This window comes from Nocardia vinacea, from assembly GCF_035920345.1.
Taxonomy (GTDB): Bacteria; Actinomycetota; Actinomycetes; order Mycobacteriales; family Mycobacteriaceae; genus Nocardia; species Nocardia vinacea_A.
On record NZ_CP109149.1, the window covers coordinates 2,401,722 to 2,517,064 of the forward strand.

The 115,343-nt window shown below is 65.6% G+C and carries 96 protein-coding genes and 2 pseudogenes (2 of these 98 cut by a window edge); 47 read left to right on the forward strand and 51 right to left on the reverse strand.

Features of this window, described 5'->3' with window-relative positions:
* The 3 genes in view from OIE68_RS11375 to OIE68_RS11385 are tightly spaced (at most 3 nt apart) and all read right to left on the reverse strand, a layout consistent with a single transcriptional unit that may run on beyond the window.
* A protein-coding gene (locus OIE68_RS11375; protein ID WP_327099348.1) for an FHA domain-containing protein crosses the window boundary here: on the reverse strand, positions 1-750 show its 5' portion. Its footprint begins 675 nt before the window's first position; 750 of the gene's 1,425 nt are visible here — the first part of the coding sequence; its start codon is at positions 748-750; its stop codon lies off the left edge, out of view.
* Positions 747-1,190 carry a hypothetical protein gene (locus OIE68_RS11380; protein WP_327099349.1) on the reverse strand — a complete coding sequence of 148 codons (444 nt, stop codon included), beginning with the start codon at positions 1,188-1,190 and terminating at the stop codon, positions 747-749. Before OIE68_RS11380 ends, OIE68_RS11375 begins: the two co-directional genes overlap by 4 nt.
* Positions 1,191-1,193: 3 nt before the next feature.
* Positions 1,194-2,735 (reverse strand): hypothetical protein, encoded by a 1,542-nt coding sequence (locus OIE68_RS11385; RefSeq protein WP_327099350.1) that lies wholly within the window; start codon positions 2,733-2,735, stop codon positions 1,194-1,196.
* A 229-nt stretch (positions 2,736-2,964) separates the two neighbouring features.
* Between OIE68_RS11385 and OIE68_RS11390 the strand changes: the two genes are divergently transcribed.
* From OIE68_RS11390 to nuoN, 14 genes are all read left to right on the forward strand, one after another.
* Positions 2,965-3,300: a hypothetical protein gene (locus tag OIE68_RS11390; RefSeq protein WP_327101636.1), complete on the forward strand. Its 336-nt coding sequence runs from the start codon at positions 2,965-2,967 to the stop codon at positions 3,298-3,300.
* Between the two features lie 405 nt (positions 3,301-3,705).
* Complete coding sequence (locus OIE68_RS11395) at positions 3,706-4,074, forward strand: NADH-quinone oxidoreductase subunit A (protein ID WP_396957051.1); 369 nt, start codon at positions 3,706-3,708, stop codon at positions 4,072-4,074.
* A 77-nt stretch (positions 4,075-4,151) separates the two neighbouring features.
* Positions 4,152-4,706 (forward strand): NuoB/complex I 20 kDa subunit family protein, encoded by a 555-nt coding sequence (locus OIE68_RS11400; RefSeq protein WP_040690435.1) that lies wholly within the window; start codon positions 4,152-4,154, stop codon positions 4,704-4,706.
* Positions 4,703-5,473, forward strand: coding sequence for an NADH-quinone oxidoreductase subunit C (locus tag OIE68_RS11405; RefSeq protein WP_327099352.1), 771 nt, complete (start codon positions 4,703-4,705; stop codon positions 5,471-5,473). The genes OIE68_RS11400 and OIE68_RS11405 overlap by 4 nt, the downstream gene beginning before the upstream one ends.
* The gene (gene nuoD, locus OIE68_RS11410; protein WP_327099353.1) at positions 5,473-6,807 is read left to right on the forward strand and encodes an NADH dehydrogenase (quinone) subunit D; all 1,335 of its coding nucleotides are present in this window, start codon (positions 5,473-5,475) and stop codon (positions 6,805-6,807) included. The genes OIE68_RS11405 and nuoD overlap by 1 nt, the downstream gene beginning before the upstream one ends.
* Positions 6,804-7,511 carry an NADH-quinone oxidoreductase subunit NuoE gene (gene nuoE, locus OIE68_RS11415; protein ID WP_327099354.1) on the forward strand — a complete coding sequence of 236 codons (708 nt, stop codon included), beginning with the start codon at positions 6,804-6,806 and terminating at the stop codon, positions 7,509-7,511. The genes nuoD and nuoE overlap by 4 nt, the downstream gene beginning before the upstream one ends.
* Before the next feature lie 2 nt (positions 7,512-7,513).
* A complete protein-coding gene (gene nuoF, locus OIE68_RS11420; protein WP_327099355.1) occupies positions 7,514-8,827 on the forward strand; it encodes an NADH-quinone oxidoreductase subunit NuoF in 1,314 nt (437 codons plus the stop codon).
* Positions 8,824-11,292: an NADH-quinone oxidoreductase subunit G gene (locus tag OIE68_RS11425; RefSeq protein WP_327099356.1), complete on the forward strand. Its 2,469-nt coding sequence runs from the start codon at positions 8,824-8,826 to the stop codon at positions 11,290-11,292. Before nuoF ends, OIE68_RS11425 begins: the two co-directional genes overlap by 4 nt.
* Positions 11,285-13,093: an NADH-quinone oxidoreductase subunit NuoH gene (gene nuoH, locus OIE68_RS11430; RefSeq protein WP_419150695.1), complete on the forward strand. Its 1,809-nt coding sequence runs from the start codon at positions 11,285-11,287 to the stop codon at positions 13,091-13,093. The genes OIE68_RS11425 and nuoH overlap by 8 nt, the downstream gene beginning before the upstream one ends.
* Complete coding sequence (locus OIE68_RS11440; protein ID WP_051182048.1) at positions 13,090-13,959, forward strand: NADH-quinone oxidoreductase subunit J; 870 nt, start codon at positions 13,090-13,092, stop codon at positions 13,957-13,959. The genes nuoH and OIE68_RS11440 overlap by 4 nt, the downstream gene beginning before the upstream one ends.
* Entirely contained in the window at positions 13,956-14,255 is a 300-nt protein-coding gene (gene nuoK / locus OIE68_RS11445) for an NADH-quinone oxidoreductase subunit NuoK (protein ID WP_040690426.1), read from the forward strand. The genes OIE68_RS11440 and nuoK overlap by 4 nt, the downstream gene beginning before the upstream one ends.
* 22 nt (positions 14,256-14,277) lie before the next feature.
* On the forward strand, positions 14,278-16,170 hold the full coding sequence (nuoL, locus tag OIE68_RS11450; RefSeq protein WP_327101638.1) for an NADH-quinone oxidoreductase subunit L: 1,893 nt from the start codon (positions 14,278-14,280) through the stop codon (positions 16,168-16,170).
* Entirely contained in the window at positions 16,167-17,786 is a 1,620-nt protein-coding gene (locus tag OIE68_RS11455; RefSeq protein WP_327099357.1) for an NADH-quinone oxidoreductase subunit M, read from the forward strand. Before nuoL ends, OIE68_RS11455 begins: the two co-directional genes overlap by 4 nt.
* Complete coding sequence (gene nuoN / locus OIE68_RS11460) at positions 17,783-19,393, forward strand: NADH-quinone oxidoreductase subunit NuoN (protein ID WP_327099358.1); 1,611 nt, start codon at positions 17,783-17,785, stop codon at positions 19,391-19,393. The genes OIE68_RS11455 and nuoN overlap by 4 nt, the downstream gene beginning before the upstream one ends.
* Positions 19,394-19,442: 49 nt before the next feature.
* Here nuoN and OIE68_RS11465 read toward each other — a convergent pair whose 3' ends face one another.
* The 3 genes from OIE68_RS11465 to OIE68_RS11475 form a co-directional block, all read right to left on the reverse strand.
* Positions 19,443-20,006, reverse strand: a complete 564-nt coding sequence (locus OIE68_RS11465) for a GNAT family protein (RefSeq protein WP_327099359.1) — start codon at positions 20,004-20,006, stop codon at positions 19,443-19,445.
* 16 nt (positions 20,007-20,022) lie between these two features.
* Positions 20,023-20,760, reverse strand: a complete 738-nt coding sequence (locus tag OIE68_RS11470; RefSeq protein WP_327099360.1) for an SDR family oxidoreductase — start codon at positions 20,758-20,760, stop codon at positions 20,023-20,025.
* 100 nt (positions 20,761-20,860) lie between these two features.
* Positions 20,861-21,181 (reverse strand): cupin domain-containing protein, encoded by a 321-nt coding sequence (locus OIE68_RS11475; RefSeq protein WP_327099361.1) that lies wholly within the window; start codon positions 21,179-21,181, stop codon positions 20,861-20,863.
* A gap of 63 nt (positions 21,182-21,244) precedes the next feature.
* Here OIE68_RS11475 and OIE68_RS11480 point away from each other — a divergent pair, with 63 nt between their 5' ends.
* A complete protein-coding gene (locus OIE68_RS11480) occupies positions 21,245-22,654 on the forward strand; it encodes a PLP-dependent aminotransferase family protein (protein WP_327099362.1) in 1,410 nt (469 codons plus the stop codon).
* A gap of 76 nt (positions 22,655-22,730) precedes the next feature.
* Here OIE68_RS11480 and OIE68_RS11485 read toward each other — a convergent pair whose 3' ends face one another.
* On the reverse strand, positions 22,731-23,561 hold the full coding sequence (locus OIE68_RS11485) for an alpha/beta hydrolase (RefSeq protein WP_327099363.1): 831 nt from the start codon (positions 23,559-23,561) through the stop codon (positions 22,731-22,733).
* Between the two features lie 148 nt (positions 23,562-23,709).
* On the opposite strand from OIE68_RS11485, the gene OIE68_RS11490 reads away from it, so the two are divergent.
* Together OIE68_RS11490 and OIE68_RS11495 are read left to right on the forward strand one after the other, a co-directional pair.
* A complete protein-coding gene (locus OIE68_RS11490; RefSeq protein ID WP_327099364.1) occupies positions 23,710-24,300 on the forward strand; it encodes a TetR/AcrR family transcriptional regulator in 591 nt (196 codons plus the stop codon).
* Positions 24,297-25,136 (forward strand): alpha/beta hydrolase, encoded by an 840-nt coding sequence (locus OIE68_RS11495; protein WP_327099365.1) that lies wholly within the window; start codon positions 24,297-24,299, stop codon positions 25,134-25,136. The genes OIE68_RS11490 and OIE68_RS11495 overlap by 4 nt, the downstream gene beginning before the upstream one ends.
* Before the next feature lie 27 nt (positions 25,137-25,163).
* Here OIE68_RS11495 and OIE68_RS11500 read toward each other — a convergent pair whose 3' ends face one another.
* From OIE68_RS11500 to OIE68_RS11530, 7 genes are all read right to left on the reverse strand, one after another.
* On the reverse strand, positions 25,164-25,304 hold the full coding sequence (locus tag OIE68_RS11500) for a hypothetical protein (RefSeq protein WP_327099366.1): 141 nt from the start codon (positions 25,302-25,304) through the stop codon (positions 25,164-25,166).
* 145 nt (positions 25,305-25,449) lie between these two features.
* Positions 25,450-26,142, reverse strand: a complete 693-nt coding sequence (locus tag OIE68_RS11505; protein ID WP_327099367.1) for a hypothetical protein — start codon at positions 26,140-26,142, stop codon at positions 25,450-25,452.
* A 375-nt stretch (positions 26,143-26,517) separates the two neighbouring features.
* The gene (locus OIE68_RS11510; RefSeq protein WP_327099368.1) at positions 26,518-27,906 is read right to left on the reverse strand and encodes a three-helix bundle dimerization domain-containing protein; all 1,389 of its coding nucleotides are present in this window, start codon (positions 27,904-27,906) and stop codon (positions 26,518-26,520) included.
* A gap of 516 nt (positions 27,907-28,422) precedes the next feature.
* On the reverse strand, positions 28,423-29,841 hold the full coding sequence (locus OIE68_RS11515) for a S8 family serine peptidase (RefSeq protein ID WP_327099369.1): 1,419 nt from the start codon (positions 29,839-29,841) through the stop codon (positions 28,423-28,425).
* A gap of 70 nt (positions 29,842-29,911) precedes the next feature.
* On the reverse strand, positions 29,912-30,508 hold the full coding sequence (locus OIE68_RS11520; protein ID WP_327099370.1) for a DUF308 domain-containing protein: 597 nt from the start codon (positions 30,506-30,508) through the stop codon (positions 29,912-29,914).
* Positions 30,509-30,570: 62 nt separating this feature from the next.
* Complete coding sequence (locus tag OIE68_RS11525; RefSeq protein ID WP_327099371.1) at positions 30,571-31,269, reverse strand: hypothetical protein; 699 nt, start codon at positions 31,267-31,269, stop codon at positions 30,571-30,573.
* Positions 31,266-31,886: a maltokinase N-terminal cap-like domain-containing protein gene (locus OIE68_RS11530; protein ID WP_327099372.1), complete on the reverse strand. Its 621-nt coding sequence runs from the start codon at positions 31,884-31,886 to the stop codon at positions 31,266-31,268. Before OIE68_RS11530 ends, OIE68_RS11525 begins: the two co-directional genes overlap by 4 nt.
* Positions 31,887-32,296: 410 nt before the next feature.
* On the opposite strand from OIE68_RS11530, the gene OIE68_RS11535 reads away from it, so the two are divergent.
* The gene (locus OIE68_RS11535) at positions 32,297-32,794 is read left to right on the forward strand and encodes a pyridoxamine 5'-phosphate oxidase family protein (protein ID WP_327099373.1); all 498 of its coding nucleotides are present in this window, start codon (positions 32,297-32,299) and stop codon (positions 32,792-32,794) included.
* A gap of 275 nt (positions 32,795-33,069) precedes the next feature.
* Here OIE68_RS11535 and OIE68_RS11540 read toward each other — a convergent pair whose 3' ends face one another.
* The gene (locus OIE68_RS11540; protein ID WP_327099374.1) at positions 33,070-34,020 is read right to left on the reverse strand and encodes a hypothetical protein; all 951 of its coding nucleotides are present in this window, start codon (positions 34,018-34,020) and stop codon (positions 33,070-33,072) included.
* 676 nt (positions 34,021-34,696) lie between these two features.
* Between OIE68_RS11540 and OIE68_RS11545 the strand changes: the two genes are divergently transcribed.
* Complete coding sequence (locus tag OIE68_RS11545) at positions 34,697-36,211, forward strand: carboxylesterase/lipase family protein (RefSeq protein WP_327099375.1); 1,515 nt, start codon at positions 34,697-34,699, stop codon at positions 36,209-36,211.
* Between the two features lie 159 nt (positions 36,212-36,370).
* On the opposite strand, the gene OIE68_RS11550 is transcribed toward OIE68_RS11545, so the two are convergent.
* The gene (locus tag OIE68_RS11550; protein ID WP_327099376.1) at positions 36,371-36,955 is read right to left on the reverse strand and encodes a cupin domain-containing protein; all 585 of its coding nucleotides are present in this window, start codon (positions 36,953-36,955) and stop codon (positions 36,371-36,373) included.
* Positions 36,956-37,264: 309 nt separating this feature from the next.
* Between OIE68_RS11550 and rox the strand changes: the two genes are divergently transcribed.
* Positions 37,265-38,692, forward strand: a complete 1,428-nt coding sequence (gene rox, locus OIE68_RS11555) for a rifampin monooxygenase (RefSeq protein ID WP_327099377.1) — start codon at positions 37,265-37,267, stop codon at positions 38,690-38,692.
* Between the two features lie 196 nt (positions 38,693-38,888).
* Here the strand turns inward: rox and OIE68_RS11560 are convergent, their stop codons facing one another.
* Positions 38,889-40,067, reverse strand: coding sequence for an NAD(P)/FAD-dependent oxidoreductase (locus OIE68_RS11560; protein WP_327099378.1), 1,179 nt, complete (start codon positions 40,065-40,067; stop codon positions 38,889-38,891).
* Positions 40,068-40,148: 81 nt separating this feature from the next.
* Positions 40,149-41,093: an RNA polymerase sigma factor SigJ gene (gene sigJ / locus OIE68_RS11565; RefSeq protein ID WP_327099379.1), complete on the reverse strand. Its 945-nt coding sequence runs from the start codon at positions 41,091-41,093 to the stop codon at positions 40,149-40,151.
* A 106-nt stretch (positions 41,094-41,199) separates the two neighbouring features.
* Between sigJ and OIE68_RS11570 the strand changes: the two genes are divergently transcribed.
* The 5 genes from OIE68_RS11570 (at position 41,200) to OIE68_RS11590 (ending at position 46,228) form a co-directional block, all read left to right on the forward strand.
* Positions 41,200-41,847 carry an ABC transporter ATP-binding protein gene (locus tag OIE68_RS11570; RefSeq protein WP_327099380.1) on the forward strand — a complete coding sequence of 216 codons (648 nt, stop codon included), beginning with the start codon at positions 41,200-41,202 and terminating at the stop codon, positions 41,845-41,847.
* The gene (locus OIE68_RS11575; RefSeq protein ID WP_327099381.1) at positions 41,844-42,620 is read left to right on the forward strand and encodes an ABC transporter permease; all 777 of its coding nucleotides are present in this window, start codon (positions 41,844-41,846) and stop codon (positions 42,618-42,620) included. The genes OIE68_RS11570 and OIE68_RS11575 overlap by 4 nt, the downstream gene beginning before the upstream one ends.
* A 120-nt stretch (positions 42,621-42,740) precedes the next feature.
* A complete protein-coding gene (locus OIE68_RS11580) occupies positions 42,741-43,949 on the forward strand; it encodes a site-specific integrase (protein WP_327099382.1) in 1,209 nt (402 codons plus the stop codon).
* A 32-nt stretch (positions 43,950-43,981) separates the two neighbouring features.
* Positions 43,982-44,290 carry a hypothetical protein gene (locus tag OIE68_RS11585; protein WP_327099383.1) on the forward strand — a complete coding sequence of 103 codons (309 nt, stop codon included), beginning with the start codon at positions 43,982-43,984 and terminating at the stop codon, positions 44,288-44,290.
* Between the two features lie 471 nt (positions 44,291-44,761).
* A complete protein-coding gene (locus OIE68_RS11590) occupies positions 44,762-46,228 on the forward strand; it encodes an alpha/beta fold hydrolase (protein ID WP_327099384.1) in 1,467 nt (488 codons plus the stop codon).
* A gap of 72 nt (positions 46,229-46,300) precedes the next feature.
* Here the strand turns inward: OIE68_RS11590 and OIE68_RS11595 are convergent.
* The 6 genes and pseudogenes from OIE68_RS11595 to OIE68_RS11620 form a co-directional block, all read right to left on the reverse strand.
* Positions 46,301-46,542: pseudogene (locus tag OIE68_RS11595) on the reverse strand (ABC transporter ATP-binding protein); the annotation flags it as partial.
* 10 nt (positions 46,543-46,552) lie between these two features.
* A complete protein-coding gene (locus tag OIE68_RS11600) occupies positions 46,553-47,137 on the reverse strand; it encodes a helix-turn-helix domain-containing protein (protein ID WP_327099385.1) in 585 nt (194 codons plus the stop codon).
* Positions 47,138-47,220: 83 nt separating this feature from the next.
* Positions 47,221-47,520 (reverse strand): cytochrome C oxidase subunit IV family protein, encoded by a 300-nt coding sequence (locus OIE68_RS11605; protein WP_327099386.1) that lies wholly within the window; start codon positions 47,518-47,520, stop codon positions 47,221-47,223.
* A 4-nt stretch (positions 47,521-47,524) separates the two neighbouring features.
* Positions 47,525-48,139 carry a cytochrome c oxidase subunit 3 gene (locus OIE68_RS11610; protein WP_419150696.1) on the reverse strand — a complete coding sequence of 205 codons (615 nt, stop codon included), beginning with the start codon at positions 48,137-48,139 and terminating at the stop codon, positions 47,525-47,527.
* Positions 48,136-48,981, reverse strand: coding sequence for a hypothetical protein (locus OIE68_RS11615; RefSeq protein ID WP_327099387.1), 846 nt, complete (start codon positions 48,979-48,981; stop codon positions 48,136-48,138). The genes OIE68_RS11610 and OIE68_RS11615 overlap by 4 nt, the downstream gene beginning before the upstream one ends.
* Positions 48,978-49,733 carry a hypothetical protein gene (locus tag OIE68_RS11620; protein ID WP_327099388.1) on the reverse strand — a complete coding sequence of 252 codons (756 nt, stop codon included), beginning with the start codon at positions 49,731-49,733 and terminating at the stop codon, positions 48,978-48,980. Before OIE68_RS11620 ends, OIE68_RS11615 begins: the two co-directional genes overlap by 4 nt.
* A gap of 304 nt (positions 49,734-50,037) precedes the next feature.
* Here OIE68_RS11620 and OIE68_RS11625 point away from each other — a divergent pair, with 304 nt between their 5' ends.
* Positions 50,038-50,631, forward strand: a complete 594-nt coding sequence (locus OIE68_RS11625) for a DUF402 domain-containing protein (protein ID WP_327099389.1) — start codon at positions 50,038-50,040, stop codon at positions 50,629-50,631.
* 6 nt (positions 50,632-50,637) lie between these two features.
* Here the strand turns inward: OIE68_RS11625 and OIE68_RS11630 are convergent, their stop codons facing one another.
* A complete protein-coding gene (locus OIE68_RS11630) occupies positions 50,638-52,029 on the reverse strand; it encodes an amidase (protein WP_327099390.1) in 1,392 nt (463 codons plus the stop codon).
* Between the two features lie 121 nt (positions 52,030-52,150).
* Between OIE68_RS11630 and OIE68_RS11635 the strand changes: the two genes are divergently transcribed.
* Complete coding sequence (locus OIE68_RS11635; RefSeq protein WP_327099391.1) at positions 52,151-52,789, forward strand: MspA family porin; 639 nt, start codon at positions 52,151-52,153, stop codon at positions 52,787-52,789.
* A gap of 53 nt (positions 52,790-52,842) precedes the next feature.
* Complete coding sequence (locus tag OIE68_RS11640; protein WP_327099392.1) at positions 52,843-53,103, forward strand: hypothetical protein; 261 nt, start codon at positions 52,843-52,845, stop codon at positions 53,101-53,103.
* A 2-nt stretch (positions 53,104-53,105) separates the two neighbouring features.
* Here OIE68_RS11640 and OIE68_RS11645 read toward each other — a convergent pair whose 3' ends face one another.
* From OIE68_RS11645 to OIE68_RS11660, 4 genes are all read right to left on the reverse strand, one after another.
* A complete protein-coding gene (locus OIE68_RS11645) occupies positions 53,106-53,582 on the reverse strand; it encodes a nitroreductase family deazaflavin-dependent oxidoreductase (RefSeq protein ID WP_327099393.1) in 477 nt (158 codons plus the stop codon).
* A 76-nt stretch (positions 53,583-53,658) separates the two neighbouring features.
* Positions 53,659-55,941, reverse strand: coding sequence for a molybdopterin guanine dinucleotide-containing S/N-oxide reductase (locus tag OIE68_RS11650; RefSeq protein ID WP_327099394.1), 2,283 nt, complete (start codon positions 55,939-55,941; stop codon positions 53,659-53,661).
* 84 nt (positions 55,942-56,025) lie between these two features.
* Positions 56,026-56,196 carry a hypothetical protein gene (locus OIE68_RS11655; protein ID WP_040690364.1) on the reverse strand — a complete coding sequence of 57 codons (171 nt, stop codon included), beginning with the start codon at positions 56,194-56,196 and terminating at the stop codon, positions 56,026-56,028.
* A gap of 160 nt (positions 56,197-56,356) precedes the next feature.
* Positions 56,357-56,686, reverse strand: coding sequence for a rhodanese-like domain-containing protein (locus OIE68_RS11660; protein ID WP_327099395.1), 330 nt, complete (start codon positions 56,684-56,686; stop codon positions 56,357-56,359).
* A gap of 88 nt (positions 56,687-56,774) precedes the next feature.
* Between OIE68_RS11660 and OIE68_RS11665 the strand changes: the two genes are divergently transcribed.
* From OIE68_RS11665 to OIE68_RS11675, 3 genes are all read left to right on the forward strand, one after another.
* Positions 56,775-57,248, forward strand: coding sequence for a helix-turn-helix domain-containing protein (locus OIE68_RS11665; RefSeq protein WP_327099396.1), 474 nt, complete (start codon positions 56,775-56,777; stop codon positions 57,246-57,248).
* Positions 57,249-57,487: 239 nt separating this feature from the next.
* Positions 57,488-59,743 carry an MMPL family transporter gene (locus tag OIE68_RS11670; protein WP_327099397.1) on the forward strand — a complete coding sequence of 752 codons (2,256 nt, stop codon included), beginning with the start codon at positions 57,488-57,490 and terminating at the stop codon, positions 59,741-59,743.
* Between the two features lie 129 nt (positions 59,744-59,872).
* Positions 59,873-60,697: a class I SAM-dependent methyltransferase gene (locus tag OIE68_RS11675; protein ID WP_327099398.1), complete on the forward strand. Its 825-nt coding sequence runs from the start codon at positions 59,873-59,875 to the stop codon at positions 60,695-60,697.
* Here the strand turns inward: OIE68_RS11675 and OIE68_RS11680 are convergent.
* Positions 60,664-61,374 (reverse strand): SDR family oxidoreductase, encoded by a 711-nt coding sequence (locus tag OIE68_RS11680; protein WP_327099399.1) that lies wholly within the window; start codon positions 61,372-61,374, stop codon positions 60,664-60,666. The genes OIE68_RS11675 and OIE68_RS11680 overlap by 34 nt on opposite strands.
* 495 nt (positions 61,375-61,869) lie before the next feature.
* Here OIE68_RS11680 and OIE68_RS11685 point away from each other — a divergent pair, with 495 nt between their 5' ends.
* Positions 61,870-63,192 carry a family 1 glycosylhydrolase gene (locus OIE68_RS11685; protein ID WP_327099400.1) on the forward strand — a complete coding sequence of 441 codons (1,323 nt, stop codon included), beginning with the start codon at positions 61,870-61,872 and terminating at the stop codon, positions 63,190-63,192.
* A 35-nt stretch (positions 63,193-63,227) separates the two neighbouring features.
* Positions 63,228-63,542 (forward strand): annotated as a pseudogene (locus tag OIE68_RS47055) (Tn3 family transposase); the annotation flags it as partial.
* Positions 63,543-63,675: 133 nt separating this feature from the next.
* Here the strand turns inward: OIE68_RS47055 and OIE68_RS11690 are convergent.
* The 6 genes from OIE68_RS11690 to OIE68_RS11715 all read right to left on the reverse strand — a co-directional run bounded on the left by OIE68_RS11690 (position 63,676) and on the right by OIE68_RS11715 (position 69,927).
* On the reverse strand, positions 63,676-64,605 hold the full coding sequence (locus tag OIE68_RS11690; protein WP_327099401.1) for a TauD/TfdA dioxygenase family protein: 930 nt from the start codon (positions 64,603-64,605) through the stop codon (positions 63,676-63,678).
* 109 nt (positions 64,606-64,714) lie between these two features.
* Positions 64,715-66,061, reverse strand: coding sequence for an LLM class flavin-dependent oxidoreductase (locus OIE68_RS11695; protein ID WP_327099402.1), 1,347 nt, complete (start codon positions 66,059-66,061; stop codon positions 64,715-64,717).
* An 8-nt stretch (positions 66,062-66,069) separates the two neighbouring features.
* Complete coding sequence (locus tag OIE68_RS11700) at positions 66,070-66,945, reverse strand: ABC transporter permease (protein ID WP_327099403.1); 876 nt, start codon at positions 66,943-66,945, stop codon at positions 66,070-66,072.
* The gene (locus OIE68_RS11705) at positions 66,938-67,777 is read right to left on the reverse strand and encodes an ABC transporter ATP-binding protein (protein WP_327099404.1); all 840 of its coding nucleotides are present in this window, start codon (positions 67,775-67,777) and stop codon (positions 66,938-66,940) included. The genes OIE68_RS11700 and OIE68_RS11705 overlap by 8 nt, the downstream gene beginning before the upstream one ends.
* Entirely contained in the window at positions 67,774-68,859 is a 1,086-nt protein-coding gene (locus tag OIE68_RS11710; protein WP_327099405.1) for an ABC transporter substrate-binding protein, read from the reverse strand. Before OIE68_RS11710 ends, OIE68_RS11705 begins: the two co-directional genes overlap by 4 nt.
* 303 nt (positions 68,860-69,162) lie before the next feature.
* Positions 69,163-69,927 carry an IclR family transcriptional regulator gene (locus tag OIE68_RS11715; RefSeq protein ID WP_327099406.1) on the reverse strand — a complete coding sequence of 255 codons (765 nt, stop codon included), beginning with the start codon at positions 69,925-69,927 and terminating at the stop codon, positions 69,163-69,165.
* 246 nt (positions 69,928-70,173) lie between these two features.
* Here OIE68_RS11715 and OIE68_RS11720 point away from each other — a divergent pair, with 246 nt between their 5' ends.
* Positions 70,174-71,748 carry an FAD-binding protein gene (locus tag OIE68_RS11720; RefSeq protein WP_327099407.1) on the forward strand — a complete coding sequence of 525 codons (1,575 nt, stop codon included), beginning with the start codon at positions 70,174-70,176 and terminating at the stop codon, positions 71,746-71,748.
* Entirely contained in the window at positions 71,745-72,083 is a 339-nt protein-coding gene (locus tag OIE68_RS11725) for a 4Fe-4S dicluster domain-containing protein (protein ID WP_040694186.1), read from the forward strand. The genes OIE68_RS11720 and OIE68_RS11725 overlap by 4 nt, the downstream gene beginning before the upstream one ends.
* On the opposite strand, the gene OIE68_RS11730 is transcribed toward OIE68_RS11725, so the two are convergent.
* The gene (locus OIE68_RS11730) at positions 72,080-72,778 is read right to left on the reverse strand and encodes a TetR/AcrR family transcriptional regulator (RefSeq protein WP_327099408.1); all 699 of its coding nucleotides are present in this window, start codon (positions 72,776-72,778) and stop codon (positions 72,080-72,082) included. The genes OIE68_RS11725 and OIE68_RS11730 overlap by 4 nt on opposite strands.
* A gap of 130 nt (positions 72,779-72,908) precedes the next feature.
* Here OIE68_RS11730 and OIE68_RS11735 point away from each other — a divergent pair, with 130 nt between their 5' ends.
* The 3 genes from OIE68_RS11735 to OIE68_RS11745 all read left to right on the forward strand — a co-directional run bounded on the left by OIE68_RS11735 (position 72,909) and on the right by OIE68_RS11745 (position 77,024).
* Complete coding sequence (locus OIE68_RS11735; protein WP_327099409.1) at positions 72,909-73,838, forward strand: NAD-dependent epimerase/dehydratase family protein; 930 nt, start codon at positions 72,909-72,911, stop codon at positions 73,836-73,838.
* A gap of 62 nt (positions 73,839-73,900) precedes the next feature.
* The gene (locus OIE68_RS11740) at positions 73,901-75,625 is read left to right on the forward strand and encodes a GMC family oxidoreductase (protein ID WP_327099410.1); all 1,725 of its coding nucleotides are present in this window, start codon (positions 73,901-73,903) and stop codon (positions 75,623-75,625) included.
* Positions 75,626-76,082: 457 nt separating this feature from the next.
* Complete coding sequence (locus tag OIE68_RS11745) at positions 76,083-77,024, forward strand: acyl-ACP desaturase (protein WP_327099411.1); 942 nt, start codon at positions 76,083-76,085, stop codon at positions 77,022-77,024.
* 87 nt (positions 77,025-77,111) lie between these two features.
* Here the strand turns inward: OIE68_RS11745 and OIE68_RS11750 are convergent, their stop codons facing one another.
* Together OIE68_RS11750 and OIE68_RS11755 are read right to left on the reverse strand one after the other, a co-directional pair.
* On the reverse strand, positions 77,112-77,648 hold the full coding sequence (locus tag OIE68_RS11750) for a DoxX family protein (protein WP_327099412.1): 537 nt from the start codon (positions 77,646-77,648) through the stop codon (positions 77,112-77,114).
* Positions 77,649-77,673: 25 nt separating this feature from the next.
* Positions 77,674-78,438, reverse strand: coding sequence for a class III extradiol ring-cleavage dioxygenase (locus OIE68_RS11755; protein WP_327099413.1), 765 nt, complete (start codon positions 78,436-78,438; stop codon positions 77,674-77,676).
* A gap of 90 nt (positions 78,439-78,528) precedes the next feature.
* On the opposite strand from OIE68_RS11755, the gene OIE68_RS11760 reads away from it, so the two are divergent.
* Entirely contained in the window at positions 78,529-78,978 is a 450-nt protein-coding gene (locus OIE68_RS11760; protein WP_327099414.1) for a MarR family transcriptional regulator, read from the forward strand.
* 324 nt (positions 78,979-79,302) lie between these two features.
* Here OIE68_RS11760 and OIE68_RS11765 read toward each other — a convergent pair whose 3' ends face one another.
* The 6 genes from OIE68_RS11765 to OIE68_RS11790 form a co-directional block, all read right to left on the reverse strand.
* Entirely contained in the window at positions 79,303-79,767 is a 465-nt protein-coding gene (locus OIE68_RS11765; protein WP_327099415.1) for a hypothetical protein, read from the reverse strand.
* Positions 79,760-83,971, reverse strand: a complete 4,212-nt coding sequence (locus OIE68_RS11770) for a tetratricopeptide repeat protein (RefSeq protein ID WP_327099416.1) — start codon at positions 83,969-83,971, stop codon at positions 79,760-79,762. Before OIE68_RS11770 ends, OIE68_RS11765 begins: the two co-directional genes overlap by 8 nt.
* Positions 83,972-84,017: 46 nt before the next feature.
* On the reverse strand, positions 84,018-84,500 hold the full coding sequence (locus OIE68_RS11775; RefSeq protein WP_327101640.1) for an RDD family protein: 483 nt from the start codon (positions 84,498-84,500) through the stop codon (positions 84,018-84,020).
* A 311-nt stretch (positions 84,501-84,811) separates the two neighbouring features.
* On the reverse strand, positions 84,812-85,054 hold the full coding sequence (locus OIE68_RS11780; protein WP_327099417.1) for a hypothetical protein: 243 nt from the start codon (positions 85,052-85,054) through the stop codon (positions 84,812-84,814).
* Positions 85,051-89,466, reverse strand: coding sequence for a tetratricopeptide repeat protein (locus OIE68_RS11785; RefSeq protein ID WP_327099418.1), 4,416 nt, complete (start codon positions 89,464-89,466; stop codon positions 85,051-85,053). Before OIE68_RS11785 ends, OIE68_RS11780 begins: the two co-directional genes overlap by 4 nt.
* Positions 89,467-89,474: 8 nt before the next feature.
* Positions 89,475-89,951 carry an RDD family protein gene (locus OIE68_RS11790; RefSeq protein ID WP_327101641.1) on the reverse strand — a complete coding sequence of 159 codons (477 nt, stop codon included), beginning with the start codon at positions 89,949-89,951 and terminating at the stop codon, positions 89,475-89,477.
* Between the two features lie 515 nt (positions 89,952-90,466).
* Between OIE68_RS11790 and OIE68_RS11795 the strand changes: the two genes are divergently transcribed.
* Positions 90,467-90,946 carry a hypothetical protein gene (locus OIE68_RS11795; RefSeq protein ID WP_327099419.1) on the forward strand — a complete coding sequence of 160 codons (480 nt, stop codon included), beginning with the start codon at positions 90,467-90,469 and terminating at the stop codon, positions 90,944-90,946.
* Positions 90,947-90,952: 6 nt separating this feature from the next.
* Here the strand turns inward: OIE68_RS11795 and OIE68_RS11800 are convergent, their stop codons facing one another.
* Positions 90,953-93,175, reverse strand: coding sequence for an MMPL family transporter (locus OIE68_RS11800; RefSeq protein ID WP_327099420.1), 2,223 nt, complete (start codon positions 93,173-93,175; stop codon positions 90,953-90,955).
* A gap of 349 nt (positions 93,176-93,524) precedes the next feature.
* Between OIE68_RS11800 and OIE68_RS11805 the strand changes: the two genes are divergently transcribed.
* Both OIE68_RS11805 and OIE68_RS11810 read left to right on the forward strand, forming a co-directional pair.
* Positions 93,525-99,938 (forward strand): type I polyketide synthase, encoded by a 6,414-nt coding sequence (locus OIE68_RS11805; protein WP_327099421.1) that lies wholly within the window; start codon positions 93,525-93,527, stop codon positions 99,936-99,938.
* A 30-nt stretch (positions 99,939-99,968) separates the two neighbouring features.
* The gene (locus OIE68_RS11810; RefSeq protein WP_327099422.1) at positions 99,969-101,360 is read left to right on the forward strand and encodes a condensation domain-containing protein; all 1,392 of its coding nucleotides are present in this window, start codon (positions 99,969-99,971) and stop codon (positions 101,358-101,360) included.
* Here OIE68_RS11810 and OIE68_RS11815 read toward each other — a convergent pair.
* Positions 101,353-102,036, reverse strand: coding sequence for a hypothetical protein (locus tag OIE68_RS11815; protein WP_327099423.1), 684 nt, complete (start codon positions 102,034-102,036; stop codon positions 101,353-101,355). The two genes, OIE68_RS11810 and OIE68_RS11815, sit on opposite strands and share 8 nt — an antisense overlap.
* A 144-nt stretch (positions 102,037-102,180) precedes the next feature.
* Positions 102,181-103,245, reverse strand: coding sequence for an alpha/beta hydrolase family protein (locus OIE68_RS11820; protein ID WP_327099424.1), 1,065 nt, complete (start codon positions 103,243-103,245; stop codon positions 102,181-102,183).
* A 553-nt stretch (positions 103,246-103,798) separates the two neighbouring features.
* Between OIE68_RS11820 and OIE68_RS11825 the strand changes: the two genes are divergently transcribed.
* Entirely contained in the window at positions 103,799-104,917 is a 1,119-nt protein-coding gene (locus OIE68_RS11825) for a TetR/AcrR family transcriptional regulator (RefSeq protein WP_327099425.1), read from the forward strand.
* Here OIE68_RS11825 and OIE68_RS11830 read toward each other — a convergent pair.
* Entirely contained in the window at positions 104,894-106,021 is a 1,128-nt protein-coding gene (locus tag OIE68_RS11830) for a TetR/AcrR family transcriptional regulator (protein ID WP_327099426.1), read from the reverse strand. The two genes, OIE68_RS11825 and OIE68_RS11830, sit on opposite strands and share 24 nt — an antisense overlap.
* Before the next feature lie 116 nt (positions 106,022-106,137).
* Here OIE68_RS11830 and OIE68_RS11835 point away from each other — a divergent pair, with 116 nt between their 5' ends.
* The 4 genes from OIE68_RS11835 (at position 106,138) to OIE68_RS11850 (ending at position 111,994) form a co-directional block, all read left to right on the forward strand.
* Complete coding sequence (locus OIE68_RS11835; RefSeq protein ID WP_327099427.1) at positions 106,138-107,157, forward strand: polyprenyl synthetase family protein; 1,020 nt, start codon at positions 106,138-106,140, stop codon at positions 107,155-107,157.
* Positions 107,154-108,533 carry a cytochrome P450 gene (locus OIE68_RS11840; protein WP_327099428.1) on the forward strand — a complete coding sequence of 460 codons (1,380 nt, stop codon included), beginning with the start codon at positions 107,154-107,156 and terminating at the stop codon, positions 108,531-108,533. Before OIE68_RS11835 ends, OIE68_RS11840 begins: the two co-directional genes overlap by 4 nt.
* 2 nt (positions 108,534-108,535) lie before the next feature.
* Positions 108,536-109,444 carry a UbiA family prenyltransferase gene (locus OIE68_RS11845; RefSeq protein WP_327099429.1) on the forward strand — a complete coding sequence of 303 codons (909 nt, stop codon included), beginning with the start codon at positions 108,536-108,538 and terminating at the stop codon, positions 109,442-109,444.
* A 456-nt stretch (positions 109,445-109,900) separates the two neighbouring features.
* Positions 109,901-111,994 carry an AMP-binding protein gene (locus tag OIE68_RS11850; protein ID WP_327101642.1) on the forward strand — a complete coding sequence of 698 codons (2,094 nt, stop codon included), beginning with the start codon at positions 109,901-109,903 and terminating at the stop codon, positions 111,992-111,994.
* 2 nt (positions 111,995-111,996) lie between these two features.
* On the opposite strand, the gene OIE68_RS11855 is transcribed toward OIE68_RS11850, so the two are convergent.
* Entirely contained in the window at positions 111,997-113,418 is a 1,422-nt protein-coding gene (locus OIE68_RS11855; protein ID WP_327099430.1) for an MFS transporter, read from the reverse strand.
* Between the two features lie 155 nt (positions 113,419-113,573).
* Positions 113,574-115,343: the 3' portion of a hypothetical protein gene (locus OIE68_RS11860; protein ID WP_327099431.1), read on the reverse strand. 249 nt of this gene lie beyond the right edge of the window; the window shows 1,770 of its 2,019 coding nt (coding positions 250-2,019); the start codon falls outside the window, past its right edge; it ends in the stop codon at positions 113,574-113,576.

Consider the following 115,343-nt stretch of genomic DNA (forward strand, 5'->3'; position numbering starts at 1 on the left):
CGGCCGCACCGCACCGCCTTCCGGCTGTGGCTCGACCTCGCTTTCCGACCTGATCGCCACCGGATCGATGGCTTCGACCGGCTGCCTCGGAAACTCGCGCCGTTCCACGTCCTCGACCCCCGGCGCTGCTCCCACATCTTCCGCCGATGCCACGGCCTGAAGCACCTCATCTCGCACCGACTCGACGCCGGGAGACCTCCGCATCGTCGGTGCACGAGCCGACACAGGCACCCCCAACCACAACACCGCCCCGGAACCGGGCACCGTTCCCTCACCGAGTCCGGCGATGCCGCGACCCGGTAGCGCCGACTCGGTCATCCCGCCCTCGTCCACGAACAGCCCGATCCCGATCTCGGGTGCCGGGATCACCACGCGGTCGACCGTGAATCCGGCATCCCGGCCGCGCAATACTTCTGTGCGATCCGAGCTCTCCAGCACCGCCGTCACACCACCGTGCAGATATAACGCCACGCCCGTCGCGCTAGGGGTGATCACCCCGAATTCGACTTGGTCCTCGTCGTCCAGGCTCATCAACCAGGTGGTGGCAAGTCGTGCAAACATGCGTCCGCTGCGCGGTATCTCCGAGACACCCGCTTCTCGCACCAGCTCGAGCAATGCTGTCATCGTCTGCGCCGCACGCGATTCGGCATCGGCGGCAATATCCGAACGATGCGCGACGACCAGCACGACACCGCCGCTGTTCGCGATCAGATGCGTACCACCCGGCAGCACCTCGAGCTGCCGACTCACAGCAATCGCCCACCCTGGAACCGCCACCGATGGAACACCACCCGCATCGGCCCGTTCACGATGAGCCAGAACACGATCCACGTCACGATGAACTGGATGAGGAACGCCGTCATCGACGGATGCAACGCGCGCGGCAGCACAATGGTCGTATGGTGCACGAGGACCCACATCAGCGCCGCCTCGTTGATCACCGTCCAGAAGCCGAACAGCGTGGGCCAGTCCTTCTCCCACCGGAATTGCTGCAGAAAATGGTAGAGCAATTCCCACAGTACGCCGACGAACACGGTCGCCAGCAGCACCGACAACGTCACCCGATAGGCATTGCCGAGTGACAGCGGTCCGGTCGGCAGGACCGGCGTAATGATCACCGCGACCAGCAATCCGATCACGCCGAGCGCGAGCATACGGGTCTGAATCCGCCCGTTCAAAGTAAGCAGCATTGATCAGATCTTCTTGTTCATCGCCCACAACCACCATTGCCGAGTCGAGCGCAGCGGCCCCATCCGCTGGCAGAAACCCAGCGCCGCAAGATCGTCCGCGATCTCCCGCGCCGCGATCTGCAACCCCAGGAAGGTGTCCACTCCCGGAAACGGTCCACCCAGCGTCGCACTACCTGATGCATAGATGCGTCCGCTGCCACTTCGCGTGCCGATCAACTCGAAGGTGGTCGCCACATCCATGCGCCCCACCGGATTGCGGCCGGCACCGGCATGATCCAGCAGATCCGCCAGCAACCGATGTTCGCGCACGTCGGCCTCCAACCCGGTGCAGTCGATTATGTAATCGGCCGAAATGTCGAAGGGCTGGGTAGGCGGCGGAAGCGGCAGCGCCGCCGTGGGATCCGGCACGATCGTGGTGATCACCCCGCCCTGCTCCCGCCCGGGCCGCAGATCGCGCGCACTGCCCGCCATCACCTGATACCACCCCTCCTTACGCCCGCGCCGCAGCTGCTCCTGCCAATTCGAGCGCACCGGGGTGTTGGTCCCGCCCATCTCCTGGTAGGCCTGCGCGCGCTGTTCCCCTTGCAGCGTGCGCATTTTCGCTTTGAGCTGCCCGCCCCATACCGACTTCGGATAGTTGAATCCCTGATATGACCACCCGTCGCCGCCCTTGCGTCGACTGAAAATATTCGGTCCATGCGCGGCGGCGACATAGTGCCGAAACAGATGCAGGATCTGGGTGTTCAGCCGCAGTTTGTCCCGGTCATCGATGAGCCGTTGCAACACCCGACTGGCCACGATCCCGCTGCCGCGGATCATCACCTTTCCCGGCCTGCGCTGCAGTGCCTGATACACGTGCTCATGCGGTTCATACGCATTGACCACGCGCGTCGGATCCCGGTACTTCTCCCGATATTCCTGCAGATCCGGCAACAACTTCAGCCCCGGATAGCCCACGCCCACATGGATGTACGTGCTACGAAACGCGATCCGCTTGGTCGGGGCAGCACCAACGGGCGGAGTCAGGACGCTGAAGTACCCACCGCCGTAGCGTTTGCGCACCATGCGCACATGCCCTTTATGCAACGAACCCGCATATCCGATCCGATGGAACTCCCGTTCCATCGCAACGAACGCCTGCCCCGCCCTGGGCGTGTAGTAGTTGCTGAAGATCGGCTCGGTGAACACATTCCACAGCGGTCGGATCGTTCTTTCCGCCAGCGCCTCGCGCACCGCATACGACGGAAAGCCCCAGATATTGTCCGGCATCGAGGCCGAGTCGCTGCGCAATCGCTCCCCGCGCGGGATCTGCGATACCCGCGTCAGATACTCATAGGACGACCACGGCACCTCCTGTGGCCCGAGCACCGCCATCGCTGCCGCCGCAACGCCGTAGATCCGCAGGGTGTCGTAGGTGACGAAGGATCCGATCCCGCTGCCGATGGTCACGAACGGAACGTCCACCACCGGAATGCCCGCCCGGCCCACCATCTCGTCGGTCCACACGTCGGTTTCGACGAGTTCGCGCGTGATATCTCCCCGCATTTTCGGGATGCTACCGGCCGAAACTTAGCAACCGCTTTCGATTACCTTGCCCGCGCACGCATTCCACACCGCCGACCGACGACAGCGCGACGCGCGCGGAGCAATCTGCGCCAACCTGCCACGCCGCACCCCCGCCCCGACGTACCATCCCTGCGTGGCCGACGCGATTCGTTCCACCCCACTGCGGGTCCTGGTCTACAGCAACGACGCCGATACCCGGCGCCAAGTAATGCTGGCACTGGGCAGACACCCGCACCCTGAGCTGCCCGCCTTCGAATACCTCGAGGTGGCGACCGCGCCCGTGGTCATCGAGCAGATGGATGCGGGCGGTATCGATCTGGCCATCCTGGACGGCGAGTCCGCCCCGGCGGGCGGGCTCGGTATTGCCAAACAGCTCAAGGACGAGATCGCCCAGTGCCCACCGATTCTGGTGCTCACCGGTCGCCCCGACGATGCCTGGCTCGCGACCTGGTCGCGCGCCGAGGCCGCCGTGGCCCATCCGATCGATCCGATCCGGCTCACCGAGGCCGTTGTCACGGTGCTGCGAAACCGCACCGCTGCCTGACCTCGATCTCCCTCATCGCGCCCGCGTCCCCGAGGACGCGGGCACTCTGATGTCCCGTGACGGCGCTATCGCTTAGCGATCCGACGGGTCGGATTACCCCCGATTCAGTCATAAATAGCAGTCCCGTTTTCGATCAAAGACCCCAATCGAATAAATGGTCGACCCGTCGCGACGGTTGTAGGCTGTGCCGTAGCTCACATGAGCGCGGGCCTCGATATGACAGACCCGCGCCGTGCGAGCAGGCCATGAGGCGAGTCTGACCGAGGCGGACAACGACGTCAGCCCGCCTCGGAAGCTGCCGTCGTGATTCCGACGCCGACGATCACATCCCCGGCGCCGTCGGACATGACGCCCAACCGCCAGCTACAGCTCGCAAGGAGGGGAAGTGCAGTCGTGAATATCGAGATGCCCACTCTGGTCCTCGGCGCGGTCGCCGCCGCGTTCGCGGTGTTTTCCGTCATCCTCTCGGCCCTCATCGGTCCCAAGCGCTACAACCGGGCCAAACAGGAGGCCTACGAGTGCGGCATCGAACCGACACCGCACGCCGTCGCGGGTGGGCCGGGAAGCGTTACCGGACAACGCTTTCCGGTGAAGTACTACCTCACCGCCATGTTGTTCATCATCTTCGATATCGAGATCGTGTTCCTCTACCCGTGGGCTGTCCACTTCGATGCGCTCGGTCTCTTCGGTCTCGCGGCGATGGCGCTGTTCATCTTCAACGTCTCGGTGGCCTACGCCTACGAATGGCGCCGCGGCGGTCTCAGCTGGGACTGATCGCCCATACGCACTGGCCCGCAAGGCATTACGCCATGTCGGGCCGTACGCACAGTGGAAGTGAGAGTTAGTCGAACATGGGTCTCGAGGAAAAACTGCCCAGCGGCTTTCTGCTGAGCACGGTCGAAGATTTCGCCGGATACCTGCGCAAAGGCTCGCTGTGGCCTGCCACCTTCGGGCTGGCCTGCTGCGCCATCGAGATGATGGCCACCGGCGCAGGACGTTTCGATATCGCCCGCTTCGGTATGGAGGCGTTCCGCGCCTCGCCGCGGCAGGCCGATCTGATGATCGTCGCGGGCCGGGTCAGCCAGAAGATGGCACCGGTGCTGCGTCAGGTATACGACCAGATGACCGAACCGAAATGGGTACTGGCCATGGGCGTTTGCGCGTCCTCGGGTGGCATGTTCAACAACTACGCCATCGTGCAGGGCGTGGACCATGTGGTGCCGGTCGATATCTACCTGCCCGGCTGCCCGCCGCGGCCGGAGATGCTGTTGAACGCGATCCTGACACTGCACGCGAAGATCCAGCAGATGCCACTGGGCGTCAACCGCGAGGAGGCCATCCGTGCCGCCGAAGCGGCGGCGCTGGCGTCCACACCGACCATCCGGATGGAGGGTCTGCTGCGATGACCTTCGACTCCCCCGAAAATACCGAAACCAGGACGCCGCAGGAGTTCGTCGACGCCGCGGCCACCGCGGGCCCGGAAGGCACACCGCCGGAAGCGGATTCACCGTCGGCCGAGGTGATCGGCGTGCGCCACGGCATGTTCGGTGTCACCGGCTCCGGCGACACCTCCGGCTACGGCCGCCTGGTCCGTCCGGTGACACTGCCCGGCAGCACCCCGGCGCCCTTCGGCGGCTACTTCGACGAGGTCGTCACCGAATTGCATGCCGCACTCGGCGCGGTCGGCGCCGGCTGGGAGACCGTCATCGAGAAGGTGATCGTCTTCCGCGGCGAACTGACCCTGCACGTGCGGCGCGAACATCTGGTGACGGTCGCCAAGGTGTTACGCGACTACGCCGCACTGCGTTTCGAGCTCTGCCTCGGCGTGAACGGCGTGCACTACCCGGAAGACACCGGCCGCGAATTGCACGCGGTCTATCACCTCATGTCCATCACCCATAACCGGCGCCTGCGCGTCGAGGTCTCCGCACCGGACGCCGACCCGCATATCCCGTCGCTGTTCAGCGTGTATCCGACCACCGACTGGCATGAGCGGGAGACCTACGACTTCTTCGGCATCCTCTTCGACGGCCACCCTTCGCTGACGCGCATCACCATGCCCGATGACTGGCGTGGCCACCCCCAGCGCAAGGACTACCCGCTCGGCGGGATCCCGGTCGAGTACAAGGGCGCGCGCATTCCGCCGCCCGACGAGCGGAGGGCGTACAAGTAATGAACGACATCGACACCCGGCCCGGCGTCCACAACGACACCGGGCCCGAACCCGCTGTGGTCACGGTGGCGGGCCAGGACTGGGACGCGGTCACCGAAACCCTCGACAGCGCGGGTGAAGAACGCATCGTCGTCAATATGGGTCCGCAGCATCCGTCCACGCACGGCGTACTGCGGCTGATCCTCGAAATCGAGGGCGAGACGGTCACCGAGGCCCGCTGCGGCATCGGCTACCTGCACACCGGCATCGAGAAGAATCTCGAATTCCGGAACTGGGCGCAGGGCACCACCTTCGTCACCCGGATGGACTATCTGTCCCCGTTCTTCAACGAGACGGCGTACTGCCTCGGCGTCGAGCGGCTGCTCGATGTCGAGGACCAGATTCCTGAACGCGCCACCATCGTTCGCGTCATGCTCATGGAGCTCAATCGGATCTCCTCCCATCTGGTCGCGCTGGCGACCGGTGGTATGGAGTTGGGTGCTCTCACCCCGATGCTGTTCGGTTTCCGGGAACGCGAGCTGATTCTGGATGTCTTCGAGACCATCACCGGCCTGCGCATGAATCACGCGTACATCCGGCCCGGCGGTCTCGCCCAGGACCTGCCCGACGACGGCGTCACCAAGGTCCGTGAGCTGCTGAAACTTTTGCCCAAGCGGCTGCGCGATATGGATCATCTGCTCACCCAGAATCCGATCTGGAAGGCACGCACCCAGAACGTCGGCTACCTGGATCTCGCCGGCTGCATGGCACTGGGCATCACCGGTCCGGTGCTGCGTTCGACCGGTCTGCCGCACGATCTGCGCAAGGCAGCGCCGTATTGCGGTTACGAGAACTACGAATTCGATGTGCCCACCACCACCGGCTGCGACTGCTACGGCCGCTACTGGATTCGGGTCGCGGAGATGAAGGAGTCGCTCAAGATCGTCGAGCAGTGCCTGGACAAACTGCGGCCGGGGCCGGTGATGGTGGACGACAAGAAGCTCGCCTGGCCCGCGGATCTGCAGCTGGGGCCGGACGGACTCGGCAACTCCCCCAAGCACATCAACCGCATCATGGGCACATCCATGGAGGGGCTCATCCACCACTTCAAACTCGTCACCGAGGGCATTCGGGTCCCGGCGGGGCAGGTGTATGTGGCAGTGGAGTCGCCACGTGGCGAACTCGGTGTGCATATGGTCAGCGACGGCGGCACCCGCCCGTATCGGGTGCACTATCGCGACCCCTCGTTCACGAATCTGCAAGCGGTGGCGGCGATGTGCGAGGGCGGGATGGTCGCCGATGTCATCGCCTCCGTCGCCAGCATCGACCCGGTGATGGGCGGAGTTGACCGATGACCGAGATCCTGTTGAAGCTGTCCACCCGACCGCAGCCTTTCTTGCCGTTCGTGCGCGAGCGATTGGAGGTCGATGCCAAGGAGATCATCGCCCGCTATCCGGAGCCGCGCTCGGCGCTGCTGCCGCTGCTGCATCTGGTGCAGGCCGAGGAGGGCTGCGTCACCGGCACCGGCATCGAATTCTGTGCCGAACAGCTGGGCTTGACCGGCGCCGAGGTCACCGCGGTGGCGACCTTCTATTCGATGTACCGGCGCACCCCCACCGGCGACTATCACGTCGGTGTCTGCACCAACACGCTCTGCGCGGTGATGGGTGGCGATGCCATTCTCGAGACCCTGCAGCGCCGACTCGGCATCGGGCACGGCGAGACCACGGCGGACGGTTCGATCACCCTCGAGCACATCGAATGCAACGCGGCCTGCGATTTCGCGCCGGTGGTGATGGTCAATTGGGAGTTCTTCGATAACCAGACCCCGGAATCGGCTGCCGCACTGGTGGATTCGCTACGCCGAGGCGAGCAGGTGACACCCACGCGCGGTGCGCCGCTGTGCACGTTCAAGCAGACCGCGCGCATCCTCGCGGGCTTCCCGGACGAGCGCCCCGGGGTGCTCGACGGTGCGGCGGGCGAGGCGACGCTGGCCGGTCTGCGGGTTGCGCAGGAACAGAATATGCAAGCGCCGGAACCGAAGCCGGGCGAGGAATGAAGATGACACTGACTCCCGTACTCACCCGGTATTGGGACGACCCGCAGTCGTGGACCATCGAGCACTACCGTGGCCACGATGGCTATCAGGCCATCCGCAAGGCCTTGCGGATGGAACCCGATCAGGTCATCCAGACCATCAAGGACGCCGGTTTGCGCGGTCGCGGCGGCGCGGGCTTCCCGACCGGGATGAAATGGAGCTTCATCCCGCAGGGCACGGGCCCGGACGGCGTCACCAAACCGCACTATCTCGTGGTCAATGCCGACGAGTCGGAACCCGGTACCTGCAAGGACATTCCGCTCATGCTGGCCACCCCGCACACCCTCATCGAGGGCGTCATCATCGCGGCGTATGCGATTCGGGCGGCACACGCGTTCATCTATGTGCGCGGTGAGGTCGTACCGGTGCTGCGGCGGCTGCAGGCCGCGGTCGCGCAGGCGTACGCGGCCGGATTCCTCGGGAAGAACATTCTCGGCTCCGGCTACGACCTGGAACTCATCGTGCACGCCGGCGCCGGTGCGTACATCTGCGGTGAGGAAACCGCGCTGCTGGATTCGCTGGAGGGGCGGCGCGGCCAGCCGCGACTGCGGCCACCGTTCCCGGCCGTCGCGGGTCTGTATGCCTGCCCGACGGTGGTCAACAATGTGGAATCCATCGCGAGCGTGCCGCCCATCATCCTGAACGGCACAGCCTGGTTCCGGTCCATGGGCAGTGAGAAGTCCCCGGGCTTCACGCTGTACTCGCTGTCGGGGCACGTCGCCCGGCCGGGGCAATACGAAGCGCCGCTGGGCATTACGCTGCGCGAACTGCTCGGCTATGCCGGCGGTGTGCGCGCCGGACATCAGGTGAAGTTCTGGACGCCGGGCGGTTCGTCGACGCCGCTGTTCACCGACCAACACCTCGACGTGCCACTGGACTACGAGGGTGTCGCCGGTGCGGGATCCATGTTGGGCACGAAGGCATTACAGATCTTCGACGACACGACGTGTGTGGTACGCGCGGTGCTGCGCTGGACCGAGTTCTACGCCCACGAATCCTGCGGTAAATGCACGCCCTGCCGCGAGGGCACCTACTGGCTCGTCCAGCTGCTGAAGCGGATCGAGGCCGGACGGGGCACCGAATCGGATCTGGAGAAGCTTCTCGATATCAGCGACACCATCAACGGCAAATCGTTCTGCGCACTCGGCGACGGCGCGGCCAGCCCGATCATCTCCTCGCTGAAGTACTTCCGCGAGGAATACGTCGACCATCTGCGGCTCGACGGCTGCCCGTTCGATCCCGCGCGATCCACCGCCTGGGCCGAAGGAGTCCGATGACTGCCACTGTGAACACCAATACCAGCGGACTCGTACCCGCTGACCTGGTCACCGTCACCATCGATGACACCCAGGTGAGCGTTCCCGCGGGCACCCTGCTGATCCGGGCCGCCGAACTCATCGGCATCCAGATCCCGCGCTTCTGCGATCATCCGCTGCTGGACCCGGTCGGCGCGTGCCGTCAGTGTCTGGTCGAGGTGGAGGGGCAGCGCAAGCCGGTCGCGTCCTGCACCATGGCCGTCGCCGACGGCATGATCGTGCGCACCCAGCTGACCTCACCTCCCACCGCAAAGGCACAGGAGGGAGTGATGGAGCTGCTGCTCATCAACCACCCCCTCGACTGTCCGGTCTGCGATAAGGGCGGTGAATGCCCGCTGCAGAACCAGGCGATGTCGAGTGGTCGGTCCGAAACCCGCTTCGACGGCGTGAAACGCACCTACCCCAAGCCGATTCCGCTGTCCACTGCCGTGCTGCTGGACCGGGAACGCTGCGTGCTGTGTGCCCGTTGCACTCGTTTCTCGCAGCAGGTCGCTGGGGATCCGTTCATCGAACTCATGGATCGCGGTGCGCTCGAACAGGTCGGCACCGCACAGGCCGAACCGTTCGACTCCTACTTCTCCGGCAATACCGTGCAGATCTGCCCGGTGGGTGCGCTCACCGGCACCAGCTATCGGTTCCGGGCCCGTCCGTTCGATCTGGTCTCCAGCCCGAGCGTCTGCGAGCACTGTGCATCGGGCTGTGCACAGCGCACCGACCATCGGCGCGGAAAAGTGTTGCGCCGCTTGGCGGGTGACGATCCGCAGGTCAATGAGGAGTGGAACTGCGATAAGGGCCGGTGGGCGTTCACCTATGCCACCGAACGCGATCGGCTCACGACACCGCTGGTGCGCGGCTGGGATGGCAACCTCGCACCCGCATCCTGGTCCGAGGCCTTGGCCGCCGCGGCGGAGGGTTTGGCGTCGGCCTTCGGGAGCGCGGGCGTGCTGGTCGGTGGTCGCGTCACCGAGGAAGACGCCTACGCCTACGCCAAATTCGCCCGAGTTGCCCTGGGCACCAATGACATCGACTTCCGCGCCCGAGCGCATTCGGCCGAAGAGGCGGATTTCCTCGCCGCCCGTATCGCCGGACAGGGTGTCACCGTCGACTACGACGCCCTGGAGAACGCACCGGTCGTACTGCTGGCCGGACTCGAGCCGGAAGAGGAGTCGCCGATCATCTACCTGCGGCTGCGCAAGGCGGCACGCAAGCGCGGTCTGCCGATATTCTCGCTCGCCGCTTACTCCTCGCGCGGGCTGGATCGGATGTCGGGCACGCTGTTGCAAGCCGTGCCCGGGGCAGAGCCGCATCTGCTCGATGCCATGCGCACCGGCGAAACGGACGCTGCCGCTTTGGCGACCGCCGCACAGCTGTTGCGTCAGCCCGGTGCAGTGGTGCTGATCGGTGAGCGGATGGCCGGAATCCCCGGCGCAATGTCCGCCGCCGTCCGGCTTGCCGAAGAAACCGGTGCCGCCTTGGCCTGGGTGCCGCGGCGCGCCGGTGAACGCGGTGCGGTCGAGGCGGGTGCGCTGCCCGGCCTGCTGCCCGGTGGTCGACCGGTCGTGGATCCCCGTGCGCGCCAAGAGGTTCGCACGATCTGGAATGTCGCGGAATTGCCGGTCACCGCCGGTCGCGATACCGCCGCCATTCTGGAGGCCGCGCCGACCTTGGGCGCACTGGTCATCGGCGGCGTCGATATCGCCGACTTCCCGGACCCCAAGGCGGCGCTCGAGGCCATCGACGCCGCTCGCTTCGTGGTCAGCCTGGAGTTGCGGCACAGCGCGGTCACCGAACGCGCCGATGTCGTCTTCCCGGTAGCCTCGGCAATGCAGAAATCGGGCACCTTCCGCACCTGGGAGGGCAGGCCGCGGCAATTCGATGCGGCACTCGGCGATTCGATGGTGCTCCGAGAACCCGCACCACTGTCGGATCAGCGGGTGCTGCAGGCCATCGCGACCGAGATGACGGTGGCGCTCGGACTCCCCGATACCGAAGCCGCGCGCGCCGAACTCGCCGAACTCGGCGCCTGGGACGGTCCGCCGGTGCCCGCGCCCGCGCATCGGCCGCATCCGGTGACCCGACCCAATCCCGGCACGGCCATCCTGTCGGGCTGGCGGATGCTGCTGGATCAGGGGCGCATGCAGGACGGCGAGCCGAATCTGGCGGGTGTCGCGCGGCCGCCGGTGGTGCGGCTGTCCCCAACCACCGCTGCCGAAATCGGTGCCGCCGATGACGATCCGATCGTCGTCGCCACCGATCACGGCACCATCACGCTGCCACTGCTGATCACCGATCTCCCCGATCGGGTGGTCTGGCTGCCGCTGAACTCGCCGGGCTGCTCGGTCAACGAACAGCTCGCCACCCAGCCGGGCGGTGTGGTGCAGCTGCACCGCGCCGACGAGAGGATGAAGGAACACCGCCATGAGTGATCTCTCTCTTTTCGGCCATGACCCGCTGTGGCTCGTCATCGGGAAATCCCTGGCGATCTTCGCCTTCCTGCTGCTCACGCCGATGATGGCGGTGTATCTGGAGCGCAAGATCGTGGCCTGGATGCAGATGCGCGTCGGCCCGAACCGGGTCGGCCCCAAGGGCACGCTGCAGGCCGTCGCCGACGGCGTGAAGATGGCGCTGAAGGAAGATATCGTACCGGCCATCGTCGACAAGCCGATTTTCATTCTGGCGCCGGTCATTTCAGTGGTGCCCGCGTTCATGGCATTCGCGGTCATTCCGATCGGGCCGGAAGTTTCGATCCTCGGCCACCGGACCGCACTGCAGCTCACCGATCTGCCGGTTGCGGTGCTCTACATCCTCGCCATCACCTCGATCGGCGTGTACGGCATTGTGCTGGCGGGTTGGTCGTCGGGTTCGACATATCCGCTGCTGGGCGGATTGCGCTCGACCGCGCAGGTGATCTCCTACGAGATCGCGATGGCGCTGTGCTTCGCGACGGTGTTCCTGCTCGGCGGCACCATGGCCACCTCCGGGATCGTGAAGGCGCAGGAGGGCACCTGGTACGTCTTCCTGCTGCTGCCGTCGTTCCTGATCTACTGCGTGTCGATGGTCGGTGAGACCAACCGTGCGCCGTTCGACCTGCCCGAGGCCGAAGGCGAGTTGGTCGGCGGCTTCCACACCGAATACTCCTCGCTCAAATTCGCCATGTTCATGATGGCCGAATACATCAATATGGCAACAGTTTCCGCGCTCGCCACCACGCTGTTCCTCGGCGGCTGGCACGCACCGTTCCCGATCAACCTGTGGGACGGCGCGAATTCCGGCTGGTGGCCCGCGCTGTGGTTCATCGCCAAGATGTGGACTTTCCTGTTCGTGTTCATCTGGTTGCGCGGCACGCTGCCCCGCCTGCGCTATGACCAGTTCATGAATCTCGGCTGGAAGCTGCTGATCCCGACCTCACTGCTGTGGGTGATGCTGGTCGCCACCGCCCGGGCGCTGCAGAACGAGGGCTACGAGATCCAGACGCCACTGCTGGTGATCAGCGGAATCATCATCTCCGGACTGATCGTGCTGATGTTCCTGCGGGCCGGACGCAAACAGGGTGCGCCGCCGACGGTCGAGGAACCTGCCTCGACGGAATCGGGCACTGCGGTCTTCCTCGGCTTCCCGACGCCACCGATGCCGGATCCATCGACGCGGCGTCCGGAACCCAAGGCGGGACTGCTGGAACCATTGATGGGCTTCGCGGTGACCTTCCTGACCATGTTCAAGAAGCCCAATACCGAGTCCTACCCGGAACAGAAAGTTCCGACCGCGCCCCGCTATCACGGCCGCCACCAGCTCAATCGGCATTCGGATGGTCTGGAGAAGTGCATCGGCTGCGAGTTGTGCGCATGGGCCTGCCCCGCGGATGCGATCTACGTCGAGGGCGCGGATAACACCGAGACCGAACGCTTTTCGCCCGGCGAACGCTACGGACAGGTCTACCAGATCAACTACCTGCGCTGCATCGGCTGCGGATTGTGCATCGAGGCATGCCCGACCAGGGCGCTGACCATGACCAACGAGTACGAGATGGCCGATGACAATCGCGCCGATCTGATCTACGAGAAGGACCGGCTGCTCGCTCCGCTGCAGCCCGGTATGACCGCACCGCCGCACGCGATGTATCCCGGTGCGACGGAAGGCGATTACTACCGCGGCAACGTCCCCGGCGGTGAAGGCGGTTCGGATACCAGGGAGCCCGCCGCCGCGGGCGTGGAAGGAGGCGTGCGGTGACCGAATTCATCCTGGCCGCCGAGCCACTGACCCACACCTCCACCGGCGAGACCGTCCAATTCTGGATCCTCGGCCCGCTCGCGGTGATCGGCGCACTCGGCATGGTTTTCGCGGGCAAGGCCGTGCATTCGGCGATCTGCCTGGCCGCCACCATGATCGTGCTCGCGACCTTCTATATGGCACAGGACGCGCTGTTCCTCGGCGTCGTGCAGATCGTCGTCTACACCGGCGCGGTCATGATGCTGTTCCTGTTCGTGCTCATGCTGGTCGGCGTCGACTCCCCCGAATCGCTCGGGGAAACACTGCGCGGGCAGCGGCTCTCGGCCGCCGCCGTCGGACTCGGCTTCGGGCTGCTGCTGATCAGCGGCATCGCCAACGGCATCCGCAACTCCGGAACCACCTATCCGGCAAAGGGATTCGCATATCAAGACGTGATCGGCCAACTCGCCGAACTGATCTTCGTCCGGTATGTGTGGGCCTTCGAACTCACCGGCGCACTGCTCATCACAGCCACCATCGGCGCGATGATCCTGGCGCACCGGGAGAATTTCGGGCCGCGCCTGGATCAGCGGGAGCTCTCACGCCGCCGCTTCCGCGGCGCCTACGACCCGGCCCGGCCCTCCGACCGCGCCACCCCGCTGCCGACGCCGGGTGTGTACGCCAGGCACAACGCGGTCGATATTCCGGCGCGGCTGCCGGACGGATCCTTCGAGGAGCTGTCGGTCAGCACCATCCTGCGGCATCGCCGCACCAGGGCGCTCACCGAGGCGGCGGTCATCTCGGTCGGCACGACCCCGACCTTCGCCTCGGAGGTCGAGGAGCCCGAAACCCCCGCCCGCGAGGCAGACGAGGAAGGCAAGCGGTGAATCCTGAGAACTACCTGTTCCTGTCCGCCCTGCTGTTCACCATCGGCGCGGCCGGTGTGCTGCTGCGGCGCAACGCCATTGTGGTGTTCATGTGCATCGAGCTGATGCTCAATGCGGTGAATCTCGCCTTCGTCACCTTCGCCAGGCTGCATTCGAATCTGGACGGTCAGGTGTTCGCGTTCTTCACCATGGTGGTGGCCGCCGCCGAAGTCGTCGTCGGACTCGCCATCATCATGACCATCTTCCGCGTCCGCCGTTCGACCTCGGTCGACGACGCCAACCTGCTGAAGTTCTGACGTGGATACCGCAACGCTCTGGATGCTGCCCGCGCTGCCGCTGGCCGGCGCCGTCGTGCTGCTGCTGATCGGGCGCTACAGCGATAAGTGGGGGCATCTGCTCGGCTGTGCCACCGCGCTGGCCTCGTTCGGCTTCGCCGTCGTCGCGTTCTTCCACATGCTCGACCGTGATGATGCTGCCCGCGCAATCCACAAGGATTTTTTCAGCTGGGTGCCGGTCGACGGGTTACAGGTGGACTTCAGCCTCCAATTGGACCAGCTGTCGGTGTGTTTCGCGCTGCTGATCACCGGCGTCGGATCGCTGATCCACATCTATTCCGTCGGCTATATGAACCACGATCCGGGACGGCGGCGGTTCTTCGCCTACCTGAATCTGTTCCTGGCGGCGATGCTGCTGCTGGTGCTGGCGGACAACTACCTGGTGCTGTATCTCGGCTGGGAGGGCGTCGGTCTGGCCTCCTATCTGCTGATCGGTTTCTGGTACCACAAGCCGACCGCGGCAACCGCGGCCAAGAAGGCGTTCGTGGTCAACCGGGTCGGCGATATGGGGCTGGCCATCGCCATGTTCACCATGTTCGCGACCTTCGGCTCGATCGACTTCGGCTCGGTGTTCGCGACCGCGCCGCAGGCGGGCGAGGGCACGCTGACAGCGATCGGGTTACTGCTGCTGCTGGCCGCGTGCGGTAAGTCCGCGCAGGTACCGCTGCAGTCCTGGCTCGGTGACGCGATGGAGGGTCCGACACCGGTCTCCGCGCTCATCCACGCGGCCACCATGGTGACGGCGGGTGTGTATCTGATCGCGCGCTCCGGGCCGATCTTCGATCTCGCGCCCAATGCACGGCTCGGTGTGGTGCTGGTGGGTGCGGTGACGCTGCTGTTCGGTGCGATCGTCGGTTGCGCGAAGGACGACATCAAGAAGGCGCTTGCGGCGTCCACCATGAGCCAGATCGGTTATATGGTGCTGGCCGCAGGCCTCGGCCCGGCCGGATACGCGGTCGCCATCATGCATCTGCTCACCCATGGCTTCTTCAAGGCCGGGCTGTTCCTCGGGGCCGGATCGGTCATGCACGCGATGGATGACGAGACCGACATGCGCCGCTACGGCGGACTGCGCAAACTGCTGCCGGTCACCTACGTCACCTTCGGGCTCGGCTATCTGGCGATCATCGGAGTGCCGCCGTTCGCCGGATTCTTCTCCAAAGATCGGATCATCGAGGCAGCGTTCAACCAAGGCGGCGCAAGCGGTTTGGCACTGGGTGCGGTGACACTGTTCGGTGCCGGGCTGACCGCGTTCTACATGACGCGCGTGATGATGATGACGTTCTTCGGCGAGCCTCGCTGGCCCGAACACTTACGCGGCTCCGCCGCGGGGGCCGATACCCATCCGCACGAGGCACCCGCGGTGATGACCGGCCCGATGATTCTGCTCGCGATCGGTTCGGTGGCGGCGGGTGGACTGTTCGTCTTCGGGTCGTCGCTGCAGAACTGGCTCGAACCTGTGGTCGGGGCGCATCACGGCGAGGAGGTCGTGCCCGCGGGCGTGGTGACCGCCTTGGCGCTGCTCGTGGTCGCTGTCGGAATCGGCTTCGCCTACAACCAGTTCGCGCAGCGTGAGATTCCCGAGACCGCACCGGAAGCGGTGTCGGCGTTGACGATCGCGGCTCGCAAGGATCTCTACGGCGACGCGGTCAACGAGGGCGTATTCATGCGTCCCGGTGCGTATCTGACCCGGTCGCTGGTCTTCCTCGACAATCGCGGCATCGACGGCATCGTCAACGGGACTGCCGCGCTGATCGGCGGACTGTCCGGGCGAATCCGGAAGGTGCAGTCCGGCTTCGTCCGGTCGTATGCCCTGTCCATGTTCACCGGCGCGGCACTGGTGGCCGCCGCCCTGCTGGCAGTGAGGCTCTGGTGAGTGACTTTCCCTGGTTGACCACGCTGTGGTTATTGCCGGTTGTCGGCGCGGTGGCGGTGCTGTTGTTGCCCGCGTCGCAGCGCACCCTGGCGCGCGTGCTGGCATTCGGTGTCGCATTGGCGGTGCTGGTGCTCGGCATCGTATTGGCCGTGCGGTTCGAACCCGGTGGGGCGCAATATCAGTTCGTCGAATCGCACGAGTGGATTCCGGCCTTCGGCGCGGGTTACACCCTCGGGTTGGACGGGATCGCGCTGGTGCTGGTGCTGCTCACCGCGGCGCTGGTACCGCTGCTGATCCTGGCCGGGTGGAACGATGAGCGCGAGGTCGGCAGCGGGCGTCGGGTGTCGCACACCTACGTCGCGTTGACATTGCTCGTCGAGGCGATGGTGCTGATTTCCTTTGTCTCACTCGACATTCTGCTGTTCTACGTGTTCTTCGAGGCGATGCTCGTTCCGATGTACTTCCTCATCGGCGGATTCGGGCCGCGCAGTGCCGATCTGGCGCATCGTCAGCAGCGCTCGCGGGCGGCGGTGAAATTCCTGCTGTACAACCTGTTCGGCGGTCTGATCATGTTGGCCGCGGTGATCGGGTTGTATGTGCTCACCGCACGGCAGGGCCTCGGATCCGGAACGTCGGGCACCTTCGATTTCCGCACCGTGGTGGCGGCAGCCAATGCCGGACAGCTCGGCGCCGGTCCGGCGGTGCTGAATGCACTGTTCCTCGGGTTCATGTTCGCCTTCGCGGTGAAGGCGCCGCTGTGGCCGTTGCACACCTGGCTGCCGGATGCGGCGGTGGCGGCGACGCCGTCGAGTGCGGTGTTGATGATGGCGGTGGTCGACAAGGTCGGCACCTTCGGCATGTTGCGCTACTGCCTGCTGCTGTTCCCGGATGCCTCGGGAACCTATGCGCCCCTGGTGATCACGCTCGCGGTGATCGGCATCATCTACGGCGCGCTGCTGGCCATCGGACAGACCGATGTGATGCGGCTGATCGCCTACACCTCGATTTCGCACTTCGGATTCATCATTCTCGGCATCTTCGCGATGACCAGTCAGGGGCAGACCGGGGCCACGCTCTACATGGTCAATCACGGCATCTCGACCGCGGCACTGTTCCTGATCGCGGGATTCCTGGTGTCGCGCAGGGGCACTCGGGCCATCGCCGCCTATGGCGGGGTGCAGAAGGTGGCGCCGGTGCTGGCGGGCACCTTCTTCATCGCCGGTCTCGCCACCCTGTCGCTGCCGGGCCTGGCGCCGTTCATCAGCGAATTCCTGGTGCTGCTCGGCACATTCAACCGGTACGGATTCGCGGCGGTGATCGCGACCGGTGCGCTGGTGCTGGCCGCGCTGTATGTGCTGTGGATGTACCAGCGGATGATGACCGGGCCGGTCAAGGAGGGCAACGAGCGGCTCTATGATCTGGTGCCGCGCGAGTTGGCGGTGGTGGTGCCGTTGATCGCGGCGCTGCTGTTCCTCGGCATCTATCCGAAACCGGTGCTGGACTTCATCAATCCCGCGGTGGGTCAGACGCTCACCACCATCGGCGTCCATGATCCCGCGCCGAAGACGCCCGCGATCCCCGCAGCGGGGGCCGATCACGGAGGTGCCCACAAATGAGCAGTCTGCTCGCGGCAAGTATGCCCGCGCCGAGCATCGAATACGCCAAGTTGTCACCGATGCTGATCGTGTTCGGCGTGGCGGTGGTCGGGGTGCTCGTCGAGGCGTTCGCGCCGCGCCGCCACCGGTACGCCATCCAGGTGCCCCTCGGGCTGGCCGGGTTGGTGGCGGCGCTGGTTGCGGTGCTGCGGTTGTTCGGGACCGAGGCGACCGTGATGGTCGGTGCGGTGGCGATCGACGGTGTGACGCTGTTCCTGCAGGGCACGATCCTCGTCGTGTCGATTCTGGCGCTGCTGTTCATGGCCGAACGCGGTGCCGAGCCGCGGCCGCAGGTGCGTTCCGGTCCCGGGACATGGAGTGTTGCCGCGGCCGCTGTCGGCCGTGGCGTGGACGCGTTCACCCCGCAGGCCTCCGCGGTGCCCGGTAGTGCGGGTGAAATCGCCGCGGTCCGTGCGGGTGTCGCGACCACCGAGGTGTTCCCGCTGACCATGCTCGCGATCGGTGGCCTGCTGCTGTTCCCGGCCTCGAACGATCTGCTGACCATGTTCGTGGCGTTGGAGGTGTTGTCGCTGCCGCTGTATCTGCTGTGTGGGCTGGCGCGCCGCAATCGGTTGCTCTCGCAGGAAGCGGCGCTGAAATACTTTCTGCTCGGGTCGTTTTCGTCCGCGTTCTTCCTCTATGGCGTTGCGCTGCTGTACGGGCAGGCAGGGACGGTCAAGCTCGGTGGGATCGCCGATGCGATAACCCAGCATCCGCAGAACACCACCCTGGCGTTGCTCGGTGTGGCGATGCTGGCGGTGGGGCTGCTGTTCAAGATCGGCGCGGTGCCGTTCCAGTCGTGGGTGCCCGATGTGTATCAGGGTGCGCCCAGTTCGGTTACCGGGTTCATGGCCGCGGCGACGAAGATCGCCGCTGTCGGTGCGCTGTTGCGGGTGCTGCAGATCGCCGTGCCCGGTCTGCGTGACGACTGGCGTCCGGTGCTCGCCGCCATTGCCATCGCGACCATGGTGATCGGCGCGGTCATGGCGATCACCCAGACCGACGTCAAACGCATGCTCGCCTACTCTTCGGTCGCGCATGCCGGATTCATCCTCACCGGTCTCGCTGCGGCGAATGAGGCTGGTACCTCGGCGATCCTGTTCTATCTGCTGGCGTACGGGCTGGGCACACTCGGTGCGTTCGCGGTCGTCAGCCTGGTCCGCGACGCCGCCGGTGACGAGGCGACCGCCATGTCCCAGTGGGCCGGCCTCGGCCGCCGCTCCCCCTGGCTGGCAACGGTTTTCGCCCTGTTCCTGCTCTCGTTCGCGGGCCTGCCCCTCACCGGCGGCTTCGTCGCCAAGTTCGCGGTCTTCCAGGCCGCGGCCTCCGGCGGCGCCACCTACCTGGTGATCGTCGGTGTCATCTCCAGCGCCATCGCCGCCTTCTTCTACATCCGCGTCATCGTCCTGATGTTCTTCACCGACCCACCCACCGCCGCCCCGACCGTCGCGGCACCATTCCTCACCACCACAGTCGTCGCATTCACCGCGGGCGCCACCGTCCTGCTCGGCATCATCCCGCAAATGCTGCTCGACTTGTCCGACCGCGCATCGACTTTCGTCCGCTGAGTCCCTCACGACACCGCCGCACTCCATTCGGGTGCGGCGGTGTCGCGTTTCAGGATGTGCCCGTGTCGCGCGTGGCAGCGTAGAGGAGCATGTCACGTCGCGTGCCGCCGATCTCCTGGTAGCTGTGCAGCAGGCCTTCGCGGAGGTAGCCGCCGGATTCCGCGACGCGGATCGAGCCGGTATTCCATGGCTCGATATAGAGCTCGACGCGGTGCAGAGTTGGGATGGTCCAGGCAAAAGTTGTCAGGGCTTGTAGTGCGGCCCCAGCGAATCCGCGGCCGCGATGTGCCGGAGAGACCGAATAGCCCGCTGCCGCTCGACCCTTCGCCAGGTTTTGCAGCCAAAGGCCGATCCCGCCCACAGCGTTGCCGGTTTCTGCGTCAGCTATAGCGAAGGAGAAACCGATTCCTTCGGCGTGCCTGCCGCGTTGACGGTGCACCCAGTTCAGTGCCTCGGTGGCGTTCGGGAAAGCGGGCAAGCTCCCGATCAACGGGATGTACGGGTCCGCGCCCATCTCGATCGCGAGGTGGGTGTCGGCTTCGGTGTACTCCCGCAGGATGATCGGGCCGCTGGTCGGTGGCGTGTTGGGCCAAGGTGGTAGCTGCTGTGTCATGTGTCCCCCTGGCGGATCAGTGCAGGTATGAGGCTCCGTTGACGTTCAGGACTGCGCCGGAGCTCCATGTTGCTTCCGGCGAGGCGAGATAGCGGACGGCGGAGGCGATTTCCTCTGGTTGGGCGACGCGGTCGAAGGGGCTCTGAGCGCGGACCTCGTCGGTGACGCGGGACGCGACGCGTTCGGTCGCTACGAATCCCGGTGCCACCGAGGCAACCGCGATTCCGTAGGGAGCCAAATACACCGCGAGCGATTGGCCGAGCGCGTGGACGGCTGCCTTCGAGGCACCGTAGGCGGGATAGTCGGGTTCGCCGCGGAATGCGCCGCGGGAGCCGATATTGATGATGCGGCCGGGGATCTCGTTATCGATCATGTGACGGGCGGCGCAGTAGGAGACATTGGCCGTGCCGAAAAGGTTGACATCCATGGTCTTGCGCCACACCTGCTGCCATTCCGCGTACGAGGATTTCGCGAGGGGATGCGGAAGGTTCACCGCCGCATTGTTGACCAGCACGTGCACGGTCCCGAGTCCCTCGACCGCAGCCGTGACGATCGCTTCGGCCGTTTCCGGCGAAGCGATATCGCCTTCGACGAGAAGATGCCCGTCACCCGGTAACCGCCGCAACGTCTCCTCGGCATCGGCTCGCCCGGAGGAGTAATGCACCGCCACCCGGTCGCCGTTCTCGGCGAATGCCACCGCAACCGCCCGCCCGATCCCCCGCGAAGCACCCGTCACCAACACACCACGACTCATCCCTTCACCCTGCCACGAACATTTGGCTGCTCTCACGTTTGGGGCGAGGTATCGGAACGTGCTCGGAGCCGGATGAGCTTGCGTCCGGCTCCGATCGTGCTCAGTTGCCGTACTGTTCGGTTTCGGGCCGTTCGATCATGATCCCGTGAGCCGGTTCCTCGGCCACCGGCCGATGCTCGACTCCGCGCGGAACGACGAAAATCTCACCGGCACCGAGCGTCACCGGCTCGCGATCCTGCAATTCGATGCGGAAAGTGCCGTTCCAGCACAGAAACAGCTCGTCCTCGTCGTGGTGGTGCCAGGGGAATGCCCCGTGGAAGCGGGCGATGCGGACCACGGCGTCGTTGGCCATGGCCAGGTCCCGCGGCTGCCATGGTCCGGTCAGGTCGTCGATGACATCGGTGATGGAGATCTTGCTCATGGCTTCATCCTCGCGACGACAGGGTCGCGCACCTAGAGCCAATCGGGCAGAATTGGTTTGCGTATGGAGCCAATTGAACTTGCCGACCGGCTCGGCCGCTGGTCCGCCGACCGCGGGCCGCTCTATTTGCTGTTGGCCGGGCGATTGCGGACGCTGATCGATGACGGTGAACTGCGGCCGGGAATGCCGTTGCCGCCCGACCGCGCGCTCGCGAAAGTACTTGCGGTAGGGCGCAGTACGGTCGTGGCCGCCTATGACCTGCTCAGTGTGGAGGGCCGGGTGGTGCGGCGGCAGGGTAGCGGCACCCGGGTCGCGGGACCCGCAGCAGTTCCGGCGCGCGATACCACCCATTCTCCGGCCTTCCTGCAACTGCTCGAACCGGACGCCGATGTCATCGCGCTCGCCTGTGCCGCCCCTGCGACACCGCCGCCCGAGGTGGCCCAGGCGTATCGGCACATCGTGCCCGAACTCGCTGCGGTCGAGGGCGATATAGGTTATCGGCCGACCGGACATCCGCGGTTGCGCAACGCGATCGCCGATCGATACCGGGCACGTGGCGTACCGACCGATCCGGAACAGATTCTCGTCACCGGTGGCGGGCAGCAGGCGCTGTCGTTGCTCGCCCGCGCACTGCTCCGGTCCGGCGACCGGATACTGGTGGAGGCGCCGACGTATCCCGGTGCGCTGGAGGCGTTTCGGGAGGTCGCGGCGATACCGCAGACAGGTCCGGTGGGTCTCGGCGCGGTGACCCCGGCGGCGCTCGCGTACGTCGTGGCGACCTACCAGAATCCCACGGGTGCGGTGCTTCCCGCGCTGGCCCGGCGGAGACTGGTCGAGTCGGCGAGAACGGCCGGGGTGCAGCTGATCGACGACGAGGTGCTGACCGATCTCGGATTTCCGGGCACCGATCCACCACCGCCGCCGCTGGCAGCCCTGGACGAGTCCGTGATATCCATCGGTTCGCTCAGCAAGGTCGTCTGGGGCGGACTGCGTGTCGGCTGGGTGCGTGCACCGATCCCGGTCATCGCCCGGTTGGCCCGGCTGCGCGCCGTGCACGATCTCGGCGGCAACATCCCAGCGCAGTTGGCCGCCGCCTGGCTGCTTCGTGACCTCGATCGGTTGCGCGAGCGAATCACGCAGCAGCGCAAGGAAAGCCACGACGTTCTGGTGACCGAGCTGAGCGAGCGCCTGCCGGAATGGGAGGTCCCCCCGGTGTCCGGCGGCCAGACACTGTGGATCCGGCTATCCCGCGGGGATGGCACCTCGTTCGCCCAGCGCGCCCTGCGACACGGCGTGGCGATCCTGCCCGGCGCCGGTCTCGACGCCTCTGGCGGCAGCATCGATTACGTCCGAATCAGCTTTGTCGCCGATCCCGACAGCCTGCGCGAGGCCACACGCCGCTTAGCTGAGGCATGGCGGACCTACGAACCTCCTCCCCAGCCCGCCCCGGCATCACCGACACTGGCTGTTTAGCATGCCCGGCCCGAGACGTGAGACACGGTCTCGGCGTGGAAACATCACTATGCGTGAGAGATGCGGTGCGGTCGTTCTAAGCAGCACCTCCGAGTACCGCACGCAACCGGACGGCGAAACCGATTGGGTCCTCGACGAATCCGGTGTGTCCGCCGGGGAATATGGTCGGAGTCACCCCGATGGCTTCGCCGAGTGCCCGCGACGTGCGGTCGCAATGCTGGCCGGTCGATTCGGAGCCGATGCCGATTACGATTCGGGCCGGAGTCGATTGCAGCACAGCGATATTCGGCTCCCACGTGATGGTGCCGCGCAGCTCGTGATCGAACCAGTAGCGTTCGCTGGCCATTTGGCGCGGGGCGCGTTCACCGCCGAACACCTGCTGTAGCACCGGTTCGGGCATCATGATGTTCGCGTTGGCCATGAACTTGCGCCATGCGCCGAGCACATCCCCGCTGCGGTAGGTGGCGATCACGTCTTCGGTTCCGGCGCGCACCTGGTCGCGATCGTCCAGGAGTTCACCCAGCGGCGGTTCGTGGGCGATCACGGTGGTGACCAGGTCCGGCTGGGATTGGGCCAGTGCCAATGCACTCACAGCGCCGCCGCTGGAGCCGAATACCACCGCGGGGCCGATGCCGAGATGAGTGATGAGGCAGGCCAGGTCGTCGGCGCGCAGCTGTGGTGTCGAGTCCTGCTCCGGATCGTCGAGCACGCTGCCCTGATGGCCGCGCGGGTCGGTGGTGAGCACGGTGCGGTCGGTGGCGAGTAGTTCCGCCAGCGGCGCGAAGGCCGCCGCATCCATCGGTGCGCCGACCAATACGACCAATGGTCCGGTGCCGCGCACCTCGTAGTGCAGTCGCGCCCCGGGCACGTCCAGGCTGTGCGTCGTGGCGGTCGAAGTCGGGATCATCAAGATCTCCTCGAACAAGTAGTCATGGATCTGCCGAGAGTGTTGACCGGCCTGGCTGCACGAATTAATCGGTCCGCCACGAACCACTTGTAAAACCTAGGGCTATTAGGTTATAAACTAGGTACCCTAGCTCAGGAAAGGAGGCGCAATGTCGCCACGCGCCGGGTTGACCGCCGAGCGGATCACACTGGCGGCGGCGGAACTCGCCGATGAGGTCGGCTTCGACAACATCACCGTCGCCGCGCTGGCCAGGAAGTTCGGCGTCAAGGACGCGAGCCTCTACTCGCACATCAAGAACCTCGAGGACCTGCGCAACCGGGTGGCCATGCTGGCAAGCGACGAGAAGACCGACCGTATTGCCGCGGCGGTGGCCGGGCGCGCCGGACGGGATGCGCTCGCGGCATTTGCCGACGAGTGGCGCCGTTACGCCCTGGAACATCCCGGCCGCTATGCCGCCACCCAGATGCCGATGGACCCCGCCGTCGCCGCCGATTGGTCCGGCGGGTGGCGCGCCATCGACCTGACCTACGGGATGCTGCGTGCCTACGGCCTCGACGAACCCGATATCACCGACGCGGTTCGCCTGTTGCGCAGCACTTTTCACGGTTATTCCAACCTGGAGGCGAGCGGTGGTTTCGGCCACGCCCGCTCGACCGCCGCTTCCTGGGACCGCATTATCGACGCCCTGCACATCACCCTCACTCATTGGCCGACCGACGAGAAAGCGAAATTGCAGTGAGATCCGAAACCCTCGCAGTATCCGGCGCCACCCTGTATTTCGAGGTGCGCGGTAGCGGCCCGGTGCTGCTCCTGCTGCCGGGCAGTGGCGGCGACGCCGGGATTTTCGACCCGATCGCCGATGCTCTCGCCGAGCACTTCACCGTCGTCGCCGCCGACCCACGCGGGTACTCGCGCAGCGCCCTGGACGCTCCCGAACCCGTGAACCAGCGGATGAATGTATTCAGCGACGACGCGCACCGTCTGCTCGAACACCTCACGCCCGTAGGCGAATTCGCCTACGTCGCCGGCGTCAGCGGTGGCGCCGTCGTCGCGCTCGACCTACTTGCCCGCCATCCGGAACGGCTGCGCCTGGTCGTCGCCCACGAACCGCCGTGCTTCGCGGTCCTGCCCGATGCGGACGTGCACCGGGCGATGGTCGAGGAGGTGGTCGAACTCGCCCGTGCCGAGGGGCCCGCCGTCGCGGGCGGGCGCTTCATGCAGGCTGTCGGCGTCACCTCGAAGCCGCTGCCCAATGCGGCCGAGGTCCCCGCCCGCACCGCCGAAATGCTCGGCCGCCTCATGGGCAACGCGTCGCTGATGTTCGCTCATGAACTGCGCGCGGTCACCGATTACCGTCCCGATACGGCCGCACTCACCGCTGTCGTGGACCGCCTGGTGCTGGCCGCGGGCCGGGAAACCCGTGGCCAACTGCCTTATCGGACCGCGGAAACCCTCGCGGCCGAGTTGGACCGACCGCTGGTCGAGTTCCCGGGTGGGCACAGTGGCGTGCGGGAAGCTCCGGCCGAATTCGCTCGTGCTCTCTTGGAGGCGCTGACGGTCACTGCTGATCGCTGACCCACACATCCGCGGCACGCCGGTGTTTCAAACGAGGCTGAACGTCACCGCCGATACCGGCAGTCCGACCGCCGACCCACCGATGAACACCCGAGGGGCCCAGCGACGCAATGGTTCCCGTTCGGTGAACAGCTTGCGCTTACCGGCTGCCATTCCGATCAGAAACATGCCGAGCGCCGGAATGCGGTTGCGGACAGGACCGATTCGGACATGATCCGAAGGTAACGGCCGCACCGCGAGCGGTCGTCCTCCCACCGGCCGATTCACACCCCGCTCGGATCCGTCTCGATCAGCTACCTCCGGCGTATTGACATCACACCAGGTCGGCGACCTCCAAATAGAGCTGCCGCTCTACGGCGATGTCGACGAGGAAGCCCTGCTGGCCGCCCGCGTTATCGGTCGCATGGAACGCCGCCACCGCGATCTCGCCGACCCGCAATCGCTGGCCGGCGAAATCTCGCTGCCCCAGGATGATCGGCTGCGCCTGGTCGAACACCAACTCGGTGACATCGACGGACAGCGGGGCGCCGAGCAGGTCGGTAACGGTGCCGGGGATGAGCCGGGCCGAGACGATTTGATCGAAGCTCGGCCGCCGCCTGATCCGGTGCGTAACGTACATTTTGCCCTCCCGGCCGAAGCACAGATGGGTCAGCAGTTCCGCACTGCGCAGGGGATGCGGATCGAGCTGTGTGAAGGACACGATGTTGCGCACGGTGGCCACGACGTCACGTGCGATCACGATGCCGCCGCGCTCCAGATGGCCGCGAATCAGGTTGCCCCGAAATACGGTTCGCGGATGATCCGCGCGCGGATCCAGGTCGGTGAGCGCGAGGTCCGCCGGTTCGAAGGCGTGGCCGCCGCGAAATCCGGTGCGTCGATCGGCGCCGAGCGCCCGACTGCCGCGCTCGTCCAACCCGATATCGAGCAGCACCTGAAAGTCGAACGGCGAGAAGAACATCGGCCGATGCGAGAAATAACAGTCGGTGCCGGTCCCGAAGACCACCATCCCGTGTGTCCCGACCGTTGGCGCCGACCTATATGGACCCGCATACCTGGCCGTATATCTCGCCGTCCTGGTGAACATCCCGCTCATGAGGACGCTCCTTTCTTCTTCCCCTCCCCTAGCCTGGCCCGAGTACATCCCCGTGCCACGAGTGTCCGGCTACTCGAATCCCCGACCCCCGCTACTCGGCCTCCCCGATCCGATATGCCCGCTTTTGCTCCACGATCCTCCGATCGCGCCGCCTCGGCAATCGGTCATGACCTGGACATATGGGTCGCCGGTAGATGCCCTGGCAAAAAGGCACCGCAATACCAGCTCAGCAGCGGGGCAATCGGCGGCCGTGGGTCTGCGGATAGGCCCGGTGCCGCGGCTGCGACGTCAGTTGTACGACTTGGTGACGCTGTCGATCAGGTGTTCGAGGGTGTCGATCGTGGGCGTGTCGATCACATCGATCACGTCGCCGGGCACCGGGACGTGGGTGTCGGCGGTGACCTTGGCGAATTGGCTGGGGTCGCTGGCGCGGAAACCGTGTTCGGCGGCGAGGCGCTGCAGGTCCGGGTCGGTGGTCAGCAGGCGGCCGATGCGATCGCCGGGCGTGGTGAGGGGCACCAGGGTGTGCTGGGAGACCACGGTCGGGGACGGGTAGGTCAGCATCATGCCGGGTTTGATCTGGCCGCGGACGGTCGCCTCGACGAACTGGGCCTCGTAGATCCAGACCATGGGTGTCGGGCCCATACCCGCCGCAAGGTACTCGCGGAACGGGCCGTCGGTGGAGTTCTCGGTGTAGCCCTGGCGCACGAACAGCCGCGACACCGTGGGCAGCACGGCCTGCTCGGCGGCCGGGCCCTGCACGATGGTGTTGTCATTGGCGACGTGGCTGGCGATGGCCAGGTACATGGCGGCGGAGTTGGAGGTACGCGGGTCCGTCGTGGAGACCAGGATGTTCTTGTGCACCGGGTAGACCGTGTTGTCGCGGAGTTTGTCCCATTCGACATCGTTGCGCACGAGTTCGAGGTACCGGGCCATATCGAAGGTCGGGACCGGCCCCGGACGCACTACGCCCGCCGCGGTCAGCAGATCGGCGATGGGCTGGAAGGTCGCGATCGCCATGGGCGAGGAGAACGGCGTGTACTTCGTGCTGATATTGCGCACACGCTGAATCCGTTCCGCCGCAGGCGCACTCGACGGAAACGCGAAGTCGTACTTCCCGAGATCGATGGAGGTCGCGATCTGCCGCGACCCGGCCGGATCGACCTCCGCCTTGACCCCCTTGCGGGCCAAGGCTTCCACGACGCGCAGGTCTTCGAAGAACGCCATCTTCTCCGAGCCGACGACACCGTGCACCGTGGTCAGCGCTGCTGTCGCGCTGGCCGGAGCGGGCTGGTCGGGCTGCCGCACGGCCAACGCGGCCACCAGTGCGATGACGACGACCACAACCGCCGCCGCGAGTGCCATGAGCCGCTTGTCGGCGACCAGCTTGCCGCCGGACGCCACGATTCGGCTCATCCCCCGCGCCGGATCGGGCTGCTGAAGCGGGTTCGGTTGCGCGGCAACGCTTTCGGACTCGGCCTCTTTTGTCGATGACTCCAGTTCCCGGCGCGCGATCCGCTCGATCAGAATCGGGACGAATTCTCGCACCGGATGGCCTTCGAATCGCTGCCGCGCCGTGCCCACCACGCTCTGGACCCGATCGACCGGGTAGTCGTCGACCAAGCGGTCGGTCAACCGCTGAATTGCCTGCTCTTCGCGGACAGTAACGACACCCACCACAGTCTCCTCGGCGTCACATCGATCTCCGGTCGCGACAGCACCCAGCCCCTGCCCGCGCCGCCGAACCCTACCGAAATTTTCGGTCGGCATTGCACCGGCGAAACCCCCCATTGCTGGCGGGTGAATCCCATTTCGACTGTGCCCGTGCACATCCGACGTGACCGCTATCCGAAGCGTCTACCCAGGTCAGGGCAGGAAGGGCGGCCCGACCGCCAGCTCGTCGATGGTCCGGGTCGCCCCAGCACCGGTCTCGAACTCGCGTTGAAAGTTCAACGCGCCATTCACCTTTCGCTACCCAGCGTTGTCCGCAAGTTTCCACCCCACTCGCGCGCCGCCGCGAACCGACAAGTCGTTCCGCAACACCTTCGCGCACCCCTTCGCGCGGAAGGCACTGTGTGTCGCGCGGTGCGTCCTTATGCGCGAGGCCGGGAAGGTGTGCGCGAGCTCAGCCGGTCAGCGCGCGGCGGGTACCGGACGATACTTACTGCGCGTCAACCTGACGCGGCCGCGGGTTCACGGTGCGATCATGGACTGGATGTCGGGCAGGTTGCCGATCCGCTGGGTCGTGGGTCGGCCCGGGGCGTCGACTTGGGGCGAACCGGTTGCGCGGAGTCGAGCCCGTACCTCGGACGGTGTCTTGCGGCCGGCGGCTGCGGCGGCCAAGCCTTGGTAGCTGGCGATGGAGCCGACGACGATCGGGGATGCGCTGGAGGTTCCACTGAAAGTGTCTGTGTACCAGTAGTCTTCGTCGGCGCCGCCCTGCAGGTCGCCGTATCCGGTGGTGGTGACTTCGAGCCCCCAGCCCTGGGCATCGACGCGGGATCCGTAGTTGGAGAAGGCGAGTCGCGAGCGTGCGGGTCCGTGGTCGCGGCCGTGGAATCCGGGTGGCGGGGCGCCCGCGCCGACCAGGATGGCGCCGGAGTCGGCGGCACCGCCGCGGAACGGGTTGCGCCATGAGGTCGGGAAATCGGTGGGTCGGGTGTCGTACAGGGCGCTGTCGAGGTCTTCCGAACCGTTGCCCGCCGCGCCCACCACGATGACGCCACGTCCGATCGCGTATCGGATGGCCGCCCAGTCGTCGGGCCACCATTCGATCGCGATGTATCCGGCCTGGTCCTCTCGGTTCTGGAAGTTGTTGCGGGGTCCGGGCCGGTGCAACTCGAGCAGGATGATGTCACCCGCGCTCAGTGCGTCGGCCGCGGAGCGGATAGCTGCCGCGGAGCCCGCGTCGAATACCGAAACCGCGCGGATGGCGGCATCGGCGGCAATGCCGGTGACGCCGAAAGTGTTCACATCACCGCTGATCTCCCCGGCCACCGCGGTGCCGTGATTGCGCCAGCCCGCATCCGCCGACGGGGCACCGCCGATCACACCGCCCTGGTTCGCCAGCAGGTCTTCGTGGGTGAACCGCCACGCGCCCTCCACGTCGACGATGCGCACGCCCGCGCCGCGACCGCCGGGTCGGGTCCAGGCCCAGCGTGCGTTCACACCTTGTGGCGCGGCGTCCAGATAACCCTGTCGGGTTTCGAAATTCGGCGTGACGGGCGGCGCGTCTGCCAGCCGGCGAGCCGCGATATCGGCCAGCACGACCGGTGGCGCGATCGGCGGTTCCGCGGGCGGTTTGACGTAGGCTGCCTCGACCGCGTCATCGGCGCGCAGTCGGTCCGCGACCGCCTCGAGTTCATCGCCGACCCCGAGCACGGCGAAGTAGTTGAGGTATTCCGCGCCCACATCCTCTCGAGCGGTGCCCGCGATCCGCTGTGGCAGGCGATTGGGCGGCCCGAAGATGCGCACCGGCGCACCGCCTTCCGGCAGCAACTCGACCAGCCGCGATTGTGCCGCGAGACTCTCGCGCACCGCACGGGGATCGATACCCGCTCGGGCACCGTGGGTGACGACGATCAGTTCCGAACCACTATCGGTGCGTGCCATGACCGACAGTTAACCCGTCCCATGATCATCGCGCCAGGGCGATCCGACGCCAACTCGGATGTGCGGCAGCTCAGTTCGGCGCTGCCGGAATGCGCCTGGCCGCCGCGACCGGGTCGACCGCACCGCGTCCGCGCGCGACCGTGAGAATCTCCAGCATGCCGATCACGATCGCGCAGCCACCTGCCGCCACGCCGAGTACGTCCAGCGAATCGAACGGCAGGGCGATCATGATGAATCCCACCATCATGGTCAGCAGCCCGAATATCTCTTGCCAGCCACCCTCGGGCAACTCGTCGGCCCAGACCGACACGGTCGCCTGCACGATCCCGCGCACGGCCCAGCCGAGGCCGATCCACACCGCGAGCAGCAGGATCGAATCCGCGCTGTGCAACGCCATCACGGCCAATGCCAAAGAGGCGACACCGCTGAAGAATACAAACATTCGTAGTGCCGCCCCGAACCGCGCGCCTATCGCGATGATCAGCTGCATCGCACCGCTCAATAGTAGGTATAGGCCGAACAACAACTCCGCCATCCGCTCGGTCTTGTCCGGCCACACGGCTATCAGCACTCCGAGAACCACCGAGCCGATACCCGCGACCAATACCGCCGGCCGCACCCCGTCGGCAAGCGAACCCCCAAGACCCGCACTCTCGTTTTCGGGCATAGCTCCATAGTATGGGCCCAGGGCACGGATAACCGGATGTTTGCTTTCGAGTCGCGAGATTTCTACGTCGGCTGAGCGTGTCGCGGTGAATTGCGCCTGTGCACGAGTGCCCCGACACCGCAGGCGAGCACCGTCCCAGCCGCGAGCGTCAGCGGCACGTGTCGGGCAAGCAGGTTCTCGCGCAACGGGTCTCGCAGCAGCAGCCAGCCCGCGACGATCATCACGAATCCCTCGCAGAGCGCCGCGACCAGCGCAGCTTCGACCATCGGCCGCCACGCTCGACGGTTCCGCTCGACGAGCCAACCGCCGATGCCGAGCAGCGCACAGCCGAACCCGATGAGCGACGCACCGATCGCAGTGCCGAAATCCGCCGACGGCGCGTCGACGGTTTCGGCGCGGATGTCGTTCCAGCGCACCGCGACGACTTCATCGCGCCAAATCTCCAGTTCGACAGCTGATCCGGGTGTCGCTCCGGCGAGGATCGTGTTGTCGGAGGGGAAGTCGAGGTGCCGCTCGATGCCGGTGTCGACCTCGAGCCGGTAGGTCGCCGCCCGCGTCACTCCCCCGCGGACGACGGCATCGGTGACGCGGGCGGGGTTCAGAGCATGGTCTTCGCGCTCGTAGGCCACCCGCTCGCCCGCTGTCCGCGTCGCGTCCACGACTCCGATGGCGGTGGTCGCGAGCGCGAGCAGCCCGAATGCGAGAAGTAGCCGCGGACGGATTGCCGTCCAGGACCACCACCGCTGCTCAGGTGCGGTCATGCGCCGATCGCCAGGACCACACCGCGCACGGAGGAACCATTGCCGATCTGCCATGGCACGGTTACTCGGACGGCATCCATCCGGTCGGAAGCCGGTGTGGCGGGCTCGGGACGCAGGACCCGCTCGACCCGAACGCTTCGATCACTGCCCACGGCGATGACGGTGTGGTTCGGTGTATCGAGAGCGGAGCGGAATTCCGTTGCAGTGGCGGGGAACTCGCCGACCGAGACAACGGAGGGATCCGGTGTGTCACTCATGTTCTGCGCTTGCGGCTGCGCCCGCCCGGCCAGCAGCGCGACGATCTGAGCGATCGCCACCGGATCCCGGGTCGCGTCGCAGATCCAGCGCTGTCCGAGCACACCGTGCATCGAGGTGCCGACGAGAGCGTCACCGGCACCGTCGAGCGGTGCGTCGCGATAAGTGAGCGGCACGTGGTAGGTGATCGGTTCCGGTCCAGCGCTGTCGTTCACGAGCACGAATTCGATGCCGACCGCACCCGCCGGATCGTCGAGCCGGAAACCCCCGGCCTTGCTCAGCTCCGGCGCACGCCCGCCGTCTCGATACCACGGCCGAGTCGGCAACCAGGCGGTAAGCAGTTCGAGCTTGCTGGGCGACATGGTCGTACGGTGAATAACAGCCATGGGGCACCCTATCCTTCAACGGCGAGTGGAGATTTCATGCGGCTTGGAGTTGGTACGCGACGCGGCACCAACGCGACAGCCCAGCGAAACTCCGCTCCAACGCGCGACCACGGAATGGCAAAGGCGACAAGGATCCGTCCGCGACACCCTCCGGGAGGCAGCGGCCAAGTCCGGAGCGCGTCCGATAGCGACCGGCGAGCGCGCGGGTGGTCGTTCAGCAGCCAGGGCGCCCCCAGAGCGGTGACGGCCAGATGCAGATCCCTGAACTCAGCGCGGTTGCGAGTGTCGGGAATGTGGCGCCGACTCCGTCCTAGGGACATCAGCGGCCACGATGTGCTGCGCGACAGAGAAGAACCAGCATGATCGAACGAATGAGAGGAATAACCATGCAACCGAACGAGATCACCGAAGTTCTGAACCGACCGATCAGCCGAGAACTGTTGGCTCGCGACCTGACCCGCTTGGCCTACGTCGCCAAGGACGGCACACCCCGCAATGTCCCGATCGCATTCACCTGGAATGGCTCGGAGATCGTCATGTGCACCACGAAGAACGCCCCGAAGCTCCCGGCCCTGCGCAAGAACCCGATGGTTGCCATGACGATCGACACCGAGGTGCACCCGCCCAAGATCTTGCTCGTCCGAGGTCGGGCCGAGCTGGACGTCGTCGATGGCATCCCGGACGAGTATCTCCAGATGAACGGCACCTACGAGATGACACCCGAGCAACGGGTTCACTGGGAGGCGGAAGTGCGTTCGCTCTACGACGGCATGGTCCGGATCGTCGTGACCCCGACGTGGGCGAAGCTGATCGACTTCGAGACGACTCTGCCGAGCGCGGTCGAGGAGCTGGTCCGGCAGCGGGACGAGCGTCAACTCGCCTGAGCGAAGTCCGCCAGAAAATTTCGCGGTGGATGTCGAGAATCCGCCCGCCGCTCCGTCCCCGAAATGAACACGGCCAGAATGGGCCGTACCGTACCAAGGAGAACACGATGGCCAAATACGAACGCGACCACCTCACGCGACAGGCCACACGGCTCAACGCGCAGCTGCGCAGTTGAGCGGGGCGTATGAGAGGTGAACCCGAACACCTGTCGATCCGAATCAGCACCCGGACAAGGGGTATCCGGTCCTGACAACGGGTGCCCGCTTGATTGCCCCTATCCGGGAGCGCTGTCGGACGCCGATCCGGTTCGGCTCTGGCGGGATTCGGCGACCATTTGGTCGAGCTGGCGTTCGGCGCGTTCGGCGCGGGCCAAGGTTTGGGCGCGGGCGTCGTCCAGCGTGGCCAACCGTTCGGCGGCTTCGCGTCTTGCATGCTCGAGTGCGGCCGCCGATTCGGCGCGCACCGCAGCGACCTCTGCACTTGCCGCGCGGCGCACCTCGACGAGTTCACTGCGCGTGCGATCCAGTTCCTCGCGCAGTCGGTTCAGCTCCTCGCGCGCCTCCGTGACTGCCTGATTGCGTTCGGCCACGGCCTGTTCGGCGCGTTCGATGGCACGTTCGGCATCAGCGGCGCGCTGCACCGCAAGATCGCGTTCGGCCCCGGCCGCGGTGATCTGTTGGGCGGACTCGCGGCGGATTTGTTCGATTTCCGTCGTCGCCTTCCGTCGCGCCAGTTCCACATCCTCGGTGGCCTGCTGCCGCGCGCGCTCCACATCGTCGGCCGCTTCGTGGCGGATGGTGCGGATTTCGGCATCGGCCTCGCTACGTGCCGCGAAGACATCGTCGGCGGCCTGTTTGGTGACCCGTACGACCTCACGCAACGCATCCGACCGCGCCGTATCCGCTTCGGCCACCAGTGATTCCGCGTGTTCGGCCGCGCCGGCCGCATCGTCGGCGGCCGATTCCGCGGCCGCGCGCGCATCCTCCGCTTCGCGTCGCGCCTGATCCGCGGCCACCGTGGCGACCTCAGCCTCGGCGATGCGCCGTGCCGCATCCGCCTGCACGGCCTGAACCTGCGCCTCGGCGACCGCCGGATCGGCAAGGGTGGACAGCTCGGCCACCGCCGCATTCAGCGTGTTCCCCAATTGATCGGCCAGTCCACGGAATTGCGTGAGCAGCTCATCCGCGCGCAACCGAGCCACCGTCACCGGACCCTGTTGCGTCACAGTGACGGCAGCTGCCGGTGCCTGTGACTCCTGTTGCTGCCGTTGCCGTTCTCGCCAAGCGCGCCACCGGGTGTGCTCCGGGTGATCACAGTATTCCGAGGGCCGCCCCGGCCCGCCGCCGCGCGTAATCGGTCGAGCACATCCGGGGTAGTTGCAAACGTTGGACACCGTAGAATCGTAGCGTTGGTTTCGTCGAATCCAACGTATTGACACGAAACGAAATCCGTGTCGCCCCAAGTCCTTCGAACCGCCAACCTACGGATCTGACCGCCGATAAGTGAACATTATCGGGGGTCAGACCTCTCTCGACCCTTGCGATCCGCCTGCAAGAGTTCCGTTTTCGTTTGGTTTGTACTCACGAAACGAATCACCAACGGAACCGGCGAAAAACTGGGTACCCCCGCCCACTTGGCGGACAAGTGTCAGTTCTCGTGCGTCGAATCGGATTCTCATTTGATCTATCGGAAGGCAGCATGCCGATAGCTCGAGCCGTAGAGGCCGCACCCCTGCTGAATACTGTTGAGAGACAATGGGATCCAATGCCGATCGCGCAGACCGACCGGTTCGAGGCCGCGTACGTGGCCAATGTGCGGTTGAGCGACGGTGCGGCGGCAGGGCCGTCGACGAGTTGATGGCCACGCAGCAGATGACCTATCGAGAAAAGTGAGTACGCCGAGTGAATATCGAACCTGAAATCCGCACGGCTGCAGGAGTTGTGCGTGGCAGGTGGGAGAACGCAGTCGCCGTCTTCCGGGGCATCCGCTACGCAGAGCCACCGATCGGTGCACGCCGGTTCGGAGCCCCGGTCCCAGCACAGCGCTGGGATGGCGTGCGCGACGCACTGGAGTTCGGCCCGCCTGTTCCCCAAGCGAGCAATGCCGGTTCGGTGATGTCGTCGGTGTCCGGGCGCACCAGTGACGGTTCCGAAGACTGTTTGACCCTCAATGTGTGGTCACCCGACCTCGGTGCCGTGAGACTGCCGGTGATGGTGTGGATCCAGGGCGGCACATACCTGGAGAACTACTCCGCCAACCCGCATTGCGATGGTGCGAGGCTCGCCGGGGCCGGTGTGGTGGTGGTCAGCATGAACTATCGCGTCGGCGTGGACGGCTTCGCCCGCATCGTCGGTGTCCCGGACAACCGCGGCATTCTCGACCAGATCGCGGCACTGCGGTGGGTCCAGGAAAATATCGCCGCATTCGGCGGCGATCCGGACAACGTCACCGTCTTCGGCCAGTCCGCCGGTGGAGCGTGCATCGCTGCTCTGCTTGTTATGCCGATGGCGGCCGGGTTGTTTCGCCGTGCGATAAGTCAGAGCATGCCGGGCACCTACTTCTCCGAAAGGCTCGCCACCGCGATCTCGACGACGATCGCCGCGCAACTCGGCGTGCGGGCCACCATCGGTGAGCTGGCCCGTATCACGCCACGCGCACTGACCGACGCGACGGACGTGGTGATCCAGAAGATGCCGGAATTCGTCGAATCGTGGGGACCCATGGCGCTCACACCCACACCGTTCTCACCTGTCATCGACGGCACCCTGCTCCCGGAGGCGCCATGGCGTGCGCTCGCCCGCGGCGCGGCACGCGACATCGACCTGCTCATAGGGCACACCCGTGACGAATACCGGCTGTACACATCACGGCCCGGCGGCGAGCCGACCGATGCGCGCATAACCGCAGCATTCGACCACCTCAGGCCCAGCACAGATGGCAACGGGCTCTATCGCACCGCCTATCCGGACGCCACACCCGGCCAACGATTCGAAGTTCTCAACTCCGACTGGCTGTTTCGGATGCCCAGCCTGCACCTCGCCGACGCCGCGCACGCCGGCGGCGGACCCGTGTGGCTCTGGGAACTGGCCTGGAGCTTCAACTCCGAACAGGGCGCCTCGCACGCCCTGGACTTCCTGCTAATCTTCGGCACCCTCAGCCCCGACGAGGTTCGCGCCCACCGCTGCGCGCACCCGAACGCCGCGAACGAGATCACGCACGTCTCACACCGTATGCGCACCGACTGGGTAACCTTCGCGACCACAGGCGATCCGGGGTGGGCGCCCTACGATCCGCACACCCGATCCACCCGCGTCTACGACACCGAGCCGACCACCCAGCCCTACCCTGAGGAACGCTCGCGCCGCATCTGGTCCACGCACCGGTTCGACACCCTCGACCTGCTTCATACCGAATAACAGGTGTCATGTCACTCGGCGGCCAGCGCGAACCGCCCGGAATCCGATATGACAAGTCAGAGGGCCGAAACCCTCGAACATGCTGGGTGCAAACCGATTCGGGTCGACACAGCATCGCGGAAGGTGTGGCGCCCGGAACGGGAGGAATGGTCTACGCGTTCACCAGCACCTCCGCGCGCGAGGGCGGTATTCGATGCGGCTAGTTCTCAGGGAATTCGATCTCGGGAGTCTGGTCGGCATCGAGCCGAGGAATGTCACGCCTTCGCCCTCGGCGTCGAAGCGGGCGATCCGAACGCCTTCCGGTTCGTAGAACACATCCCCTGGCCCGAGTACGGACTCCGGTCGGCCGTCGATCTGGTAGATCACCGAGCCGGATTCGACGCTGCCGAATACCGGGCCATTGTGGACGTGCAACCCAGCAGCATGGTTGGGGGCGATGGTGATGCGCCGGACCTCGACCCAAGGTGTGCAGCGCGGGCAGTGGTTGGTCGAGCGGATGATCGGCGGGGCATCGACGGCCTCCGCAGCGGCGTACTCCGCGTCGGTGACCGGGGCACCGGCTTCGGGCTCGGTACCGTCATCGGATAGTTCCTCGATGGCCAGATGGGTCATGGCGGTGGTGGATGTGGCTCCGTGCCAATGCCATTCGCCGGGGGCGATGTGCACGGTGTCGCCGGTGCGTACGGTTTCGACGGGTCCGCCGCGACGTTGGACCAGACCGGCGTCTTCGGTGACGATGAGCACTTGGCCGAGGGGATGGCGGTGCCACACGGTGCGAGCACCGGGGGCGAAACCAACGCTGTCGATCTAATGGACGATCGTATGGCCAGCGGTTGGCTTCGCGAGGAGGCTACTCACTCCCTATCCCTTTCAACATATATCGCACCCTGGGTCTTGCGGCAAGGCCCCGGTCGTGCTGCAGAATCTCCAGCCGAAGCCAGTACTTGCGGAAATCAAGGCGGTGCGGGTGGGTCTCGCGGGATGTCGAACCGCTGGTGGCGGGACGGGGCGAAGCTGCTGGCCCACAAGCAACTTTGTCGAAAGAGGGGTTCCATGATTGATGTGATCGTTGTCGGCGGCGGACCGACCGGCGTGATGCTGGCCGGTGAGTTGCGGTTGCACGGCGTGCACGTGGTCGTGCTGGAGAAGGACGCGGAGCCAACCAGGATTGAGCGCTCGATGGGCCTGCACGCGCGCAGCGTCGAGGTGATGGACCAGCGCGGACTGCTGGAGCGGTTCCTCGCGCTCGGCCAGCAGTACCCGCTCGGTGGTTTCTTCGCCGGCATCATCAAGCCCGCGCCGGACCGGTTGGACACCGCGCATCCGTACACCCTCGGCATCCCGCAGACCACCACCGACCGCCTGCTGACCGAGCGCGCCGCAGAGGTCGGCGCAGAGATCCGGCGCGGCTGCGAACTGGTCGGGCTGAGCCAGGACGAGGACGGCGTGGCCGTCGAGCTAGCCGATGGCACCCGACTGCGCTCTCGCTACCTCGTCGGGTGCGACGGCGGCCGCAGCACGGTGCGCAAGCTGCTCGGTGTGAGTTTCCCCGGCGAGCCCGCCAGGAAAGAGTGGCTGCTGGGTGAGGTGGAGTTGACCGCGTCGCCGGAGACGGTGGCGGCGGTGGTGGCCGAAGCCCGCGAGACCCACAAGGGCTTCGGCGTCGGGCCCATCGGCGACGGGGTCTACCGCGCCGTCGCCCCCGCCGCCGGAGTGGCCGAGAACCACACGGTCCCGCCGACCCTGGACGAGCTGAAGCAACAGATCCGGGAGGTCGCCGGCACCGACTTCGGCGTGCACTCGCCGCGCTGGCTCTCCCGATTCGGCGACGCCACCCGGCTGGCCGAGCGGTACCGGGTCGGTCGCGTGCTGCTGGCCGGCGACGCGGCGCACATCCACCCGCCGATGGGCGGGCAGGGGCTCAACCTCGGCATCCAGGACGCGTTCAACCTCGGCTGGAAGCTGGCCGCCGAGGTCGACGGCTGGGCACCGGAGGGGTTGCTGGACAGCTACCAGACCGAACGGCACCCGGTGGCCGCCGACGTGCTGGACAACACCCGCGCGCAGGTCGAGCTGACGTCCCTCGAACCGGGTCCCCAGGCGGCGCGCCGACTGATGTCCGAACTGATGGACTTCGAAGAGGTGACTCGGTACCTGATCGAGAAGATCACGGCGATCGGGATCCGCTACGACGTCGGCGAGGGGCATGAGCTGCTCGGCCGGCGGCTGCGGGACGTCGGACTGAAGCGCGGGCGCCTCTACAGCCTGATGCACGGCGGCCGCGGGCTGCTGCTCGACCAGACCGGCCGGCTCTCGGTGGCGGGCTGGGCTGATCGGGTCGACCATGTCGTCGATGTCAGCGAGGAACTGGAGGTGCCCGCGGTGCTGCTGCGGCCGGACGGGCATGTGGCGTGGGTCGGTGACGATCAGCAGGATCTGATCGGCGTGCTGCCGAAGTGGTTCGGCGCCGCCGTCAGCTGAGCGAACAGTTGCGGCCCGGGAGGCTTCATTGCCCTCGGCCCACGCCGGCTCGGATGCTAGTGCACCAGCCGCAGACGCTCGGCTGTCACACGAATGAAGCTCTGCCGCACCAATATTCACTCCGCCAACCGAAGCCACCGGTCCGTGGTCATGCGGACCGGTGACTTCGGGCTCGGACTGCGTTCAGATTGCCGCGTCACCGGGTGACGAACTGGGGCTCCACGTCGCCGATTGCCACGAGGTGGCGGCGACGGCTGGGCAGCATCATGGTCGGGTGGGAGATGCTCCAGGCCGCGGACGCGCAGATGAGCTCCTTGATGCGAGCGCCCATCCGGCCCATGGCCACCTTGGACGTGGGCTGATCGTCGGCAGTCACCTTCTGGACGATGCCGTCGCGGCGGCCGAGGCTGATGCACTGGCTGGCGTAGCCGATCGGGGCATCGGGAACCTTGCGGCCGGTCAAGCGCGCGGCAATGGCGTCGGCGCCCTGCCATGCCATCGGGGTTGCGGTGGCGCAGCCCATCCGCAGTGGTTTGCCGCCGACTCCTTCGGCGTGCGCGGCGTCGCCGACGGCGTACACATCCGGATGCGAGACCGAGCGCAGCGTGGCGTCGACAACGATTCGCCCGGAGTCGGACACCGCCAGGGTGGTCGCGGCCGCGATCGGGTGCACGGTGAAACCCGCTGTCCACACGGTCATTTGGGCCGGGATGTGCTGGCCCGAACGCGTGACCACACCATTCGCGGTGACCTGCGTGACGTCGGCGTGCTCGTGGACGGTGATGCCGAACCGCTCGAAAGCGCCGCGCAGATAGCGCTGGGCCTTCTCGTCGAGCCAGTCGCCGACGCCGCCGCGCGCGGCGATCGCGACCTCGAGGTCCGGGCGTGCCTCGGCGATTTCGGCGGCCACTTCGATGCTGGTCAGACCACCACCCACGATCAGCGCGGTCTCGCCCGGCCGCAACTCGTTCAGGCGTGCCCGCAGCCGCAGCGCCGCCTGCTTGCCGGCCACGTTGTAGGCGTGCTCGGCGACACCGGGGACGCCGTAGTCCGCGATGGTGCTGCCGAGGGCGTACACGAGGGTGTCATAGCCGATGTTCTCCCCGGTCAGGTCGACGGTCTTACGGTCCACATCGACCGCGGTGACCCGCGCGATCCGGACCTGCACGCCGGTGCCCGCGAAGACGTCGCGCAGCGGGCGAGCGGGCAGATCTTGCCCGCTGGCGAGCTGGTGCATGCGCACCCGTTCGACGAATTCGGGGTCGGCATTGACCAGGGTGATCTCGACGTCGTCGCGATGCAGCCGCTTGGCGAGGCGTCCGGCGGTGATGGCTCCGGCGTATCCGGCTCCGAGGACGACGATGCGGTGCTTCATGGTCTTACTCCTGTCTCGGTGGGTTCGCTTCCTGAACCGGACAGCGGCACGAATGCTGACAGGAGTGGACTGTGATGTGGGTCACCAGGATTCGAGCAGGGGTGCTCCGTGTTCGGAAGTCGCCCACCGGCGGGTGGCCCGTTCGAGTTTTTCGGGGTTGGCCTGGCCGTGGATAGCCGCGATGCCGTCGGAGGTCACCTCGAGCGACACGATGCCGACGACCCGGTCATCGACCACCATCACCAGCGCGGGCCCGCCGTTGGCGATCGCGGCGAACATGGCGGGCCTGCCGCCCAGCTTGTTCCGTTTGCCGTCGGTCGGCTTGATGGCCAGACGCAGGAACCGCGCGACGCGCAGCGCGCCGATGAGCGGCCTGGTGAGGGTCGCGATGAAGGCGCCGCCGTCGCCGATGCTGATGGCGTCATCGGTCAGCAGGCTGATCAGCGTCTCGGTCCGGCCGCTGACCGCCGCGGCGAGGAACTCCTCGACGATCCTGTGAGCCGCGGCCTCGTCGACCTCCACGCGAACCCGGTCGGTGGCCAGATGCTGCTTGGCGCGCCGGTAGATCTGCTGGCAATTCGACTCGGTGATATCGAGCATCTCGGCAATCTCGTTGTGCGCGTACCCGAATGCCTCGCGCAGCACGTACACCACGCGCTCCTTGGCCGAGAGCCGCTCCATCAGCGTGAGCATCGCGATCGACACCGATTCACGCTGCTCGACGGTATCGGCCGGGCCGAGCATCCGGTCCCCGGCGAATACGGGTTCGGGCAACCACTGGCCCACATACGTCTCCCTCCTGGCCCGCGCCGAGGTGAGCTGGTTGAGGCACAGATTGGTGAGCACCTTGGTCAGCCACGCCTCGGGCGTCTCGACATAGTCGCGGTCGGCGGCCTGCCAGCGCAGAAACGTCTCCTGCACCGCGTCCTCGGCATCACCGGCCGACCCCAGCAGCCGGTAGGCGATCGCCTCCAAACGGCCCCTGGTGCTCTCGAACAGATCGACCTCATGCGTACCGAGCGACATCCGACCATCGTCGGGCATGTGCGCGGGCCGCGTCCACTCGTCCCGTGGTCGGCCGGTTTTCCGGGCCCGTCAGGAAACACTTGCGCAGATAGGGAATGGTGGGACGGTGCCGAACATCAGTCTGGATCGGGTCAGTGCGAGCCACGGTGAAACGTCGATACTCACCGACATCTCCGTGACGTTTCCGGGAGGTCGGTGCACCGCGGTGGTCGGGCCGAGCGGGACCGGCAAAACCACGCTGCTGCGGCTGCTCAACCGGCTGGACGAGCCGAGTGGCGGCAAAATCCTGCTCGATGACATCCCGATCACCCGGTTCCCCGCGCCGGACCTGCGCCGCCGCATCGGGTTGGTGCCACAGCGACCGACACTGCTCACCGATTTCGTCGCCGATGAGATCCGGGTCGGCCGTGCCGATCTCGCATCCGATCGCATCGATACGCTGCTCGCCCGGGTGGGGTTACCGGGCTTCCGTGATCGGCGCTGTCTCGAATTGTCCGGCGGTCAAGCGCAGCGGGTGTGTCTGGCGCGGGCGCTGGCCGTCGAACCCGAGGTGCTGTTACTCGACGAACCGACCTCCGCACTCGACGCGGAATCCGCTGCAGCGGTGGCAACTCTCATTCGCGAACATGCCGCGTCCGGCGGCGGTGTCATCCTGGTCAGCCACGACACCGTCTTCGTGACCGATGTGGCCGACGACACCTGGACACTGCAACACGGGCATTTGTCGCCCGGCGATGAACGGAAACCTCAGTGACAGAACAGCTTTCCGTACCCGGCTGGCCGGGTGTGGCGACCTCGCTGGTGCTCGTCGCACTGGCCGCCGCGATCGCCTACCGTCAGCGATTGCATCTGACTCGCGAGCTACTCATCGCCGCCACCCGCGCCGGAGCCCAGTTGGTCGCGGTCGGCGCCATTTTGCTGATCCTGTTCCGGCACACCGGATTACCGGGTGCGCTCGCCTGGGTCGTCTTGATGGTGCTGATCGCCGGGCAGGTGGCGGGCCGACGTGGCCAGGGTGTGCCGCGGGCGCGCCGAGCCGCGACCATCGGGGTCGGCACCGGGTCGGCCATCACCCTCGGCGCTCTCATTCTGCTCGGTGTGATTTCCACGCAGGCTCGCGTGGTCGTCCCGGTCGGCGGCATGATCGTCTCCGCCGCCATGCAGGCCACCGGTATCGCACTGCGTCGACTGCGCGAGGATGCTCGCAATGTGCGTCCCGCCATCGAAGCCCGCCTGTGCCTGGGTCTTTCGGCGCGCGAGGCTTTCCTGCCACACCGGCGGTCCGCACTGCGCACCGCGCTGATCCCTACGATCGACGCGACCAAGGTCGTCGGACTGATCAGCCTGCCCGGCGCCATGACCGGCCTCATCCTCGCCGGTGTCGACCCACTCACCGCCATTCGCTATCAGATCGTGGTCATGTACATGCTGCTCGCGGCCACCGCTCTGGCCGCGCTCACCGCGGCACGTGTCGCCGAGTCCTATCTGTTCGACGATGCCCAACGACTGGTGCCACTTCCCGACTGACCCGTGTTGCGAGCACACCGGAATCGCCGAGTCGCTGCGGCGGGTCGGAAATCGCCGGCGAGCGCATAGTCTTGGTCGTCGGCGGTAGGCCGGTCCGGCCGGGTGGATGGGAGCGAGCGGGTGGGCGATGCGGTGGTCGCGGTGCCGGAGTCGGTGCGCACGGAGTTGCGGCGCGGCGTGCGCAGTGTGCTGGTCGATACCGTGGCGCTGCGGTTGGTGCGGGAGCGATTCGATGATGAGCAGGCCGGGGCGTTGCGGCGCTATCTGGAGGCGTCGCAGTCGGCGAATACGTTGCGGGCGTACCGAACCGATTGGATCGCGTGGGCCGGATGGTGTGCGGCGGAGGGGCGGCAGGCGTTGCCTGCGGATTCGCTCGACGTCGCGGTATACCTGGCGGCGGCCGCGGATGCGTTGCGTCACAGTGACGATGGGTCGCAGCGGTGGGCGTTCAGTGCGGCCACGCTCGAACGCAAGTCAGCGGCCATCGCGGCGGTGCACGCCGCCAACGGATTACCCTCGCCCACGCGCTCCGATGTCGTTCGACTGACTTTGCGCGGTATCCGCCGGACCCGCCGCACGCAGCCGAAACGCAAACGCCCCGTCCTGTTGCACACCCTCGAACAACTGCTCGCAGGGCTGCCGGAGCCGGGCTGGCCCACCGAGCCCGCGCGCAGCCGCGACGCGCTGGCATTGCTCGTCGGATTCGCGGGGGCATTGCGCCGCAGCGAACTCGCCGGATTGCGGATCGCCGATGTGCGAGTCGATCTCGACCACGGCACCGGTGAACCGCTGCTGCTCGTGCAACTTCCGACCACCAAAACCGACCCCACCGGCATCGCGGAACAGCGCGTCGCACTCCCCCGCGGCCAGCGCCCGCACACCTGCCCGGTCTGCGCCTTCGCCGATTGGATCCAGTTGCTCGAGGTGCATCACGCGCACGGGGATATCCGCGCCTGGCTCGCCGAGGCAACTTCCCCATCTCCGGATATCCACCGCTGCCACGGCTACCAGGGCACCGCACTCGCCGAAAACGACACCCTCCCACTGTTTCCCACCATTACCCGGCACGGCAGCATCGCCGCCGCCGCCATGTCCGGCCGCGCCATCGCCGAACTCGTCAAACGCTATGCCGCACGCGCCGGACTCGATCCGGACCTCTTCTCCGGACACTCACTGCGCGCCGGATTCGCCACCCAGGCCGCCCTCGGCGGGGCCAGCGACCGCGAGATCATGCGACAGGGCCGATGGTCCAACCCCCGCACCGTGCACAATTACATTCGCACCGCAAACCCGTTGGAGGACAACGCCGTCACCAAACTCGGCCTTTAGGGCGTGCACGCTGATCGACAAGGGAGGGACACATGAACGAGTTGCCGATGCTGTCCGCCGTCCAGATCGCAGCGGATCGGGTTCTGCTGCGCAAGGCGCGCGACACCGATCGGGAAAGGCTCATCGAGCTACGGACCGAACCGGAGGTCGGGGCCTACATCGGCGGCCCGCGTCTGCGGGAGGATGTCGAGCAGTTCCCTCGAGAGCGTGCTCGCGGCTCCCTCCAGCATCGTCGTCGCCTCGACATCGGTCCAGTACGGAGGAGTCAGCACCAGCGCGCCCGCAAGCCCCAACTCGGCCAGCGCTACGCGCCGATTCACATAGGGCAGCCCCATCGCTGACCATCCGTCGAGGTCCAGCACATCGAAGGCGACCAGTTGAACATCTCTGGTACGCGTCAGCGAGATCTAGGCAGCAAAGTCTCGGTGATCGGCTATGTGGTGTGAGGTGCGCGGCTCGGGGGGCGCTGTGTTCGTCTGGGCCGCGATCGCGAAAGTGGCTGATCGCAGCGCAACCCGCACGGCGGTAGCCGATTTCGGAGTGCCTACCCGGCTGGAGGCCGATTGGGACAGGGACCCGGCGCAGATGTGCGCGGAAATTCCACTACGGGTTGGACCGCGTGCTGGACGGACTCGATGCGCGCCGAAATGCTCGACTCACCCTGAGTGGGTGTGGGTTACCACAACCGAACCCCCGTATCGGCTACGGTTCACGTCGCACCAACCTGCGTGATCCCTCATGTCGAGAGGCGAAGTCAGTTGTCGGTGAACCTGTTCTGGCGTTCGATGTCTGTAGTGGCGGTGTCCCTGCTGATGGCTGTGCCGGCATACAGCCAGGCGGACCTGGTGGACGACGCGCACCCGATCGGGTTGGACCGGTTCTATCACCAACAGCTCGAGTGGAAACCTTGCGGCGTCGAGAATATCGACAAGGCCGGTGGTGAGTGTGCGGATGTACTCGTGCCGCTCGACTACGGGAATCCCGACGATCGCACGATGACCGTGGCGATTTCACGGGTGAAGGCCGGCGATCCGGTGCAGCGGCGGGGAATTCTGCTGTCCAATCCGGGCGGTCCCGGTGGGGAGGGGCTGGACAGTCTCGATCTGCTCGGTGATGTGCTCTCGCCGGAGGTCTTGGCGAGTTACGACCTGATCGGCATGGATCCGCGCGGAGTCGGCGAATCCGGTCGGAGTCCACGGTGCGGGTGGCCGGTAGGCGAGATGATTCGGTCGGCGGGTCTGGATCCGCTGGGATTCGTGCACGACACCGTTCAGTCCGCGGGGATGGCCGCGACCTGCCTGATTCGTGATCCGAACAAGCTGAGGCAGTTCACCACTCGCAACACCGCGCGTGACATGGACATTGTGCGAGGCGCCCTGGGTGAGGAGAAGGCCAACTTCTATGGCGTCTCCTACGGCACCTACCTCGGGGCCGTGTTCACGCAGATGTTCCCCGATACGATTGACCGCGTCGTGCTCGATAGTGCGATCGACCCGGACCGGTATTGGGAGGGCTTGGTTCAGGATTGGGGTCCGGCAGACGAGATCGCGCTGGACGACTGGGCCGGCTGGGTTTCCGGTCGGGATGACGAATTCCGGCTCGGTACGACTCCGCAGCAGGTGCGGGCGAAGATCGAGGACCTCGTTCGTATAGCCGCGCGCCAACCGATTGTCATCGATGGGTTTGCCATTGACGATCACTGGCTTCCGTTCATCCTGCATGGATTGCTGATGAACTTCCGGCTGAACGAAGCAATGGCCGCCACTGTGCGGGAGATCGCCGATGCCGCGGGTGGTCCGCCCACTACATCGCGAACACCCCGGCTTCGTGCCATCGTGGAGGCGCTGCGCGACAATGAGAATTCGGTGCTTGCACAGATCGCCTGCGGCGATGTCGGAGCACCGATTGATCCGACCTGGTACTGGCGCAACATCGAAGAGACTCGTGCCACGCAGCCGGTTTTCGGCGCGCTGGCGAACAACATCCAGCCGTGCGCCTTCTGGCCTCGCCCGGTCGAGCCTCCGACTGTCGTCCGGAATTCGGTGCCCGCGCTCATCCTGCAGGCGACGGGAGATCCCCGAACTCCCTATGCCCATGGCGTCCGATTGCATCAGGACATGTCCGAGTCGCGGATGGTGACGCTGCAGGATGTCCGTATCCACATGACATTCCGGCCCGAACTCAGCGGCTGCGTAAACCATGCGATCAACACATACTTCAGCGTGGGAACCATGCCGGATACCGACATCACCTGCTACGCGGATCATTCCACGCCCTAGCTCGCACCACTGCCCCAGGATGATCGGACCAGCGGATCGGTCAAGCGGCGACCGTGACGGTTTCCTCGGCGAGGTGCGGTACAACTCCGCATACCGGCCGTCGGCGGCCAACAACTGAGTGTGGGTGCCGCGCCCCACGATTCGACCGTCCTCGAGCACCAGGATCTGGATCGGCCGCGCGAATCGTGGACAGGCGGTGTGCGATCACCAGGGGCGGTCCGACCGTCCAGCGCTTCCGCGAGCGCCTCCTGCACGGCGGCTTCCGAAGTCGAGTCCAGCGACGCCTCGTCTAGGATCACCACCCGCGGCCGGGCACCGAGGTGTTCAGTGCGGGCCGTTGTTCAAGATTCTGCGGGCAGTTTTCGTGATTTCGGCGCGTAGGGTTTCGGGGTCCATATCGGCGAGGAGCGGGTGCATGACGGCGACTGCGATGGAGCCGGAGAGCATGACTGTCGGTACGCGGGTGTCGGTGGTGTTGTCGCCTGCCATCACGGTGAACAGCCGGGTGAGGAAGTCCAGGAAGGGTTTGTGTTCGGCGAGGAGCCGGACGATGACGGGGTCGAATTGGAGTGTGCCGACGAGGCCGCGGTCGCGGATGGCGAGGTCGATGACGCGGTCGAGGAGCATGTCTCGGGCGTGGGCGCTGTCGGGTTCGGCTTCGGCGGCGTCGAGGGTTGGTTCGAGGCCGGCGAGTTCTCGTTCGGTGACGGCGATGACGAGGTCTTCCTTGACCTTGAACTGGTGGTAGACGGCTGCTTTGGTGACCCCGAGCGCGTCGCCGATCATCTGGAACGAGGTGCCGCTGACGCCGTGTCGGGCGAACAGTTCCAGGGCGGCATCGAGGGTCCGATGCTGCGCCTCGGATCGCTTCCGTTGCAAACTGCTCGCAGGTGGGACGCCGGTGGACACCCTGTCGAGGGTAGACGGGTGATCAGTGGTATCCGTCATCACCTATCCGGATGTGGGACGGGCGGCTGGTCGCGGGTCCTGGTTCATGTGCCGACGAGCCAGATACCGACGAGGTAGGTCCCGAGCAGGCTCACCGACATGATCACGATCCACAGATCGGTGAGGCGGCACAAGATGGCGGGTGCGTGTCCGACCTCCATGAATTCCCGGAAGATGATGCGCACCTTGACGATGGCGATGGCAATGGCGGCGACGGTGGCCACCCTACTAGCGGTGACGGTTCCGTCGTTGTCGGCGGAGTGGTCGATAAGCAGGTAGGTCAGCGTCAAGCCCGACAGCAGCAGCCATACCGCGAACAGTCTGCTGTTGAATACTGATTGCACCCGGTCACCTCACGACATAGAGCAGGGAAAAGATCAGGACCCACAGGAAATCGACGGTGTGCCAGTAGGTGGCACCGGTCTCGATGAGCTGCTGTGACCGTCGTGCGGGGCTTCGGATTTCGTGGATCACCACGCTCATCACGACGATGCCGATCAGGACATGAGCGCCGTGGATTCCGGTGAGGAAGAAGTAGTGGCTGAAGAAGTCACTGGTGGTGAATCCGTTGCCCAACCGCAATTCCCGGTGCCATTCGACGATCTTCGAAGCCAGGAATACCACTCCGAACGACAGCGTGAGCACGGCGTTGACGAGGGCCGGGCGGTAGCGGCCGGCCCGGGCGGATTGGACGCAGCGGGCCACCGACCAGGAGCTACTCAGAATCACGATGGTGTTGAAGATCCCGAAACCCAGCTCGAGCTGCGCTTGTTCGTGCAGGTAGCTGTCCTGGTCGCGGATTCGCGCGATCAGGTAGACGACGAAATAGGCGGTGAATATCAGGGTTTCGAACAGAACGAAGGCCCACATATCCGGCTGACCGGGAAGGTGGCGCGCCGGTTTATCCGTGGTGTGCTGGTCCGGGGATTGTTCGGTAGTGCTGGTACCGGCAAGGTTGGTCATGCGGGGGTCCTCACCGGATCGGTCGGTGCGGGGTGTTGTTCGGCCACCGAGTCGGGTAGCGGGCCGGTGCCGAAATCTTCGCGTTCGATCAACTGCTCGAGCAGGGTGATGAAGACGACGGTGTAGACACCGAAGACGACCATGTTGATCCAGAACGCGATCGCGCCGTTCCAGGCGAAGACACCACGTTTGAAGATCCATGCGGGCGCGACGACGATTTCGGTGAGGGCGTTGCAGAGGTTGAGGTAGGCGAACCATTTCGGGAATACGCGATTCTTGTCCAGGAGTATCGCGATCATCCAGATCAGGGTTCCGATCAGGAATACGCCCATTGTTCCGGTGAACGATAGGAACCCGAGGTCGTAGAGCCAGTATTGCAGCTCGGGGTCGCGCTCGGGGCGCATGGCGCCCACGGTCAGCACGATGCACATCAGCACCATGCCGGGGATCGCGGCCAGCGCGTAGAGCACGAGGTAGGAGTAGGCGAATGCGCGACTGACCGACATGCGGCGCATCGAATAGGCGATGAGCGCGTTCTGCTGTGCGGTCATGCCGGTGACGAGCAGGATGAGGCCGAAGCCGATCAGGATGCCCCAGTGGTGGTCGTGGAACCAGCGCACGACCCGGTCGGCGTCCCATCCCGGATGCGGTGGCGGTTGGGTGCGCGAGAGGATGAAGTAGGCGACGGTGTAGAGCTGGTAGAAGATCACCGTCACCCACCACGCGAACCAGAGTTCACGTTTGGGGTTGTGGCGGTAGTGCCACGCGAACCGTGCCAACAGCGAATTCGGAAGTGGCGGCACGGTAATCGGGGTTTCGGTCGGTATGGCCGGTGCGCTCATGCCGTCACCTCGTCGGAGACACGCTGATCGGTGACCGGGTCTTCGGCGCCGGTATCTTCGGCGCGCCGCTGGTAGACCTGCCTGCCGATGACCACGCCCATCACCACGATCCAGACCGCGATGGCGATGTTCTTGACCCAGAACGGGAAAAGCCCGTTCCAGGCCATCGCACCGGTGAGCGCCAACCCGGTAAACGTCGCGGGCGCGAGCGCTATCGCGATGACGACATTGAAATGAGCCACCCAGGTCGAAAAGACCGGGCGGGGTTGCTGATCGGTGTAGATCGCCAGCGCCAGCAGCAGGCTCTGCATGATGAGATACGGCACCTGCACCGTGAATGTCACCCACGCGAGATCGTTGAATAATTGTGTCAGCTCCGCGGGCCGGTCCGGGCGGAACGCCGCCAGCAGCCAGAACAGGTTGGCGCACAGGAATATCGCGGGCCCACCGGCAGCGCATGCCAGCATGCAATAGGAGTAGATCGGTGTCCGGTGCGCCATTTTCCGCATCTGGATCACCAGCAGCATCACCACGGGTATGAGGCAGATGCCGAACCAGTTGAACATGATCATGCTGTACCGGATGCGCGTGAGATTACCTGGGTCACGATAGAAATCGGCGACCTGCTGCGCCGACATCGCCGGTGACATCGGATGCACGAAACCCGGGAACAGAAAGAATGCCGAAATCCACAGCACTGCCATCACCGGCAATGACCAGAACAGAATCAACTCACCATCAGTGCGCCTCATAGGTTGACTCCCTCTCGTGAATCGCGGGCATTCCGAAATGGGCAGGCCGAAACCGGCACATGTTCAATGGATCGGAAGCATGCGATAAATACGCTCCCGGCTTTGCGAGATCGACGGGAACGTAGGTTAAGCGTCGTTAACGGATCTCTACTCGAAAAATGAGGCTAGACGATCGTCTAGCCTCAGTCAATGGGTGATCACCTCCGACATGACCGGCAGCGAGGGGACTCGGTGCACCGACGCCGACCGAATCACCAAGGCCCACAGGGAGCGTGTGGGCGGCTCGGCGAACTAGGCTGGCACGGTGACGCCTTTCACTGTGGGTCGGACGATTGTGGTGCGGGACATGATCTTCGAGCGGCCATTCACCGAGTGGCCGCAGCGAGTGGTGGCGGATCGGGGCGATGAGTTACGGGTGTTGCTGACGCCGGGAACCGAGGGGATGGGGCCGGAGTTGTGGATCAGGTCCATGCGGGAGGGCGATCGGGGGGCGCGCGGGCGGTTGCTGGAGGCGTATGCGCGCCGGGCGTGGGAGATGGGACCGTGGGTGTGGCAGCACACCACGCGGCTGGCGATCATGTATGCGGATCGCTATTTCGCGATTGCCCCGATGTGGAACGAGCGAGGCGAATTCCTGTGGTGGTACGTCAATTTCCAGTTGCCGTTCACGCGGACCGCCGACGGCGTCGACACCAGTGATCTGCACCTGGATCTCATTGTCGAACCGGATCTGAGCTATCACTGGAAGGACGAGGACGAATACGCACTCGCCATTCGGCTGGAGCTGGTGCCCGAGCAGTGGCAGCGCGCGATCGACGGCGCGCGCGAACAAGCCCTGGATATGGTCGCGCGCCGGGCCGGGCCCTTCGGCGAGGATTGGCGCGCGATTCCCGGGTAGCCGAAATCAGTCCTGGATGCGCCGCCAGGGGCGTTCGGATTCGAGGGCGAAGGCGATTTCGAGTAAGGAGCGTTCGTCGCCGTGGGCGGCGGAGAATTGCATGCCGATCGGGAGGCTTTCGCTCGAGGCGCCCATGGGCAGTGAGATTGCGGGCGTGCCTGCGACATTGTTCAACGGGGTGAAGGCGACCCAGGAGATGAGGCGCGCGAAGAGTTCGCCGAACGGGACGGTCGGGTTCAGGTGGCCGAGTTGCGGAGTGGTGTGGACCAGGACCGGCGAGAGGATCAGTTCGTGGTCGCGGAACATGCCCGCGTAGGCGCGACGCACTTGTGAAAGGCGGTAGAGGATGGCGGGTGTTCGCGCCATGGACTTGCGATACAGCGCTCCGAGTCCGTGCGTGAACGCATCCAGATCACCCGGCTGGAACCGCGGATCGATCGCGAACTTCCCGCCCGCCTCGATCAGGAACGCCAAGAGTCCCCAGTAGGTGGTGAAGTCGTCGACGAAGCGTGGCGAGACCGGCAGCGTGATCGGAAGTACCTCATGACCCATCTTCTCCAGCAGCGCGACGGTGTCGTCGAGGACGGCCCGGGTCTGCGGGCAGGTTTCGTTACCGGTGATGGAATCGGCGATCACCCCGATCCGCAGCCGTCGCCGCGCCGGCCCCTCGACCAGACCGACCGGCGGCAACTTCGGATTGCGCCAATGACGTTCGGCCGCAGCGAAATACGTTGCGGTATCGCGCACCGATCGGGTGAGCACACCTTCGGAAACCAGATTGATCGGCATCGACCGCGCCTGCGGACCGTCGACATGCCGCCCTCGGCTCGGCTTCAACCCGACCAGACCACAACACGCGGCCGGAATCCGAATCGACCCGCCACCGTCATTGCCGTGCGCGATCGGCACCACACCCGCGGCCACCAGTGCGGCCGCACCACCCGATGACGCACCCGGTGAATAGTCCGTATGCCAGGGATTGCGCGTCGGCTCGGCCGCGGCGAATTCGGTGCTCGCGTTCAAACCGAACTCCGGTAGCCGACTCTTGCCCAGCACCGACATCCCGGTGCTCAGAAACTGTTTCGCATACGGCCCGTCCTCGGCGGCGGGCCGCCCGACGAACGCCGCGGTGCCGTGATTGGTCGGCAGACCGCGCACATCGGTGTTGTCCTTGACATACGTCGGCACACCGAACAGCGGCGCATCCGGATCACCCGCCGACAGTGCGGATTCCGCCGAGACCACAAGGGCGCGCAATGTCGGATCGACCTGCGCGGCCCTCGCTCGCGCCGCCTCGGCGACCTCGGCTGCGCCGATTTCGCCTCGACGCACCAGTTTCGCAATCGTCACCGCATCGTGGTCGGCAAGCACATCGTCGCTGAAGGCATGGAATCGCATATCCGGATTCTGCGCGCTGCGATACCGACCACGCACCGTTTTGGACAAGCGACCTGTCGACGGAGGTCCCGCACGGCGTCGGATATCGTTCGACTGCAACGTAAGCGAGGAGATCGACAATATGAATGGCTCGACCGGCGTCCCGCTATGCCTACTGGCCGCAGGTGTGCTGAGTTTCGTTCCAGCACAAACGGCTTCGGCGGATGCACTGCCGGATCAGTCCCGCACGGTCACCACCGAGGACGGCTGGCAGCTCACGGTCACGAAAACCGCCGAAAACCTCGATCGGGTTCCCAATCTCGCCGAGACCGCTTTCACTCGAGAGGGCTTCGTCAGTGTGCGCGCGGCCGCCGATATCACCGGTGCGGGCGGTGTATCGGTCAACTCCGGCACGCTCACGCTGGGTTACCAAATCGGTTGCCAGATCGATGTTTCCAACGGCATCTCGCTCGGGCTCGCGGCGTCGGTCGGACCGAACGTCAACGTAATGGTCGCGCCGACTCCCGGGCTGAGCGTCGGCATCGGGGCCGCGGCACTGCCCAGCGTATCCACCACCTTCAAACCGGGCACGATCACCACCATCCCGTTCGGCACCAAAGCCCTTGCCGGACCGCATGGTTCGATCACCACCGATCAGGTCCAGATCAAAATCGATGCCTGTATGGGGCCGGTCAGCCTGCGCTCGTATGTGATCGCGACCACTTCCACCGATACCGCCGACAATTCGGTCGCGGTGTACGGCGATCCGATCTGGTTGTGATCGCCATGCCCCTCGCATCCCGCCGAGCCGTCCTGGTCGGAGCCGCAGTCCTTATGATCGCCACGAGTGCGCTGTCGACCGTCACCCATGCGGCGCCGATCATGCCCGCCACCTGCGGCGAATCCGATGCCCCCGACTGCCCCGAACCGACCCCCGACAAGACTCGGGGCATCGTTCCCGCACCGGCCGCACCGCCACTGCTCACACCGGCCCTACCGCCGCCACCCGCCAAGCCGGGTTCGCCCGCCGCCGCATTGACCCCACCAGTGCCGGTCCCGCATCCGGGCGCGCCGATCGTGCCTGCCGCGGAGTGAATTCAGCTGCGGCGCAATTCGAAAATGCGGAAGGTGCGCCCGCCGGACAGCTCACATTCCATTTCGTAGCCCGGCCAGAACTCGACCGCCAGATCCCAGGCCCGTTTGCGGTCCATACCGGTGACCTCGCTGACGGTCACCTCGAACCGGTCACCTTTCCGCCGGACAATGGCGGTGTCCGCCGCCCGCAGGTTTGCCGACCACACCGGATGCTTGGGGCTGCCCCAGTTGGAGCCCACCAGCAGCAAGTCGTCACCGCGCGGCACATACAGCAACGATGTGGTGCGCGGGATCCCGGTTTTGCGGCCCGCGACGGTGAGCTCGATCGACGGCAAACCCGCCAGATCGAGCACGCCGCGCCGACCACGGCTGACCCGCCGCACAAACCGTTCCAGCCGCATCACTATCGGCGCCGTGCGCATGACCCAGCGTTTCTGCGCGATTCGGCGAGCTACCGCGGGCAACGGATTCGACACCATAGTTCGAAATCCTGACAGAAATCCGAAATCGGACCACAGCCGGGACCGCCCGTTGAGACCAGCCTCACCCGCGCCATCACGAAACGCGCTCGACCGTGGCCGGGGGCCGAACAACGGCCACATCCGGTAGCTCACCGTCGTACGGCTCGATCTCGACCAGCGCCAACTGTCCGGCGCAGCTCTGACTCAGGGTCGATGCGGGACGGTCCGCGGTGAGCACATTCGGGTTGCCGTGCCGACAGAAGGTGGGGTCGGCCGGATCCGGGTCATACCAGGCGCCCGTCGACAGCTGCGCGACCTGCGGCCGGACCGCGTCGTCGACGACCAGCCCGGCCAGGCAGCTTCCGCGATCGTTGAAGATCCGCACGATATCCCCGTCTCGCAGACCTCGTGCCGCGGCATCGTCGGGATGTAACCGCACCGGTTCCCGCCCACCGATTTTCACCGACTGACTGTGCGCGCCGACATCGAGCTGACTGTGCAGTTTGGTGCGCGGCTGATTCGCGACGAGCTGCAGCGGGAATCGTGTCGCGGCGCCCAGCCATTCCTCCGGTTCCAACCAGACCGGGTGGCCCGGGGTATCGGCATAGCCGAACCCGTCGATCGTTTCGGAAAAGATCTCGATCTTGCCGCTGGGTGTGGTCAGCGGGAAGCGCTCCGGATCCGCACGGAAATCTGCGAACAGCACCTGCTCCGGATCGGGCACCGCGACCGTGAACGACTCGCTGTCCCAGAACTCGTCGAACTCCGGCACCGCCGGATCGTCGAGCCCAGCGCGCCATTGCTGGTACAGATGCCGCAACCATTCCTCGACGGTGCGTCCCTCGGTGAATTCCTTGCCGACACCGATGTGTTCGGCCAGTTCCGCGAAGATCGCGTAGTCGTCACGGGACCGCCCGTGCGGCCGGGTGAGCGCCTTCATCGGGAAGAACTCGTGATCGTTCTGCCCGGAGCCGAAATCGTCGCGTTCGATGCTCATGGTCGCCGGGAGCACTACATCGGCGTGGCGCGCGGTGGCGGTCCAGAACGCATCGTGCACGACCACCGTCTGCGGCCGGGTGAACGCCGTGTGCAGTCGGGCCAGATCCTGGTGGTGATGAAAGGGATTCCCGCCGCACCAGTACACCAACTTGATATCCGGATACACCAGTCGCATACCGTTGAAATCGAAGGGCTCCCCCGGATTCAGCAGCATATCGGCGATTCTGGCAACCGGAATGAACGTCGAAACACCATTGCCGCCCTGCGGGAACCTCGGCACCGACTGTCCGCGCGCTGGTTCACCGACATGAGCGCAAGACCCGTAACTGTGCCCGAATCCCCCACCCGGCAGACCGATCTGGCCCAGCATCGCCGCAAGCACCACCCCGAGCCACAGCGGTTGCACACCGTGCTCGGCACGCTGCAATGACCAGCTCACATTGATCATCGTGCGCGCGGCAGCCATCTCCCGCGCCAACGAACGGATCCGCCCGGCCGACAACCCGGTGATCCGTTCCGCCCACGCGGGATCCTTGACGACGCCATCGGATTCGCCACGCACATAACCGATGAACCGTTCGTACCCGACCGTGAACCGATCCAGAAAATCCTTGTCCGCCAACCCATCCGCATCCAACACCTGGGCCAGCGCCAGCATCAGCGCCGCATCGCTGCTTGGCCGCAGTGCGATCCACTCGGCCGCGGCCTCCGCCGGAATGTCATCGCGCAGCGGGCTGATCGATACAAATCGGCAGCCGCGCGCCCGCGCCGCCGCGATCCAGGTCCTGGTGTTGTGCCGCGACACACCACCTGGCGACACCACGGAGTTCTTCGGCGACAGCCCACCGAAAGCCACCACCAACTCCGTGTGTTCGACAAGCACGCTCTTCGCGGTCGCGTGCCCCTCGAACAGCCCCATCGAGCCGATTACATGCGGCAACAACACCTGCGAGGTCCCAAGACTGTAGCTGTGCACACTCCGGACATAACCGCCGAGACAGTTCAGAAACCGATGCACCTGACTCTGCGCGTGATGAAATCGCCCCGCACTCGACCACCCGTACGACCCGCCGTACACGGCTTCCGCGCCGTACTCGCCGTAAACCCGATTCAACTCACCGGAAACCAACTCCACCACGGTCTCCCACGACACCGGAACAAACGGCTCATCGCCGCGCCCAGCCGCACCCGGCCCGTGCTCCAACCACCCCTGCCGTACATAAGGCTGATCGATCCGCGTCGGATGATGTTGTGCCGAGGCCACATTCTCGATCAATGCCGTCGGTTCCGGATCCCCGCGCCATGGACGCACTGCGGTCAACCGCTGCCCATCGCTCTCGGCTTCGAACACTCCCCAGTGCGTCAGATGCGCGGCCATCACCCCACGGTAGCCCGGCCCACCGACAGGTTCACTTTGTTATGAACGCCGCGCTGGTCCGCGGCTTTTGCCCGCCCGGCAATCTCAGATGCAGATGCTGAAGCTGAAGAAGGGACCCAGCGGGACGTTGAAGCAGAAAACGACCGAACCGAGCGTAGGTGTAACCGGTTCCGCCGATGCCGTAGGAGCGGCAAGAGCGCCAACAGAGACGGTGATGGCGATCGCGGCGATCGCCGAGGCAATTCTGGTGGTCATTAGGACGTTCCTGACTGATCGACGATGAAGATGCCCCCGACCAGAAATCGTTACCTCTACGATCATCCGCTGATCCCCTAGCAGGCACAAGACCGCGCATCGACTCGCCAATTGATGCGCGGTCGGGCAGTGCACCGCCCGACCGCGATCCGGGCCAGACTCAGGATTCGGATTCGATCGGCAGGCCTGCTTCGGTCCAGTCCTGGATGCCGGCGCGGTAGGCACGGACGTTCGCGTACCCGAGGGCGCGCAGTTTGACCGCGACTACCTCGCTGTTCTGGCAGGCGTTGTTCGAGCAGTAGGTCACGATGGGTGCGTGCTGGTCCGGAAGCAACCGCGCAGCGCGGGATTCCACATCAGCTTCGACCAGGGTGAGCGCACCCGGCAGATGCGCTTTCTCGTAGTAGCCCGCACCAAGGGTGTCCAGGACCGTCACCGTACCGGCCTCGATCGCGGCGGCCAGTTCGTCACGGGCGATGACTGTGGTCATAGATTTCCTTCCTAACCATGCACAATTTTATGTGCGTGCGCACGCTATTATATGCGTGCGGGTGCACGCAAGTGGTTAGAATCGGCCCGTGACGCAATCGGAGCAGCACCGCCAGTCGGCCGCCAGCGCATGGTCGGCACTACTACGGGTGCACGCGAACCTCGTCCCCCGCCTGGATGCCGAACTGCGCAGGGGCTTCGGACTCCCACTCGCGTGGTACGACGTGCTGCTCGAACTCGACGGCGTCGAACCACTGCGCATGACCGATCTCGGCGAACGCGTCGTACTCAGCCGCACTCGGGTCAGCAGGCTCGTCACCGAGATGGCCGCCGCGGGTTTGGTCGCACGCGAATCCAATCCCGACGACGGCAGATCCGCATTCGTCGCCATCACCGATGTGGGCCGCGAGCGTCTGCACGCAGCCGCGCCCGGCTATCTCGCGGGCATCGAGCGATGCTTCGCCGACAAGCTGGATCCGGACGAATTGCATACACTCGCCGCTACTCTCGGCAAGATCCTGGGCCCAACCGATCTCGCCGTCACACCCCAGCGGACTTCATAACCCGCAAGTCTGCATCGACTGCCAGTCGGCATGATTCAAACACTTTGGCAGTCAATGCAATCCGCGTCACATCCGCGCACACGGTGGCATCATTTCTGAAACACTGACACTTCACACTGGCCTGTACCTTTGATTACAGGCACATCGAGCGTGCACCCCCGGAAAGGATGCAGCCCCTTGGCGATCGGCGCGGCAGACCAAGCAGCACACCAATTTTCCCGCTGGCAAGGAGCGCGCTGATGTTCACGCGCTGGGGAAATCTCGTCTACCGGGTGCGCTTCGCCGTACTCGCGGTGGTGGTGGGCGCACTCCTTGCACTCGGCGCATACGGCTTCGGGCTCGAGGACCACCTCAGCTCCGGCGGTATGGACGATCCCACTTCGGAATCCGCACAGGCCGCACGCCTCGCCGACACCGCCTTCGGACGCAATCACGACTTCGACGTCGTCGTGCTCTACACCGCACCGGACGGCAAGACCGTCGACGATCCGGAATTCAACCAACCGATCATCGACAATCTCAACAGCCTCCCGCACAAGTATCCGAACGAGATCACCGGCGTCAACGCGTCCTACTGGCGCGTCGACGGCGTGAAGATCAGCGGCGCGAAGGCGGCCACCGAAGACAAGAAGCGCGCCGTGGCCGCGATCGCCATCGCGGGCGATAACGACACCGACTCCGTGCGCAACTTCCGGAAAGTCAAGGACGCCTTCGCAATACCCGGCATCGACGTGCAGGTCAGTGGCCTGCAAGCGGTGGCGGGCACACTCAATGACACGATGGCCGACGATGTGCACCGCATGGAAGTCCTGGCCATTCCCGCCGTCGCGGTGCTGCTGTTCTTCATCTTCGGCGGCCTCGTCGCGGCCGCACTGCCGCTGCTGGTCGGTGGACTCACCGTGATCGGCGCATCCGGCATCATCATGTTCCTGACCCGCTTCACCGAGGTCAATTCCTTTGTCTCCTCGGTCCTCTCGATGATCGGCCTCGGCCTGGCCATCGACTACGGCCTGTTCATCGTGAGCCGATTCCGCGAGGAACTCGCCGCGGGCTACGACACTCGTGCCGCGGTGCGCCGCACCGTCGTCACCGCCGGACGCACCGTAGTGTTCTCGGCGACCATGATCATCGCGAGCCTCGGCAGCATGCTGCTGTTCCCTCAGGGCTTCCTCAAATCGATGGCCTACGGCGCCATCGCGACCGTCCTGCTGGCCGCGTTCACCGCCATCACCATCCTGCCCGCCAGCCTGGCCGTCCTCGGTCCGCGCGTGGATATGTTGGGGTTCAACCGGTTCCGAAGAACCAAGACCGCCGAACAAATCGAGGGCGGTTTCTGGGGCAAGACCACACGCTGGGTGATGCAGCGACCGCTCACCGTCGCGATCCCACTGGTCATCGTGCTCTTCCTGCTGATCATCCCGGTCAAGAACCTCATCTTCGGCGGCTTCAGTGAGCGATATCTGCCACCGGACAACCCGACTCGCGTCGCACAAGAACAGATCGACACCTTCTTCCCACAGCGCCGATCCGATCCCATCGAACTCGTCTTCGTCGCCGACAACAGCACGCCGGTCGGCGAGGCCTGGCGCACCGCCGGACACGCCCCCGGGTTGGCCAGTCAGTTCGAGATGCCGTCCAAATCCATGACCCAGGGCAACGTTTACCGCTCCAAGGCAACACTGGTGCACCCGAACGAAGGCGGGGAAACCATCGAATACCTGCGCAAGATGGAACTCCCCGACGGCGTCAGCATGTACGTCGGCGGCATTCCGGCCATGCAGAAGGACAGCATCGACGCACTGCTCTACCGCATCCCGGTCATGATCGCGCTGGTCCTGTTCGTGACCACGATGCTGATGTTCCTGACCTTCGGCTCGCTGGTGCTGCCGATCAAGGCCGCACTGATGAGCGCGCTCGGGCTCGGCTCCACCCTCGGCATCCTGACCTGGATCTTCGTCGACGGCCACGCCGCAGGACTATTGAACTTCACCCCGCAGCCCATCCAGTCGAATGTGCTCGTCCTGATCATCGCGATCATCTACGGCCTGTCCACCGATTACGAAGTCTTCCTGCTCTCCCGCATGGTCGAGGCCAGGGCCAAGGGCGCGAGCACCAGCGACGCGGTGCACACCGGCACCGCGCACACCGGCCGCATCATCACCGCCGCCGCGCTGATCCTGCTCGTGGTGACCGGTGCGTTCGCCTTCTCCGATCTGGTGATGATGCAGTACATCGCCTACGGGATGATCGCCGCACTATTCATTGATGCCACCGTGCTACGCATGCTGCTGGTACCCGCGGTCATGAAACTGCTCGGCGACGACTGCTGGTGGGCGCCGGCCTGGATGAAACGTGTCCAGGAGAAAATCGGGCTCGGCGAACCTATTCTGGACGATGAACGCCCGGGCACCGAGGATATGCACGAGCCGATCGAGACCACACCGATCACGCTGCGGTTCCCGACCGTCACCGCTGGACGGTCGAACGGTTCGTAGTCGCCCCCACCAAAGGGAACGCCGCGCGCCGCCTCGGGAGGTACGCTCACCGCCGGAAAGCCCGCGGACCCGATCGCCGAACCGGCGACCTGGTCAACCACCGGCCAACTGGACCGAAGGACGACCGCGATGTGCAGCTACCGTCTCGATGCCGAATACGCCGATCCGACACCTTTGAAGGTGCGGATCGATACCCACGAGCGCTATTCGGAGCGTCCCGACGACCCCACCGCGAATGTGCTGACCGCGCTGGAACTCACCGGAACCGAACATCTAGCCGATATCGGCTGCGGCGACGCCCGATTCCTCGCCCACCTCGCCGGCAACGGTCATCAGGGTCCACTGGTCGGGATCGACACCTCCCCCGCGATGGTCGCCGCCGCCAATGCCGTCCCCGGGGTGCGCGGCGTATTCGGCAGTGCCGACCGGATCCCGTTCGACGACAACAGCTTCGACGCTCTCACCGCGCGACATATGCTGTACCATCTCGCGAATCCGCTCGCCGCGCTCGAGGAATTCCGGCGCACGACCAAACCCGGCGGGACGGTTGCCGTGGTCGTCAATCATCCCGGAACCTACCCGTGCACCACCGAACTCGTGGTCGCCCATGCCGCGACCTACGGCCTCGGCCTGGGCGAGACGATGACCGTCGACTCCGACACCTTGCCGGAGCTGATGTCCGAGGTTTTCGGCGACGTGCGGATCCAGCGATCGGATAATGCGCTCGTCTTCGATACTCCGGATCCGCTGGTGCGCTTCGCCGAGGCGCTGTTCACGTTCTACGGCGTCACGCCGAATCACCCACGACGACAGGCGATTCTGAACGATCTGCGCGAGGACGTCCAGGATTGGTTCACCCACCATCCAGGGAAGACGTGGCGCGACCCCAAGGGGTACATCGTCGCCACGGCCGTCGTCGATCACCAGGGCAGCGCGCCTTCGGCATCGACGTAGCTTCCGGTGGGGCCGTCTGGGCCGAGCTGCGCCATGCGCACGATGATCTCGGCACCTTGCTCCACAGCCTGGGTGCCGGTATTCCCGTTGAGATCGGTCTTTGTGAAACCAGGCTCCACCGCATTGATCCGGATATCCGGGAAGACCTTCGCGTATTGCACGGTGAGCATGTTGACCACCGTCTTCGACGCGGGATACGCGACGCCCGGGTAGGCGTATGCCGGGGTGCCCGGGGTCGAGACCCTGGTCAGCGACGCAAGACCGCTGCTGACATTGACCACCACCGGCGCCGCCGAGCGCTGTAGCAGCGGCAGGAAGGCGTGCAGGACGCGTACCGTGCCGAAGACGTTCGTTTCGAAGGTCTTTCGCATCACATCCGCGGTGAGGTCCGCAGCGCCGATGACATCGTTCCGGTCGGTCATCTCTGCCTGGATACCGGCATTGTTGACCAGGACATCCAGACCGCCGTCGGCCTCGATTGTCTGCGCCGCGGCCGCCACGGATGCGTCGTCGGTGATATCGAGTTGGACAGCCCGCGCACCCAATTCCTCGGCCGCCTGACGACCGCGTTCGGCGTCCCGGCTGCCGAGGTAGACGGTGTGACCCGCCGCGACGAGTTGGCGGGCTGCCTCGAAGCCGAGACCCTTGTTTGCTCCGGTGACCAATATTGCTGCCATGGCACCAACGCTAGGTTTTAGAGTGCGCTCGAAGTCAAGAACCTTCCTCGTAACGCAACGAGTCCGGTTGCTCTTCCTCTCCCGGCTGGCTGTGGTTGTTGAGTACCGGACGTTGCTTGGTAGGTGATTTGTGGTGGGATCGAAGGGTTGAGATTACATGAGTAGATGCGTATATCTACCTACCTAAATGTAATTTTTGTATTGCTGTTGTCTTCAAACCCCTCGCCATGGGCTCCGGTCTTGGCGCCTAGGACGTCGGCGTGAACCGATTTCCCTGTGCCCCAACTTGCTTCCCCACTGCCCTACCCTGCGCACCCAAAACCCCACTCCCCCAGCCAGGTTCACCAGGGCAAGTGTTGCTATTCAAGTCGGCGCACAACACCGATAGCCGCATCCTCCCCTACAGAAGACGACCGACCAGTTACTCTCGTCGCGTGGTCCCGCCCGCCCCGGCCTGCGCCGGAGGTCCACGAGCGCCCAGGAAGCAGGAGTTCGATGCGATCGCCGAGTAGTCGCCATATCTTGGTCACACTGGTGGCCGGCACTGCCGCCTTGATGGCCGGTGGTCCAACGCCCGCGATAGCACAGCCCGCGCCGCCGGCGCAGGTGCAGCCGCTCGGTTCGGACTTTCTCTGGGGTGTCGCCGCATCGGGATATCAGTCCGAAGGCTATGCACCGGATAGCAATTGGTCCCGGTACGTGGCCGCAGGCAAGACGGACGACCCCTATCTGGAGTCCGTCGACTTCTACCATCGCTACCGGTCCGATATCGATCTGGCCGCGCAACTCGGCGTCAAGGTCTATCGAATCGGCATCAAGTGGGCGCGCGTGCAGCCGCGGCCGGGCGAATGGGATGAGGCCGGACTTCGCTTCTACGACAATGTGATCGCCGCGATCACGGCGGCCGGGATGCGCCCGATGCTCACCATCGATCACTGGGTGTATCCGGGCTGGGAGGTCGACCGCGGCGGCTGGTCGAATCCGAATATCGTCGAGGACTGGCTCGCCAACGCGCGCGCCGTCGTCGACCGATACGCCGCGGCCGACCCGCTGTGGGTCACCTTCAACGAACCCGCGGCCTACATCATGAACGAGACCTCGCACGGCGGCCTCTCCCCCGCCGACATTCCGGTGATGCAGGACCGAATCGCCCAGGCGCACAATGCCATCTACGACTACATCCACGCCGTGCAGCCGGGCGCCATGGTCACCAGCAACGTCGCCTACATTCCGGCTGGTGAGGATGCGGTCAACGGCTCGTTCATCAATACTGTCGCCGCGAAACTCGACTACATCGGCATCGATTACTACTACGGTGCGTCCCCCGACACCGTTACCAAGCTGAGCTTCAGCCAGCTGTGGAACAACCCCTTGGAGCCTGAGGGAATTTACTATGCCCTGCAACACTATTCACGAAAATTCCCGGGCCGGCCGCTCTATATCGTCGAGAACGGCATGCCCACCGAAAATGGCATGCCCCGAGCCGACGGCTACACCCGCGCCGACGACCTCCGCGACACTGTCTACTGGCTGCAGCGCGCCAAGGCCGACGGTATGAACCTCATCGGCTACAACTACTGGAGCCTCACCGACAACTACGAATGGGGTTCGTACACGCCACGTTTCGGCCTCTACACGGTCGACGTCCGCACCGACCCCACCCTCACCCGCAAGCCCACCGACGCCGTACCCGCCTACACCGCCATCACCCACCAGGACGGCGTTACCCCCGACTACCGCCCAACCCGCGCCCCCAAACCCTGCTCATTCGTCGACGCCGCCGCCAGTTGCGCCGACCCAGTCACCGTCCCCCGCTAGTCGGAGTGCGCTCGACGGTGCGGTTCGCCGGCGTCACCGCATACCGGCACTACTAGGAGTTGTGCGTGCTGCTCGGGCCGCGGTGCGGGGACGTACAGTGCCGGGGTGGCGCCGCTACGCCGACCCGGCCGCCTACCAGCCCACCGGTGAGCAGCGGGCCCCGCAGCGGGACGAATTCTGCCGTCTGGTTGGCAAACCCGCCGACCCCGGCCGCGGTGGTCGACGAGCTCAGGGAGCTGGAGGCCGTGCTGTCCGGCGAGGACGGAGATCTGGTGATCTCGCCATTGACCGCCGAAGACGTGCGTGTAGGTCGACTGGCCCTCGTTCGCGAAATACCGGCTCATAGGCCGCCACGTGGTCGACTTGCCCTCGGGCGGGAACAGTTACCTGGCGCTGGCGGACACCGTCCCGGTGCGAACACCGTAGTGAGCGAATAGAACTGGACGTCGGGGTCGGCGCCTGTGGTGCCGACCCCGACCCATGTCAGGACCCGGTGAACTGATTGCCGGAAATCGAGCGCGACTGCTCGCCGTTTACGCCGACCGGGATGTCGCCCTCGAGTGTGGTGCGGTACAGCACGCGGGTGACATCGAGGTGGTTGAGGTCGCCCGGGGCCAGGTGGGCGGTGGCGCGGTTGTCCCAGAACGCCAGGCTGCCCTTTTCCCAACGGAATCGGACGGTGTAGGCCGGGTTCGACAGTTCGTCGAACAGCAGCTGGAGTACCGCGTCGCTCTGGGCCGGGCTCAGCCCGACGATGTGGGTGGTGAAACCGGGGTTGACGAAGAGCACCTTCTCGCCGGTCACCGGGTGCACGCGCACGACGGGATGTTCGGTCACCAGCGGGGCATTGGCGACCTTCTTGGCGTAGTCGCTTTCCTCGTTCCATGCCGGACGGCTGCCGCCGAACCGGTGCACGGCCCGCAGCCCCTCGACGAACTTGCGCAGCGACTCGGGCAGGTTCGCGTAGGCCGCGGCGAGATTCGTCCAGCTGGTGTCCCCACCGCGCTCCGGGGCGATCTCGGCCCGCAGCAGCGACGCGGCGGGCGGGTTGATCAGTGCGGAGACATCGGTGTGCCACTGGTTGGTGTAGGTGAATTTCTTGATGCCGAAACGCTTTTCGTAGAGTCGGCTGTCGACGGCCAGAATTTCGGGGAATTCGGTCGGCGCGTCATCGTCGTAGGGATGTGACGGCGTGACGGCGCCGAATCGCCGAGAGAAGGCGATGTGTTCGGCGTGACCGATGTGCTGGTCGCGGAAGAACAGCACCTTGTATTCGTAGAGGGCCGCGGTGATGTCGGCGACCTCCTGGTCGGTGAGTTCGGCCCGCAGGTCGACGCCCGCGATCTCGGCGCCGATATGTCCGGCGACGGGCGTGATCCGGAGGGTGGTGATGGGCTCGCTGACAGTGGTCATGGTCGTACCTTCTTCGGCAATGGATGGGGATGGTCGGTGGAGCACGGGCGACAACCGCTGCTGCCCATTCGCATGAAGTCGACGGCGCGCCGCCTGGTCAGTCGGGGACTCATGCGCCGAGTTCGGTTCGTACCTGGGCGAATTGGCTTTCCACCGGTGCCAGCCCGTAGTGCCCGCGCAGCGTCGTCGCGGTGTAGTCGGTGCGGAACAGGCCGCGCTCCTGCAGGATCGGGACCACCCGGTCCACGAAGTCCTCGAGGCCACCCGGCAGATACGGCGGCATGATGTTGAAGCCGTCGGCGGCGCCGTTCTCGAACCAGGACTGCAGTTCGTCGGCGATATCGGTGGGTGTGCCTGCGAGGGTCCGGTGCCCGCGCCCGCCGCCCAGTTTGCCGATGAGCTGGCGCACCGTGAGTTTCTCGCGCTCGGCGAGTTCCTTGACCAGCGTGAATCTGCTCTTTCCGCCCTCGATTTCGCTCTCCGCGGGCAGCGGCGGCAGTGGTGCGTCGAGTGCGTGTTCGGTGAGATCGACGCCGAGCAGCGCAGACAGTTGCCGCAGGGCGTAATCCGGTGAGATGAGGTCGGTGAATTCCTGTTCGAGGGCGAGTGCTTCTTCGCGGGTGTCAGCGATGAACGGCACCAGACCGGGCAGCACCTTCAGTTCATCGGCCGAGCGACCGTACCTCGGCAGCCGCGCCTTCAGATCCCGATAGAACGCCTGCCCCTCCGCGAGCGAGCGCTGCGCGGTGAACACGGCCTCGGCGTAGTGCGCGGCGAAATCCTTACCGCTCTCCGACGATCCGGCCTGCACCAGCAGCGGGCGCCCCTGTGGGCTGCGCGGCGAATTCAGCGGGCCGCGTACCCGGAACCGATCACTGGCGTAGTCGATGGTGTGCACTTTGTCCGGGTCGGCGAAGACGCCCTCGTCCGGATCGAGCACGATCGCCGAGGACTCCCAGCTGTCCCAGAGCCGCACGGTGACATCCACGAACTCCTGTGCCCGCTCGTAGCGTCTGGCATGTTCGGGAATGGCGTCGAAGCCGAAGTTCAAGGCCTCGTCCTCGTTGCCCGAGGTGACGATATTCCAGCCCGCCCGACCGCTGCTGATGTGATCGAGTGAGGCGAATTTGCGGGCCAGGTTGAACGGTTCGTTGTAGGTGGTCGACGCCGTCGCGATGAGCCCGACCCGTTCGGTCGCCGCAGCGATCGCGGCAAGCAAGGTGACCGGCTCGAATACGGCGAGGGTATTGCGCTTGATCCGCGGTCCGACGGCCAACCCGTCGGCGAAGAAGACCGAGTCGAGTTTGCCGCGTTCGGCGATCCGGCCGAGCTCCTGAAAATGCCGCACATCCAGTACGCGGCGCTCCTCGGTCCGGGGGTGCCGCCAGGCCGCCTCGTGATGTCCGACGCCCATCAGGAAGGCATTGAGGTGGAATTGCTTGCGGGGTAACGACATCGGAGTCCTTAACGGGAGGGCTCGGCGCGCCACCGGGACAGGTGGCGTTCGAGAGCGACGAGTAGGCCGTTGAAACTCAGCCCGAGTAGCGAGATGGCGATGATGCCCGCATACATATTCGGGATCTGGAAGTTCTGCTGGGCCGCGGTGATCAGATAGCCGAGTCCGGCACGGGCACCGACCATTTCGGCGGCGATGAGCACCAGGATCGAGGACGCCGCCGCCATTCGCACGCCGGTGAAGATCGATGGCACCGCAGCGGGCAGGATCACCTTCTGGAACAGCCGAATCGGCGAGAAGCCGAGCGACACGGCGGATTTGATCAGCAGCGGGTCCACGGTGCGCACACCGGTGATGGTGTTCAACAGGATCGGGAAGAAGCTCGCGTACACCACGAGCGCGATCTTGGAGGTCTCCCCGATGCCCAGGATCAGGATGAACACGGGCAACAGCGCCAGTGCCGCGGTATTGCGGAACAATTCGAGGATCGGGTTCAGAAAGTCGGCCACCGGTCGATACCAGGCGATGGCGACACCGACCGGAATGGCCACTGCGAGCGCGAGCGAAAATCCGGTCGCCGACCGCGTCAGGCTCGTCGAGACGTGCTCCCACATCTGACCGCTCTGCACCAGATCGATGAAGGCCTGCGCGACGGTCGAAAACGGCGGCAGGAAGACCTCGTCCACCAAACCGAGCCGGGGCGCCGCCTCCCATATCGCGACCAGCAGGCCGATGGCGAAGGTGGGCTTGAAGATTCGCCACGCCAGCAGCGCGACCGCCCGCACTACCCGCGACACGTCGACTTTCCGTGTCGGCGCGGACTCGGCCCGGCTGCGGATGACAACCGGCCGTGACTTCTCGACGACTTGCACTGCGCTAGACATGAACCGGCTTCCTCTCGATGCTCGTGGCCGACAACGACTCGCGTTCGAGTCCCTGCGCCCGGGTGACTTCGCTTTGCAACTGCGACCAGATCTGGTGCCGTGCCTCCCGGAAGGGTTCGCTGGAGCGCACATCCGCACCGGAGTTCCGGTCGATATCGATATCGATCACCGCCTTGATCCGCCCCGGCCGTGAGGTCAGCACGGCGACTCGCTGGCCGAGGTAGACGGCCTCGTCGATGCCGTGGGTGATGAACAGAATCGTTTTCCCGGTGGCCTTCCAGATCCGTAACAGTTCGTCCTGCAATGACTCCCGGGTCTGGGCGTCGAGTGCGGCGAACGGCTCGTCCATCAGCAGCACCTCCGGATCGAAGGCGAGGCTGCGGGCGATGGCGACTCGCTGTTTCATGCCGCCGGACAGCTCATGCGGATATCGGTCGCCGAATCCGGCCAGGCCCACCAGTTCCAGGTATTCGTCGGCGATCTTCCGGCGTTCCCGACGTCGGACACCCTTCGCCTCCAAACCGAATTCGATATTTGCCCGGGCGGTGCGCCACGGCAGCAGCGCGTACTGCTGGAAGACGATGCCGCGGTCCAGACCGGGTCCGCTGATCGGCTTGCCGTCCAACAGGATTCGCCCGGCACTCGGCTTGCTGAGCCCGCCGAGCAGATCGAGCAGCGTCGACTTCCCGGAACCGCTCGGGCCAACAAGCACCAGGAACTCGCCATCGCGCAATTCCAGCGAAATATCCTCGATTGCGGTGAACTCCTCGTTCGACCCACGGACCGGGAACTGTTTGCGCACTCCGGTGAGTGCGAGTTTCACCTGACTCATTTCGACGCGACCACCTCTCCGGTCGGTCCGGTGGCCGGACCGTAGGTACCGTTGGCGTACGGGTTGTCCTTGTTGGTGTACAGATCCTTCGCCGTCAGCTTTCCGGCGGGCACATCACCGTTGCGGACCAGCCAATCGATCCAGATCTGCAGTTCCTTCTCCGCGATCACCGCACCGGGGACCGGGAGGCCTGGGCTCCGCCAGAATTTCAGCAGATCGGTGTTCTCATTGCGTCCGCGCTTGTTGATGATCGAGGCGAAGCGCGCGACCACCTCATCGCGCGGGGTCACCTGCAGCCAGCGCGTCGCCCGCGCGGTCCCCTGGACGAAGTCCTTGACGGCCTCCGGGTGCTGGGCGATGTAATCCTTGCGGAAAACATAAGTGCCGTAGTCGAATTGACCGAACAGATCCTTATCGGTGTAGAGCGCGTGGATACCGCCGCGCCCGACCGCGCTCTCCCGGAAGACTGCGCCCAACGCGGCGACATCGATCTGCCCCTTGCGCAGAGCGTCCTCGGTATTGGCCGGCGGCACCACGATCAACTCGACCTGTTTGATCTCCTGGTCGGTCAGCCCCTGCTGGTGCAGCCATTCCCGGGTGATGAATTCATGGTGTGCGCCAAGGGTATTGATGCCGACCTTCTTGCCGATCAGATCCCTGGGCGAGTTGATGCCCGAATCGTCACGGACGAAGTAGCCGGTGAACGACTGCTCATCCGCGCCGTACGAGCTGAGCACCGAGGTGACGGGCGCACCGCCCGCGGCCAACTTGACGACCGCGCCGTTGAAGGCGCTGCCGAACTCGATCTGGCGGGTCGCGGCGGCCTGGATATTCGCCGGTCCGCTGGTGGTGTCACCCTCCCAGTGCAGCGCGATCTTGCTGAAGTAGCCGAGATCGTCCGCCAGTTCGTATGCCGAGACCTGGCCGGTCGATCCCTGGTAGCGCAATACGGCCTTGCCGTCGGCATTGGTGCCCGGCTCGGATTTGCCGCAGCCGGTGAGCACCGCGACCGCGGCGGGAATGGTGAGTACGGCGGCCACCGCACGGACGAACCGTGGCCTGGTTTTCGGGGACAGCGTCATGGAAGTTCTTTCACGGAATGCGCACTGCCGCAGCGCAATAGGGCACGCCACAACGGCAGGTAAGCGCGGAGGATTACCTGATCGGCTAATGCGGCGACCCTATTTCGGCGACCGCGGATTCAGGCGCGACAGACTCCATGGGGCAGGCGCATGAAATCCACCGTGCGACGGCGGATCAGCGCAATGGATTCGATCATGTCAACGACCTTCGTGGGATTCGGATAGAAGCGGCGACCCCGCGGCTTTGTGTCCATGGTGGGGTCGCCCGCCAGGGACGACAATGCCGATTTCACATTGTGAAAATCACCGTGAGTACAACTCCACCGGCGCATCGGTGATGGCGGCGGTGGACTGGAACAGTGGCCCGATCCGGCCCGCGATCTGCCGCATAGCAGGCACGATGCCGCGCACCAGTTCCTCGTTCAGCCGCGCAGAACGGGCCTGCACGCCGAGCGCACCCCAGACCTGCCTATCGGGGCCGAGGACCGGCACCGCCACCGAGCGGACCGGATCCTCGCGCTCGATGATCTCCACGGCGAAACCGCTGCGCCGCACACGATCCAGATCTGTCAGCGGCGCAGGCCGTCGATCGAGTCCGTCGACAAAGGGCGCGAAGGCCAGCAGGGCCTGGCCGACGGCGCTGGAGCGCAGCGGCTGGCGGGCCTGCGGCAACTGGTTGGGGCAGAAGTACACCGGCGGCCGCGCCTGGAAGACCGTGACCGCGTCCCGCTCGTCGGCGACGCTCAGGCTAACGGTGATCTTGATGCCTGCGGCCAGCGCGTAGAGGTGCGGTGCGGCCGCGTCGATGCCCAACCGCGACAGCGCGGGTCGGGCCAGCGAGGCCAGCCCGTGTCCGATGCGATAGCGATCGGTCGCCGGATCCTGCTCCAGCAACCGGCCCCGCACCAATGCCTGGGCCAGCCGATAAGTCGTGCTGACCGGAAATCCAGCACGATGCGCCAATTCGCTCACCGACAGCTCGGGATCATCGCCCTCGAAGCAGTTCAGTACGTGAATCGCGCGGTCGACCGCTTGGGCACCCGAACGGGGTTGATCGGCGGCAGTCATGGTTCCTCCTGATATTTCTACCGATCGGGATGTGGCCAGAACTATCGCCGGGCAATCCGAGCACGGCAATGGTTCTGCGCCCGCTGCGCCGATTCCTCGCGCAGGAATCTCGGTAGCGTCAAAATCGCGCTGATTCGAAGGGTTCTGCGATCGCGGCGACGTGCACAGAATTGAATTCCCCGCGCTGACCCCGCATTCCGCCGACGATTGCCTCTTTCGCAATCCCGACGTATCAGGAGCAGACGCATGAGTGAACTCTGGCAGACCAGCACCGATGTACTGGTGATCGGCGGCGGTCCGGCCGCCGCATGGGCGGCCATCCACGCGCGGGAGGCCGGCGTGGAGGTGACCCTGGTAGACAAGGGCTACTGCGGAACCAGCGGCGCGACAGCACCTTCCGGCACCGGCGTTTGGTACGTCGCCCCGGAGGCGACCGCCCGTGCCAATGCCAAGGCCAGCCGGGAGGCCCTCGGCGGCCATCTCGCCGATCACTATTGGATGGATCGGGTCCTCGATCAGACCTACACCAACATGAATCGGCTTGCCGTGGAAGGCAAGTACCCGTTTCCAGCCGACCCGGCGACCAGTGAGCAGCTGCGCACCGGGGTGCAGGGCCCGGAGTACATGCGCCGGATGCGCGCGTGGATCAAGCGGCTCGGCGTCCGGATCCTCGACCATTCACCGGCTCTCGAACTGCTCGTCGACGATGCGGGCACGGTCCGCGGCGCGGCCGGATACCAGCGTCAACTCGACCGCGACTACCGCACCACGGCGGGTGCGGTGGTGCTGGCCAGTGGCGGTTGTGCATTCCTGTCGCGCGCGTTGGGCACCAATGTCGATACTGGTGACGGCGCGCTGATGGCCGCCGAGGTGGGCGCGCGCTTCTCCGGGATGGAATTCTCCAATGCCTACGCGATCGTGCCGAAGGGCTCGACCATCACCAAGACCGCCTACTACGGCTACGCGACGTTCTTCCACGAGGACGGACAGGTGCTCGAGGGCGCAGGATCCACGAAAGGCCGATCGGTGATCGCCCGAACCCTGTTGTCGGAGAAAGTATTCGCCCAACTCGACCGCGCCGACCGGACGGTGCAGACGCAGATGCGGCTCGGGCAGCCCAACTTCTTTCTGCAGTTCGATCGGCGCGGTATCAATCCGTTCACCGATCGTTTCGAGGTCGATCTGCTCGCCGAGGGCACCGTGCGCGGAACCGGCGGTATCGATATCGTGGACGACGACTGCGCGACCACGGTGCCCGGTCTGTTCGCGGCGGGCGACGCGGCGACCAGGGAACGCATCTGCGGTGGTTTCACCGGTGGCGGCAGCCACAATTCGGCATGGGCGATGTCGTCGGGGAGTTGGGCCGGTGCGGGGGCGGCACGGTTCGCGCTCGGCTCGTCTCGGCCGGACGATGCCGCTCTGCGCGGCGCGGGACGAACCGGCTTGCGGCCCAGTGACTCCCCCACGCTCGATACCGCCGAAGTTGTCGAGGCCGCGCAGGCCGAGCTGATTCCGTTCCAGAAGAACTACCTGCGCCACGGCGAGCGACTGCGGCCCGCACTCGATGCACTCGACACGCTCTGGGAGCGCGCAGGTAAGGAGCTCGGTGGCCGCACCGGTGACGATCGCATCCGGGCCAGGCAGGCCGCCGCCATCACCGCGGTCGGTCGGCTCATGTACGAATCGACTTTGGCGCGCACCGAGACTCGCGGTATGAGCAAGCGCGCAGACCATCCGGAACAGGATCCGGCGCAGCGCCACCACATTCTGTCCGGCGGTCTCGACGCCGTGTGGACCAAGACCGCCGAGGTCGCGTCATGATCGAAGTCGTACTCGCCGAGGCCTGCATCGGCTGCGATAAATGTGTGGACGCCTGCCCCACCAACGTATTCGACCGCACCGAATCCGGAATCCCGGTCATCGCAAGGCAATCCGACTGCCAGACCTGCTTCATGTGCGAGGCCTACTGCCCGACCGACGCTCTCTACGTCGACCCCGAATCCACCCCGCTACCTCCCGGCAGCCCGATCGCCCAGGATCAGATCGGCCGCTACCGCGAGAAGATCGGCTGGGGCAAGGGTCGCACCGCGGGCAGCCTGCTCGCCATCGGCCCCCGGCTCCCCCACGGCGCGCCCCCGCCCCGCCTGCGGCACTAATCGCGGTAGCCGAGTTGTTCGAGGAGACCGTCGAGTTGGAGTTCGAACAGTTCGGCGCGGTCGGTGAAGGTGTCGGTGCCGTACTGATCGAAGACGTCGAAGGTTACGGCGCCGAACACCCCGACCCACATGGTGATGCCGCGTGCGACGAGCCAGTCCGGTAGGTCGTGGTCGAATGCGGCTCTGATATCCGCGAAATTGGCTGCGAGCGCGGAGGATAACGGGCGCTCCTTGACCGGAGCGGTGAGCATGTCTTCGCGGTAGGCGCGGGCGAAGAGGGTTTGCATTGTCGCGATGACCCGCGTGCCGGGGACGGTGGTCTCCTCGGAGGGAGCGTCGTAGCCCGGCACCGGTGTGCCGAATAAAAGTCCGTAGCGGGCCGGTTCCGCAAGTGCCCAACCGCGGACAGTACGGCCGACGATGCGCAGGCCCTCGATCGGATCGTCGGGGGCATCGGCCAGCGCCGCATCGACCGCGTCGCCGAGTGCGTTGTAGCCGTCGATCACGAGCAGTGTAAGCAGTTCATCGCGGCTGCGGACGTAGCGGTATACCGCCGACGACACCACACCGAGATCGCGGGCGACCGCGCGCAGCGAGAGGGCCGCCGCGCCATCGGTGGCCAGATGTTCGCGGCCGATCCGGACGATATCGTTCATGGTCTGGGCCCTGGCCCGGGCACGTGGTGTCGTCGCCATACCGATCACCATGCGCGCTCTAGAGAGCGATGTCAACTAATGTGAGCACTGCTCTTGACTTTGATTCGCGGCGGTTGCATGCTTGTACACAACAGAGAGCACCGCTCACCAAAGTAGACAAGGACTCACTATGTCGGAGTTGCACATCGTCACCGGAGCCGGGCCCACCGGAACCACCATCGCCGAGCAATTGGCCGCAGCGGGCAAACAGGTCCGGGTACTCACTCGCTCCGGGAGCGGTCCCGATCATCCACTCGTCGAGCGTCGCAAGATCAATGTTACACTGCCCGAACAGCTTTCGGGTGAGTTCGATGGCGCGACGGCCGTCTACCACTGCCTCGGAGGCTCCGAATACACCGCGAAGGTCTGGCGCGCGGAGCTGCCGTCGGCTGAACGCACCGTGCTCGATGAGGCCGAAAAGGCTGGCACGGTAGTGGTTTTCGCGGAAAACATCTATTCCTACGGCAAGGTCGACGGTCCGATCACCGAAAACCTGCCCCGCAATGCCGATTTCGGCAAACCCAGCGTCCGCACGCAGCTGGTGCGCGCTCGTGAGGCACATGCCGCCGCGACGGTGAGCGTCGCGGCCGCGGACTTCCTCGGCCCGTATGTGCGGGCGTCGCTGGCCGGGGAGCAGGTCTTCGTCCCGATCCTCACCGGCAAGCGGGTGCAGGCATTGGGCAAGCTGAACCTGCCGCACTCCTACACCTATATGCCCGACCTCGCCGCCGCCATGATCCGCGCGGCCGCCGACGAATCGGTCTGGAATTCCTTCCTGCACGCCCCGACCGCGCCGCCGATCACCCAGCAGCAACTCTTCGACGCGATCGCCGCCGCCGCAGGTGTCGCGGCCCCCAAGGTCTTCGCGGCACCGGCCGCCCTGCTGCGCATGATGGGCTTCACGAATGAGACGATGCGCGAGCTCGCCGAAATGAGCTACCAGGTCACACGGCCGTTCGTGCTGGACTCGTCCGCCAGCGAGCAGCGCCTCGGCCTGCATCCGACGCCGATCGACGAGGCCATCGCGGCCACTGTCGCCTGGTGGCAGACCCAGCTCTGAGCGTTTGCTACTCGGTAGTAATGTTACCGGTGTCACTGGCGACACGGATCGAGGAGCACCACATGGACCAGCGAGAAACGGATTTCGACGTACTCGTGGTCGGTTCGGGATTCGGCGGCAGCGTCACGGCGCTGCGGCTGATCGAGAAGGGCTACCGGGTCGGTGTGCTCGAGGCCGGTCGACGCTATGCCGATGACGAGCTACCCGAAACCAGCTGGGACCTGCGCAAATTCCTGTGGGCGCCGAAGCTCGGCTGCTACGGCATCCAGCGCATCCACCCGCTGCGCAACGTGTTGATCCTCGGCGGTGCGGGTGTCGGCGGCGGTTCGCTCAACTACGCCAATACGCTCTATGTGCCACCGGAGCCGTTCTTCCAGGACCAGCAGTGGTGCGATATCACCGACTGGCGTGCCGAGCTCACCCCGTACTACGAGCGCGCGAAGAAGATGCTCGGCGTGGTGCAGAACCCGCATCTGACACCGGCGGACGAGGTGTTCAAGAAGGTCGCCGACGATATGGGCTGCGGCGAGACCTTCGTGCAGACCCCGGTCGGCGTCTTCTTCGGCGAACCGGGACAGACCGTCGCGGATCCGTACTTCGGCGGTGTCGGACCGGACCGCACCGGCTGCCTCGAATGCGGCGAATGCATGACCGGCTGCCGTCACGGCGCGAAGAACACCCTGGTGAAGAATTACCTGTACCTCGCGGAAAAGGCTGGCGCGCAGGTGATTCCGATGACGACGGTGACCTCGATCCGTCCGCTGCCCGATGGCACCTGGGATATCTCGACCGAACGCACCGGCGCCTGGTTCCGCAAGCGCCCGCAGACCTACACCGCGGGCCAAGTCGTACTCGCCGCAGGGACCCTCGGCACCCAGAAGTTGTTGCACGCCATGCGGGATCGGGGCGTGCTCCCCGAATTGTCCGACCGACTCGGCCAACTCACACGCACCAACTCCGAATCCATTGTGGGCGCGGCGACCCGCAAGGTGAATCCGGACGTCGACTTCACCCGTGGCGTCGCGATCACGTCATCGATCCACCCGACCCACGACACCCATATCGAGCCGGTGCGCTACGGCAAGGGCTCGAATGTGATGGGGCTGATGCAGACCCTGATGGTCGACGGCGGCGGCCGCATACCGCGCTGGCTGCGCTTCCTCGGCCAGGTGGTGCGAAACCCGTTCACTCTCATCAGTTTCCTGAGCGTGAAGAACTGGAGTGAGCGCACCATCATCTCGCTGGTGATGCAGCACCTCGACAATTCGATCACCACTTACACCAAGCGCACCCTGTTCGGCCGCAAGCTCACCAGTAAACAGGGCCACGGCGAACCCAATCCGACCTGGATTCCGGCGGGCAACGAGGTGACCCGCAAGGTCGCGGAGGAAATCGGCGGCGTCGCGGGCGGCAGCTGGGGCGAAGTCTTCAATATCCCGCTCACCGCCCACTTCCTCGGCGGCGCACCCATCGGCGCGGACCGCGATACCGGCGTAATCGACGCCTACCACCGAGTTTTCGGCTACCCGACCCTCAGCATCGTCGACGGCGCCGCCGTCTCCGCGAACCTGGGCGTCAACCCGTCGCTCACGATCACCGCCCAAGCCGAACGCTGCGCCGCCTACTGGCCCAACAAGGGTGAACAGGACCTGCGTCCCCTACAAGGCGTTGCCTACCAACAGATCCAGCCCATCGCCCCCAATAAGCCCGCCGTCCCCGCCGACGCCCCGGCCGCCCTGGTCCTCCCGATCGTCGAAATCCGCACCCACAAATCCGCCGCCAGCTGATCGCGGGCTTTCCTTCTGCCCCGATCGGGCTGACACACAGTGCTGGATCGGTTGCACGCCCCGGCACCCCGTCGTCGAGCCAGGCCCCTGTGCGGAGGGTGCCTCTTCAAGGTCGGGGTGTCCGACCGAGCGGCAGCGATGGATCGCTCGGGGATGTTCGTTGCGCGGATTCGCACACCGTGCAGGCGCCAGGCCGCCATGCGGGCGCGGCGGGACAAAACGGGCGCCGTGCATGTCGATTGAGGTGCGGCCGCAGGGCTACTTTAGGGCAAATCGCCCGGTTTTCGCACGGCCGCACTTCTTGTTTCGGTCGACCACCCGGTGGCTGGAAGTAGGTCTGATGCGCACCGAATCGATGGCGCTCGTTTAGGGTGTGAGGGCGGCTTGCCCGCATAGTCAGTAATGCGTGAACAGCGGTACGTTCCGTGGTTGGTTCCACCGAATCGAAAGGCGCTGCATGACAGAGGACTTGACGCAACTTGAACTGCTGACGGAGCTCGAACCGGTTGTCGGTGCCAACATCGACCGGCATCTGGCCACAGCCAAGGACTGGTATCCGCACGATTATGTGCCCTGGGACGAGAGCCGCAACTTTGCAGCAATGGGCGGGCAGGATTGGGATCCCGAGCAGTCACGGCTCTCGGAAGTCGCCAAAGTCGCGATGATCACGAATCTGCTCACCGAAGACAATTTGCCTTCCTACCACCGCGTGATCTCCGATAACTTCACCAACGACGGCGCGTGGGGCACCTGGGTCGGCCGCTGGACCGCCGAGGAAAACCGCCACGCCATCGCCATGCGCGACTACCTCGTATGCACCCGGGCTGTCGATCCCGTCGCCCTGGAGAACGACCGGATGGTGCATTTGACGCGCGGCGTACACGCGCCGGAGAACTTCGGTGGTGTGCTCGATCAAGTCGCATACGTGACTTTCCAGGAGTTGGCTACCCGCATCAGCCACCGAACCACCGCACGAGTCTGCGACGACCCGATCGCCGATCGGATGTTGCAACGCATCGCAGCCGACGAGAATCTGCACATGATGTTCTATCGCAACATCACCGGCGCCGCCTTCGACATCGCACCTGACCAGACGATGGAGTCGGTGACCAAGATCCTGAAAACGTTTTCCATGCCTGGCACCGGAATGCCGAACTGGCGTCGCAATGGCGTGTTGATGGTCAAGCACGGGATCTACGACCTGCGCCAGCATCTGGACGAGGTCGTATTGCCGGTCCTGCGAATCTGGAAAGTCTTCAACCGCACGGACTTCACCGCACGCGGCGAACGCAGCCGCGAAGAACTCGGCGAGTACCTCGAGAAACTCACTCGCGACGTCATCAAGTTCGAAGAACAGCGCGACCGCATCCTCGCCCGCCAGGCGGCGCGCGTCGGGTAGCGCACCCTGGATGTCACAGTCGCGCAAGAACATTCACGCGACTGTGACATCTGCGGTCGGCCCGGCGGGTCTACCCGATTGATCGCGTCAGTTGCGGACGATCAGGACCGCGGCCGCAACGACCAGGGCCAGCACGATGGCGGCAATGCCGAAGACGAGGCGGTGGTTGCGCAGAGCCGGGATCAGGCGGTCGACGGCGTAGCGGCCCGGACCGGTGAGGGCGAGCGATGCGGCGGCCAGGGTGAGGAGCAGTTCGTACTCGATGCCCTTCGATGTGAAGAAGCCGCCGCCCCATTTGACGGCGATCGCATTGAGCAGGGTTCCGACCAGTGCCGCCGCGGCGAGCGGGGTGAGCAGGCCGATGGCGATGGCGAGTCCGCCGAGGGTTTCACTCAGACCGGCGACCACGGCCATCGCCTTGCCCGACGGGTAGCCGCTCATCGTGAAGAACGCGCCGGTGCCATCGAGGCCGCCGCCGTTGAACCAGCCGAACAATTTCTGCGCGCCGTGTGCGGCCATGGTGAGCCCGACGGCCAGCCGCAGGACGAGTAGACCGAGATCGTAAGTGTGTGTGGGCGTGGCGGTTTCGGTGTTCGCCGCGGGGGCGGTGATGGTCGCGGTCATTGGATGCCTTTCGTTGTCGGGCGGATCAGCCGAGTTGTATGGAGCGCCGGGCCATGCCCAGCCAGAAGCCGTCGATTACGGTGCGTTGGTTGGTGAAATCGTCGGCGCCCGCACCGAGGGCGACGAACAGCGGTGCGAAATGGTCGGTGCGCGGATGCGCGAGATGTGCCGCAGGGGCCTTGTTTTCGAAGTCGAGCAGGGCGTCGAGATCGTGGGCGGCGAGGGTTTCGCGGCCCCAGTCGTCGAATTCGGTCGTGAAGTCGTAGACATGCTCGTCATCGGTGGTGATGGCGCGCAGGTTGTGGGTGAAGAAACCGCTGCCGACGATCAGCACGCCCTCGTCACGCAGCGGCGCGAGCCGACGGCCCAATTCCATCAGCCGCTGCGGGTCCAGCGTCGGCATCGACAGCTGCAATACCGGGACATCGGCGTCGGGATACATCTCCTTCAGCGGCACGTAGGCCCCGTGATCCAGCCCGCGATCCGGCACATCGACGACACCGCCGCCGAGCAGTTTGCGCACCTGGGCCGCCAGTTCCGGCGCGCCCGGCGCGGCATATTGCACCTGGTAGTAGCGCTCCGGAAAGCCGCCGAAGTCATAGACCAGCGGCACCGTCGTGGTGGCGCCGAGCGCGATCGGCGCGGCCTCCCAGTGCGCGGAAATCATCAAAATTGCCGTGGGACGCGGCAATTCGCGCGACCACGCGGCCAGCTCACCGGGCCACCGCGGGTGATCGGCCAGCGGCGGTGCGCCGTGTGAGAGGTAGAGCACCGGCATCTGTCCGGCCATCGCCGCCCTCCATCCAACTAGTTCAAATTTGAACGCAAACCGACTATAGCCCGTTGTTCAAATTTGAACAACCCCGGTAGGATAGCTGTCGTGGCTGACGCGAAATGGCTGAACGAGCGGGAGATGCGCACCTGGCAGGGTTTCCTGGCGGCGGGGGCGCTCGTCGGCCGACGGGTCGAACAGCACCTCAAACAGGAGGGGCTCTCCCATACCCAGTACGAGGTCCTGGTCCGCCTCGCCGCGGCACCCGGGGGCCAACTCCGCATGACCGAATTGGCCGATGCCCTCTACACCTCGAAAAGCGGTCTGAACTACCAGGTCACCCAATTAGAGAAGGCCGGTCTGGTACGCCGCGAAGCGTGCCCCACCGATATCCGCGGCGTCATCGCCAACCTCACTGCAGCCGGCCGCGACCGACTCGAGCAAATCGCCCCTGGACACGTCGAAACGGTGCGCCGTGTCCTCATCGATGTGCTCACCCCCGAACAGCAGGAGGCCATCGCCACCGGCCTCGGCGAGGTCGCGCGCCGACTGGGCTGACTCGCGCAGGTCGGTGCGATGATTTCGCGCGTGCCGCAGCGTCTGATTCGCCGAATGGCCGATCTGCACGCTAGGAGGTACGCCTGCCATGACAACCGCGCCGCACAACGCTATTCCGGCCTCCTCAGCGACGACGGCCGCCGCATCAGCAGCGCCTGGGAGAAATCCGCCAATGGCACCACCAGGGTGCACGACTTCGACCTCACAACTACAAGCTCTCCTGACGCGCGACCATCTCGCTGCGCCGGGCTACGAGGAAGGCGCAGCACACCGAGACAATGCCGGGTGGCCGTCCACGACCAGCGAGCCGACTCGGCCGGAACCTCAACTGTCCCAACCGAGATGCAGCACAGTCGCCCGACCCGCAGCCACCAGCAGCCAATCCTCCCACTGCGCCGCGTACCAGTCGTGCGGACGGTAGTCGACGGTGGCCACCATACGAATGGCGCCCATTTCGGTTTCGATCAGCTCGGCGAGTCGGCCGCCCAGTCGCGCGGCCTGCGCGCACTGAACCTCCGACAAATAATTAAACGGGTTCTCGCTGACATGCTCGATGAGCGCTGTGCGCCAGCGGCGGACTTTGCTCGGCGTCACCCCGGCGACCACACTTGTCTTGTCCCACGCGCGGTACACCTCCGTCGCACAGGCCCGCAGCCCCCGCTCCGAGGGCATCCGATCCAGCGCGACGATCGGGTAGATATCGATCATCGCAATGAATCCGGTTCCCGTCCTGGCATGTTGGATGGCATCGACGATCTCGGCAAAACCTTTGAAGCTCGGCTCAGCCATCCGAACACTTCTCCCGATATCCGATAACCGACTCCGCGGCAGCAATTTCGGCGGCCACTGATCGGGCCCGTTCGATCAGCGCATCAGCTTCGCCCGGGTCGTGTTCGCACACGAGCCCGGCCAACTCGCGACAGCATTCCGCCATCTCGGGCAGGTACCGCAGCCGCGTACGGGCGGCAGCCTCCGCAGTCGATCGCAGTGCCCGCCTGGCACATTCGACGGCGGCACCGCGCCTACCGGCCTGCGCCAGCACCGCGGCGTGCCCGCGCAAGCATTCGGCGAGCCCGGCACCGTGGACCCGACGTTCGTCCTGCGCCAACGCCTCCCAGAAACATAGCGCCCGCGCGCTGCACTTCAATGCCTCAGCGCTGCGCCCCGCCCGCGCGAGGTGCCGTGCATGATCCACCAGCGCCGCCGCGAACATATTCGTATCGGCCGACTTCTCCGCATGCGCTCGCTCGTAGCTGTCGACCGCGCGCTGGGACACGGCCAGCACCTCCGCCGCGACACCACCCGTTGCGGCTTGCCAGCGCGCACGATGCCACAGCGACCACGCCAGATCCGGTGCCGAACTGGCATTTTCGACCGCAAGTTCCTCCCACAGCGTCAGCGCGCGGAAATTCTGGTCGAGCGCCTCAGCGTATTGTCCGGCCTCGGCCAGCGCGTCGGCCAGTGAATCGTGATAGTCGGCGAGGTCGTCGCGATGATCAGCCGCGTCGTCACCATCGATGTCCGCCACAAGCGACAGCGCCTCCCGCGCGGACGCGACGGCGGCCTGTCGCATCCCCGCGTCACTCAGAATCCGCGTCTGGGTACGCAGGGCGGCGGCCAACCGGTGGCGGTGTGCGGCGCGATCATTTCCTGCGCCGTCGCGGATCAGCGCGACCGCCTCGGCCATCGCCGCAGGGGCGGGCGGGCAGTATCCGGCTTGGCAGAGGCTCGTCGCATACTCCTCATACGCCGCGGCCAGCTCGAGCAACAGCTCCGCCTGCCCTTCGGCAAGGAGCGCGCGATAGTGACCGACGCCGCGTTCCATATGGACCGCGGCGGAATCACATTCGCCCAGGTACACCAGGTGCGTAGCGACCCATACTTCGCAGGCGGCGAGATTCGGCAGATACTCGCCTGGATCATCGTCGGCGGCGGCACGCCAGATCGACAGTGCGCGTTCGGCTTCCGCAATGGCCGACGCCCGGTCGCCAACGTAGTACAGCCCATGCGCCCAATGTTCGACCGCCGACGCCCAGTCGGACCGATACCGATCCTCGGTGGCGGCCAGTGTCCGGTAGGCAATCGCCGCCCGCTCGCTGTGCCGGACCGACTCGTCCCATTCGCGATTGTCACCACATAGTCGGGCGTGTTCGTCGAGCGCGGACGCGAGATCGGGGAGATAGAGATCGGAATCGCTGTCGGCGAGTTCAGTCCACAGGGCGACGGCGTCGCGTGACTGCGCGACTGCCCGCGCCGACCCACCGGTGTTCACCAGTCTTTCGACCAGGGTGCCGGTAACACGGGCCAGCAGGGGCAGCACGGGATGCCGGTCGATCGCGGCACAGTCCTCGACAATGCGCACGGCCCGTTCCTGGAGCGGCAGCGCCTCCGCTACCCGGCCGAGCCGGCTCAGCGCACACGATTGGTTGTGCAGCGCCATCGCCAAATCCTCGGCAAACACATCGGGGATCTCGACCGCGACCTCCTCGAACAGGGCCGCCGAGCGCGTCGCGCAGTCCAGTGCCTCGTCGAACCGGTCGGCATGGATCAGAACGCTCGACTGGCCGACCAGGGCGAGGCCGAGTTGGGGTCGATAGCCACGCGCGTCCAGCTCCACCAATTCCGCCATCGCGGCCACACCACGCACACCGACCTCGATGGCCGCTGAGAGGTGACCGGCCCACTCCAGTCGCCGTGCATGGTTGGCCAGGCAGATGGCTGCCGAGTGCCGATGCTGTAGGGCGTCGCGCTCCAACAACAGGTCGTAGTGCTGGACCGCTGCCGTCGAGATTTCGATCGCGGTGTCGTGCCGACCGACTCCGGCCAGACACATGGCGAGGGTTTCCAAAACACTCGCCACGTGCTTGCGGTGCCGATCGAGTTCGGCGTCCGGCAACTCCCGCAGCAGGTCCCGTGCGCGCAGCGCGTGGTCCAGGGCGGCGCGTAGTTCGCCGAGCCCGGACAGTGTTTCCGCGTGGATGCCCACAGCGACCGCGAGTTCGACAACGCCGATCACCGGCCGGCGCTGCGACATCCGTTCGCGCAGCGCGAGCAGTTGCGCCGAATACGTCAGCGCCTCTCGGTTCCGGCGCACCGAGCTGAGCGCGAGAACGATCGTGTGCAGCGCTGTGGCCCGAGTCTTGTCCTGGCCGGGATCGTCGGGATCGCACAGCTCGAGCACGGCGCCCGCCGTGGCCACAGCCTCGTCGGATGCACCCATCCACCGGTGAATCGAGGCCACGGAGTTCAATGCGAAGGCCAGGTCCGACGAATAGGCATGCCGATCCCGTTCGACGAGCCGGCGGTAGACCGTCGCGGCCCATGACGCGCAGTGCAGCGCCCCGCGGAAATCATTCTGCTTCTTCAGCAAGATCGCGCCCGAGCACAGCGCATTCACCAGCGCGGACCGGTCCTCATCATCGCCGCGGATAGCGATTTGCTCGTACATCTCGATCGCCCGAGCCGACAACGCCAGTGCCTGCTCGTGATCCTGGAGCAGGTCGAGCGTGAGCGCGCGATTGTGCGTCGCCTCAGCCAGCGCCCCAGCGTGACGGTCGGGATCGGTGTCGGCCAGCAGACCGACCAGCTCCACTGCCTGCCGAGAACGGACATCGGCGTCCGCCGCCCGGTCGGCATGAAGGTGCATTCGGCTGGCGCAATTCAATGCCCCGGCCAAGTCCACCCTGCCGCGTTCGGGAACTATCGCCGACATCGTCTCGGCGCAGGCGACCGCGCGCTCTCCCATATCCGCTGCCTCCGCAACGCGACCGACCCGATGGAGCCGGTCCGCATGGCACCGCAGCTCCAACGCCAGCACCGCGATGTGCTCCCATGGATCGAATTCGGACAACCGGGTCCACTCTCGGATGACACCGTCGCCGAACTCGACCGCGGCCACCTGATCACCGAGTGCTTCCACCCGCGCGACGATGTCGCGGTATGCGACACCCAGAATCGGCGCGTCCGGGCCGACCCCGTCGCGAACCCGCGCACGCACTCCGATGAACAGCCGCCACGCCCGTAGTGCCTGCGCACGAAACCCAGCACGGTGCAGATCCTCGGCGCGATCGAGCAGCAGGCCGGCCAGTGGCCGCACTGCGGGCAGCTCGCCGTCGGCAACGATCCGCTCGGCCGCCACCAGACATCGCGCCGCGACATCGGCCGCCTCGACGCGCAACGACCGCTGAAAGAGCACGGCAGCCAGATTCGACTGCTCCAGTGGCGTCGCCGCGTCGTCCGCGGCCGCAACTGTCCGCAATCGCGCGAGCACCCGACGCTCGCATTCCCGCGCCTCCCCGACCCGATCCGCCCGCTCCAGCATCGCGATGTGCTCGCTTGCTGCCCGGTGGAAGCCGACGACGGCGGCGACACCGTCGGTGCCGAGCGATTCCTCCCACAGCCGCACACCGCGGGCCGATTCGTCGGCGCCGACGGCGGGTCCGTCGACCCGCGCGATGGTCGCGGCGGCCACCATGTGTGCGGCAGCCAGCGAACACACATCCCGCGCACCGGTCCGCTCGACCAAAGCTGTCGCCGCCGCGACCAGCTTGCGACCTGCCTCGGCCGCGCGCTGCGGGATCTCCTCGTAGTCTTCGAGTTCGAGGGCGCCGGGTTCGTCGAAGTGGGCAACAAGTTCGGTCAGCAGTTCCACCAGCCGCGGCAACCACTGCGCGGGGTTCGCGCCGACCTGCTCCTCACACACCTCGACCGCGACGGCCAACAAATCCGCGCCGACCAGGCCATAGCCGTCCTGATTCGTTTCTCGGGACAACTGCCGCAGACGCTCGACCGCCGCGAACGGGTCAGGGTCGGCACACCAGGCCTGCCTGGCTGCCCGCACCAGTGCCCGACGCAAGGGCTCGAGTTCGATATAGGTGAGCATTGCCGCGCCGATGGCGGTCGCCGCGGCACCGGAAACCAGCGGGTCCTCGTGCCACCGATCCAGCGCGACAACCAGATCCGCGATGATCTCGAGATCACCGTCAGTTTCCACCGCACGGGCCGCTTCGGCAACCCTGGCAGTCAGAGCATCGGCAAATTCAGTGGGCGACAAGAGAATTCGCCGCGAGATCGCGGCGGAGCACGGTGCGCAGACCGCAGGCCTGGCCGATGCCGTCCCAGTCCTCGGCAAGCACCATGATCACGAACATGACGAAGCCGACCAGCCATCGCAGGATGCTGCGCCAGAACCTCGGCCTGCCACCATCTTTCGCCCGCACCACGCGCAGTCCGAGCAGATGTTTGCCGATGCTCCCGCGGAACAGCACGCTGCCCCAGACATGGTTGGTGAACGAGAGCCCGAGCGTGTAGAGGATGACAAATGGCACGGCCAGCAGATCGGTGAGATCGAACCCCATGACAACGACCGTCAGCGCCGCACCACCGGCGATCGCCAGCGCACCGTCGAAGATCGACGCGAAGATCAATCGCGCATCCGAGGCTTCTTCCGGCACCCACACCGGAGCGTGCGGATACGACTGCGGGCTGCCCCCGTGGAGCCGGTTCTGGCTCGAGCCATACATACTCACCCGGCGGATTATGCCCCGACGGATCGGACGGATGTAATACCGGCAAGGGCGTAACCGGGGATGCGGCCGGATTTTTTACATTCAGTTTAGAATTTCACCGGAGTCGTCATGACCTGCCGACCGCGCGAAATATCCTCTACCAGAACCTATCCGACTCATCGGCCTTATTAGTCCGGTCCAACGAGCTATCGAACGGTACGCAATTCACACTGCCTCCACGACCGGTACGTCGCCAGGAACGTCGTGGAACACCTCCCATCCCTCGGTGTCGCCGAAGATCAAGAATCGGCCGCTATCAGGCAGATTCAGATCCGGCGCCGGCAGCGCGACCAGGTCGATGGTGGCGACGTGCTCGAAGTGGTGGTATTTGTCAGCGGGCCAGACGAATCCGTTCGGTACTTCGGCGCACCGCCGAAATGCCCGATCACGGTGTCGCCCTCGCCCGGGTGCCGCAATTGCAGCGCCGGGCGAGTCGTGAGGGCAGCGTCATCGTGCAATTCGGCGGGCAGAAATTCGCGCAGCTGCCGGGGGAAATCGAGTTCGGTCATCGGTTCATCCAGATCTGTTGATGGGTCGTCGGGTCGGTGCGGGCGACCTGACCCAGTTCCTCTTCCAGCCGGCGCAGTGGACGGCCGAATGCCTCGGGTTCGATGATCGCCAGTTCGGCGTAGAGCGTGATCGCTCGCCGGGCCAGATCAACTGCGCGTACCGCATCGCAGTCGCTGAGCAACCCGGCGAGTTCGCCGCTGATCGCCGCGACATCGGGCAGGTAGGACGCGGGCGTGTGTTCGGCGGCATCGGATGCCAAACGTAGTGCGCGCTCGGCACATTCGACGGCGGCCTCGTGGTCACCACTCTTCGCCAGGTGCGTGGCGTGCCAGCGCAGACAGTCGGCGAGGTCGGGGCCGTACCGGCGCGGCTTCTGGTCGGCGAGCGTTTCCGACATGGTCAGTGCGCGCGAACTGCATGCCAGCGCTTGCGCATGCTGCCCGTCCCGCGCCAGGTGCCGGGCGTGGTCCACCAGGGTCCCGGCTAAGTGATGGCTGACACCAGGCCCTTTTCCACAGGTGCGCTCCATCACCTCGACGGCACGCTGGGACAGGTGGAGACAGGTCGGGTCGGCGTTCTCCTCGGCGAGCCAGCGCGCGCGGCGCCACAGCGACCACCCCAGATCCCATGAAGGGGCACCGTTCTCCTGCGCCAGCACCTCCCACACCACCAGCGCGCGTTCATTGTGCGCGAGCGCCTCACCTATCCGTCCCACATCGGCGAGGCAGTCCGCCACCCGATCGTAGGAGTCGGCCAAGAGCGCCCGGTGATCGTCGGCTGATGCACCGACGAGTTCCTGGACGACGGCAAGCAGTGCCATGCCCGTCGCCAAGGCCGCGCGCCGGTTTCCCACTTCCGCGAGCAGCCAGATCCGGTCCCCCAAAACGTCGGCCAGCAGCGCCCGGTGCCGCTCGCGGTCGACTGCGACCAGACGCAGCGCCGACCGCACCGCCTCCTCGATCGCCGCGGCGGCCTGCGTGAAATATCCATTCCAGCACAAGTCCTTCGCATAGAAACGCGAGGTGGTAATCCACTCCGGCAGCAGATCTGCACGCCCACCGTTCATCAACTGGCCGTACAGCGCGGCGCTGCGCTCCATATGGGCGGGACCGAGATCGGCCCGTTCGTTGTCGACCAGGAACCGAGCCGCCCAGCCGTGCGACCAGGCCAGTCGCGGGAGATTCTGCTCCGGCGCTTCCACGGCGGCTGCCTGTCGGATGGTGATGGCGCGGTCGGCTTCCGCGCAACCGCGGTCGATATCTCCCGCCCTCGCAAGCACATACGCGTGGTATTCGACGGCACGCGCCCATTTGGGACGGTAGCGCAGGGCATCCCGGCCGGTCAGTTCCTCGAACGCGGTGGTGGCCCGCGCGGCATACCCGACCGCTTCGGCCCGTTCCTCCGCCTCGGCGAAGCTCCGAGCGTATTCGCCGAGCACATCAGCCATGGTCGGTAGATACAGCTCGGAGTCGACGGCCGCCAATTCCTCCCACAGTCGGGCGGCAGCGCGTGCCTGGGCACACGCCCGCTCCCACTGCCCGGCGTCGATCAGCCGATTGGTGAAGCCGTTGGCGGCCTTGGCCAATGACGGCAGCATGCGCCGACGATCATGAGCAGCAACGGATTCGATGAGTCGCAGCGCCCGCTCGTGGACAGTCACCGCCTCCTCGTGGCGACCGAGGCTACTTACCGCACGCGCGTAATTGATCAGTGCCCGAGCCAGATCCACCGCATGCGTGCCCGCATCCGCGCGGCTCAATTCCTCGTAGAGATCGATCGCACGTGCGGCGTAATCGAGTGCCTCCGCTCCGCGCTCGAGGTCGTTGAGCTGCCCGGCGTGGTTGATCAAGCAGTTCCCGTAGGCGGGGCTGGTGGCGCGGGGTTCGATGGCCATCAGGTCCTCGAACATGCCAAGGCCGCGCAACCCAGTGGCCACTGCCTCCTCGTCCCGGCCGACCTCTGCCAGCCGCATCGCATGGTTGTTGAGAAAGTTGGCGACCGTGGCCAAATACAGCTGACCGTGGTCGGCCAACACCTGCTCGTAGAGTTCGACGGCCTCGATCGACACCGCAATGGCCTGCTCGCGGTGCCGCAACGCCAGCAGGTCCGACGCGTATCGGTCCAGCGCGCCGGCCAGCCGCTCGCGGTGCTGACCGGTCCGGGCCAGTCTCCGCCACAGCTCGAGCGCCCGGCCGGCGAAGTCGAGCGCCGGGCGAGGTTGGACAGACTGCGACAGACATATCGAGTGATTGCCCAGTGCGATGGCCAGTTCCACCTCGCTCGCGGCCGGATCGCGCCGTGCCATCCGTTCCCGCACCTCCAGCAGCGGTGTCGAATAGTTCAGCGCCTCGCCCGGCCGTTTGGTGCGCGTCAAGTTCTCCACCATGACATGCAGCGCCGACGCTCGCTCGGCGTCACGGCCTGGACCGTCCTTCAGTTCGGCGCAGATGTCGAGAACGCGGGTGGCCGCCGCCCGTACGCCGTCGTCATCGCCCAGGTCCTCACGGATCGACGCGACCTTATTGAGCGCGTAGGCGAGGTCGGGCAGATAGGTTTCCGGCTTCGTCTCGGCGAGCACCGTGTAGATGGCCTCCGCCCGCATCGCGCAGTCCAGCGCCTCGTCGAGTTCGCGCAGCCGGGCCAGCGTAATCGCGCGCGTGCACAGCACATTCGCCAACGACGCCTGGGCGGCGATATTGTCCGCCGCCAATACCTCGTACTGTGCCGTCGCTCGCGCCAGCAGTTCGCGTGCGAACGGATAATCCTTGTTCCCGTTGCGCGCGATCGCACGGTTGTGCAAGGCATTGGCCAGCGCCCGAACATATCGGTCCGGTTCCTCACGGGCCAGCTGCTCGATGAGTTGGAGTGCTTCGGCGGAACGGCTGTCCGCGTCGGCTGTCCGCCAGGAATTCAGATGCATGCCGGCCGCGCAGGTCAGCGCCCAACTCAGCCGCGGCCGGTGGGCTTGCGGGTCCATCGCGATCAGGTCGCGAGCCAGGGTGACGGCGCGTTCGGCCATCTCGGAGGCGTCGGCGACGCGGCCTGCCTTCTCCAAACGGTGAGCCTGGGCCCGCAATTCGTCGATCAGCGTCGGTAGGTGCTGATCGTTATCCGCGGACAGCCGCGACCACTCATCGACCGCTGCATCGCCGAATTCGACCGCAGCCTCCAGATCGCCGAGCCGCTGGACCAGGGTAATGATTTCCTTGCAGCCGGCCGGTGCGGTGGTGTCGGCGGAGAGATCGGCCAGCCGCCGCTGTACGTCGAGGAATCTATACCACGCCAGCAACGCTTCGGCTCGCTGCCCATTGCGATACAGACACTCGCCGTGCCGAACCATCGCTCTGGCCAATCGCTGCACCGCAGCGACATCCGCTTCGGCCGCTTCCGCTTCGGCAAGCACCACGGCACGCGCGGACACCTCCGCCGCTTCCGTGCGCAGGTCGTTGGCGGACAGTTGCCTGATCAGATTTCCCAGATCCCGATGCGCCAGTGTGTCCGCTGCGGCAGCAAGACCATGCAGTCGTTCGGTGCGGCGGCCTCGCCACCACCGTGCCTGCCCGACCTGACCCGCGTGTTCGAGCAGCTCGATATGTCTGGACGTGGCCCGATCGAGCCGACGCAGCATCGCCGACCCGACCGCGTCGGTCACCTCCTCATACAGCAGCAGCCCGCGCCGCGAGTGATCGATACCCGCCGCCGGGCCATCGGTCCAGGTCACGAAATCGACCGCCGCCCAATGCGCGGCCACCAGCGGCCGCCGATATCGGAGCCGATCGGTACGGCTCAGCTGCCCGAGAATGCCCAGGCGGCGCCGCGCCGCGGCCGCCCCGCGCGCCATCAGCTCGGATTGTTCCCTTACGGTGCCCCATTCGGCCCCCGACAGCACCGACACTAGTTCCCCGAGCAGATCCGCCAGCAGTGACAGTGCCGCCACACGATCCTCGGCGAGCCGCCATTCGCATGACTCGATCGCGACGGCGAGCAGCTCCGCCGCGACCATACTGCGGTCATCCTCATGCTCGGACTCGGCCCGTCTGCGCAGCACCTCCACCGGCGGGGCACCAAGCCGGTCCGCGCGCCAGGCCGAGCGCGCCGACCGGATCAGCGCGAGAAGTAGCGGCTCCAATTCCCCCGCCGGGAACGATGCGGTGTGCGTAACCAGCGCCGCGGCACGAGACACCAACGGATGTCCGAACCACCGATCGAGAGCGGCGACGAGATCATCTGCGAGGTCGGTGCCGTCATCGCGCTGCGACGCCCACACCGCGTCGGCGACGAGCAGACTCAATGTGTCGGCGAAGAGTTCGGGCTGCGCCGGGATTTCCGACGCCACAGCGGCAACGTCGCCCTGCTGCACCACATTCGCGAGCGGGTGTGCCTCGGGCGACCGGGGAACGGCCGCCGCCACCGATTGCCTCAACGTCGGGCCGGGCGCGACACGACCGGATCCGTATCCCACCGTCGCTGGTCGCGGCGGCGCACCGTGCGGACGCCACATGCCTCACCGATGCCCCCGCCGTCCTCCACCAAGGCCATGACGGCCATGAGCACGAACCCCACCAGCCAGCGCTTCACCGCCTGCCAGCTGTTCGCCCGGTGTCCATCGACCACTCGGACCACCCGCAGACCCAGCAGCAGCTTGCCGAGACTACCCCGGAATGCCAGCGTCCCGACCACGTGATTGACGAACGAAAACGCCAGCGTGCACCCGAATCCGGTTGGCACGAAGCGGGGTTCGGCAACTCCCTCGGGAATGAGGCGGGCTACTACGGCGAAGCCGACGCCCCATGCGGCGACGACGTCGAAGAACACCGCCAGTATCAACCGGCCCTCATCCGCCTCCGGTGGAACCCACGCTGGTTCCCGCCGACGCGGCCCGAACAAACCTGACATCACTACACGCATTGTGCCAGCGGAACATGGTCGAGGGCGTGCCACCGCATCGTGCGGCACCGACTACCTCGGCGATTTTACGTGCTGCTGATATTCCGCCTGCCTACTACGCCGAACTCGATCCTGGTCCAGTAACGAAAAATAGGAACTATCCACCACTAGCAGGCTGATTCGCGGTCAGCACGCCCAGTCGAAGGTGTCCGACTCCAGGTCGAGCTGTGCCGCGCCGGTGCCGAAGTTGAGGCCGGCGAAGTCCTCGAGTTCCAGATAGTAGGGCGTCAGGCAGTCGGGCATGCGCTGGCAATTCTGAGGTTTGCGCGGATGACTCCGGTGTTCGGGTACGACCAAAGGAGGACAGCGGCCGCGACCTCGGGGTGATGTCACCGGTACTGGGAACGCCGCACAATCAGGGCCGTAAGAAATCTGTTGGGAAACTCTAAGCCCGAACAGATTTGATGCCCAGGTACGGATGTGACGCTGATGGTCGCAGATTTGAGCCGAGAACGGAGAAGATAGTGCCGACGACGTTTCCGAGTTCCGTCACCGAGGCCACGTCGAATACGGTGCAGGACTGCCGCCGACGTGGTTGGACGGTCGCGGAAACAACCAATGGTGTCTGCCTGATCACCGACGAGCAGATTTCGGCCATCGAACTCACCGGGGCACTGGCCGCCACCGTGCGCCGGTACCTTCGGGCCAACAACCTGTCCGGTCCGGTGATCGAAATCCCTGGCCCACAGCGCCGCGAGATCCACCTCGTCGTCGGCGCGGCCAAGGCGGCCATGGCGATCGGCGCACTGCGCGGTGTCGGCGCCATCGTGCACACCGACGGTGCGAGCATCCCGCTCCCGCCGACCCGCCTGTCGGCCGGTTCGGCCTGCTGGGGCATTTCCCCGAGTGAGGCCCGCTGGGTACCGCCCGTGGTCGCGATCGCCGCCGCGGTGCGGGCCGCCGAATCCAGCCGCAAGCGCCATCTCGACGATCTGGCGAGCTGAGCAGCGTCAAACCGACGTCGGGTCCGATTCCGCGCGACGACCGGACGTCGGCATCGCGTCCGCGCGGTCGGTAATGGGTTCGCGGACACTGACTTTCCGCTGGATGCGCCGCAGCCAGGCCGGAGCCCACCAGCACGCGTCACCGAGCAGCTTCATAGTCGCGGGGACCAGCAGCATGCGCAGCACGGTGGCATCGATGAACAGCGCGGTGACCATGCCGAGCGCTATGTACTGCATCATCACCAGATCGGACAGGGCGAAGACACCGGTCACCACTATCAGGATCAGCGCGGCGGCAGAGATGATCCGGCCCGTCCGCGCGACTCCGGTGCGGACCGCCTCCGCCGTGGACGCGCCCGCCCGGTGCACCTCGACGATGCGGGCGAGCAGGAACACCTCGTAATCGGTGGACAGGCCATAGATCACCGACACGATCAGCATCAACACCAGCGACATGATCGGCTGCGGCGTGAAACCCAGCAGTCCGGCCCCGTGACCCTCGACGAAGATCCACGTCAGCACGCCGATGGTGGCCCCGAGGCCGAGCAGGTTCAGCACAGCCGCTTTGAGCGGCAACACGATTGAGCCGAAGGCCAGGAACAGCAGTACAGAGGTGGCGATGAACACGAGCGCGAGCATCAGCGGTAGCCGGTGGAGCAGCGCATCGATGCTGTCGCGCTGCGCTGCCGGTTCGCCGCCGACCATCACCGTTGTCCCCTTTGGCAGTTCCATGGAGCGCAGGTAGTCGATGGTCGCGTCGGCGTCCGCGGAGCCGGCCAGCACCGTCTCGGTGGTGTAGACGAACGGTTGCGCCGGGCGCTGTGTCGGTTTGGGGAACGGTGCGGCCAGGCCGGGGGCCTGCTCGGCCCGCGTCACCACCGTCTCGATATCCGGGCTGTTGTAGGTGATCATGACCAGGTAGATCGGATCGATCCGCCGCAGCGGGAAGATCTCGTCGAAGTGCTGCTGTGCCAATCGAGTCGGGTGATCCGGCGGTAGAAATCGCTCGGTAATGCCACCGAATGCCAGATGCTGCACCGGCGCGATGAGCAATAGCAGTCCGGCGAAGACCGGAATCGCAACGGCCAGTGGTCTTTGCATCGCGCCCCCGGCGACGCGGCCCCAGAAATTGTCCTGCACCTCGTCGGCGGACCTGATCTTGCGGAACCAGTCGAATCCGAGCAGGTCCACGCGGTGGCCGAGCACGGCGAGCAACGCGGGCAATAATGTGACTGCGGTCAGCGCGGCCAATGCGATAGTGACGATCGCACCGTAGGCGAACGACCTCAGAAACCCCTGTGGGAACAGCAGGATGCCGCCCGCCGCCGCGACCACGATCGTCGCGGAGAACACTACCGTGCGGCCCGCGGTCGATACCGACCGCCGCACCGCCACCGGTACCTCGTGACCGTCGGCGAGTTCATCGCGGAATCGGCTCACGATGAACAGCCCGTAGTCGATGGCGAGGCCGAGACCGATCATCGAAACCACCGGGGAGACAAAGGAGTTCACCTCGGTGACGGTGGTGATGGCGCGAATGATCCCCCAGGCCGCGAGCACAGTGAGCCCGCCGACGATCAGCGGGAGCGCGGCGGCGACAACCCCACCGAAAAGGAAGAACAGCAACACCGCGACAGCCGGGATGGCGAACACCTCCATCCGCGCCTGATCGTGGACCATGGTGTCGTTGAGCGCGCCGGCGACCGGCTGCCCACCGGCGACCTCCATATCGATGCCTGGGATATCGAAACCGTCCGCGACCTTGCGGAAGTTGCGCATCAACTCGGTCTCGTCATGGCCTTTGACGGCAATGGAAGCGAAGGCGTGCTTGCGGTCCTTGGAACCGAACAGATCCGGCACCGCCACACCGGTTTCGGTGGGCCAGAACGTTCCGTTGATCTTCGCGATTTCATTCGGGAAGCGCCGCGGCAGTTCATCGAGACTGTCGACGATCACGCCGGCGAATGCCGGATCATCGATCGTCTCTCCCTCGGGCGCGTGGAACAGCAGGATGACGTCACCACTGTGATCGCGCCCGAATACTTCGTCGCGTAATCGGGCCGCCTGTGCGGATTCCGAGGTCGGATCGTCCCATCCGCTCGAACTGAGATCATCGCCGAGCCCGAGTCCGTACACACCCAGTCCCAGCATTGCGACCACTATCACGCCGATCACCGTGAATCGTCGCCGAACGATGATATCTGCCCACTGCGTGAAATCGGCGAACAATCGCCTCCTCCTAATGCGTGCGTGAATCGGTAGACCGGGCCGACCGGCTGGATCGTAACAATGCCGCCGCCATGCACACAGGAATCGACATGGATTCCGACAGCACACAATAAACCAGGTACTGCGATTGTGAGTTGAGCCGAAAGACCAGGTGGCACAAGGTCCTTCAGCCCTCGAGTTGGGTTACTTCACAATCCGCGGGGGGTGATTTCGACGTGATCTACAGAATGTCACGGGCCCTCGTCGCCAGCTCGATAGACTCGGGCCCGGTTTGTCCGCTGTGTTGGACGTCGTTATGCATATCGCCCTATTCGCGCGGCGACGAGTAGCCGTATTCGGGAGGAACTGCGTGTCGGATATCGCTATTGTTGGTATCGGCTGTCGATATGCGAGCGGAATAGATTCGCCCGATACATTCTGGGAATTCGTCGTCGATAAGCGCGACGGTGTCGTCGAGATTCCGCGGGACCGGTGGGATTACCGCCGGTACTACGATCCGGATCCACGCACGCCGGGCCGCAGCTACACCAAGCACGGCGCCTTCATGACGATCGATCCATGGGAGTTCGACCCGGACTTCTTCGGCATCTCGCCACGTGAGGCGACGGTGCTGGATCCACAGCAGCGCCTGATGTTGGAGGTGACCTGGGAGGCCCTCGACGACGCCGGCATGGCGGGCCAGGCGGCCGGTGCACCGGTCGGCGTGTACGTCGGCGGCTTCGTGGTGGACCAGTCGGTGATCGGCGTGGTGGGTCCGGCGCTGTTCCACACCGATATGCACACACCGGCCAGCGCGTCCTACACCATGCTGTCCAATCGAATCTCCTACGCACTCAACCTGACCGGTCCCGCACTCACCGTCGATACGGCGTGCTCGTCGTCGCTGGTCGCCTTCCATCTGGCCTGCCAGGCACTCGACAACGGCGACTGCACGGTGGCATTGGCGGGCGGCGTGAATGTGATGCTGCAGCCGGAGACATTCGTGCTGATGTGCAAGGGCAGCTTCCTGGCAGCCGACGGCCGCTGCAAATCCTTCGACGCCGCCGCCGACGGTTACGGCCGCGGCGAGGGCGCGGGCATGGTGGTGCTGAAGAAACTCGACGATGCGGTGCGCGACGGTGATCGCATCTACGCCGTGGTCAAGGCCACGGGCTCCAATCAGGACGGGCGGACAACGGCAATCACGGTGCCGAACGCCGATTCCCAAGAAGCGCTGGCACGTTCGGTACGCACGCGCGCCGGCCTGTCCCCGGACGACATCACCTACGTGGAGGCACACGGCACCGGAACCCTGGTCGGTGACCCGGTCGAATTGCGCGCACTGGGTCGTGCGTTCGGTGCTCCGGCGGGACGTTCGAGCATTCTCGGCGTCGGTTCGGTCAAGGCGACACTCGGTCATACCGAGGCCGCGGCCGGAGTCGCGAGTGTGATCAAGGCGGCGTTGGCGATTCGGCATCGCACAATTCCGCCACAGGGCTGGCTGGACAAGGCCAATCCGGATATTCCGTTCGACGAGTTGGGCTTGCGCGTGCAGGTGGACGCCGAACGGCTGGCGCCGGATGCCGCTCCGATGACAATCGCGGTCAATGGTTTCGGATACGGCGGCACCAACGCGCACGCGATCCTGCAGGAGTACCGGGCGGAACGGGTACCGCCGAAACCGGGACACCATCATGGCATCCTGCCCATTTCGGCCCGCAGCACCGGTGCTGCTCGAGCCCTCGCCGGGCGTTTCGCCGACCTGATCAGCGCGGGTGCCGATCCGGATCACCTGGCCGAGGCCGCGTGGACGCGGTTGGCCCACCATCACTACCGCACCGGCGTCCTGGTCGGCGAAACCGAAGACCTGGTCAGGGATCTGCGGCAGTACGCCGCCGGCGCGGGCCGGGACGCGGTGCGCACCGTTGTCTCACACAACAACGAGCCGGTGTTCGTATTCTCCGGTATGGGCCCGCAGTGGTGGGGTATGGCGCGCGAATTGCTTTGTGCCGGTGGAATATTCGCCGAGAGCGCAGAGCGAATCGATGCGGAGTTCTGCGCGGTCTCGGGTTGGTCCATTATCGAGGAGCTGCTCCGGGCCGAGGGGGAGTCGCGTGTGACCAGCACCGAGGTGGCGCAACCGGCCAACTTCCTGGTGCAGGTCGCTTTGGTGGATGAGCTTGCGCAATACGGGATTTCGCCCGCCGCCGTGGTCGGTCACAGTGTGGGCGAGGTGTCGGCGGCCTGTGTGAGCGGGATGCTGACGCTGCCGGAGGCCGTCCGGGTCGCCTATCACCGAGCCCGATTGCAGGCGACCACCGCCGGATCGGGCGGCATGCTCGCGGTCGGACTGACGCCCGAGCGGGCCCGCGAATTCGTCGGTGACGATCCGCGCGTGGATATCGCCGCGATCAACAGCGGGAACTCCCTCACCTTGTCCGGGGATGTCGACCGGCTCGACGAGATCGCCGAAAAGCTCACCGAGGATGCGGCTTTCGCGCGTCGGCTGCGTGTGGAGGTGCCATATCACAGCCGATTGATGGATCCGATCCTGGACGAGCTGCGTACGGAACTCGCGGATCTGTCGCCGCGGCCGCCGCGCGTACCGCTGTATTCCACCGTGACCGGCGACCTCGTCACCAACGCCGAGTGGGACGCCGAGTACTGGTGCGCGAATGTCCGTCAGCCGGTGCGGTTCTTCGATGCCATCACCAAGGTGATCGCCGCGGGCAGTCGGGTATTCCTGGAGATCGGGCCGCATCCCGTGCTGTCGGGCAATATTCGCGAGGCGCTGCTCGACGCGGATGTACCCGGCACCACGGTTGCGACGCTCGATCGTAAGGAGCCGGATTCGGCCAGCATCCGTCGCACGCTGATCGGGCTCTACGGGGCCGGTGTACTGAATCAGGAGGTGCTGTTCCCGGCCGACCGTCCGGCCGCCGCACACGTGCCGCTCCCCCGCTATCCGTGGCAGCGGACACGGTTGCATTCGACGCTCCCGCTTTTCGAGCAGGCCAGGCTCGGTACTCCGGACAGCTACGCAATGCTCGGCGATCCGGATGTGGAGGGCCGATCGGACTGGCTGTTGCAGGTAGGTCCGGAATTGCTGCCCTGGCTGGCCGATCACGTTGTCAACGGGGTGCGGATCATGCCGGGCGCGGCATATCTCGATGCCGCGCTCAGTGCGACCGCTACCAGGTTGGGCGTCAAACGGGTTGCACTGGAACAGGTTCGGTTCGTCGCGCCACTGATCATGGGCGCACCGGATGTGCCGCTCATGGCATTGAGCGTCGAGGAGTCCAGCGGACGGTTCCTGATCAGATCGCGCAATGCCACCGGGACGGCGTGGACCGTGCACTCGTTCGGCCGGACACTGACCGGCAGCCACGCACCGACGAAAGCCACCGTTCCGACCATCGATGTCGGCATCGACATCGAACCGGAGATGTTCTACTCCGGCCTGGCGGCGGCGGGCCTGCAGTACGGCCCAGCCTTCCAGCGCGTGACCTCGGTGCGGGTCGGCAAGGACGCCGTGGTCGCTACGGTTGACGGCACGATCGCCGCGGACTCCGGACATCTCGCGCATCCGGCGGTAGTCGATGCCGCGATGCAGACCGCGGCGCTGCTGTTCGCCGACGAGCGGATCAATGAGGGCATTATGGTGCCCGTCGGGGTGGCGGCGGTCCGGTTGCTCGCGCCGATTCCCGACCAGATCACGGTCGTCGCGCGCCGCGATCCGCGGGCGCGGCTGCGCGCCGATGTAGACCTGCTCGACGGTGACGAGAATCTGGTGCTGCGGTTGACCGGACTGCAGATCGGTGCGCTGAAGCCGGGCGACGACCCACTGCACCGCATGGCCGATTTCTATTACGCCGACACCATGCAACAGCGCGAACCCATCGATCCGGCCGCATTGGGCGATACCGGTTCGGCTGCCACGGTGGTCGTCGCGATCGGAAAGAGCAGCCGCGCCGAGCAATTGGCGGAAGCGATCCCGGAATCGCGGCTCTACCTGGTCGATCCGGCCGGGCCGGAGCTTGCGGCGGAACTGGTGACGCACCTGCTGGCCGCTCGGACGGCGGAAGTGCAGCGGCTGCACGTCTGTGTGGTCGTCGGTACCGTCGAGGACGATCTCGCGGACCTGTGGACGCTCAAGCGGATCGCGGTCGCCGTCCACGAATTCGCCAACCCACCGTCGTCGGACGGCGCGCCGCAGACGGTCTTCGGCGACGGTTCGGCCCACGTCACCCTGGTAACCGAGCGCGCATTCACATTGCCGGACAGTGCGATCGCGCCGGATTCTCGACAGGCCGCGCTGGCCGGGGCGCGACGGGTGCTATTGAACGAGCAGACATCCTTGCGGTGGCGACTCATCGATGTCTCGCCTGATACCACCATCGCCGAGCTGCTCGCGGAATTGGCTGTGCCCGGGGCATTTTCGCACGACAACGCCGATGAGGTGCTGCTGCGCGACGGCAAACGCTGGGTGCCCGTGGTGACCAAACCGCTGTCGGAGCGTCTCGAGGTGCTCGATGCCCCGGAGCCGCTCACCGATTCGGAGGCCAATTTCGAGCTCGAACTCCCCCGAACCCGGCTGCTGTCGGCGCTGGCCTGGCGGCAGTGCCCGCGCCCGGAACCGGGTCCCGATCAGGTCGAGGTCCGCATGCAGGTCATCGGGCTGAATTACAAGGATCCACTCAAGGTCATCGGCCTGCTCGGCGAAAGAGAGCTGGCACCAACGTATTTCGGTACGGTGCCCGGTATGGAGGGCGTCGGCGCCGTGGTGCGGGTCGGCGCCGAGGTAGCGGGCGTATCCGTCGGCGACCTGGTCGCCGTCGCGGCCAAGGGCATGATGCGACGCTTCGCGATCGTCGATCGACAGCTGGCCATTCCGCTGCCGCCCGATGCGGACCCCGGATACTGCACCAGCACCATCGCCTTCGGCACCGCCGAATACGCACTGCTGGATCTGGCCCGATTGGAGCCAGGTGAGACGGTACTGATCCACGGAGCCGCCGGTGGCGTCGGGACGGCCGCCATCCAGGTCGCCAAGGCACTGGGTGCGCGGATCATCGGTACGGCGAGTTCCGATGAGCGGCGGGCACATATCCTCGCCCTGGGCGCCGATCACGCGGTGAACTCGCGGTCGCTCGACTTCGTCGACGATGTGCTGGCCCTGACCGACGGCAAGGGGGCCGAGGTGGTGCTCAGCAGCGCGCCCGGGGAGATCCTGCGCCAGAACTTCAATGCCGTCGCCGAATTCGGGCGCATCGTCGAGGTCGGCAAGGCCGATATCTATACCGGCGGGCTGCTGGAACTGGCCAATTTCGACAAGAACGTGGCCTATTACTCGATGGATCTGGACCGCCTCGTCGCGGTCCGTCCGCAGCGGCTGGCAAAGCTGCTGCAGCGGGTGTACGAGAAGGTCCTCGCGGAGATCTATCGGCCGCTGCCGTACCTGATGTTCGAGACCGAGGAGGTGGGCAAGGCCTTCGAGGAGGTGATTCGATCGACACGGCCGGCCCGGATCGCACTGCGCATGGATTCGCCGGAGCCGCCCGTGCGGCCGTACCTGCCCGAAATCGAGATACATTCCGACGCAACATATCTCGTCACCGGCGGCTTCGGCGGATTCGGGATGGCGACCGGTCGCTGGCTGGTACTGCGCGGCGCGCGCCGGCTGGTTCTGCTCGGCCGGGGCGGTGCGAGTACCCAGGAGGCGCGACGGCAGCTCGAGGCTTGGCGCACGGTCGGCATCGAGGTGATCGAGGAACTGGTCGATGTGACCGACGCCGACACGGTCGCCGATGTAGTGGCCCGCGCCCATAGCGTCGAGCACCCGCTGCGCGGCATCTTCCACGCGGCCGGCTCGGTGGCCGATAACCGGCTCGAGCAGATGGAACACGAACAACTGGCCAAGGTGTACCTGCCGAAGGTGCATGGTGCGCGCGCCCTGCATCGTGCGGTCACCGAGGCGGGTATCCGGCTGGATATGTTCGTGCTGTATTCCTCCGGCGGATCGATGTACGGGATCTACGGCCAATACAACTACTGCGCGGCCAATGTGGCGGTCGAGGCGCTGGCCGAAGCGTGGTCCAGGGCCGGCGAGCGGGCGCTGTGCATCGGCTGGGGCCACCTTTCGGGGGCGACCGGGGGGATGGCCGCCGACGAAACGGCCGTCAAATACCTCGACCTGGTCGGCTTCGGACCGATCGATATGGCCGATGCCACCGCCTATTTGGAACAAACACTGCGACTGGGCGAAACGCGGGCGGCGATCATCCCCACCGACTGGGCAAAGCTCACCGGGACCTTCCCCCAGCTGACCCGCACCGGTCGGACCATCGAACTGGCCAAGGCCTCCGCCAAGGACACCTCCGAATTGGCTCAGCTGCGGTCCGAACTCGTCGAGATGGATGAAACCAAGCGTGGACAGTTCATTGCCCGCAAGATGGCCGAGGAACTCGCCGTGGTCATGGGCGTGCCGGTGGATTCGATCGATATGACGGTGCCGGTGCCCGAACTCGGACTGGACTCGCTGATGGCGGTGGAACTGGGCGCCCGCGTCACCAAAGCCCTCGGCATAGACCTGATGTCGCTGCAGATGGGTCGATCGTTCAGCCTGGAACAGGCCGGTCCGAAGGTGGCCGAGTTGATTCTGGCCGCCGAGCCCGGCCAGCCACAGCCGATTCCGGATCTGCCGGCGACCAATGGGGCCACACACGACACCGCGGCCGCGAACGGATCGAGCGCCGTGGCAACGACGGCCGTACCGCAGCACTGACCACCCTTATCGACGAATCGAGGTATCGCTGTGGTCGATTTCGGGCTCATCGACGAATGGAACCCGGCCCCTGGTCGGCTGGTCACCTGGGTTGCCGCACCGGAATCGGTGACGCGGGCCGCGCAGGCGCCCGTCCACCCCGCGCCGCCGTCACATCAGCAGGAGCAGTATCTGCGCCTGGCCGATCGGCACGCCGCCGCCGACTTCCGCTACTCCGGATTGTGTCTGGTCACGGCCGAGATACCGATGGGTAATCTCGACCGGGATGCGATGACGCGCGTCATCAATGCATTCCTCCTGCGCCACGACACCTTTCGGACCTGGTTCGCCATCGATTCCGATGGAACGGTGCGGCGGCACCTGGTCGCCCCCGATGTAGTCGACTTCGTGCCGATCGACTACGGCCGCCTCGATGACGCCGAAGCCATCCGCGAACATGTGCAGAAGACGACACCCGGTCCGTTCCAATGGGATTGCTTCACCTTCGGCGCGATCGAGCACGGTGAGTCGACCACGGTTTACCTGGCCGTCGACCATCTGCACACCGACGGGCTCGGACAATATCTGTCCTGTTTCGACCTGGCCCACCTCTACGCCCAGCAGGTCTGGTCGGCCGTCGAGGACTTGCCCCCGGCCGCAAGCTATCTCGACTACTGCGTCATGGAACGCCAGTACACCGCCGCGATGACGCTCGCCTCGCACGGCGTTCGAAAATGGCTGGAGCTGATCCGCGGCAATGACGGCGAATTGCCGTCGTTCCCTCTGGATCTCGGTAAGCGAACCGATGGCTACAACCGCAGCGCCCATCGCAGTATCACTTTAATGGACGAGGACGACGCACGGCGGTTCGAAAAGATCTGTCGTGAGAACGATGCCGAATTCGTCGGTGGCGTCTTCGCTGCGGCGGCGCTGGCCGAACGCGAACTCGTCGACGGCGACTATTACTTCGGCATGACACCGATCAGCACCCGCACGTCCCCGGCGGAGCGCGCCTCGGTCGGCTGGTATGTGTCACTTGTTCCGGTGGCCTTCCCGATCGGCACCTCCAGCTTCGCCCGCGCCGTGTCCATTGCGCAGCGGGCCTATGAAAACGGTATTCGGCTGGCACCCACGTCATTTCACCGTGTGCTGGAGTTGCTGCCCGCCGATACCGATATCAAGGCTGGGCCGGGTTGGTCGACGCCGATGATCTCGTATGTGGACGCGCGCGACTTTATCGGGCACGAATTCTTCGGTGAGGTGCGCGGCGGCGTGTACGCCAATCGCGCTGCGTCCGAAGAGGTTCTGGTGTGGATCAACCGGCTGCCGACGGGGACGTCGTTGAGCGTCATCTATCCCGATACCCCGGTGGCGCACGAATCGGTGGATCGCTATGTGTCCGCGATGCGGGCGGTATTCGCGTCGGTCCTCGGTACTACGTGACCAACTCCATCAGCCCGCGTGGATCGGAGGGCATCGCCTCGGTCGGGAAGCTGAACCGCACCAGCCGATGTGGCGGGGCCGCGTCGAAATGTGCGATGGATGACGGTATGAGACCTCCGATCACCTTGTCCAAGAAGCTGTTCACATGTGCGAAGCCGGGCCGCAGGTGGACGGGCCAGCTGCTCAGGCGTCCGGCGGGCACATCGATGGTCGTCTGCTTCGCTACCCGCGCCGCCAGCGGCCAATGCACCGAGAAAGCCAGCCACAGATCCAGCGATTCCACCGCGCCCTCGCTGAAATCCAGCCCGCGTAGCAGCGTCAGACCGCCGATGAGCGGCATGATATTCGACGGGAAAGGCGATATACCGCTGCCGAACTGTAGGTGCGTGGTGTCGACGAAATGCGCGTCCTCGCGGGAGACCACCGTATTGCCGGAGCGGGTTTCGGCGCGATAGTCTTCCGCGCGCAGCCAGCCGTCGACCCGCTGGAAGCGCTGTTCGATCCGGATCGTCGGATCCCCGTCGCCCGGGCGCATTTCGACGGTCGAGCGATAGCCGCCGTCCTCGTGCGCCACCACACTGGTCACCTCGAATCGGTGCGGCTGATCCGCGATACCGACGGTGTACACGGATTTCTCGCCATCGGGAATCCCGGGATCACGGAACGCGGTGCGCACAAGTCCTCCTGTCGGCGACGATATGAAGAGTATTCAAATCGCTTGCGGCAGTTGCGGATGAGCAAAATCAATATCCCTGCGACTATTCACAAAATATCCTGACTGCAGACAGTGGTCCGCACACAACTCCCGCCGCCGCGCTATTCATTGACCCAGCGCCGCACTGAATACCGGCCACGAATTGTGCAAGTCCTCCTGCCAATATCCCCAGGAATGCGTGCCGGTGCGCCGGAAATCGAAGGTGGCCGGAATAGCCAACTCCCGGAGTCGATCACGCAGTTGTTCGGTACAGCCCGCGGTAATGGCATCCAACACACCACCGATGAACACTTGGTCCAGGAGTTTCACCGGATTCGCATTGATACCCGGTCCGTCCAGGGTGTCGAGCGGTCCCGGCTGCCCGGTGCCGGTGGATACGTAGATGGTCGTACCACGCAGCTGGTCGGCATGTAGATAGGGATCGTTGGCGTCCCACGCCGGATCGGTGGGCGGACCCCACAGATTGAGCGGATTGCCGCGACGAGCGGTCACAACGGCATTCACCATCGCCTGGCCCAGCAGGTCACTGGTGCGCACACAACCGCTATAGGAACCGATGGCACGGTAGAGACCGGGCGCGGCGATGGCGAGTCGGAATACCGCCGAACTCGCCATCGAAAGCCCCGCAATGGCATTGGCGCCCGTACCGCGAAATGCCGAGTCGATGATCGACGGCAGTTCCCCGGTGAGAAAGGTGGTCCAGCGCTGCCTGCCGATCACCGGATCGTCCACCTGCCAATCGGCGAAAAAGGTGCCACCGCCTCCGACCGGCATCACCACTGTGACCTGCTTATCGGCGAAGAACCGCTCGACATCGGTCTTGGTGAGCCAATTGCTGCCGTCGCTCCAGACCCCGGTATCAGTACCGCCGTCGAAACCATTGAGCAGATACAAGACGGGTGCCGGTTTCGAATTGTCCACCGCAGGAAGGACTTCGATGGAAACGGTCCGCCCCATCGCCTCGGAATACACGGTCAGATCGAGTACTCGCCCCGGACCATGCGCCGCGGCGAGCATTCGTGACCCATCGGGTGCCTGCCGCGCGGTCGCCAAGGCACGCACCGGAATCGGCGTGTCCGAGTCCGATGCGGAATCCGCGAGCGCGATACCGCCCGAACACGCGAGGACGGCGGCCGTGCACAGCGCGGCCAAACGCGGGCCACAGCACACCTCGCACCTCCGATCGCAAGCGGCACTGTTCGGCCCGAACGTAAGCCGGGATCGCGCCGCCGCGGAACCGCTCGGCCAGAATTTGGGTGATCTCGTCAGCCGCCGCCGAACCACCTGGTATCCACCACAAACACGGTCGACTACATCGGATACAAATTGTGCTTGCGCGGATTGTGTTCAGCGGGCGCTTCCTTGCCCCGCAACAGTTCCAGACTCTCGCGTACGGACCGGTCGGTGCGATAAGCGCTGGCACAACACGGTTCTGGACAGCTCACAACGCGAACCGCAATCCACTCGGCGGGCACCCTATGCCCGGTGCCGTCTGACCATCCCCTCCGCGGTCAGACGGCGGCAACTGACGCGCGAGGACATCGGCAGTCGAGATGTTGTTACCATTTGGATGATAGACGCATCCGAATGAGCATGACAACGCCGAACAGGGCACGATCGCCGCGCCACCAGCTACATCTCCGCCATTCGCAGCACCGCGCGCGAGTATCGAACCGGTACGCTGCGCGGTGCCGCAGGAAGCAAGGGAACAGCGAAGGGACCGATGGTTCGTCTGACGAGGGCACAGCAGCAGGACGCCACCCGCAGAAAGGTGTTGGCCGCGGCCAAGTCCGAGTTCGCGCAGCGCGGATTCCGCGGCGCGACGGTCGACGGCATCGCCGAGCGCGCGGATATGACGCGGGGTGCGGTCTATTCCAATTTTCCGGGCAAACGGGCGCTATATCTCGCGGTGCTCGCACACGAAGCCGAACAGGCTCCCGCGCCCGCCGCCGGCGCGAAGGCAGACACACCGGCCGCCGCGCTCAGCGCGTTCGCCAGCACCTGGCTCGAGCAACTGCCGCGGTCGAGCCAGTATGAGTACAGCGAGGACGAGCAGTTCACCTCCCCCGCACTCAGCGTCGATTTCGTACCCGAAGTCCTGATGAGCGAACAGATCCGGCGGCCGTTCGCACAGTTGCTCGCACTCGACGCGCTGCTGCTCGCCGTATCGCTGAGGGCAATCAGCCAACCCACGTCCGCACCGCTGGAAGGTTTCATCGCCAGTGCCGAATCCGTGCTGACGATCCTGTACGGGACGACCCAGCTGTCCTACGTCGCGCCCGAATTCACCGATCCGGCACGGGCCATCGCGCTATGCGAACAGGTCGCACTACTCGGCGGTGTGAAGACGCCGAACCCGCCGTACCCGACCGACGCGCGCGTCACTCGGGTCGACGAGCCTTGGGAACCGCCGAGCTGCATCGATCGCGTACGCGCGGACTCGGCTCGGCTCGACGGCGACGGCCTGATCGCCGTCATCGGCATGCACCGGATCGCCACCATCGAAGCGGCGCTATCGATCTGGCCCGAGCACACCGATATCACGCTGGCGCTGGTGAGCGATCATCCCGCGGAACTCGCACCGCTGGCGCGGCTGGCGATCGCGGATATCTGCCGGTCATTGCGCCATGCGTTTCCGGTCGCGGCGCTACCTCGGCTACAGGTGATCGTCGATGATGCCGGAACACTCGCGGCCGCATGCGGATTCGACCGGGTCGACGACAATTCCGAGTTCGCGGTCCTCGTCGAGAACGGCCGCATCACGACGCGGGCCGAGGGCCGGGGCGCAGGTAAAGCCGCCGCAACCGAATACGCCAGCTCATCGGCTCCGGACCGAGCGTAAGTCTTCGAGGGTGCCGAACGTTTTCGCCAGCGCCTGACAGGCACCCGCGCCCTTCGCCCGCGCCACGATCTGTTCGCCGTCGATGTAGACCGCACTCTCGGTGTCGTCATCGACGATATCGACCCCGCACGCCCGTGCGAGTTTGCCGGATTCGTCCAGAACCACCTGCATGCCGGGAACCGCAGGGCACGGAAATGCGGCGCGCAGCGACCGGCTGATATCGCTGACCGCGAGGCGAGCCAGCTGTGCCACCTCCGTTCCGTCAGCGGTGGCCATCGCGATCGTGGTGCGACCTCCGCTGGGCTGGTCACGCAGGATATCTGCGACGGCGCCGAGCTTGTTCATCCCGAGTACGGCAACAACGTTTACGCCCGAGAGATCCGCAGCCACGGTGTGGACCAGGTCGCGGCAAGGCGGTGGCGTCCAAGGTTCGTCGACGCCCGCCACCGCGACGGTGTCCGCCGTAGCCCGGGTGGTGTCGTCGATCCGGTGGTGCACCATCTGCTCGCATGCGGCGATCACTTTCGCTCGGTCCACGAATTCCGGTGCGACGAAAGATAATTGGGTCGCGCCGTAGAGCAGAGTGATCACCGATTCGGCGATGCCGAGCCAACGGCCGGGCAGTACGGACCCGCCACTGCCGTCGAGGCCCGCCAGCGCCAAGCCGAGGAGGATGGCGTCCAGTTTGATCAGCTGCACGAACGAGCCGCGCAGACATTCGTCGACGACGAGTTCGGGGATGAGGTCGTGCGCCAGCATCGGTGAGTGCAGCTGCGAGACCCCGGCGACCGGATAGTTTGCCGAACCGGGGAGCCGGTCGACCCAGGTCCGGGCGAATCGGCCGATGGCCGCCACCGGGGTCCGCGCCGGGCGACCATCCAGCAGTTCCGGCGCCCCCTCGGCCTCCGCGGCCAGCACCGCCAAGTACAACGCCCGCTTACCAGCGAAGTTGGAGTACACCGCGCCGCGGGTGAGGTCCGCACGCTCGGCGATGTCATCCACGGTCGCGCCGCGAAAACCGCGTTCGGCGAATTCCGCCTTGGCCGCCGCTAGGACCCGGTCGCGATTGCGTTGCTGCAATGCGGCTCTGCTCTGACGACCCATCGGTTCTCCACCAACCGTTCTGTTCGTTTACAGATGCGCATACCATCCAAATGTTGATACCATCTCAATGCTACGTGCGACTGAGTACGAGCGAGGCGGGCATCGAAGGACGGGTAGTGGGCATCACCAGGTACGAATCCGAGTCGCGAACCGCGGCCACGGTGCTCGATGAGGCCAGGCGGCTGGTCGAGCCCGCATACCGCTCCTCCCTGGACCGCATTGCCCCACCGATTCGAATGATCGTCGGCTACCACGCCGGCTGGCTGGACGCCACGGGTCGGCCGAGCAAGCAGGTCGGCAAGTCGATCCGTCCGGCGCTGGTGCTGGCATCCGCCAAAGCCGTAGCAGCCGCAGAACCACCGCACGGTGTCACCGAGGCCGTCGCGGTCGAGCTCGTGCACGATTTTTCACTACTGCACGACGACCTGATGGACGGCGACGAGCAGCGGCGCAACCGCCGAGCGGCCTGGTCGGTCTTCGGCGAACGTGGCGCCCAGCTCGCGGGAGATGCGCTACTGGCCATGGCGATCAACGAGATGGTCGGCCGCCCCGGCATCACGCTGCTGTCGAAAGCCCTCGACGCCCTATGCAACGGACAGGCCGCAGATATCGACGAGTTGGAACACCGCGAGACCGGCGGGCTCGACGAATCCCTCGCCATGATCGAGTCGAAGACCGCGGCACTGTTGTCCTGCGCCTGCGAGATGGGCGCGATCGCCGGTGGCGCCGACCAGGAACAAGCCAGAGCGCTGGCCGAATTCGGACACCATCTCGGCATCGCATTCCAATTGATCGATGACATGCTCGGCATCTGGGGCAATCCGAGCGTGACCGGGAAGCCGCTGTACCCAGACCTCGCCAACCGCAAGAAATCCCCGCCGATCGCGCGGGCACTGGATTCGACCGGGCCCACCGCGGATGCGCTGCGCGAGTTGTATCGAGACGTCGGCCGAGATACCGAAACGCTGCACCGGATCGCCTGCCTGATCGAACTCACCGGAGCACGCGAGTGGGCGGAACGGGAAGCCCGGCGGGAGCTCGACGCCGCGTTGGACTGCCTGACCGGCGTATCCGCCGACGATGCCACCGAGGATCTTCGACTACTCGCCGCGATGATGACGAGCAGGTCCGCATGAAGAACCCGATCGAGTCGATCCCGCTAGCTCCGAACACTGTCCCGATTCTCGGTCACGGCATCCGTTTCCTCACCGACCCGATCGGATTTCTATCGTCACTCCCCACGCACGGCCGCCTCAGCCGAGTCCAATTGGGTCCGCTGCCGGTCGTGGTGGTCTGTGATCCCGAGTTGGCCCGGGTGGTGCTCCTGGACGACCGCACTTTCGACCGCGGCGGACCACTCTACGATCGCTCCCGCGAGGTCGCGGGCGATGGCATCGGAACCTGCCCGCACAGCAGGCACCGCCGACAGCGCCGCCTGAGCCAACCCGCGTTCCAACCGGGGCGTATGCCCGGATACTCCGAGGCCATGGTCGACTCGATCGAAAACGTGATCGGTTCCTGGCAGGACGGACAGCGAATCCAGCTCGGCGCGGAAATGTCGAAACTCACTGTCCGGGTGGCGGTTCGGACGATGTTCTCCTCGTCGTTTCCGGAGACCTCGGTTCAGCAGGTCGCCGACGATTTCGCGACAATTGCCGGGAGCATATTCCGGCGGATGGTGCTGCCGCCGATGGCCAATCGACTGCCGACACCGGCGAACCGGAGCTACTACCAGGCCCGGAACCGACTGCGGGCGGTGGCCGCCGAACTCATCGAACAGCGGCGGGCCGACAATCAGGACCACGGTGACCTGCTGTCCTCGCTGATGCGCGCCCGTGATCCCGACTCCACCGGCGCGCAGGTCGCGATGACCGACGAGGAACTGATCGACCAGGTATTCACGTTCCTGTTCGCGGGTGCGGAAACCACCGCGAGCACATTGACATGGGCGCTGTATCTGCTCGGACAAAATCCGGAGATACGACGGCAGGTTCAGCAAGAGGTCGATACCGTGCTGAACAATGACACGGCCCGCTACGAGGATCTGCCGAACCTGCCGGTCGTCAATCGGGTGGTGACCGAAACGCTGCGGTTGTATCCGGCCGGATGGTTGCTCACCCGGGTGGTTTCGGCGGATACCACCCTCGACGGCGTTCCGCTCCCGGCGGGCACGACCGTCGCGGTCAGTCCGCACGTCATTCACCGGCGTGATGAAATCTATGAGCGGGCAGGCGAATTCGTGCCCGATCGGTGGATCGGCGCGGAGCCGGACCGAACGCTGTTCATATCCTTCGGCGCCGGTGCACGACGCTGCATCGGTGACCAGTTCGGACTGGTCGAGGCCAGTTTGGCACTGGCGACGATCGCGGCACGCTGGCGCGTCGCTCCGCTGTCGACTCGGCCTGTGCCCGTATCGCTCGCGCATCTGCCCGCACCGACGAAACTCGGCATGCGGGTGTGGCGTCGAGATCCGGTGGCCGTCAATGCATCCGCATCGGAGCCGGGTAGATAGATATGGCCGCACCCCCCGAAGCGGTCGCGCGCCGCAGGGTCGGCGTGCTGACCAGCGGCCTACTGCGTGAGTTCCACATCTGCTGGTCGTTCAGCGCAGGCGATCTGACGGCAACCGTTGTACCCGCGACGACCTTCGCCGTCGCCGCATGGGCGAGCACTAATGCGGGTGTCGCGGCACTGCCGCTGGTGTTGGCCGAATGTCTGGTCTATTTCTGGCTTTACATCTACACGTTCAACCTGTCGAACCAGCTGACCGGGATCGAGGAGGATCGCCACAACAAGCCGCACCGGCCGCTCGTCGTCGGACTCGTCACCCCGCAGGGCGCCAAGTGGCGGCTGGTCTGGGTCACTGCCGCCTTCCTCGCGCTGGGTGCGGCGCTGCAGGTCCTGGAATGGACGGTGCTCTGGATAGTGGCGTGGGCCTTCCACAATCACTTCGGCGGTGCCCGCGCACTGTGGGGTAAGAATGCCGCAATGGTCGCGGGCACGATCGCCCAACTCGCGGCGGCCTGGCAAATCGTGACTCCCCTGACGCCGGTGGCCTGGACCTGGATCGTGGCGATCGCCATACCCCTGAGTGTGCTGGTATCCCTGCAAGATCTGCGTGATATCGACGGTGATGTGGCGGTCGGAAGACGCACCGCCATAGTGGTTTTCGGAGAGCCGGCCTGCCGCCGGTTCTTCGCGGCGGCATTCGTGATCTATCCGGTTGCCATGTATTTCCTCGTCTATCGGGACGCACCGGCCCCCGCGGCACTGGTCGAAGTGGCCGCAGCGCTGCTGTCCTTCGTCATCGCCTACCGTGTGCTCCGGCGGCGCGATCGCCGTGCCGACCACACCACCTACCTGCTCTATACCTACTGGTACTGCCTGACTCTGGCCAGCGCGGTCCTCGCTTTCGGAACGTAATCCTCGGCAGGACGCGCCCACGCAGATCCAGGGAGGGATCGGATTACCCGAACCGGATGAGCGCGGCCTGCCCTCGAACACCACTACTCCAGCGGCACCGACTGCGGCCTCGGTGTCGCGCCTTCGAGTATTCGAGACACGGTGTCGGCGACGGTGCCCGGTGATCACCATGTGTTCCCAGCTTAGGTTTGCCTGAACATTTGGGCAATCCGATTGGGGCACAACATTATTGGGCAACGTGTGCATTGTGATCGATCCTAGGGTGGGTGCGCGAGGCCCGCCGGGTGGATTCCGGCGATTGTTGGGGTCATTCACATCGGTCCCGGTTGACGGTTGGGCGCGGCCCCAACTTCGCAGTGAATGGTGGGCAACACGGGGGGCGCCTCGCATACTTGCGTCTATAGGGGTTTCCCGCCGACCCGAGCTGTTCGAACCGGCCGACGAGAAGTGCATGAGTTGGTTACCGACATCATCGATGTGGGCGCGGAATTCGCGATCGCCCGGCAAGCGCTCTGGGATCTGCTGCTCGAACCGCAGACCTATCCACGGTTATTCGCCGGCATCGGCGGCTGCGAACGCGTGGAATCCCGTACCGACAACGGCATTCTGGAGGTGCGGGTCGGCACCCCGGAATCCGGAATACGCACTCATCAGGTGCGGTTCCGAGTGTGTCGCTGGTACGAGAGTTTCGAATTGGAATGCCTCGGCACCGGCAGTTTCGCCTCGGTTCGCCTGCGCGGCGACGAGAAGCGCACCAAGATCGTCATCACCCTGTTCGCACCGGGCCGGATGCATCCGCTGCTGCCGGAGCAGTCCAATGCCGCAGTGGTGGCATGGGTCGACAGCGGATTGCGGCATGCGGTCGACGTCATTCGCGGCGCCCACACCTCGGTAGCGGTCAATGCCGAGAATTCACCGCTGCGGCGGCAGGTAGGGGTGGCCAAGCAGATCATGAGTACCGGTGTCGCGCGGCCCACCAACCCCGCGACCAGCATCAAACAGGTTCGCTCCCTGGCGAAATGGGGTTTCAATCTGGCGGGCGGGTACGCGGCGGGAGCCGGGCATTCGCCGGATCGGATCGCTGTCGTCGACGACTCCGGTACCCGCACCTTCGCTCAGATGCATGAACGCACGAATGCGCTGGCCAGGGCCATGGCAACCCTGGGGCTCGCGTCCGGTGACGCGGTGGGGTTGCTGTCGCGCAACCATGCGGGCATGGTCGAAACCATGGTCGCCGCCGGGAAACTCGGGGTCGACGTCGCGCTGTTGAATGCGGGGCTGTCCGGGCGGCGCATCGAAGAAATCGTGCAGCGCCACCGGCTTTCGGCGCTATTCGTCGACGGTGATCTGGAACAACTGGTCCGCTATCTGCATACCGATCTGCCGCGGTTCAATACCGACGGTCGCCCGCCGGTACCGGGGCGTTCCACCATCGACGACCTGATCGCCATGGAGCAGTCCGAATTTCGCATCCCGACACAGCCCGGCAGGCTGATCGTGCTGACCTCGGGAACCAGCGGCACACCGAAGGGTGCGCGCCGCCCCCATCCGAAGGGTTTCGGCACCATCGCAGCGCTGCTGTCGCGAATTCCGCTCGCAATGGATGCGGCAATGCTGATCCCGGCCCCGCTGTTCCACACCTGGGGTCTGGCCGGGCTGCAGCTCAGCACGGCGCTGCGTGCAACGGTGGTGTTGCCGGAGCGGTTCGACGCGGAGGACTGTCTGCGCCTGGTCGCCGAACACCAGGTCGAGAGCATGATCGTGGTGCCGACGATGGTGAATCGCATCCTCGATCTGCCCACCGCCGTGCGTGCTCGCTACAACACGTGCAGCCTGCGCACCGTGATCAGCTGCGGCGCACCATTGGCCGGGGCTACCGTGCTGCGATTCATGGATACCTACGGCGAGATCCTCTACAACGTCTACGGTTCCACCGAGGTCTCCTGGGCCACCATCGCGACCCCCGACGACCTGCGCACCGCACCGACCACCGCAGGGCGACCGCCGCTCGGCACCAAGGTCGCGGTGCTCGGTCCGGATCAGCGTCCGGTTCCGGTCGGTGTCACCGGGCGTATCTTCGTCGGGAACCATATGCTGTTCGACGGCTACGTGAATGCGGCGCCACCCGCCGAGGCCGACGGCATGCTCGACACCGGGGACCTCGGCTATCTCGATGTCGCGGGCCGCATGTTCATCGCGGGACGCGACGACGAGATGATCATCTCCGGCGGTGAGAATGTCTTCCCACGTCCGGTCGAGGAGGCGCTCGCACATCTGCCGCAGGTCAGCGAGGTCGCCGTGGTCGGCGTCCCGGATACCGAATTCGGGCAGCGCCTGGCCGCCTTCGTGGTGAAACGCGAAGGCTCGGGCCTGGATTCGGATATGATCCGGTCCTACATTCGCAACCGGCTCAGCCGTTTCTCCGTACCGCGCGATGTCACCTTCCTCAATGCACTCCCCCGCGGCGAAACCGGAAAGATTCTCAAGCGGCTGCTCATCGGATCCGAGCCCGGCGAACCGTCTCCACTGGGCACCACCGGCTCTGCCTGACCTTATGTGGGTTCCTGCGACGGTGCGGGCAACGCCAGGGTCGGCACCGCCATGGCGATGGCGACGACCGCGATGACCGCCAGCATGGCAATGCTGCCGTCCAGGGTGTGGGTGCGGAAGAACACGACGCTGAGCAGTGCGAGCCCGACCGCATTGCCGATCTGCTCGATGGTGGGCAGTTGCCCGGATGCTTCGGCCATTTGGCGCTGCTCCAAACCCGCCAGCATCAGCGGTTGCACTTGCACACCGAACAGGCCGACCCCGAATCCGGCGATGAAGACCGGGCCGAGTGCCAACGCGAGATTCACCTCGCCTGCGGTGAGGCGCAGATATGCCGCGCCGATTGCCACGCAGCATCCGTACATCGCAATGCCGAATGCGAGTGCCCTCACCCCCCAACGCTTTACCAGCAGCATCGAGGCAAGGGCACCGGTGCCCGCGCCGAGTGCGAATGGAGTCATCGCCACACCGGTGCGCAGTGCGGACCAATGCAATTCGTCCTGCAGGGTGATCGATACGGTGAAGACGAATGCGGTGAACAGGCCGAAGAAACTCGCCACCAGCGCCGCACCGATGGCGAAACCGCGATCGGCGAACAGATCCAGGCGCACCAGCGGACTGCCGCCGCGCCGGACCAGCCTGCGCTCGTAGACGAAGAACACCGCACCCAGCGCGAAGGATGCGGCGACTACGCCGAAAGGCCATGGCCGCCAACCATTCTGCTGAATGTCCGCAAGGGCGGCAAGTAGGGCGAACAGGCTCATGGTGGACAATGCCACGCCGCCCAGGTCGAGGCGATCGCGTTCCAGTGGCCTGCCGAGGTGCAGATATTTGAAGCCGAGAACGAAGGCGAGCACGCCGATGGGCAGATTCATCAGGAATATCGAATGCCAACCGAGTCCGCCGATATCGGCGGTGACCAGCGCACCGCCGAGGATCGGCCCGAGCATTCCAGCGAATCCGGCGGTCGCACCGTAGAGCGCGAAGACCTGTCGATGTCGATTCGGCGGGAAGCTCGCGATAAGGATGGCAATGGTCTGCGCCGCCATCCCGGCACCCGCAACCCCCTGGGCGATTCTCGCGATCACCAGTTCGGCTGCACTGGTGGACATTCCGCACCACGCCGAGGCCGCGGTGAATGCCGTGACCGAGACCAGGAATACAGCGCGGCGGCCGAAGATGGCGCCGATCCGCGCCGCGGTCAGCAGCGTGCACGCGAAGGCCAGCGAATAGCCGGAGACAACCAGCACCTGCGCCGATTGTGAGGCTCGCAGGTCTGCGGTGAGATTCGGTAGTGCGGTATTGACGATGGTCACGTCGATCATCTGCATGAATACCGCGATGAGGCAGCCGGTGAAGGCGAGCCACGCGCCGAATTCGCCGCCCGCCCGCTTGTCGGATCGTTGCGTCCCGATCTCCGTCACAGCTGATCCTCCCGAACGCGGGCAATCGAACGCGATGACGGTAACGAACAATCCGGTAGCTACCGCAGGTCAGCGATAAAGACTCCGTCAACACACAAGCCGACCGTCACCCATCTTGTGAACCGGCCCAAGTCGAGGCTCGCCCTTCGGCCCGATCAGGCCGACAGGTCGGTCGACTCGGCTCGCGCCATCTTCACCAACATGTCGTGCAACTCCTTCGCCAACTTCCCCGCCCGATCCCCGTGCAGCGCGACATCGGTGAAGGCATCGAGCAGGGCGAGGCTCGGATCCAGCGGGTTGAAGGTGAGATCCGCAGTGCCACGCAGTGATTCGGTAATCAGTCGACGCTGCGCCTCGTGCCTGGCCCGAAAGTCCCCCGCGACATCGAGCGCACAACCGAACTCACGCACAACCGCTGCATACACCGGCCGATCGGCATTGCGCCGCCGCCGCAACCACCTGCGCGGCCGCGCACTTCCGGCCGTCGGGACCAAGGTCGCCAAGGCACCCCCATCGAGCACCATCCAAATCGCCGACGCATCCGATTGCGGCAATGCCGGAGACGGCCCGCGCACAGCGGGCGCGTCATCGGCCGGATCAGTAATCCGTATGCCACGCAAGGCAATCGGATACCTGGTGAGCATGTCGTCCACCGCTGCCGTCACCTCCCGGACAACATACTTGTCGACATTCGGCCCATCGAATCCGACGATGTCCAGACCATGCTGCGCCGCCAACTCGACAGCGGTCGTTGATGTCGCCGAATCGACGGAATCCCCACGGGAGCACAGCATCTCGATGTCGGGATAGGTCGGAAGTCGTCCCGTCTCGGATTCCTGAACATAGACCGGCAGCGGTACAGTCCGCGGCTCCAGGTCCTCCGCGGGCGGCCACACCACCTGGGGCTCTCGCACGTAGACCGGTAGCGGTACCGAATCGGGTTGTTGCACATAAACGGGCAGCGATACCACGTCGGGCTCCGGAACGTCCGCCGGTACCGGCACTGCCTCAGGCCCCCGAACATCCGCCGGTAGCGCCGCTGCCGCAGGCTCGGCAGGAACCGCTGACAACGGGACCACCTCGGGCGCCCCAAAATCCACCAGCGGGCGTGCCATCTCGGGTTCCGAAATGTAAGCCGGTCGCGGCAGAGCCTCAGGCTCCCGAACATCTGCTGGCAACCACACCGCCCCGGGCGCCTCCATTTCCACCGGCGCACGTCGTGACTCGGGAACTGAACCGTCAGCTGGCAGTGGCACTTCGTCCGCCCCACTGACATCCACCCGAAGCGACAGAGCCTCGGGTTCGCGAACATCCGCTGGTAGTGCCTCCGCCGCAGGCTCCGCGACATCAGCCGACAACGGCACCGACTCGGGTTCCCGAACATCTGCCGGTAGTGCCACCGCCGCAGGCTCCGCGACATCAGCCGACAACGGCACCGACTCGGGTTCCCGAACATCCGCCGGTAGCGCCACCGCTGCAGGCTCGGCAGCGTCCGCCAAGAACGGCACAGCCGCAGGTGCCGCAATATCCATCGGCGGGCGCACCGACTCGGGATCCAAAACATCGGCCGGCAGAGTTGGAGCCGGGCGTTCCCCGACCTTCATCGGCACGAGTTCCGCAATATCCACCGACAGCGGCAGAGGATCCGGCGGCCGAACATCCCCGGCCGGCGAAACCGCCTCCGGCGCTCGAACATCCGTCGACGGTCGAATCGCCTCCCGGTTCGCGGACTCACCAAGCGGACCACTCGGTGCCGACACGGCTTCCTGTTCCCGAACATCTCCCGGTGACGCCACGGCCGCAGGCAGCGCAGCATCCGCCAGCAACGGCACAGCCGCAGATGCCTCGATATTCTCCACCGGCGCGGGTATCGACTCGCGTTCCGAAACATCCACCAGAAGCGACAGAGCCTCGGGTTCGCGAAC

Bases quoted from the DNA above. Each gene is read 5' to 3' on its own strand.
- OIE68_RS11530 (WP_327099372.1), bottom strand. From the start codon at position 31,886: ATGTCGCCCAGCAAGCTCGAACTGCTTACCGCCTGGTTGCCGACTCGG.
- OIE68_RS11640 (WP_327099392.1), top strand. From the start codon at position 52,843: ATGATCGCCACGAGTGCGCTGTCGACCGTCACCCATGCGGCGCCGATC.
- OIE68_RS11675 (WP_327099398.1), top strand. From the start codon at position 59,873: ATGTGCAGCTACCGTCTCGATGCCGAATACGCCGATCCGACACCTTTG.
- OIE68_RS11470 (WP_327099360.1), bottom strand. From the start codon at position 20,760: ATGAGTCGTGGTGTGTTGGTGACGGGTGCTTCGCGGGGGATCGGGCGG.
- OIE68_RS11695 (WP_327099402.1), bottom strand. From the start codon at position 66,061: ATGTCGTTACCCCGCAAGCAATTCCACCTCAATGCCTTCCTGATGGGC.
- OIE68_RS11615 (WP_327099387.1), bottom strand. From the start codon at position 48,981: ATGAGCGCACCGGCCATACCGACCGAAACCCCGATTACCGTGCCGCCA.
- OIE68_RS11780 (WP_327099417.1), bottom strand. From the start codon at position 85,054: ATGACCGAACTCGATTTCCCCCGGCAGCTGCGCGAATTTCTGCCCGCC.
- OIE68_RS11765 (WP_327099415.1), bottom strand. From the start codon at position 79,767: ATGGCTGAGCCGAGCTTCAAAGGTTTTGCCGAGATCGTCGATGCCATC.
- nuoE (WP_327099354.1), top strand. From the start codon at position 6,804: ATGACCGAGATCCTGTTGAAGCTGTCCACCCGACCGCAGCCTTTCTTG.
- rox (WP_327099377.1), top strand. From the start codon at position 37,265: ATGATTGATGTGATCGTTGTCGGCGGCGGACCGACCGGCGTGATGCTG.
- OIE68_RS11700 (WP_327099403.1), bottom strand. From the start codon at position 66,945: ATGTCTAGCGCAGTGCAAGTCGTCGAGAAGTCACGGCCGGTTGTCATC.
- sigJ (WP_327099379.1), bottom strand. From the start codon at position 41,093: ATGTCGCTCGGTACGCATGAGGTCGATCTGTTCGAGAGCACCAGGGGC.
- OIE68_RS11845 (WP_327099429.1), top strand. From the start codon at position 108,536: ATGGCCGCACCCCCCGAAGCGGTCGCGCGCCGCAGGGTCGGCGTGCTG.
- OIE68_RS11645 (WP_327099393.1), bottom strand. From the start codon at position 53,582: ATGGTGTCGAATCCGTTGCCCGCGGTAGCTCGCCGAATCGCGCAGAAA.
- OIE68_RS11710 (WP_327099405.1), bottom strand. From the start codon at position 68,859: ATGACGCTGTCCCCGAAAACCAGGCCACGGTTCGTCCGTGCGGTGGCC.
- OIE68_RS11485 (WP_327099363.1), bottom strand. From the start codon at position 23,561: ATGATCCCGACTTCGACCGCCACGACGCACAGCCTGGACGTGCCCGGG.
- OIE68_RS11475 (WP_327099361.1), bottom strand. From the start codon at position 21,181: ATGAGCAAGATCTCCATCACCGATGTCATCGACGACCTGACCGGACCA.
- nuoH (WP_419150695.1), top strand. From the start codon at position 11,285: ATGAGTGATCTCTCTCTTTTCGGCCATGACCCGCTGTGGCTCGTCATC.
- OIE68_RS11840 (WP_327099428.1), top strand. From the start codon at position 107,154: ATGAAGAACCCGATCGAGTCGATCCCGCTAGCTCCGAACACTGTCCCG.
- OIE68_RS11735 (WP_327099409.1), top strand. From the start codon at position 72,909: ATGTCGGAGTTGCACATCGTCACCGGAGCCGGGCCCACCGGAACCACC.
- OIE68_RS11740 (WP_327099410.1), top strand. From the start codon at position 73,901: ATGGACCAGCGAGAAACGGATTTCGACGTACTCGTGGTCGGTTCGGGA.
- OIE68_RS11500 (WP_327099366.1), bottom strand. From the start codon at position 25,304: ATGTTTCTGATCGGAATGGCAGCCGGTAAGCGCAAGCTGTTCACCGAA.
- OIE68_RS11480 (WP_327099362.1), top strand. From the start codon at position 21,245: ATGGAGCCAATTGAACTTGCCGACCGGCTCGGCCGCTGGTCCGCCGAC.
- OIE68_RS11715 (WP_327099406.1), bottom strand. From the start codon at position 69,927: ATGACTGCCGCCGATCAACCCCGTTCGGGTGCCCAAGCGGTCGACCGC.
- OIE68_RS11680 (WP_327099399.1), bottom strand. From the start codon at position 61,374: ATGGCAGCAATATTGGTCACCGGAGCAAACAAGGGTCTCGGCTTCGAG.
- OIE68_RS11720 (WP_327099407.1), top strand. From the start codon at position 70,174: ATGAGTGAACTCTGGCAGACCAGCACCGATGTACTGGTGATCGGCGGC.
- OIE68_RS11395 (WP_396957051.1), top strand. From the start codon at position 3,706: ATGCCCACTCTGGTCCTCGGCGCGGTCGCCGCCGCGTTCGCGGTGTTT.
- OIE68_RS11585 (WP_327099383.1), top strand. From the start codon at position 43,982: ATGAACGAGTTGCCGATGCTGTCCGCCGTCCAGATCGCAGCGGATCGG.
- OIE68_RS11385 (WP_327099350.1), bottom strand. From the start codon at position 2,735: ATGCGGGGAGATATCACGCGCGAACTCGTCGAAACCGACGTGTGGACC.
- OIE68_RS11830 (WP_327099426.1), bottom strand. From the start codon at position 106,021: ATGGGTCGTCAGAGCAGAGCCGCATTGCAGCAACGCAATCGCGACCGG.
- OIE68_RS11505 (WP_327099367.1), bottom strand. From the start codon at position 26,142: ATGGTGGTCTTCGGGACCGGCACCGACTGTTATTTCTCGCATCGGCCG.
- OIE68_RS11515 (WP_327099369.1), bottom strand. From the start codon at position 29,841: ATGGCACGCACCGATAGTGGTTCGGAACTGATCGTCGTCACCCACGGT.
- OIE68_RS11650 (WP_327099394.1), bottom strand. From the start codon at position 55,941: ATGGCCGCGCATCTGACGCACTGGGGAGTGTTCGAAGCCGAGAGCGAT.
- nuoD (WP_327099353.1), top strand. From the start codon at position 5,473: ATGAACGACATCGACACCCGGCCCGGCGTCCACAACGACACCGGGCCC.
- OIE68_RS11610 (WP_419150696.1), bottom strand. From the start codon at position 48,139: ATGACCAACCTTGCCGGTACCAGCACTACCGAACAATCCCCGGACCAG.
- OIE68_RS11725 (WP_040694186.1), top strand. From the start codon at position 71,745: ATGATCGAAGTCGTACTCGCCGAGGCCTGCATCGGCTGCGATAAATGT.
- OIE68_RS11635 (WP_327099391.1), top strand. From the start codon at position 52,151: ATGAATGGCTCGACCGGCGTCCCGCTATGCCTACTGGCCGCAGGTGTG.
- OIE68_RS11790 (WP_327101641.1), bottom strand. From the start codon at position 89,951: ATGTCAGGTTTGTTCGGGCCGCGTCGGCGGGAACCAGCGTGGGTTCCA.
- OIE68_RS11520 (WP_327099370.1), bottom strand. From the start codon at position 30,508: ATGCCCGAAAACGAGAGTGCGGGTCTTGGGGGTTCGCTTGCCGACGGG.
- OIE68_RS11690 (WP_327099401.1), bottom strand. From the start codon at position 64,605: ATGACCACTGTCAGCGAGCCCATCACCACCCTCCGGATCACGCCCGTC.
- OIE68_RS11745 (WP_327099411.1), top strand. From the start codon at position 76,083: ATGACAGAGGACTTGACGCAACTTGAACTGCTGACGGAGCTCGAACCG.
- OIE68_RS11755 (WP_327099413.1), bottom strand. From the start codon at position 78,438: ATGGCCGGACAGATGCCGGTGCTCTACCTCTCACACGGCGCACCGCCG.
- OIE68_RS11390 (WP_327101636.1), top strand. From the start codon at position 2,965: ATGCTGGCACTGGGCAGACACCCGCACCCTGAGCTGCCCGCCTTCGAA.
- OIE68_RS11705 (WP_327099404.1), bottom strand. From the start codon at position 67,777: ATGAGTCAGGTGAAACTCGCACTCACCGGAGTGCGCAAACAGTTCCCG.
- nuoN (WP_327099358.1), top strand. From the start codon at position 17,783: ATGAGCAGTCTGCTCGCGGCAAGTATGCCCGCGCCGAGCATCGAATAC.
- OIE68_RS11560 (WP_327099378.1), bottom strand. From the start codon at position 40,067: ATGAAGCACCGCATCGTCGTCCTCGGAGCCGGATACGCCGGAGCCATC.
- OIE68_RS11535 (WP_327099373.1), top strand. From the start codon at position 32,297: ATGCAACCGAACGAGATCACCGAAGTTCTGAACCGACCGATCAGCCGA.
- OIE68_RS11775 (WP_327101640.1), bottom strand. From the start codon at position 84,500: ATGTATGGCTCGAGCCAGAACCGGCTCCACGGGGGCAGCCCGCAGTCG.
- OIE68_RS11400 (WP_040690435.1), top strand. From the start codon at position 4,152: ATGGGTCTCGAGGAAAAACTGCCCAGCGGCTTTCTGCTGAGCACGGTC.
- OIE68_RS11630 (WP_327099390.1), bottom strand. From the start codon at position 52,029: ATGCGATTCCATGCCTTCAGCGACGATGTGCTTGCCGACCACGATGCG.
- nuoF (WP_327099355.1), top strand. From the start codon at position 7,514: ATGACACTGACTCCCGTACTCACCCGGTATTGGGACGACCCGCAGTCG.
- OIE68_RS11590 (WP_327099384.1), top strand. From the start codon at position 44,762: ATGGCTGTGCCGGCATACAGCCAGGCGGACCTGGTGGACGACGCGCAC.
- OIE68_RS11465 (WP_327099359.1), bottom strand. From the start codon at position 20,006: ATGACACAGCAGCTACCACCTTGGCCCAACACGCCACCGACCAGCGGC.
- OIE68_RS11405 (WP_327099352.1), top strand. From the start codon at position 4,703: ATGACCTTCGACTCCCCCGAAAATACCGAAACCAGGACGCCGCAGGAG.
- OIE68_RS11425 (WP_327099356.1), top strand. From the start codon at position 8,824: ATGACTGCCACTGTGAACACCAATACCAGCGGACTCGTACCCGCTGAC.
- OIE68_RS11660 (WP_327099395.1), bottom strand. From the start codon at position 56,686: ATGACCACAGTCATCGCCCGTGACGAACTGGCCGCCGCGATCGAGGCC.
- OIE68_RS11670 (WP_327099397.1), top strand. From the start codon at position 57,488: ATGTTCACGCGCTGGGGAAATCTCGTCTACCGGGTGCGCTTCGCCGTA.
- OIE68_RS11525 (WP_327099371.1), bottom strand. From the start codon at position 31,269: ATGACCGCACCTGAGCAGCGGTGGTGGTCCTGGACGGCAATCCGTCCG.
- OIE68_RS11380 (WP_327099349.1), bottom strand. From the start codon at position 1,190: ATGCTGCTTACTTTGAACGGGCGGATTCAGACCCGTATGCTCGCGCTC.
- OIE68_RS11825 (WP_327099425.1), top strand. From the start codon at position 103,799: ATGGTTCGTCTGACGAGGGCACAGCAGCAGGACGCCACCCGCAGAAAG.
- OIE68_RS11750 (WP_327099412.1), bottom strand. From the start codon at position 77,648: ATGACCGCGACCATCACCGCCCCCGCGGCGAACACCGAAACCGCCACG.
- nuoL (WP_327101638.1), top strand. From the start codon at position 14,278: ATGCTGCCCGCGCTGCCGCTGGCCGGCGCCGTCGTGCTGCTGCTGATC.
- OIE68_RS11685 (WP_327099400.1), top strand. From the start codon at position 61,870: ATGCGATCGCCGAGTAGTCGCCATATCTTGGTCACACTGGTGGCCGGC.
- OIE68_RS11730 (WP_327099408.1), bottom strand. From the start codon at position 72,778: ATGGCGACGACACCACGTGCCCGGGCCAGGGCCCAGACCATGAACGAT.
- OIE68_RS11655 (WP_040690364.1), bottom strand. From the start codon at position 56,196: ATGACCACCAGAATTGCCTCGGCGATCGCCGCGATCGCCATCACCGTC.
- OIE68_RS11490 (WP_327099364.1), top strand. From the start codon at position 23,710: ATGTCGCCACGCGCCGGGTTGACCGCCGAGCGGATCACACTGGCGGCG.
- OIE68_RS11620 (WP_327099388.1), bottom strand. From the start codon at position 49,733: ATGAGGCGCACTGATGGTGAGTTGATTCTGTTCTGGTCATTGCCGGTG.